This window comes from Flavobacterium sp. LAR06 (genome assembly GCF_041946075.1).
GTDB lineage: Bacteria > Bacteroidota > Bacteroidia > Flavobacteriales > Flavobacteriaceae > Flavobacterium.
In genome coordinates this window covers 1-115343 of the sequence record NZ_JAUTYT010000015.1, presented here as the reverse complement: position 1 = coordinate 115343, position 115343 = coordinate 1, and the positions used below count along the sequence as shown (strand labels likewise).

The 115343-nt window shown below is 35.6% G+C and carries 97 protein-coding genes (1 of these 97 running past the window's edge); 49 read left to right on the top strand and 48 right to left on the bottom strand.

The genetic code is table 11. The features are described from left to right. From Q7C23_RS19865 to Q7C23_RS19825, 9 genes are all read left to right on the top strand, one after another. Positions 1–60 carry the 3' portion of a hypothetical protein gene (locus tag Q7C23_RS19865; RefSeq protein ID WP_375034135.1) on the top strand. Its footprint begins 174 nt before the window's first position, so 60 of the gene's 234 nt are visible here — the last part of the coding sequence; its start codon lies beyond the left edge, outside the window; its stop codon occupies positions 58–60. Further along, positions 50–430 (top strand): YchJ family protein, encoded by a 381-nt coding sequence (locus Q7C23_RS19860; protein ID WP_375034134.1) that lies wholly within the window; start codon positions 50–52, stop codon positions 428–430. The genes Q7C23_RS19865 and Q7C23_RS19860 overlap by 11 nt, the downstream gene beginning before the upstream one ends. A gap of 106 nt (positions 431–536) precedes the next feature. Continuing rightward, positions 537–1655 carry a VWA domain-containing protein gene (locus Q7C23_RS19855; protein WP_375034133.1) on the top strand — a complete coding sequence of 373 codons (1119 nt, stop codon included), beginning with the start codon at positions 537–539 and terminating at the stop codon, positions 1653–1655. Positions 1656–1767: 112 nt separating this feature from the next. Next, on the top strand, positions 1768–3231 hold the full coding sequence (locus tag Q7C23_RS19850) for a magnesium chelatase (RefSeq protein WP_375034132.1): 1464 nt from the start codon (positions 1768–1770) through the stop codon (positions 3229–3231). A gap of 162 nt (positions 3232–3393) precedes the next feature. Beyond that, on the top strand, positions 3394–3987 hold the full coding sequence (locus Q7C23_RS19845; RefSeq protein WP_375034131.1) for a 2OG-Fe(II) oxygenase: 594 nt from the start codon (positions 3394–3396) through the stop codon (positions 3985–3987). Positions 3988–4027: 40 nt separating this feature from the next. Continuing rightward, positions 4028–4408, top strand: coding sequence for a hypothetical protein (locus Q7C23_RS19840; RefSeq protein ID WP_375034130.1), 381 nt, complete (start codon positions 4028–4030; stop codon positions 4406–4408). Positions 4409–4454: 46 nt separating this feature from the next. Continuing rightward, positions 4455–5309, top strand: a complete 855-nt coding sequence (locus Q7C23_RS19835; RefSeq protein WP_375034129.1) for an EamA family transporter — start codon at positions 4455–4457, stop codon at positions 5307–5309. Between the two features lie 463 nt (positions 5310–5772). Next, positions 5773–7059 (top strand): Glu/Leu/Phe/Val dehydrogenase, encoded by a 1287-nt coding sequence (locus tag Q7C23_RS19830; RefSeq protein ID WP_375034128.1) that lies wholly within the window; start codon positions 5773–5775, stop codon positions 7057–7059. A 134-nt stretch (positions 7060–7193) separates the two neighbouring features. Continuing rightward, positions 7194–8414 (top strand): sterol desaturase family protein, encoded by a 1221-nt coding sequence (locus Q7C23_RS19825; RefSeq protein WP_375034127.1) that lies wholly within the window; start codon positions 7194–7196, stop codon positions 8412–8414. Between the two features lie 79 nt (positions 8415–8493). Here Q7C23_RS19825 and Q7C23_RS19820 read toward each other — a convergent pair whose 3' ends face one another. Continuing rightward, positions 8494–10092: a DUF6377 domain-containing protein gene (locus Q7C23_RS19820; RefSeq protein ID WP_375034126.1), complete on the bottom strand. Its 1599-nt coding sequence runs from the start codon at positions 10090–10092 to the stop codon at positions 8494–8496. Positions 10093–10573: 481 nt separating this feature from the next. Here Q7C23_RS19820 and Q7C23_RS19815 point away from each other — a divergent pair, with 481 nt between their 5' ends. The 6 genes from Q7C23_RS19815 (at position 10574) to Q7C23_RS19790 (ending at position 20342) form a co-directional block, all read left to right on the top strand. Continuing rightward, positions 10574–11095: a DUF5004 domain-containing protein gene (locus Q7C23_RS19815; RefSeq protein ID WP_375034125.1), complete on the top strand. Its 522-nt coding sequence runs from the start codon at positions 10574–10576 to the stop codon at positions 11093–11095. A 7-nt stretch (positions 11096–11102) separates the two neighbouring features. After that, positions 11103–12185: a hypothetical protein gene (locus Q7C23_RS19810; RefSeq protein ID WP_375034124.1), complete on the top strand. Its 1083-nt coding sequence runs from the start codon at positions 11103–11105 to the stop codon at positions 12183–12185. A 121-nt stretch (positions 12186–12306) separates the two neighbouring features. Continuing rightward, entirely contained in the window at positions 12307–15309 is a 3003-nt protein-coding gene (locus tag Q7C23_RS19805) for a SusC/RagA family TonB-linked outer membrane protein (RefSeq protein ID WP_375034123.1), read from the top strand. A gap of 24 nt (positions 15310–15333) precedes the next feature. Beyond that, the gene (locus tag Q7C23_RS19800) at positions 15334–16848 is read left to right on the top strand and encodes a RagB/SusD family nutrient uptake outer membrane protein (protein WP_375034122.1); all 1515 of its coding nucleotides are present in this window, start codon (positions 15334–15336) and stop codon (positions 16846–16848) included. 199 nt (positions 16849–17047) lie between these two features. Then, positions 17048–18292, top strand: coding sequence for a glycoside hydrolase family 71/99-like protein (locus tag Q7C23_RS19795; RefSeq protein WP_375034121.1), 1245 nt, complete (start codon positions 17048–17050; stop codon positions 18290–18292). Between the two features lie 25 nt (positions 18293–18317). Beyond that, a complete protein-coding gene (locus Q7C23_RS19790; protein ID WP_375034120.1) occupies positions 18318–20342 on the top strand; it encodes a glycoside hydrolase family 97 protein in 2025 nt (674 codons plus the stop codon). 293 nt (positions 20343–20635) lie between these two features. Here Q7C23_RS19790 and Q7C23_RS19785 read toward each other — a convergent pair whose 3' ends face one another. Next, complete coding sequence (locus Q7C23_RS19785; RefSeq protein WP_375034119.1) at positions 20636–21550, bottom strand: hypothetical protein; 915 nt, start codon at positions 21548–21550, stop codon at positions 20636–20638. Positions 21551–21720: 170 nt separating this feature from the next. Here Q7C23_RS19785 and Q7C23_RS19780 point away from each other — a divergent pair, with 170 nt between their 5' ends. Together Q7C23_RS19780 and Q7C23_RS19775 are read left to right on the top strand one after the other, a co-directional pair. After that, positions 21721–22197 (top strand): MarR family winged helix-turn-helix transcriptional regulator, encoded by a 477-nt coding sequence (locus Q7C23_RS19780; protein ID WP_375034118.1) that lies wholly within the window; start codon positions 21721–21723, stop codon positions 22195–22197. A gap of 136 nt (positions 22198–22333) precedes the next feature. Continuing rightward, the gene (locus tag Q7C23_RS19775; protein ID WP_375034117.1) at positions 22334–23755 is read left to right on the top strand and encodes an MATE family efflux transporter; all 1422 of its coding nucleotides are present in this window, start codon (positions 22334–22336) and stop codon (positions 23753–23755) included. A 316-nt stretch (positions 23756–24071) separates the two neighbouring features. Here Q7C23_RS19775 and Q7C23_RS19770 read toward each other — a convergent pair whose 3' ends face one another. Both Q7C23_RS19770 and Q7C23_RS19765 read right to left on the bottom strand, forming a co-directional pair. Next, positions 24072–24506 carry a DUF6526 family protein gene (locus Q7C23_RS19770; protein WP_375034116.1) on the bottom strand — a complete coding sequence of 145 codons (435 nt, stop codon included), beginning with the start codon at positions 24504–24506 and terminating at the stop codon, positions 24072–24074. A 310-nt stretch (positions 24507–24816) separates the two neighbouring features. Further along, a complete protein-coding gene (locus tag Q7C23_RS19765; protein WP_375034115.1) occupies positions 24817–25305 on the bottom strand; it encodes a DNA-deoxyinosine glycosylase in 489 nt (162 codons plus the stop codon). Between the two features lie 210 nt (positions 25306–25515). Here Q7C23_RS19765 and Q7C23_RS19760 point away from each other — a divergent pair, with 210 nt between their 5' ends. Then, positions 25516–26547: a helix-turn-helix domain-containing protein gene (locus Q7C23_RS19760; RefSeq protein WP_375034114.1), complete on the top strand. Its 1032-nt coding sequence runs from the start codon at positions 25516–25518 to the stop codon at positions 26545–26547. 137 nt (positions 26548–26684) lie between these two features. Here Q7C23_RS19760 and Q7C23_RS19755 read toward each other — a convergent pair whose 3' ends face one another. From Q7C23_RS19755 to Q7C23_RS19670, 18 genes are all read right to left on the bottom strand, one after another. Beyond that, entirely contained in the window at positions 26685–27884 is a 1200-nt protein-coding gene (locus tag Q7C23_RS19755) for an NAD(P)/FAD-dependent oxidoreductase (RefSeq protein WP_375034113.1), read from the bottom strand. Then, positions 27881–28402, bottom strand: coding sequence for a low affinity iron permease family protein (locus Q7C23_RS19750; RefSeq protein ID WP_375034112.1), 522 nt, complete (start codon positions 28400–28402; stop codon positions 27881–27883). Before Q7C23_RS19750 ends, Q7C23_RS19755 begins: the two co-directional genes overlap by 4 nt. Before the next feature lie 6 nt (positions 28403–28408). Continuing rightward, entirely contained in the window at positions 28409–31219 is a 2811-nt protein-coding gene (locus Q7C23_RS19745; RefSeq protein WP_375034111.1) for an AsmA family protein, read from the bottom strand. Positions 31220–31236: 17 nt separating this feature from the next. Next, on the bottom strand, positions 31237–32091 hold the full coding sequence (locus tag Q7C23_RS19740) for an MlaD family protein (RefSeq protein ID WP_375034110.1): 855 nt from the start codon (positions 32089–32091) through the stop codon (positions 31237–31239). 25 nt (positions 32092–32116) lie between these two features. Further along, entirely contained in the window at positions 32117–32905 is a 789-nt protein-coding gene (locus tag Q7C23_RS19735; RefSeq protein WP_375034109.1) for an ABC transporter ATP-binding protein, read from the bottom strand. After that, on the bottom strand, positions 32902–33666 hold the full coding sequence (locus Q7C23_RS19730) for an ABC transporter permease (RefSeq protein WP_194657859.1): 765 nt from the start codon (positions 33664–33666) through the stop codon (positions 32902–32904). The genes Q7C23_RS19735 and Q7C23_RS19730 overlap by 4 nt, the downstream gene beginning before the upstream one ends. Before the next feature lie 270 nt (positions 33667–33936). Further along, a complete protein-coding gene (locus Q7C23_RS19725; RefSeq protein WP_375034108.1) occupies positions 33937–36207 on the bottom strand; it encodes a glycosyltransferase in 2271 nt (756 codons plus the stop codon). Next, positions 36188–37267, bottom strand: coding sequence for a pesticidal protein Cry7Aa (locus Q7C23_RS19720; RefSeq protein WP_375034107.1), 1080 nt, complete (start codon positions 37265–37267; stop codon positions 36188–36190). The genes Q7C23_RS19725 and Q7C23_RS19720 overlap by 20 nt, the downstream gene beginning before the upstream one ends. 334 nt (positions 37268–37601) lie before the next feature. Then, the gene (locus Q7C23_RS19715) at positions 37602–38069 is read right to left on the bottom strand and encodes a DUF1440 domain-containing protein (protein ID WP_375034106.1); all 468 of its coding nucleotides are present in this window, start codon (positions 38067–38069) and stop codon (positions 37602–37604) included. Positions 38070–38113: 44 nt separating this feature from the next. Then, complete coding sequence (locus tag Q7C23_RS19710; RefSeq protein ID WP_375034105.1) at positions 38114–38623, bottom strand: DinB family protein; 510 nt, start codon at positions 38621–38623, stop codon at positions 38114–38116. Between the two features lie 9 nt (positions 38624–38632). Then, the gene (locus Q7C23_RS19705) at positions 38633–39019 is read right to left on the bottom strand and encodes a VOC family protein (RefSeq protein WP_375034104.1); all 387 of its coding nucleotides are present in this window, start codon (positions 39017–39019) and stop codon (positions 38633–38635) included. 80 nt (positions 39020–39099) lie between these two features. Further along, positions 39100–39309 (bottom strand): hypothetical protein, encoded by a 210-nt coding sequence (locus tag Q7C23_RS19700; protein ID WP_375034103.1) that lies wholly within the window; start codon positions 39307–39309, stop codon positions 39100–39102. Positions 39310–39321: 12 nt separating this feature from the next. After that, positions 39322–39702 carry a DoxX family protein gene (locus Q7C23_RS19695; RefSeq protein WP_375034102.1) on the bottom strand — a complete coding sequence of 127 codons (381 nt, stop codon included), beginning with the start codon at positions 39700–39702 and terminating at the stop codon, positions 39322–39324. 582 nt (positions 39703–40284) lie between these two features. Beyond that, the gene (locus Q7C23_RS19690) at positions 40285–41703 is read right to left on the bottom strand and encodes a TolC family protein (RefSeq protein ID WP_375034101.1); all 1419 of its coding nucleotides are present in this window, start codon (positions 41701–41703) and stop codon (positions 40285–40287) included. 130 nt (positions 41704–41833) lie between these two features. Continuing rightward, positions 41834–45001: an efflux RND transporter permease subunit gene (locus Q7C23_RS19685; RefSeq protein WP_375034100.1), complete on the bottom strand. Its 3168-nt coding sequence runs from the start codon at positions 44999–45001 to the stop codon at positions 41834–41836. Positions 45002–45012: 11 nt separating this feature from the next. Then, the gene (locus Q7C23_RS19680; RefSeq protein WP_375034099.1) at positions 45013–46230 is read right to left on the bottom strand and encodes an efflux RND transporter periplasmic adaptor subunit; all 1218 of its coding nucleotides are present in this window, start codon (positions 46228–46230) and stop codon (positions 45013–45015) included. A 188-nt stretch (positions 46231–46418) separates the two neighbouring features. Then, positions 46419–47012: a TetR/AcrR family transcriptional regulator gene (locus Q7C23_RS19675; RefSeq protein ID WP_375034098.1), complete on the bottom strand. Its 594-nt coding sequence runs from the start codon at positions 47010–47012 to the stop codon at positions 46419–46421. 427 nt (positions 47013–47439) lie between these two features. Beyond that, positions 47440–48366 (bottom strand): ketopantoate reductase family protein, encoded by a 927-nt coding sequence (locus tag Q7C23_RS19670; protein WP_375034097.1) that lies wholly within the window; start codon positions 48364–48366, stop codon positions 47440–47442. Between the two features lie 98 nt (positions 48367–48464). Between Q7C23_RS19670 and Q7C23_RS19665 the strand changes: the two genes are divergently transcribed. After that, positions 48465–49301: a helix-turn-helix domain-containing protein gene (locus tag Q7C23_RS19665; RefSeq protein WP_375034096.1), complete on the top strand. Its 837-nt coding sequence runs from the start codon at positions 48465–48467 to the stop codon at positions 49299–49301. Between the two features lie 36 nt (positions 49302–49337). Here Q7C23_RS19665 and Q7C23_RS19660 read toward each other — a convergent pair whose 3' ends face one another. Then, positions 49338–50258 (bottom strand): GNAT family N-acetyltransferase, encoded by a 921-nt coding sequence (locus Q7C23_RS19660; RefSeq protein WP_375034095.1) that lies wholly within the window; start codon positions 50256–50258, stop codon positions 49338–49340. A 158-nt stretch (positions 50259–50416) separates the two neighbouring features. Next, entirely contained in the window at positions 50417–51340 is a 924-nt protein-coding gene (locus Q7C23_RS19655; protein ID WP_375034094.1) for an SMP-30/gluconolactonase/LRE family protein, read from the bottom strand. Between the two features lie 372 nt (positions 51341–51712). Here Q7C23_RS19655 and Q7C23_RS19650 point away from each other — a divergent pair, with 372 nt between their 5' ends. From Q7C23_RS19650 to Q7C23_RS19635, 4 genes are all read left to right on the top strand, one after another. Then, the gene (locus tag Q7C23_RS19650; RefSeq protein ID WP_375034093.1) at positions 51713–52726 is read left to right on the top strand and encodes a zinc-binding alcohol dehydrogenase family protein; all 1014 of its coding nucleotides are present in this window, start codon (positions 51713–51715) and stop codon (positions 52724–52726) included. Between the two features lie 98 nt (positions 52727–52824). Continuing rightward, positions 52825–53268 carry a cupin domain-containing protein gene (locus Q7C23_RS19645; RefSeq protein ID WP_375034092.1) on the top strand — a complete coding sequence of 148 codons (444 nt, stop codon included), beginning with the start codon at positions 52825–52827 and terminating at the stop codon, positions 53266–53268. 114 nt (positions 53269–53382) lie between these two features. Continuing rightward, positions 53383–54702 carry a gluconate:H+ symporter gene (locus tag Q7C23_RS19640; RefSeq protein ID WP_375034091.1) on the top strand — a complete coding sequence of 440 codons (1320 nt, stop codon included), beginning with the start codon at positions 53383–53385 and terminating at the stop codon, positions 54700–54702. After that, complete coding sequence (locus Q7C23_RS19635; protein ID WP_375034090.1) at positions 54690–56129, top strand: gluconokinase; 1440 nt, start codon at positions 54690–54692, stop codon at positions 56127–56129. Before Q7C23_RS19640 ends, Q7C23_RS19635 begins: the two co-directional genes overlap by 13 nt. A gap of 387 nt (positions 56130–56516) precedes the next feature. Here Q7C23_RS19635 and Q7C23_RS19630 read toward each other — a convergent pair whose 3' ends face one another. The 6 genes from Q7C23_RS19630 to Q7C23_RS19605 all read right to left on the bottom strand — a co-directional run bounded on the left by Q7C23_RS19630 (position 56517) and on the right by Q7C23_RS19605 (position 59707). After that, positions 56517–56957: a VOC family protein gene (locus tag Q7C23_RS19630; protein WP_375034089.1), complete on the bottom strand. Its 441-nt coding sequence runs from the start codon at positions 56955–56957 to the stop codon at positions 56517–56519. Positions 56958–56962: 5 nt separating this feature from the next. Continuing rightward, entirely contained in the window at positions 56963–57460 is a 498-nt protein-coding gene (locus Q7C23_RS19625; protein WP_375034088.1) for an SRPBCC domain-containing protein, read from the bottom strand. Continuing rightward, positions 57457–57777, bottom strand: coding sequence for an ArsR/SmtB family transcription factor (locus tag Q7C23_RS19620; RefSeq protein ID WP_375034087.1), 321 nt, complete (start codon positions 57775–57777; stop codon positions 57457–57459). The genes Q7C23_RS19625 and Q7C23_RS19620 overlap by 4 nt, the downstream gene beginning before the upstream one ends. Before the next feature lie 260 nt (positions 57778–58037). Then, complete coding sequence (locus Q7C23_RS19615) at positions 58038–58382, bottom strand: cupin domain-containing protein (protein ID WP_375034086.1); 345 nt, start codon at positions 58380–58382, stop codon at positions 58038–58040. Positions 58383–58394: 12 nt separating this feature from the next. After that, positions 58395–58826, bottom strand: a complete 432-nt coding sequence (locus Q7C23_RS19610; protein ID WP_375034085.1) for a DoxX family protein — start codon at positions 58824–58826, stop codon at positions 58395–58397. An 86-nt stretch (positions 58827–58912) separates the two neighbouring features. Next, the gene (locus Q7C23_RS19605) at positions 58913–59707 is read right to left on the bottom strand and encodes a helix-turn-helix domain-containing protein (protein ID WP_375034084.1); all 795 of its coding nucleotides are present in this window, start codon (positions 59705–59707) and stop codon (positions 58913–58915) included. 235 nt (positions 59708–59942) lie between these two features. Here Q7C23_RS19605 and Q7C23_RS19600 point away from each other — a divergent pair, with 235 nt between their 5' ends. Then, positions 59943–60491 carry a type 1 glutamine amidotransferase domain-containing protein gene (locus Q7C23_RS19600; RefSeq protein WP_375034083.1) on the top strand — a complete coding sequence of 183 codons (549 nt, stop codon included), beginning with the start codon at positions 59943–59945 and terminating at the stop codon, positions 60489–60491. A 162-nt stretch (positions 60492–60653) separates the two neighbouring features. On the opposite strand, the gene Q7C23_RS19595 is transcribed toward Q7C23_RS19600, so the two are convergent. The 4 genes from Q7C23_RS19595 to Q7C23_RS19580 all read right to left on the bottom strand — a co-directional run bounded on the left by Q7C23_RS19595 (position 60654) and on the right by Q7C23_RS19580 (position 67716). After that, on the bottom strand, positions 60654–61523 hold the full coding sequence (locus Q7C23_RS19595) for a TolB family protein (protein WP_375034082.1): 870 nt from the start codon (positions 61521–61523) through the stop codon (positions 60654–60656). A 435-nt stretch (positions 61524–61958) separates the two neighbouring features. Beyond that, positions 61959–63044, bottom strand: coding sequence for an efflux RND transporter periplasmic adaptor subunit (locus Q7C23_RS19590; RefSeq protein WP_375034081.1), 1086 nt, complete (start codon positions 63042–63044; stop codon positions 61959–61961). Then, positions 63034–66318 (bottom strand): efflux RND transporter permease subunit, encoded by a 3285-nt coding sequence (locus Q7C23_RS19585; RefSeq protein WP_375034080.1) that lies wholly within the window; start codon positions 66316–66318, stop codon positions 63034–63036. Before Q7C23_RS19585 ends, Q7C23_RS19590 begins: the two co-directional genes overlap by 11 nt. A gap of 12 nt (positions 66319–66330) precedes the next feature. Next, on the bottom strand, positions 66331–67716 hold the full coding sequence (locus tag Q7C23_RS19580; RefSeq protein ID WP_375034079.1) for a TolC family protein: 1386 nt from the start codon (positions 67714–67716) through the stop codon (positions 66331–66333). A gap of 163 nt (positions 67717–67879) precedes the next feature. Between Q7C23_RS19580 and Q7C23_RS19575 the strand changes: the two genes are divergently transcribed. The 3 genes from Q7C23_RS19575 (at position 67880) to Q7C23_RS19565 (ending at position 70428) form a co-directional block, all read left to right on the top strand. Continuing rightward, positions 67880–68917 carry a sensor histidine kinase gene (locus Q7C23_RS19575; RefSeq protein WP_375034078.1) on the top strand — a complete coding sequence of 346 codons (1038 nt, stop codon included), beginning with the start codon at positions 67880–67882 and terminating at the stop codon, positions 68915–68917. Further along, a complete protein-coding gene (locus Q7C23_RS19570; RefSeq protein WP_375034077.1) occupies positions 68917–69615 on the top strand; it encodes a LytR/AlgR family response regulator transcription factor in 699 nt (232 codons plus the stop codon). Before Q7C23_RS19575 ends, Q7C23_RS19570 begins: the two co-directional genes overlap by 1 nt. Positions 69616–69954: 339 nt before the next feature. Continuing rightward, positions 69955–70428, top strand: a complete 474-nt coding sequence (locus Q7C23_RS19565; protein ID WP_375034076.1) for a PepSY-like domain-containing protein — start codon at positions 69955–69957, stop codon at positions 70426–70428. Positions 70429–70612: 184 nt separating this feature from the next. Here the strand turns inward: Q7C23_RS19565 and Q7C23_RS19560 are convergent, their stop codons facing one another. The 10 genes from Q7C23_RS19560 to Q7C23_RS19515 form a co-directional block, all read right to left on the bottom strand. Next, positions 70613–71377 carry an SDR family NAD(P)-dependent oxidoreductase gene (locus Q7C23_RS19560; RefSeq protein WP_375034075.1) on the bottom strand — a complete coding sequence of 255 codons (765 nt, stop codon included), beginning with the start codon at positions 71375–71377 and terminating at the stop codon, positions 70613–70615. 132 nt (positions 71378–71509) lie between these two features. After that, positions 71510–72232, bottom strand: coding sequence for an SDR family oxidoreductase (locus Q7C23_RS19555; RefSeq protein WP_375034074.1), 723 nt, complete (start codon positions 72230–72232; stop codon positions 71510–71512). Positions 72233–72408: 176 nt separating this feature from the next. Then, a complete protein-coding gene (locus Q7C23_RS19550) occupies positions 72409–73332 on the bottom strand; it encodes a helix-turn-helix domain-containing protein (protein WP_375034073.1) in 924 nt (307 codons plus the stop codon). 96 nt (positions 73333–73428) lie between these two features. Continuing rightward, a complete protein-coding gene (locus Q7C23_RS19545; RefSeq protein ID WP_375034072.1) occupies positions 73429–73992 on the bottom strand; it encodes a 2'-5' RNA ligase family protein in 564 nt (187 codons plus the stop codon). Positions 73993–74008: 16 nt separating this feature from the next. Further along, positions 74009–76270 (bottom strand): CocE/NonD family hydrolase, encoded by a 2262-nt coding sequence (locus Q7C23_RS19540; RefSeq protein WP_375034071.1) that lies wholly within the window; start codon positions 76268–76270, stop codon positions 74009–74011. A gap of 92 nt (positions 76271–76362) precedes the next feature. After that, a complete protein-coding gene (locus Q7C23_RS19535) occupies positions 76363–77730 on the bottom strand; it encodes an alginate export family protein (protein ID WP_375034070.1) in 1368 nt (455 codons plus the stop codon). A gap of 5 nt (positions 77731–77735) precedes the next feature. Beyond that, a complete protein-coding gene (locus tag Q7C23_RS19530) occupies positions 77736–79520 on the bottom strand; it encodes an amidohydrolase (RefSeq protein ID WP_375034069.1) in 1785 nt (594 codons plus the stop codon). Between the two features lie 92 nt (positions 79521–79612). Beyond that, positions 79613–80302: a hydrolase gene (locus Q7C23_RS19525; protein ID WP_375034068.1), complete on the bottom strand. Its 690-nt coding sequence runs from the start codon at positions 80300–80302 to the stop codon at positions 79613–79615. A 220-nt stretch (positions 80303–80522) separates the two neighbouring features. Then, entirely contained in the window at positions 80523–80837 is a 315-nt protein-coding gene (locus Q7C23_RS19520) for a hypothetical protein (RefSeq protein WP_375034067.1), read from the bottom strand. 1006 nt (positions 80838–81843) lie between these two features. After that, entirely contained in the window at positions 81844–82782 is a 939-nt protein-coding gene (locus Q7C23_RS19515) for an alpha/beta hydrolase (protein ID WP_375034066.1), read from the bottom strand. 443 nt (positions 82783–83225) lie between these two features. On the opposite strand from Q7C23_RS19515, the gene Q7C23_RS19510 reads away from it, so the two are divergent. The 9 genes from Q7C23_RS19510 to Q7C23_RS19470 all read left to right on the top strand — a co-directional run bounded on the left by Q7C23_RS19510 (position 83226) and on the right by Q7C23_RS19470 (position 94351). Continuing rightward, positions 83226–84695, top strand: coding sequence for an MFS transporter (locus Q7C23_RS19510; RefSeq protein ID WP_375034065.1), 1470 nt, complete (start codon positions 83226–83228; stop codon positions 84693–84695). A 52-nt stretch (positions 84696–84747) separates the two neighbouring features. After that, the gene (locus Q7C23_RS19505; RefSeq protein ID WP_375034064.1) at positions 84748–86064 is read left to right on the top strand and encodes an MFS transporter; all 1317 of its coding nucleotides are present in this window, start codon (positions 84748–84750) and stop codon (positions 86062–86064) included. 88 nt (positions 86065–86152) lie between these two features. Further along, positions 86153–86989, top strand: a complete 837-nt coding sequence (gene kduI, locus Q7C23_RS19500; RefSeq protein ID WP_375034063.1) for a 5-dehydro-4-deoxy-D-glucuronate isomerase — start codon at positions 86153–86155, stop codon at positions 86987–86989. Between the two features lie 4 nt (positions 86990–86993). Then, positions 86994–87785, top strand: coding sequence for a gluconate 5-dehydrogenase (locus Q7C23_RS19495; protein ID WP_375034062.1), 792 nt, complete (start codon positions 86994–86996; stop codon positions 87783–87785). An 18-nt stretch (positions 87786–87803) separates the two neighbouring features. After that, the gene (uxaC, locus tag Q7C23_RS19490) at positions 87804–89210 is read left to right on the top strand and encodes a glucuronate isomerase (protein ID WP_375034061.1); all 1407 of its coding nucleotides are present in this window, start codon (positions 87804–87806) and stop codon (positions 89208–89210) included. 124 nt (positions 89211–89334) lie between these two features. Next, on the top strand, positions 89335–90357 hold the full coding sequence (locus tag Q7C23_RS19485) for a PfkB family carbohydrate kinase (protein ID WP_375034060.1): 1023 nt from the start codon (positions 89335–89337) through the stop codon (positions 90355–90357). Positions 90358–90368: 11 nt separating this feature from the next. Beyond that, a complete protein-coding gene (locus Q7C23_RS19480) occupies positions 90369–91037 on the top strand; it encodes a bifunctional 4-hydroxy-2-oxoglutarate aldolase/2-dehydro-3-deoxy-phosphogluconate aldolase (RefSeq protein WP_375034059.1) in 669 nt (222 codons plus the stop codon). Positions 91038–91260: 223 nt separating this feature from the next. Beyond that, complete coding sequence (locus Q7C23_RS19475; protein WP_375034058.1) at positions 91261–92703, top strand: tagaturonate reductase; 1443 nt, start codon at positions 91261–91263, stop codon at positions 92701–92703. Between the two features lie 31 nt (positions 92704–92734). Next, positions 92735–94351 carry a UxaA family hydrolase gene (locus tag Q7C23_RS19470; RefSeq protein ID WP_375034057.1) on the top strand — a complete coding sequence of 539 codons (1617 nt, stop codon included), beginning with the start codon at positions 92735–92737 and terminating at the stop codon, positions 94349–94351. Between the two features lie 238 nt (positions 94352–94589). Here Q7C23_RS19470 and Q7C23_RS19465 read toward each other — a convergent pair whose 3' ends face one another. Next, a complete protein-coding gene (locus Q7C23_RS19465; RefSeq protein WP_375034056.1) occupies positions 94590–95618 on the bottom strand; it encodes a LacI family DNA-binding transcriptional regulator in 1029 nt (342 codons plus the stop codon). Positions 95619–95905: 287 nt separating this feature from the next. Between Q7C23_RS19465 and Q7C23_RS19460 the strand changes: the two genes are divergently transcribed. From Q7C23_RS19460 to Q7C23_RS19410, 11 genes are all read left to right on the top strand, one after another. Then, the gene (locus Q7C23_RS19460) at positions 95906–97345 is read left to right on the top strand and encodes a glycoside hydrolase family 28 protein (protein WP_375034138.1); all 1440 of its coding nucleotides are present in this window, start codon (positions 95906–95908) and stop codon (positions 97343–97345) included. Between the two features lie 39 nt (positions 97346–97384). Then, positions 97385–100498 (top strand): SusC/RagA family TonB-linked outer membrane protein, encoded by a 3114-nt coding sequence (locus tag Q7C23_RS19455; protein WP_375034055.1) that lies wholly within the window; start codon positions 97385–97387, stop codon positions 100496–100498. Between the two features lie 11 nt (positions 100499–100509). Beyond that, positions 100510–102153: a RagB/SusD family nutrient uptake outer membrane protein gene (locus Q7C23_RS19450; RefSeq protein ID WP_375034054.1), complete on the top strand. Its 1644-nt coding sequence runs from the start codon at positions 100510–100512 to the stop codon at positions 102151–102153. Between the two features lie 96 nt (positions 102154–102249). Beyond that, complete coding sequence (locus Q7C23_RS19445) at positions 102250–103185, top strand: alpha/beta hydrolase fold domain-containing protein (RefSeq protein WP_375034053.1); 936 nt, start codon at positions 102250–102252, stop codon at positions 103183–103185. 12 nt (positions 103186–103197) lie between these two features. Further along, positions 103198–104163 carry a DUF4861 family protein gene (locus Q7C23_RS19440; protein ID WP_375034052.1) on the top strand — a complete coding sequence of 322 codons (966 nt, stop codon included), beginning with the start codon at positions 103198–103200 and terminating at the stop codon, positions 104161–104163. A gap of 100 nt (positions 104164–104263) precedes the next feature. Continuing rightward, the gene (locus Q7C23_RS19435; RefSeq protein WP_375034051.1) at positions 104264–105484 is read left to right on the top strand and encodes a glycoside hydrolase family 105 protein; all 1221 of its coding nucleotides are present in this window, start codon (positions 104264–104266) and stop codon (positions 105482–105484) included. 22 nt (positions 105485–105506) lie between these two features. Further along, the gene (locus tag Q7C23_RS19430) at positions 105507–106730 is read left to right on the top strand and encodes a glycoside hydrolase family 105 protein (protein WP_375034050.1); all 1224 of its coding nucleotides are present in this window, start codon (positions 105507–105509) and stop codon (positions 106728–106730) included. Positions 106731–106818: 88 nt separating this feature from the next. Continuing rightward, complete coding sequence (locus Q7C23_RS19425) at positions 106819–108417, top strand: glycoside hydrolase 43 family protein (RefSeq protein ID WP_375034049.1); 1599 nt, start codon at positions 106819–106821, stop codon at positions 108415–108417. 7 nt (positions 108418–108424) lie between these two features. Further along, positions 108425–109576: a pectinesterase family protein gene (locus Q7C23_RS19420; RefSeq protein WP_375034048.1), complete on the top strand. Its 1152-nt coding sequence runs from the start codon at positions 108425–108427 to the stop codon at positions 109574–109576. A gap of 24 nt (positions 109577–109600) precedes the next feature. Then, the gene (locus Q7C23_RS19415; protein WP_375034047.1) at positions 109601–110950 is read left to right on the top strand and encodes a glycoside hydrolase family 28 protein; all 1350 of its coding nucleotides are present in this window, start codon (positions 109601–109603) and stop codon (positions 110948–110950) included. Between the two features lie 47 nt (positions 110951–110997). Further along, positions 110998–111741, top strand: coding sequence for a rhamnogalacturonan acetylesterase (locus Q7C23_RS19410; RefSeq protein ID WP_375034046.1), 744 nt, complete (start codon positions 110998–111000; stop codon positions 111739–111741). Between the two features lie 24 nt (positions 111742–111765). On the opposite strand, the gene Q7C23_RS19405 is transcribed toward Q7C23_RS19410, so the two are convergent. The 3 genes from Q7C23_RS19405 to Q7C23_RS19395 are packed head-to-tail and all read right to left on the bottom strand — an operon-like array spanning position 111766 to position 114148. Next, entirely contained in the window at positions 111766–112869 is a 1104-nt protein-coding gene (locus tag Q7C23_RS19405) for a relaxase/mobilization nuclease domain-containing protein (protein WP_375034045.1), read from the bottom strand. After that, positions 112854–113249 (bottom strand): hypothetical protein, encoded by a 396-nt coding sequence (locus Q7C23_RS19400; protein ID WP_375034044.1) that lies wholly within the window; start codon positions 113247–113249, stop codon positions 112854–112856. Before Q7C23_RS19400 ends, Q7C23_RS19405 begins: the two co-directional genes overlap by 16 nt. A gap of 53 nt (positions 113250–113302) precedes the next feature. Further along, a complete protein-coding gene (locus Q7C23_RS19395) occupies positions 113303–114148 on the bottom strand; it encodes a type IV secretory system conjugative DNA transfer family protein (protein ID WP_375034043.1) in 846 nt (281 codons plus the stop codon). 27 nt (positions 114149–114175) lie between these two features. Here Q7C23_RS19395 and Q7C23_RS19390 point away from each other — a divergent pair, with 27 nt between their 5' ends. Beyond that, positions 114176–114535 carry a hypothetical protein gene (locus Q7C23_RS19390; RefSeq protein ID WP_375034042.1) on the top strand — a complete coding sequence of 120 codons (360 nt, stop codon included), beginning with the start codon at positions 114176–114178 and terminating at the stop codon, positions 114533–114535. 576 nt (positions 114536–115111) lie between these two features. Continuing rightward, positions 115112–115288, top strand: a complete 177-nt coding sequence (locus tag Q7C23_RS19385) for a histone H1 (RefSeq protein WP_375034041.1) — start codon at positions 115112–115114, stop codon at positions 115286–115288. The last annotated feature ends 55 nt before the right edge of the window (positions 115289–115343 follow it).

The window sequence follows — 115343 nt, the reverse complement described above, 5'->3', positions numbered from 1 at the left end:
GTTTTATTGAATCAGCTGCATGTTAAGATCAATGGAGAAGAGGCGGTTGATGGAGAATAAAAAATGTTTTTGCGATACAGGTTTACTGTTTGATGATTGCTGCGGATTGTATCTCAAAAACAATCAAAAAGCGCCAACCGCACTAGCTTTAATGCGTTCAAGATATTCGGCTTATGCTACTCATAATGCCGATTATCTTCTGGGAACCACTCATGTTTCGGAAAGAGCTAATTACTCAAAAGAAGAAATTCTAAAATGGGCGACATCTAATAAATGGCAAAAATTGGAGATTTTAAGTTCGTCTGAAGAAACAGTTGAGTTTAAAGCCTATTTTATAGATTTAAATAGTAAACCTCAAATTCATTATGAATTCTCTACATTCAAATTTGAAAAGGGTTCCTGGTATTATGTTGATGGAAAGTTTAAATAATTGACAGAAATTGCCTCGATTTCAACTGCTTTCACCTCGATATTTTAACTAAAAATTAATAAACGTTTCTTTTTTCGTAATTCTAAAATAGCGTAATTTTAGAATTATGAAAAACGAATTTAAAAAAGGTTTTTATTTTAAGTCGTACGAAGCCCCTTTTCAGTCTCCGTTTGAAAAACTTTTTGGCATATTCAAAGAGCTTATAACCCATACTTCGGGCGATTTTGATGAAGCTATAGACTGGCTTCGGGAGTTAGATAAAGAATATAAACTGACGGATGAGCACTACACTATCGATGATTTTATCGAAGATTTAAAAAAGAAAGGTTACATAAAAGACGAAGCAAAAACCGATGGGACCCCTGGTTTTGGAATTACTGCTAAAACAGAACGCGCCATCAGACAACAAGCCTTAGACCAGATTTTTGGCAACTTAAAGCGCTCCGGTAACGGAAATCACAAAACAAAACATGCCGGAAATGGCGATGAACATACCGGTGAATTCCGTGAATTTAATTTTGGAGATGGTTTAGAGCGAATTGCCTTAACCGAGAGTTTGCGTAACGCACAAATCAATAATGGTGTAGAAAGTTTCATGCTGACCGAAAATGATTTGGTTGTCGAAGAAACGCAATACAAAGCCCAAATGAGTACGGTTTTAATGATTGACATCAGCCACAGTATGATTTTGTACGGTGAAGACCGAATTACGCCTGCCAAAAAAGTAGCCATGGCGTTGGCAGAATTAATCACAACGCGTTATCCAAAAGACACGCTCGATATTTTAGTTTTCGGAAATGATGCCTGGACGATTCCTATTAAGGATTTGCCTTATTTACAAGTGGGGCCCTATCACACCAATACAGTTGCAGGACTTCAATTGGCAATGGATATTTTGCGTAGAAAACGAAATACCAACAAACAGATTTTCATGATTACCGATGGAAAACCAAGCTGCGTTCGCGAACGCGACGGTTCCTATTACATGAACAGTAACGGACTTGATGAGTATATAGTCGATAAATGTTACACACAGGCACAACAAGCCAGAAAACTTCATATTCCAATTACAACTTTTATGATTGCAAACGATCCGTATTTACAGCGTTTTGTGAATCATTTTACAGAAGCAAATCAGGGAAAAGCATTTTATACCGGACTGAAAGGTTTGGGCGAAATGATTTTTGAAGATTATGAAACGAATAGGAAGAAAAGAGTTCGCTAATTTAGGTTCTATGCTAAGGTTCTAAGATTTTTATACATGACGTATATTGTAGAGACGCACAGCAGTGCGTCTAACACAATCCAAATAAAATAACAACAAGACATTTCATAAAATGGAAATAAATACTATAAAAACACTTGGTCAATTAAAGGCTTCAGGATATAAGAGCACAAGTATTAAAGATGAATTGCGAAATAATCTTCGTGAGAAAATCAAATCTGGGACACCTGTTTTTGAAGGTGTTCATGGTTTCGAAAATACGGTAATTCCAGAACTGGAACGTGCTATTCTATCCCGACACAATATCAATTTATTAGGACTTCGTGGTCAGGCCAAAACGCGTTTGGCGCGTAAAATGATTGAATTATTAGATGAATATATTCCGTTTGTTACGGGGTCTGAAATTAATGACGATCCATTAAATCCAATTTCACGTTTTGCAAAAGATTTAATTGCTGAAAAAGGAGATGAAACTCCAGTTTCATGGTTGCACAGAAGCGAACGTTTCTTCGAAAAATTAGCCACACCAGATGTTACCGTAGCCGATTTAATTGGAGATGTGGATCCGATAAAAGCAGCGAATTTAAAATTGTCTTATGCGGATGATCGTGTGATTCACTTCGGAATGATTCCGAGAGCGAACCGTTCTATTTTTGTCATTAACGAATTACCTGATTTGCAAGCCAGAATTCAGGTAGCGTTATTTAATATTTTGCAGGAAGGCGATATTCAGATTAGAGGCTTTAAATTGAGAATGCCGTTAGATATGCAATTTGTATTTACAGCAAATCCGGAAGATTATACGAACAGAGGAAGCATTGTAACGCCTCTTAAAGATAGAATCGGTTCTCAAATCCTGACACATTATCCGGAGAGTGTTGCCATTGCCAGAACAATCACGGAACAAGAAGCTAAATTAGACGAAACACAAAGCGAAATTGTTTATGTCCCAAGTTTGGCTAAAGATATTTTAGAACAAATTAGTTTTGAAGCGCGTGACAGTGAATACATTGATAATAAAAGCGGTGTGAGTGCGAGAATGAGTATTACGGCTTACGAGAATTTAATAAGTACAGCAGAGCGTCGTGCTTTAAAAGCCGGAGTTGATCATACCATTTTGCGTTTGTCTGATTTCATCGGAATTATCCCGGCAATCACAGGAAAAGTAGAATTGGTTTATGAAGGAGAGCAGGAGGGAGCGGCTGCCGTGGCGCAGAATTTAATAGGATCTTCTATCCGAACTTTGTTTTCTGATTTCTTTCCGAAGATTGAAAAATTAGAAAAACCGGGAGAAAAAACACCATATTCAGATTTGATAGAATGGTTCTTTGCAGAAAGTGGTTTCGAATTGTTAGATGATGCTTCAGATGCTGAATACAAAAGCATTCTGGACGAAGTAACACCCTTGGAGACTTTATTGAAGAAATATCAGCCTCAGTTAGATAAAAAAGACCAATATTTCATGAAGGAATTTATTTTATGGGCTTTGGTCGAATATAAAAAACTAAGCAAGGATCGTTTTGCACAAGGACATCAATTTAAAGATATGTACGGAAGTTATATAAGTAAATTATAAATTGTGAATTGTTAATTATGAATTATAACTTTGCGTAGAAATAAACCCGAGAGCTTTTAAAAAGTTGTCGGGTTTTTTATTTATTGAAAATAAAGCCATTACCAGTTTTATTTCCTCTACCTTGCTCCGTTGGCTGCATTTGCGGTCTTTCCCAAAAATAAAATGGAAGAAGGTTTTGAAGATTTGATTGCGAGTTATATCGAAAACAAAGTAGGTATTTCAGAGCATTTTTTAAGCAAAGAATTAGCAGACAATCTTAAACAAAATCTACTCGATTTAAAGCAAAGAAGTTTGTTGTCTGAAGCTGGGATAGGTAATTCTGAGAAACTCTCTTATGATGGCGCTATTAGAAGCGATTCTATTTACTGGCTGGATAAAAAGCATAATAATGTTTTTGAAAATGAATTCTTTGCGCAAATCGATGCTTTCATTCTTTATTTAAATGAAAGTTGTTACGCTGGAATCACGGGGTATGAATTTCATTATTCTTTATATGAAAAAGGTGATTTTTATCTGAAACATTTAGATCAATTCAAAAATAATCCGAGCCGAAAATATTCTATGATCAGTTATCTCAATAGTAATTGGCTGGAAAGTGACGGCGGAGAATTGATGATTCATCAGAAAAATAACAATCAAAAAATTTCGCCTACTCAGGGAAAAACCGTTTTCTTTAAAAGTAATGAATTGGTTCATGAAGTTTTGGTTACACAAAATACCCGAATGAGTATTACGGGGTGGTTGAAAAGTGACTAGATTTAAATAACTATTTTTGATTTCTGATAAAAATGAAAAAATGGAAGTCAAATATATTTTAGAACTCAATGGTGTTAATATAGGTTATACAGAATTTGAATATGCAGATCCGCCAATGGGAGTAGTGCATGGAAAAATAATATTTGATGGGATCGACTCTCCTTATAATTTGTTTCGAAATCATTGTAAAAAATATAAAATTCAGATTAATTCAGATTTCCCTAAAGAAAAGTTTATTGATACAGTTGTAATCCCCGAATTAAAGATTCTTTTGCAAAATGGTAGTCAATTGCCGGGTTGGGGCGGTGCAATAACAGGTATGGATTCTGATGGATTTGAAATTCAATTTGGTGGCATTTCTTCTGAATTAATGCAAACTGAATTTAAGCATCATTATGTGAAATATTTTGCACATGAATAAAAACTAGAAGTTGTTTAGTCTTATTTTTGTATCCAAAATTTAGTTTATGTTATTCCTTATTCTTAGTATTCTTTGCAGTGTAATAGTAGGTGTTATTTTTAAAATAACCCGAAAATTTGATACTAATCCGATTCAAATTGTAGCATTCAATTACGTAACGGCATTGGCACTTTGCTATTTTACTTTCAGTCCCAATTTAAACGAGGTTGATGCAAAAGCGCCATGGAACATTTACATCGCAATTGGAATATTATTACCAGTCGTTTTTCTGTTTTTAATCGCTTCTATAAAGCATATGGGAATCGTAAAAACGGATGCAGCACAGCGTTTATCTCTCTTTATTCCAATATTAGCAGCGTGGTTTATTTTTAAAGAAGAATTTAATTCCTATAAGGTAATCGGACTTGTGATTGGCTTTTTGGCACTTTTATTTATCTTAAGAAAACAATCTGAAAATGCAGAAAACAAATGGATTTATCCAGCCGTAGTTTTAATAGGTTTCGGAATAATAGATATTCTTTTCAAGCAAATAGCCCTATACACAACATTGCCTTATCCGACATCCTTATTTGTTGTTTTTACGATCTCCTTACTAATCGCTATTGGAATTGTGGTATTTGGAATGGTCGCCAAAAAGGAAAAACTCAGCCTAAGAAACATTCTTTTCGGAGGTGTAGTTGGACTATTTAATTTCGGGAATATATTGTTTTACCTAAAAGCGCATAAAGCATTTTCAGAAAATCCGTCAACTGTTTTTGCGGGAATGAATATGGGGGTTATAATTTTAGGAAGTCTTGTTGGTCTGCTTTTTTTCAAGGAAAAATTATCAAAAATTAACTTCATTGGTATCTTTTTAGCCTTAATTGCGATAATATTTATTGTTATTTCACAATTTAAGTAAATTTTTTTGTAGTCTAATTCGTTTATTTACAGCTCTTTTAAAGTTAAGTTTTAATTTATTTAAAATAAACTCTACTAATTCTATAGAATTTAAGAAATATATTTATAAATTTGTCCCAACAATGAAATACTCTAGTCAAAATATCATTCAGGTCATGTGCACCACCACGTTGTGTTGCATGGTGAACTATACAGTGAAATGGCGTTAATAGAAAATTACTTGTTAGTTATTTTTTTTTTAGCCTTTCATGCACCAATGAAAGGCTTTTTTTAGAACTATTAAAAAATAAAGAAATGAGACCAAATAGAAATACGAATATTATGATGCAGTGTTGTCTGATAAAAATTCCATGTTGCCGAATGCGATGTTGGAGATAAAATTGACGTTTTTCTTGCTGTAAGTACGTGCGTCTTGAAAAACAGAAAAATACAAATCAAATATTCAAATTTAAAATATACAAAAGATGAGCATAGAAATAATTAAACAGAACCCCTTTCAATCGATGATTGATCGTTTTAATATCGCAGCCGATATTCTTAATCTGGACGAATCAATCAGGCAAAAACTGCAACGTCCGGAAAAACAAATCGTGGTTAATTTTTCGATTGTGTTAGATAACGGAAACGTTCAAAATTTTGAAGGATATCGAGTAATTCACAACACAGCTTTAGGGCCCTCAAAAGGCGGAATTCGTTATGATACAGCCGTTAATCTTGATGAAGTTAAAGCACTGGCAGCCTGGATGACCTGGAAATCTGCCGTAACCGGAATTCCTTTTGGAGGAGCAAAAGGCGGTATTATTTGTGATCCGAGAAAACATTCCAAAACAGAATTAGAGAAAATTACAAGAGGATATACCAAAGCATTAGCCGATATTTTTGGACCCGATAAAGATGTTCCTGCTCCGGATATGGGAACTGGTCCAGACGAAATGGGCTGGTTAATGGATGAGTTCTCATTAGTTCACGGCAAACCAATTCATGCTGTGGTGACTGGAAAACATTTGCATTCCGGAGGTTCATTAGGAAGGGTAGAAGCAACCGGAAGAGGTGTTAGTATTATTACATTATTAGCCCTTCAAAAATTAAAATTGAGACCTGCAAGATCTACTGCCGCTATTCAGGGCTTTGGAAATGTTGGATTGCATTCGGCTTTATTTTTATACGAAAAAGGATTGAAAATTGTTGCGGTTAGTGATGTTTCAGAAGCTTTTTATAATCCGGAAGGGCTAAATATTCCAGAGTTAATTTTGTATTATAATCTGAACAACAAGAATATTAAAGGCTATCCTAATTCGGTTGCCATCAAACATGAAGACTTGTTATTATTAGATGTTGATGTATTGATTCCGGCGGCCAAGGAAGATGTTATTACACAGAAAAATGCCGCTGATATTAAAGCAAAAATCATTGTTGAAGGAGCGAACGGACCTGTTTCTTCAGACGCAGATAAAATATTGCATGACAATAATGTTTTGGTTGTTCCAGATATTTTAGCGAATGCCGGTGGTGTAACAGTTTCTTACTTTGAATGGCTTCAGAATTCTCTTTTAGAATCATGGAGAATTCATCAGATTAATACCCGTTTAGAAGATATTTTGGAAAAAGGTTTTGAAACGGTTTTCAGAATTGCCTTAAAACATAATGTGACGCCAAGAATTGCAGCCTATATTATTGCTTTGCAAAAAGTGGCAGATACACAATCAGTGAAGGAGGTAGCATTAGATGCTCCGAAATTCAAGCAGAATTAAATATTTGGTTTGGGAGAAAGATTTTTTATTTGTTGAAATCGTTTTTGGTTAGTAAACGAAATTAATTAGTAAAAATATCTTTCTCTTTTGGTTTATAAATGACTTTCTCATCTATTAAAAAGTAATTTTTAAAAATGGAACATATTAATTTTCTTGCCTTTGCAATGCCTGCTTTTTTCCTTTTTTTATTTCTGGAATATAAGTTGGCACAAGGAGAAAAAAGACCTGAAATTTTCAATTATGAAAGTTCTGTTTCAAACATTAGCATTGGTATAGCCGAGAGATTAATTAATCTTTTTATCTCCGCCAGTTTTTATCAGTTGTATTATTTTATTTATGATAATTACAGGCTTCTTGATATTCCGGCTACTATTTTTGTGTGGTTTGCCTTAATTCTCGCTACCGATTTTGTTTGGTATTGGTACCATAGATTAGGTCATGAGGTTAATTTTTTCTGGGCTGCGCATATCGTGCATCATCATAGTGAAGAGTTTAATTTTACCGCTGCGGCCAGAATTACTACTTTTCAGGCTGTTATCCGAACGGGATTTTGGTGTGTTTTGCCTTTTGTTGGTTTTCATCCAAAAATGGTAATTGCGATGTTGATTGTTCACGGTGCGTATTCCTTTTTTACGCATACGCAGCTTATTGGCAGAATTAAATGGCTGGAATATGTTTTTGTAACACCTTCTGTTCATGGTGTTCATCATGCATCTGATGAAAAATACCTGGATAAAAATTACGGAGATATGTTTACTTTTTGGGACCGTCTTTTTGGCACTTTCCAGGAAGAAGAAGAAAAACCAAAATACGGGCTAACGCATCCTTTAAAAAGCTATAGTTTTTTATGGCAGCATTTTCATTACTATTTTGAGATTTATGAACTATGGAAGCGTTCCAAAGGTTTCAAGGCCGGCTGGAAAGCCGTTTTTGGAAGTCCGGCCCATATGGATCAGGATATTCGGCCAACGCTGGAAAAAAGATTTTTACAAGACAAGGAGAATCCACATCAACGGTTGAAGTTTCGAAATTATCTCTATATACAATTAGGAGTTTGTACTTTGTTTCTAACCGTTTTTACTTATTATTTTGAGTATTTAAATGGTTTCGATAAAGTTTTTGTATTGTTCTTTATTCTCATTACACTGGTTAATTGCGGAGCATTATTAGAACAGCGAAAGTGGATTTATTATCTGGAATATGCTCGTCTTTTTATGATCACAACTTACTTTTTATACGAAGAAAATCTGACGGTATTTTTCTTTGTTCCGTTAGCAATTATGATTTTTGCCGAGCAGTTGTTTTCGTTAAGTAAACGCTATCAGAATGTGATATTGCAATTGGAATCAGAATAAAAGTTTTTCGCCACGAATTCACGAATTTTTATTTACCAAATAAGAATAATAATTCGTGAATTCGTGGCTATTTTTTTAACTAGATCGTCTTAATTGCCATTATCTTCTCTTCAAACGTATCTTTAAAATCAGATTTGCTTTTGATTCTTGTTTTGTACGTATAAATGGTAGCTACAGAAAGTTCCAGGAATTCTGCCATTTGACTACTGTCCTGAATTCCTAAGCGATACAAAGCAAAAATTCTGAGTTCGGTATTTAAAAGCTCTCCTTTTTTAACGATGCATTTATGATCATTCGGAAATAAATGATTAAAATCCGTTACAAAAGTAGGGAACAATTTCAGGAAGATTTCATCAAATTGATGGAAAAGATTCTCGCGTTCTTCCTTCACATTGTAACGTTTCAAACTCGCAATAACTTCATCTGTTCTTTTGGTAATGATTTTATGAAGTGTGCTTTTCTGAATATGGTCTATCTTATTAATGAAGGCTGAAGTTGCCTTAATAAAATAGGTAATATATTCTTCTTTAATAGCATTGGCTTCACTCAGGCTAATATTCATTTCCTGTAGCTGCGCATATGATGAGGCCATTATTTTTCTGGCTTTATTTCTTTCTTTTAATTGTTTGAAAATGATAATCAGGAACAAAACAATAATTACGGTAAGAATTGTCAATAAAATTATGATTCTTTCCAGTTTATCATTTTTCTCTTTTACGTTATTCAATTGCGCTTTCTCGATAATTGGCAAGATCGTGGAAATCTCGATTTTTCGATGTCTTGCATTATAGAAAGTAGCATCGTCCATCGCGATATTGATGTATTCGTTGGCTTTATCCAAATAGCCCATTTTAAAGAGTTCATTGGCTAAATTCCGAAGGGCGACCGTTTCTTTGGTTGCATTTTTAACATCAGCAATAGCGGCAAGTGCCAGATAATAAATGGCTTTTTTAGTATATCCTCTTTCAGAATAAATATAGCCGAGACTTGAGGTCGCTATTCCATAATAATCAGGAGGTAATTTATAGTTGTTGATCCAATAACTAAAAGCAAATTCAGCACCACGCCAATCTTGTTGTTTTAATCTTTTTAAGCTTTCAGCTGCCCAATATTCATTAGTATTGGTTCCGATCAATTCTAAAGCCTTTTTCAGGAAGTGATTTCCTTGTTGTACATAATGAATATTAAAACGCTGATCTTTATTGTAATCGGCTAAATCATAATAGGCTCGGGCTTTTATAGAATAATATTCGAATTTGTTTTTTTGATCGAGTTTTTGATCGTCTATAACATTTAAAGTGTCGATGGCTTCTTTAAAAAGTCCAGACGAAAGTAATACGAAACCTTCCTTAATTCGGCTTTTGGCTAAATATTTAGGATCTTTTAAAACAATCGCCTTGATTTTTGCTTCTTCTAAATAATAATAAGCGGAGTCGTATTTGAATGATTTGTATTCGTCAAACAACGACATATAACTATTATAAAGCTGTTCGTTGTTTTGACTTACGGTAAATTTTGATACATCTTTTTTTAGGGCTTCAATTTTACGATACTTCTGTTTTAAGAAAACGTCTTTTTTAAGAAGCACTTTATCTAATTCTTCCAGCACTGGATTTGTCTCTTTCGCAGTTAGAGAGAAACCTGCAATGAAAAAAAATAGAATGAATATTCTTTGCATAGTTAGTTTTGGTTAAGGGTAAAATTCTCTTTGGTTTGTTGAGTTAATTCGTTTTTTAATTCAGGACATTAATCTTCACAGTTGATAATTAATAGCTTTTAGAAGATGGTAATTCTCTTAATAACAAAGCTATAAAATTTGGTTTATCAAACAAAAATAAGATCTAAATGTTAAAAGTAGTCTAATAATTTGCAATTATACAATAAAAAGCGATAATATATATGTATAGTGAAAAAAATATAGACTTTAATTTGCATATTGTCATAAATACCATTAATTAAATGCTATTTTTCATCTCAACAACGTCTTGATTTTTGTAATTACAAAAATATTATAATATACTGATTATCAATAAATTAAATTGAATTTTATTTCAATTACATCTTGATTTTTATCAGATATTTTTTTTTAGGTTTTTTTAACATCTAGCTTCGTTCTGTCTTTAATGAGACAAAAAAACTAACAAACAAACCACAAATTTATGAGATGTAAAAGTATTTATTGGTTAGCTGTTATTATGTGTCTGTTTGCCATTGGGTGTGACAGTATTGATGACGGAAGCTATGTTGATCCGATTACCATTTATGAGAAAGTAAACGGAGATTGGGGATTAACAAATTTGAAAATGGTAGATGAATCTGCAAAAGCAAATGCCATCGAGCCAAACGAACAAAACTTGAGTACGTACTTTAACTACGAGGATTTTAAAATCAGATTCAGCGTAGACGAAAAGAACCAGCCAACAAGTTACGAGGTTATGGGTAATGTTCCTCCTTTATTTGCCCCAAAAGGATATTGGAGATTAAGCTCCGATTTTCAACAGACTAATGCCAGTGCAGTAAGAATCTATCTGTACAGCGATGCTCAAAAAACACAAAAAACAGATGAACTTCGATTAACATCAGTTCCGGGAAGCAACGACGAAATGGAATTTCAGTTGGTGCATTCTTCTAGCGGAACTCCTTTTGTGTCTTATGTATTTAAATTAAATGCTATTAATTAAAAGTAATATGAAAAAGTTTATATATACAATTTTACTTGCCCTTTTGATGGCACCTAATTTTATTCAGGCACAAGAAGCTGCCGGAGCTGTGGGGCCTATATCATCATTTCCGGTAGTTTATAAATACGATGAACAGGTGACGTGGTATTTTGACATGTCAGGATCTACTTTTGCAGAAAATGAAGATCTCTATCTATGGATGTGGTCACCATCTGAACCAGATGCAGGAAACTGGGAAAATTCGTCAGATTTTGCGAAACTGAAATATGAAGGAGATAAAGTTTGGAGTTTTACTTTGACTCCAACAGTTTATTTTTCTCAGACTCCAGATCAAATTGCGGCAAGCGCGGGATTTTGGTTTCGTTTAAAAAACAAAAACGGATCAAAGCAAAGTGATGTAGCTAATGTAGCCTATACTGATTTCTCTTCATTTTATACTGCAAATGAATTAATCAGATCATATCCAACAAAACCAACAATTGACAAACCAGTTAGTATTTTATTTAATTCAAATTTAAAAGACGGTTTTAGCGGAGTGCCGAGTGTGCATTTTCACAGTGGTCTAAATAATTGGGCTGTTTTGCAGGAATATCAGGCCTGGATTCCGGAAGTATCTCAAAAAACAAAATTGAAAGATCTTGGAAATGGTTTTTACAGAATGGATTTGATTCCACAGGAATATTATAATACTGAACCGGGTTTTGTTATGGAAAACATTACTTTTCTCTTCGTAGCAAAAGACTGGACGACTAATTCTGGTGATCAGATAATTTACGCCGGAGAATATATTCCGCCACCGCCACCAGTATTTGGATTTTTCCCTTTACAAATTAGTCAAAGAGATTTCCTTGGAATGTCTCGTAAAAACAACGAGCCAGGTGTGAACAAATTAATTTACACGATTAACGCGGGCAGTAAAGTAATTTCAGGTGAATTTGCCGGAGGAACGGCTGAGATAAAAGGATTTGTCAATTTGGTTTCTGAACTTAACGGAATTTCGGGCTTAACAGAAATTCATGTTTTGGTAAAAGACAATAAAGACAAAACGATTTCGGATACCACAATTCCTCTTAAAACTTTAGACAAATAATTCACTATCAAATTAAAACATCAATTCTAATGAAATGGGCATAAACCAAAAAATGGTCATAATTCCAATATTGGATATGCGAATTACATATGACCGATAAAAAACAAAAAAATAACGACCTATGAATAGTAAAAATAAAAAAATAGTCCTGCAGCATCTGTGGACTACTAAAACTGTGGTATTCATGATTTTCATGCTTTTTCTTTCGGCAGGAATGTTTGCTCAGGAAAAAAAGCAGGTATCAGGTACCGTTTATGACAATACAGGTACTGTATTGCCGGGCGCTTCTATAATTGAGGTGGGTACTAAAAATGCCACCACAACAGATTTTGACGGAAGATTTACTTTGTCTGTAGCTGTAGGAGGTTCGATTGAAGTTTCGTTTATAGGAACAACAACTCAAAAAGTACAAATTACATCAGCAACAAAAAATAATATTGATGTTCGTTTACCAAACGACGGTTATCAACTGGCAGAAGTACAAGTTGTTGCTGTTGGATATGGAACGCAAAAGAAATCCGATTTAACCGGAGCTATTTCAACGGTTAAAGCAGACGATTTAGTAAAAGGAACAATCTCTTCTACAGAGCAGGTTTTGCAAGGTAAAGTGGCAGGTTTAAATGTTATTCGTCCTTCGGGAGATCCTGCAGCTGGTTCTACTTTACGTTTACGTGGAGGAACTTCATTAACAGCAAGTAATAGTCCGCTTATTGTGGTGGATGGAATTGCTGGTGTTGATATCAATGTTGTTCAGCCTTCTGATATTAAATCAGTAGACGTTTTAAAAGATGCTTCGGCGACAGCCATATACGGATCAAGAGGAGCAAACGGAGTTATTATCATTACTACAAAATCTGGAACAAAAGGTGTTTCTGTTACCTATAGCGGATTATCAAGTTTTGGTTTTGTGAATGATAACTTAGATCTTTTATCAGCCAATCAATGGAGAGGTTATGTACGCCAAACCGGAAATCAGGATGCAATTGATTACGGTGGAAATACAGATTGGCAAAAAGCAATTGAACAAACGGCTATTTCGCAATCGCATACTTTAAGTATCAATTCTGGTAAAGCGGATAGTGGTTTTAGAATGTCACTTTCGTACTTAAATAATGAAGGGGTTATCAAATCGACAGGATTGGAAAGATTAAGCGGAAACGTTAGCGGATACCAATATCTTGGAGATAATAAAGAGGTAAAATTTGATATGGGCTTATTTGCCAATATCGACAAATGGCATCCTTTAGATTACAGAATTTTTGAGCGTGCCTATAACTTAAATCCAACGATTCCGGTTTATGATGAAAATGGTGAATTTACTTCAGTTGGTGGAACTATTTATGAAAATCCGGTAGAAATTTTAACCAACAGAACTGTTGATAATGAAAGACACAGACTTTTAGGGTATTTTAAAACAGAGGTTAAATTTTTAAATGATTTTACGGCTGTTGCCAATATTTCATTAGAACATAATGCAGTTCAGGGAAGTACTTACAAGCCAACTTATGCTGTTATGGAAGGAAGAACTGAAGATGGTTATGCTCAAAAAACGTACGCGGAATATACTAACGCACAAGGAGAACTTTATGTGAATTACAATAAAACTTTTGGAAAACACACTATTAGTGCTTTGGGTGGATATTCATACTTAGAGAATATTTACGAAGGTTTTGGAGCACAAAGAAGTGGTTTCGTATCAGACGCTTTTGGTTATAACAATTTAGGAGCAGGATATAACTACCGTTTGGGTGATGTGTATTCTTATAAAGGAAAATCAAATTTAGTTTCTTTTTATGCTCGTGCTAATTATAGTTTTGACAGTAAATATTTGTTCACTGCAACAGTAAGAAGAGACGGTTCAAGCCGTTTTGGAGAAAACAATAAATGGGGAACTTTCCCGTCGGCATCTGCGGCATGGAGAATTTCTAACGAAGAATTTATGAGTGCTACAAAAGACTGGTTAGGCAATTTAAAATTAAGGGTGGGTTATGGAGTTACAGGAAATCAGGATGGAATTGGTGAATACAAATCGCTTTCGATCTTAGGAGTTGGAAATGACAGTTACTACGATCCGGTTACGCAAACCTGGAGTTTGGCTTATTCTCCAAAACAAAACCCGAATCCTGACTTAAAATGGGAATCTACCAAACAATGGAATATTGGTGTTGACTTTACCTTGTTTGACAGAGTTACAGGTTCATTTGAGTATTATTCAAAAAATACAGAAGATTTGTTATACACTTATGAAGTGCCTCAGCCTCCATACTTAGTAGGAACGATGTTGGCAAACGTTGGTGAAATGTCAAACAAAGGAGTTGAGCTTACGCTGAATGCAGACATCATCAAAGGCGATAAATTTTCATGGAATGCTAATTTAACTTTAGGGCACAACGTTCAGAAAATCGAAAAACTGTCGAACACAACCTATGAGACAGATGTAATTTACAGCGGATCTTTACACGGATTAGCGGGTATGTCCGGACAATATTCTCAAATTATTGCTGAAGGATATCCGGTTGGAACTTTCTGGGGTTTCAAAAATGCTGGACTTGACGCAGATGGAAAAATTCAGTACTACAATGCAGCTGGAGCTGTAGTGGCAGAAAGTGCTTTAACAGATGCTGATAAAACAGATTTAGGAAATATTCAGCCAGATTTGACTTTGGGTATTGGTATGAATTTTACGTACGGAAATTTTGATTTAGGCGTTTCAGGTTACGGAATGTTTGGCCAAAAAGCATTAAATGCGACCAATATGATGCTCAATGATCCTAACAGATTACCAGCCTATAATGTTCCGGATGATTTCTTAAACAGCGGTCTTACTTCATCTCCAAAATATTCAGATTACTGGATCGAAGATGCTTCTTTCTTCAGACTTCAAACACTTTCAGTGGGTTATACTTTACCATTGAAATCGAAATCATCAAAATTCAGAGTTTATGCTATGGGAGAGAATCTGTTTGTAATTACAGGTTATAAAGGTGTAGATCCGGAGATTGGTTTAAATGCGCAAGATGGTGCGGATCAAACCGGATTGGCAGCGCCTGGAATCGATAAGTACAATAATTATCCACGACCTACTACAATTTCTGTTGGTTTAAATTTTACGTTTAATAATTAAGCGATTAACTCAAAAATAGAACAAATGAAAATCAAAATAACAGCAGCATTATTAATAAGCATGCTCTTTACGATATCATCATGTACCGATTTAGATGAACAATTATATGATAGGGTAGAAGATGGGAATTTCGGAAATACTCCCAAAGAAATTGATGCATTAGTTGGAGGCGCGTATTCTTCGTTAAGAGGATTTGCAGATGGGATATCAAATAATTATCCAACGTGCGAGTATGTATTCTTTTTAAATGAAACGGTTTCTGATGAAGCGACAATTCCGACCAGAGGAACAAACTGGTACGATGGCGGACAATATCAGGATGCACAAAGACATACCTGGAAAGCAGATAATCGTATGATTCTTTCGGCCTGGCGTTACAATTACACCGGAATTGCAAAAATCAATTCGATCATTTATCAAATTGATAAATCATCATTGACAGATGCTGCTAAAGCACCAATTTATGCTGAATTAAAAGCCTTAAGGGCGTATTACTATTACAATCTCTTAGACTTATTCGGAAATGTGCCCATTGTAACCAATTTTGAAGATACGGCTTTACCATCGAATTCTACCCGTAAACAAGTTTATGATTTTGTGGAGAAAGAATTACTGGATGCTATTCCGCATTTAACGGCAAACGTGGTATACTCTAAATTCACAAAAAATGTGGCCTATTCTCTTTTGGCGAGATTGTATTTAAATTCAGAAGCTTTTATCGGAACGGCTCGTTGGCAGGATTGTATTGATATGTGTCAGAAAGTTACAGGATATACTTTGGCTCCTGACTTCTTCACCAATTTTGCTACAGATAATCAAAAGTCACCTGAAATTATTTTTGCAATTCCATACGATTCAAAAGCGGGAACAGTAGGAAACTATATGTCCTCAATGTCATGTCATTACTTGCATAAATTAACGCTTTCTCCAATTGGAGATTACCCTTGGAGCGCTAACGGAATGTGTGCACAACCAGGTGTTTACTCTGCTTTCTCTGACACTGACAGAAGAAAAAAATGTATGGTTGCCGGAGATCAGATCAATTTGGCAAACGGTCAGGTTATCGTTATGGATAACGGTGAACCTTTAACCTATACAGAAGAGGTGACAAGTGTTGCTGATGCTAAAGAAAATGAAGGTGTTCGTTTGGGTAAATATGAAATGAAAGCTGGTGAACAATGGGAACGCGATCATGACTTAGTTGTCATTCGTTATGCCGAAATCCTGATGATGCAGGCAGAATGTTATGTTCGTTTAGGATCTGCTGATTTGGCAAAACCATTTTTACAGCAAGTAACAGCACGTGCCGGAGAAGAAATGCCAGCAACAATCGATCTTCATTTTATTGATCAGGAATTGCTTAAGGAATTTACTTTTGAAGGAAGAAGAAGAACGGATAATATTCGTTTTGGAACATTCTTCCTGGAATGGTGGGAAAAAGGTACAACAGAAAAATACAGAGCAATTTTTCCTATTCCAAGTACTGTTTTAACTACAAATAAAAACCTGAAACAGAATCCTGGTTATCCTTTGAATTAGGTTACTGAATGTCAGTCTTCCATGTTGGTTAGTCGTGGAAGGCTGACATATTTTATAGTTTTTTTAGCCACAGATTAAAATGATTCGCACAGATTATTTGCAAACTAAATTGAACTTTAGATAAAATTATTTTTAATCTTTTAATCTGTGACAAAAAAAAATAGCCATCAACAGTTATAAAAACAAATAGTATTTCAATATGAAAAGATATATCACATTATTGTTTTTTGGTGTCATGAACATTTTAGTCGCCGCTGGATGCAGCAGTGATGACAAAGGTTCAGATAAACCGACAGAACCAGAAACAATTCAGCCTGTTGCGATTGAAAAAACAAATACCACCAAAATTTATGTGCATTATATGCCCTGGTTTGAAACCAATGAAAGTAGTGCCGATAAAAAATGGGGATATCACTGGACAATGGCAAACAAGAATCCGAATACGATAGGAGCAAACAACCGTCGGGAAATTGCATCGTATTATTATCCTCTACTTGGCCCGTATCATTCAGGTGATAAAAATGTGATTGAAAATCATTTATTATTGATGAAATATTCAGGAATTGATGGTGTTTTGATCGATTGGTACGGCACTTATGATGTTAACGATTACAGAATGGTAAAAGAAAATACAGAACAGCTAATTGCCATGTTAGACAAAGTTGGACTTGAATATGCGATTGTTTATGAGGACAGAGTAACGACAAATGTTGTCAATGCCGGAAAAGCAATTTCTGTTACAAGCGCTGCCAAAACTGATTTAGCTTATATGGAGAAAAATTATTTTTCTGATGCCAATTACATCAAAGTAAACGGGAAACCATTGTTATTGAACTTTGGACCAATTGTATTGCAAACACCTGCAGAATGGACCAATATTTTTGGTACGCTGACGACAAAACCTACTTTTTTAACGCTGTGGGATCAATCTGTTGAAGCGGGTGCTAATGCCTCTGGCGAATATGCCTGGGTATATAAAAACAGTACCTATTTGACGAATTTCTATACAAACACAAAACCAAAACTTTCAGTTGCCATGGGAGGTGCTTATCCTGGTTTTAAAGATTTTTATGCCGAGGGTGGCGGCGGCGGTGCTATCGGTTGGACAATTGAACATAACAACGGAGCAACTTTAGATGAAACGCTTGCACTGGCTAAAAATGCCAATTTAAATTATCTGCAACTTATTACATGGAATGACTTTGGTGAGGGAACGATGTTTGAGCCAACAGTAGAATTTGGATATACTTACATCGAAAAAGTGAAAACCTTTGCAGGTGTAAAAAATACCGAATCCTTTTTTGCAGATATAAGTAAACTGTATAACCTAAGAGTAGAAAAGAAAGGCAATGCCGATGCCCAGAAAAAATTAGATCAGGCTTTTAATTATTTTGTTTCTATGCAGCCTGCAAAAGCGAAACAAGTAATTAGTGAAATAAAATAAGAGTTGTAATTAATACAATTAAATAATGAAAAACTTAAAATATAGATACTGTCTGATTCTTTTTGCGTCAATTTTGATTTACGCTTGCAGTGCCGGTACTAAAAAAACATACAAAATCAGCTCGCCGGGGAAAAACACCGAACTAGTTTTTGAATTAACGGCTTCAGGTCAGCCTCAATACAGTTTTACATCTAGTGGAAAATCGGTTATTGAGCCTTCTTTAATGGGATTTGAATTTCAGGGAATTCAAAAAATGACGGAAGGATTTGAAGTGGTTTCCACCGAAGAAAAAACTTCAGATGAAACTTGGGAACAGCCTTGGGGAGAATTCAAAAAAGTACGAGATCACCACAACGAACTGCTTGTTCATTTGAAAGAAGCAAAAGGTGAAGAACGTTTGGTTGATATCATTTTCAAAGTTTTTGATGATGGAGTGGGTTTTAGATATTCTTTTCCGAAACAACCTCATTTAGGGAAAGTGAAAATTTCTAATGAAGTTACGCAGTTCACTTTTAGGTCTGATAATGATGTGTGGTGGATTCCGGTGCATCGTGAAAACAGTTATTATGAAAGCACGTATCGTAAAACGCCAATCAGTAAAACCGATACTATAAACACTCCGGCCACTTTTGAAACCAAAGAGAAATTGTACGTCGCGATTCACGAAGCCAATTTAACTGATTTTGCTTCGATGACCCTTTTAAAAACAAGCGACAAACAATACAAAAGTGATTTGGTGCCGTGGGCAGATGGTGTAAAAGTATATGCTGAAACGCCTTTCAAAACACCTTGGAGAACTATTGTGGTTGGGAAAACGCCGGGAGATGTTGCAACGTCGACCATTATGCTGAATCTAAACGAGCCTTCAAAAATTGAGGACCTCTCGTGGATTACGCCATCTAAATACATCGGAATTTGGTGGGGAATGCATTTAGAGAAATTCACTTGGGGACAAGGGACGAAACATGGCGCTACAACTAAGAATACAAAAGAATATATTGATTTTGCTGCGAAAAACAATTTTGACGGCGTTCTGGTAGAAGGCTGGAACGAGGGCTGGGACGGCGACTGGACAGCTGATGGAACTGCATTTAGTTTTGTAAAAGCATATCCCGATTTTAATTTGGAAGAAATAACCAAATATGCGGCCATCAAAAATGTTCGCTTAATTGGACATCATGAAACGGCTGGCGCTACGAAAAACTATGAAGGCCAACTAGAAGATGCTTTTAAACTGTATCAAAAAATGGGGGTGAATTCGGTAAAAACGGGTTATGTCAACAAATATTTAGACAAAAAAGAGTGGCACGACAGCCAGTACGGAGCGCGTCATTACAGAAAAGTAATCGAAACGGCGGCGAAGTATCATATTATGATTGACAATCACGAACCTATGAAAGGAACCGGAATTCAACGTACGTATCCTAATTTTATGTCTCAGGAAGGTGGAAGAGGTCAGGAATATAATGCCTGGTCTGTGGATGGCGGAAATACTCCCGAGCATTTAACCACTTTGCCTTTTACAAGAATGTTATCAGGACCTTTTGATTATACGCCGGGGAATTTCAATTTTGATTATAAAACGCCATCAGGAGCGAGAGTGCAAACGACTTTGGCGAATCAATTGGCTTTGTATGTCATTATTTTCAGTCCGTTACAAATGGCTTCTGATTTACCTGAGAACTATGTTGAGAAACCAGAGTTTCAATTCATAAAAGACGTTCCGTGTACCTGGTCGTATACCAAAGTTTTAGATTCTAAAATTGGAGAGTATACCACCATTGCCCGTAAAGACTGGGACGAGAAAAACTGGTATTTAGGATCTATTACAAACAAAGACGCCAGAGATCTTAAAGTACAACTGTCATTTTTAGATGCAGGAAAAGAATACGAAGCCGAAATTTATGCCGATGGAGCAGGAGCGAATTATAAAACAAATCCGTATCCGGTAACCATTTCTAAGCAAAAAGTGAACAGTAAAACAATATTAGATATCAAGCTCGCAGCTGGCGGAGGAACAGCTATAAAATTCTCTCCAATACAGAAATAATTGAGTTAGTTGAAGTTTATTTTAGTTTAAGTTTGGATTGATGAGCCCGATAGCTGTAAAAGTTATCGGGCTTGTTATTTTTTTACCATATAAGTCATATAAGTTTATTTTAAACTTAACTCAATAATGCTTGTAATTTTAGACCATATAAGTTACTGGTATGTCATGGTTGACTTATAATTGCTTTTAATTTTAAACTATATAAGTCATATAAGTTCACTCTATTAAATGAATTTATATGACTTATATGGTGAAATCAAATTTTGGAATTTTCTAAAATTCGGAATTTAACTTTAGTGTTTATAAAGTTTAACATGATTTCCGAATGAGTAGGTGGCCGTTAAGGTTGGTCCATTGTAACCCCATTTAAAGAATCCGTTAAGTCTTTCTTTTTCGACATCAACTCTTATGTTTAATCCTGTATATCCGGCAGTTAAACTAAAATTTTTGTATACATTATATAAAACAGAAATGTTGTAACTTAATATTCGGCCGTCGATATCATTAATTTTTAGTGCAAAATAATTTGTATTTACATAAAGGCCCCATTTTTTTGCTAAAACAACCTCTGCCCAAAGCCCTAGGTCAGGCAGTGGTGCGGTAAAGTCAAAATTATCTTTATATTCAGCTTGTGCATTTTCTCCTTCAACTTTTAAACCAACATCGCCAAATAAAACGTGTGCTCCAATAAGAGCTCCAATTTCGTATTTTGGTTTTGATATAAAGGCATAACCATAATATATACGAGCTATTTGACTGTCCTGAAATGCAGAAATAGTTGTGTTTATATTGTAGGTGTTATCACCAAATTCGATATCTTTTTCCAGTTTCTTAGTTGAGGTTCTTTTTAGATAGAAAAACTCACTTCCAAGTCTTGATCTTCTGGAGATTCTCCACTCAAAAGAGCCAGCAAATGATGTAGAAGTTTTATTAAATCCTAAATCTTTTTCAAAATCAATCAAGCTTCCCGAGTCACCATTGTTTGTCCCTACTTGTACCTTTGCACTATTTGTGGGAAAAAAAACTCCCGCATTAAATTTAAAGCGTCTTGCATGCCATGGCAAATCTTCAGGATCATAATCCTGAGGTTTGTCAGAATCATTTTGTACGGCAGATAAAGTATTCTCGGTAGCGATTTCAGCAGTTGTCTGAGCATTTGCCGAAAACCAAAAAAGGGAAATAATCAATAAAGAAAATAATTTTTTCATAAGATTTATTTTTAAGTTTTGGTGGATAGTTTTAACAATTAAAGTTAACAAAAAAAATCATGCAATTCGTTTTTTTGCTTTTATTATTTGATTAATTCTGCTGATAGTCAGTAAGCTATAGGTTTTGTTAAAATTAGTTGACATGTCACTCTTTTTTGTAATTTTGCATCATGACAGATACAAATACAAATTCAGAACCAGTTGGTAAAGCTTTTAGTGCTGAAATTGCAGACAGTTTTTTATTTCAGATTCACCGAATTAAAAAGGCTCTTTTTCGTCGTACAAATGCTTTAATGAACGAAGCCGGAATCACGCTGCAGTTGGAGCAATTGCCGCTAATTATGATTTTACAGCATAAAGACCTGTCTCAAAGAGAGCTCTCAGATAAAACAATGCGCGACAAATCTTCTATTTTAAGAAGTATTAATGCCTTAGAAAAAAAGAGTTTATTGATTGTCAGAAAAGATAAAACAGACAAGCGTAAAAATGTAGTAAGTCTTACAGAAGAAGGAATTGCGATGGCAAAAATTATTCGCTCTCTAATGAAAAAATCAGAAAATGAGGTGCTTTCTGTTTTTACGGCTAAAGAAAGAATTGAAGCTTTGGAAACCATTAGAAATTACGCTGATAGACTAGATCAAGCTTAATTTTTTTTGAAAATTAAAGGTTGATATGTCAACTTTTGGGCAGAAAATTGAAAATAGAACAAAGAAGAAAGAGTGTCACTCACAATGGCTATCAGGATAAAAAATCCATTGGTAAAACAAATTGTAAAATAAGAAAATGAATAAAAAAGAATTATTAGAAGGGCCTATACTTTCCTCATTATTAAAACTAGCTGTGCCTATTATGATTGCCAATCTTTTGCAGGCCGCTTATCAATTGGTTGATGCTTTTTGGGTGGGGCGTTTGGGCGGAGATGCTGTTGCGGCGGTGTCGGTAAGTACACCGGTTATATTTTTAACGATTGCTTTAGGAACCGGTCTTGCAATTGCGGGATCGATTTTAATTGCACAATATTTTGGTGCCGGACAGCAGGAAATGGTCAATCATGTGGCGGCGCAAACCTTGCTCATGGTGATAACAGTTTCGATTGTTTTATCGATTGTTGGGTATTGGCTGAGTCCTTATTTTTTGCAGATATTGAATGTAACGCCAGAAGTTTATAGTGATGCCTTGGGATTTATGCGTGTGGCTTTTATTGGCCTGGTTTTTAGTTTTAGTTTTATGATTTTTCAGTCGGTGATGCGTGGCGTGGGGCGTGTGACTTTGCCGGTTTATATTGTTTTGGGAACTGTAATCCTGAATTTTGCACTGGATCCGTTGTTTATTTTTGGATGGAATTTTATTCCGGCAATGGGTGTAAAAGGAGCTGCATTGGCAACTTTATCGACTCAAAGTCTGGCCATTGTAATTGGTTTTTTTATTTTATTCAGAGGAAAACATGGTATTCACCTGCAACTAAAAGACTTTAAACCCGATTATAAACACATTAAAAAAGCGTTTAAAATTGGTTTTCCATCATCAATTGAGCAATCGATGCGTGCAATTGGTATGATGGCAATTACTTTTCTGATTGTGCATTTTGGTACCACAACGGTTGCTTCCTACGGAGCAGGTTCTAATCTAATTCAGCTTATTTTGATTCCGGCCTTAGGACTTTCTATGGCTATAGCAACCTTAGTGGGGCAGAATATTGGTGCGGGAAATATTGCCCGTGCCGCTCAAATTGGAAAATTAGGTGGTTATTTAGGTTTCGGTTTACTTAGTGGACTTGGAATTATTGCCTACGCTTTTGCTCCGTATTTAATTGCTTTTTTTGTTCCGAATGATCCTGCCGTAATCGAAGGGGGAACTCAGTTGTTGAGAATTACTTGTCTTTCGTGGGGATTTCTGGGGTTACAGCTTTGTCTAACCGGAGTTTTCAGAGCGGTTGGAAATACTACACTTCCCATGATTTTGACTTTGGTTTCGCAATGGGTGATTCAGTTTCCGCTGGCATATATTTTATCGCATAATACTTCACTTGGTAAAGTTGGAATTTGGTGGGCTTTTCCTATTTCATCTGTTGTAACGGGATTGATCACTTTAATTATTTATGCGAAAGGCGATTGGAAAAAAGAACGCTTAACCGGGAAAACAAATAAATTGATTGATAAGGTGGAAAAGGAGATTGCGAAGGAGGGATTTGAAAGTGTTAAGTAAAGGCTCTGAGGGACTGAGTTGCTGAGGTTCTGAGATTTTTTCGCAAAAGGTTCAAAGAAGCAGAGGTTCAAAGGTTCAGAGGTTTCTTGAATAGTTTATAATAGAGGATATTGAAGGGCTTTAGCCAAATTAATTATTTTGATATTCACGTAGAGGCGCAGCAGTGCGTCTCTTTTTGTTATTGAAATATCTTGAAATTTTAAAAATCAATATCAAATTTAAATGAGGAAAATTAATATTGATAATAGCTAGTAATCAAATTACTCCTCAGTTACTTTTTATTGAAATTGATTTTGCAATTGTTGTTGAATTTTGTCTACACTCTATTATAATCAGCTTTCCAATGTACTATGGCTTTTTTTATGGAGTCTCCGGGAAGGCTATTTTTTATGGCGTCTTCCAGAAGTGGCAGGAATTCGTTATCGGGCGCAAATCTTAGGGCGAATAATTGATCATCGGTTAGTTTATATTCGAATTCTTCGAGTCTTTTTCCGGTTAGGGTGAAATAGCGGTAGCGAAGTTCTAATCTTACGATTCGGTTTTGCAAAATTAAGGCGTAATGCTGACGCAACATAAAGGCAAGACAAAACAGGAACATAAATACTACACTTATAAAAGACCAAATTAACGGCTGATCTGTCGTGCATGCAAAGTAAATACTGGCAATGAGAAAGAGCGTTAAAATGGGATAATAAACAAAATGATGGGGAGTGTAAAAACGTATGTGGTTGTAATAGGTTTGAATTTTCATAGTTTTTGGATTTTGGTTTAAAGTTAAAAAAAGAAAAGCTACCCTATGAATAGAATAGCTTTTTTTTCAAAATAAACTAACATAACCAATGTTTCTTATATATAAACCCGAAAGATTGTCTTTTGGATTTTCTTAGTGATATCTTATTTTAAAAAAAGCCTCAATTGCATTTAATCAGTTTCAAATGGCTTTATTTCTTTGAAGTAAAATTAGGTTGATTGGAGCAGTTTCGTGTTATATTTTATTTTGATTATGTTATAAGATTTCAACTTAATTGTGAATTGTGAGAAGTAAGATGCAAGATACAAGCTTACAGGTTACGGCTTAAAGCTGCGCTCCATTCTTCTAGTTTTGATTGGAATGATTTTCCTGCGTTGGCGGGGCTTGTTGAGGGTAATGTTATTAAGTGATATTCTTTTTTTAGGTGGACGTATTTTTTGAAAAAGGCGGCGGCTTTTTGGCCATTGAAGAGTATCGTTTTTATGTTTGGATGTTCTGCCAGGAATGTTTCGAAATCATTAGCTATTTCGTTTTTTATGGCACTGTCCAGACTTCCTATTCGGTCGCAGAATTGGAGTACGTCCCATAATGCTATGTTGTTTTTTTGTAAGAGTGCTTTTCTGGTTTGGTAATCGTTTGAGAAATCTTCTTTTAAAATGTGAAACATAAACTTCCAGAAATTATTCTGATTGTGTCCGTAATACTGGTTCAGCTCTAAAGATTTTGTTCCAGGCATAGTGCCTAGAATCAAAAGGTTAGCGTCTTGCGAAGTGATGGGGGCGAATGAAAAACTTTTCATGCTTTACGGATTTTGATTTAATTCAAATTAGTAAATGTTAAAATAATCATTTATAAGTAATTATAAAACAAAAACGAAAAATTATATAACACATTTGGCTATTGTGTGACGAACTTTGAATCGTAGATTTTTAGAATTCAGCTTCCTTACAAGAATTCGTTTTTATTGGAAATCTATAATCGTTGAATCTCAATTTTAATTACAAGCAAAATGAAAACAGTTACTATTAATACAGAAAAAATTGACGCTATTTTTGAACAGTTACACTCTAGTTTTGGAGGAAAGGTAACTTCTGATTTAGATGAGTTTACTTTAGAAGTTAATAATAGTAGTGCCAGAGGATCTATTATTGGAGCCTCTTTTAATGACAACATTTCGTACGTGCAATTTGACATGAATTTCGCTGTTGATGTTCGAATTGATATTACAAACGTACAATCATCGCCAATTTATTTTGCCTATTGTTCGCAAGGAAGTTTATCGCATAGTTTTGGCGCTTCTGGAGAGGAAAGAAGGTTTAAAACTTTTCAGACTGCAATTACTACCTCAAAAGTAAGTCAGGATACTGTTTTGTTTTTTGAGAAAGAAAAAAAAACAAAATTTACTTTGATTATTGTAGGAACTGAAGCTGATAATCAACTATATGCTTTGGACAATTCTTTGAGTGATAAAGTAAAAGAAACGTTTTTTGAAAGCAGTAACGACGAAGATTTCTTTTATCTAGGTTCGTACAATCTTCAAATTGCTGAAAAAATCGAGCAACTAAATGCCATAACTCAAACCGGAATTGTTAGAAAATTGCTTAAAGAAGGTATATTGAGAATTATTCTGGCCATGGAAATTCAACAACATACAGACGATTTAAACGCTTTCTCAAAAGACACAAATTGTTTGACTCTAAGAGAAATGGAAGAAATAAAAGAGCTTTCAGAATTCATCAAAAATTCTCCGGAAGAGCCTTTTACCATTAAATCACTAAGCAAAAAATCAGGTTTGTCGCCAAATAAATTACAGGAAGGTTTCAAAATGATTCACAACCGCACGGTAAACGATTATATCACACATATAAGAGTTCTAAAAGCGGAACTTTTAATTAGAACCTCAGACTTAAATATCTCTGAAATAGTTTACTGCATTGGTTTTACCAGCAGAAGTTACTTTTCAAAAATCTTCAAACAAAAATTTAATTGTAGTCCTAAAGAATATAAATTTAATTTGAATCCGCTTGCTATTACTGCGTAATTGCTGGTTCAAAGTTGCAAAGGTTCAAAGAGACAGAGGTTTTATGTATTAGTTTTTTTAGGAGATTTGTTTTCAGAAGAATGAGCAAAGCGAAAAAAACCTTTGTCCCTTTGAACCTTTGCCGTTTTGCACCTAATTCATCGTCCAAACCTGTAATACTCCAAATCCTTATTCTTCTTATTATTAATTGAATCCAAAATAGAATTCATTCCTAAAACGCTAAAGGTAATTCCGTTGCCGCCAAAGCCTAAGACGTAATGTTCGTTTTTGTCCGGATTTGGTTTTCCGAAATAGGGAAGTCCGTCTTGGGTTTCGCCAAAAGTTCCCGCCCAGGAATAATCAATTTTGAAATTGATATCAGGGAATTTTTTCTGGAATTGTCTTAAAAGCATTTGTTCTTTTTTGGGCAATAATTTATCTCTTCTTTTTGGATCTTTAAATTCCTCGTCGCCACCACCCATGATAATTCGTTTATCTTCGGTAATACGGAAATAAAAATAAGGTGAACCGGTATCCCAAAAAATAGCATTTTTAAAAGAATTTGGCACTTCAGGCAATGCTTCAGAAGCAATGACGTACGTACTTTTAAGATCTACCACTTTTTCGGTCAGTGTTTCGGTACTTTCATAACCACTGCAGTGTATAATATGATCTGCCGTAATGAGATGCCTGTTTTCGGTATGGGCAATTAATTTTGTTTTTTGTTTATGGATTGAAGTTATATTGGTACGATCAAAAATCTGCATTCCTTTTTGCTCACAATAATGCAGTAAATCATGGGCTAAACAGTACGGGTCCATTACTGCGGCAGTATTTGACTCTATGGCAGCCATAGCATTTAACCCCATTTTTTTTAAATCTGAACCCTCCAGCCAACTAACATCAAATCCGTGTTGTTTTCTGGTTTTGAATTCGTGCTTTAAAAACGGAATATCTTTTTTGAAAGAGCAATAATAAATGCTTTTTTTGAATTCGAAGTGGCAATCGCTTTTAATGGTATCGATGATAGTTCTCAAATCAAAAATAGCTTGTTTGCCATTTTTATAACTGTCAAGAGCACATTCCAATCCCCTTAATTTGATGAGTTCATGCAATGGAACATCGATTTCATATTGCAATAAAGCGGTGCTCGCGGCCGTACTGCCATTACAAATGTCACGTCGGTCCACAAGTACTACTTTTTTGCCTTCATTAATTAATTTATAAGCAATAAGGGCACCGGTTATTCCGCCGCCAATAATTAAAATTTCAGTATTTAAATCCTGATCAATTGACGGATAGCTGTATCTCATGGTGCTCTTTAAAGGCCAGAAGGTTTCTGTTGATCGAAGCTTCATTTCTTAGTTATTTTTTTGGCAGCTTTAGTAGGTTGAGCAGTTTTTTTGGCAGATTTTTGTTGACTTCTGCTTTTATCTTTTCTTTCGTGTTGATCATGCGCCTCACCAATAGAATGCGAAGTTCTGATGCTTTCTTCTTTCTTGGCTAATTCACTTAGTCTTTGATAGTATTTCTGCACGATAATCATCTCTTCTTCGGTCATACTTTCAATATCTACTAAACTATTGCTTGCATATTTGCTGGATGCAACTAATTCATTTAGTTTTAGTTGAATAGCAAGTGAGTCCTTATTTTGTGCTTTCTGAATTAAGAAAACCATTAGGAAAGTAATAATCGTTGTTCCGGTATTAATTACCAGCTGCCAGGTTTCAGAATAATCGAAAATTGGCCCTGAAACTGCCCAGCCCACAACAATTAAAAATGCACCAATAAAGGCTGTTGTACTCCCTGCAGCTTTTGAAACCTTAGTTGCAAATTCTTCGAAGGCACTGTTGTCTTTTGGTTTTTTCTTTTCCATTTTATTTTAACTTTTTCTTTTGCTTACTTTTTCTTCCCGAATGACTTTGTTATTTTTTTCGTCGTAAAGGGCATCGTATATTTTTTGACCCGTTTTACTAAAAATTTTGATTTTAGGATCTTCGTGCGTTCCGGTTATAACAATCGGAAAACCGACAATTCCAAAAGGAGGTAATCCTAATCGCATTCTTAAATCTAATAATCCGTCAAAACTTGTTGTACCTTTTATGGTAGGTCTAAAACTCGCTACACTAAATGTAAAAGGCTCAATATGAATTAAATTATTATCGATGGTTGATATAATTTCGATTCCTTTTAAATCAGGATTATTCAGGCCTTTTTGTCCGGTTTGCGAACTAATTCCGTCAAATAATTTTAATCCCTTAACTTGTACATCACGTAAATTTATAGTTCCCCCTCCTTCAAGAGAGGCGTAAATCGGACTCATATTTCCGTCTAAATCACCTTTAACGGTATAATCAACAGAAATAATTCCCTGCGCCTTTTCGGCAGCCGTTACCATGTCATGAAACAGGGGTATTTCCTTGTAAGCTCTTTGCACACTGAAATCTTTGGCTGTGAAATGGGCAGCAAAATGGGCAGTTGTTGGTGTTTCATCTTTATAAGTAGCATCAACTCCTAAAATACAATCGATGATATTAAAAGTGGTATTTTCTAAAAAGAAACCGCCTTTTGCAATTCCGACTTTACCGGCAAGCTTGTTTAAAACAAGTCCTTTATATTCTACCTTATCTGCATTTGCAGTCAGTGCTACATTTAAGTTTTTAGGAATAATGACAACACCGCTCATTTTTGGATGATCTTCTTTGGCATATTCCACTTCAAGGTTTCGGTCTTTATTTTCGCCTTTTTCAAGCGCCATAAATTCATCAACATTGATCAGTTTTGATTTCATGTTGAAGCTTCCGTTCAAAGTTCCATGCGATTCGAGGAAATAATTTATGGTATTGAGAAGATAGCCGTTAATATCAAAATCAGATTTTCCATAAGAAGCATAGAATTTTTCAAACCACATTTTCTCATTCTGAAAACGGAAATTTCCTTGTTTGATAAAGAAAGCTTTTGGAAATAATTCTGAAGTGGCTTTGATATTTCTCAGCAAAAGAGTTCCCCGATTATCGAGTTTTTCATATTGCCCGGTAGTGGCATAGCTTTGTTTTCCTTTAAGAGAAAGATCAGCTTTTGCATAACCCGTTACATCAAGACCTTTTTGGGAGAAAACCTGATAGATTCGACCCACATTCAATTCGCCTTTTATTTTAGCATTATAAGCCAGATCACCATAATCAGAAAGTGTTGCATTTACATACATCGGATTGCCTTCAAAAACAAAAGATGCTGGTGCTGCAGCTACAATTAAATCCTGAAAAGTTCCGGCTTTATTCAACACATTTGCAACAAAAGTGATATCGGTGATTGGGTTAGGATAGGATTGCGTTTTTAACCAGCCCTGACGTAGCGAAATTCCACCGATTGTTTTAGGAAATAGTTTTTTTGAAGTGCTAAAAAGACCTTTTGCTTTGATATCCGTTTTTAAAACTCCTCTTAAATCGATTGTGTTTAGTCCGATTGCCGCATCAATAACAGCAAGATCTAAAGCGCCTTTTACACTAGCATCAACAGTCATTTCACTAAGTCCTTTGCTTCGTAAATAGGCGTTAAAATAATCTTTTTCGCCCACTTTAAATTTTAAAGTTCTCAAATTGATTATCAATTTTTCAGGATCCAGCTCTGGCAACAGCGCATTCAAATCCATATTGAAATCGGTCAGCGGCACCGGTGCATTTTGATAATTGATGGCACCTTTGTCAATTTTAAGATTGAAAGCTAAATTGGGTTTTTGTTTTTTGGCCACATTATAATTTCCTTTAAAAGTAAAAAGCAAATCACTTCGGCCAGAAATCTCCGTTTCATCCAGCCAGGTTAGATATTCAGGTGGCATAACGGATAATAAATCTTTGATAGTAGTATTTTCTGAAGCGGCTTTGATATTAATTTTATATCCATCTCTCAAAATGGTCAATAAACCGGTAAACTTTAAAGGTAATTTATTGATTTGCAATTCGTTTTTTTGCAGAATAAACGAAAGCGCATTTGTATTGATTCTGGTAATTAAATCGGCATGAACTCTTTTTCTTCTTACGTATCCGGTCCGGTCGTAGTATAAATCAAGCTTGTCAATATCAGCATCAGTGCTTAAATCGAAGATATCTTCGCTTAAATTTCCTTTTCCAACATAATTAAAACCATTGGCATCGACCAGAATTTTAGCAGAACGATCGTTGTATTTCACATGGCAATCTTCAAGATCAATGCGTTCTAGTCGAATAGCAGTTCCTTCTTCGGGTTGATTCTCTTTTTTTATGTTTTTAGGATTAGAAATATAAATATTGTAATTGGCTTGCCCTTTTTGGTTCACCATTATATTAATCAAGGCTTTAGATACATAAAGCTTGTTGATTTTAACTTCATTATCAAAAATTAATCTTTTCAGGTTAATACCAAAAGCCACTTGTTCTGCCTTTATTAAAGTGTCATTTCTAAAGGGCGCTGAGCCTGTCATGGACAAATCATCCAGCGAAACGGTTAACGATGGAAAATGGGTAAAAAATGATAATCTGGATTTTGAAAAATCCATTTTAGTATCTAGACGTTCGTTAGCAATTTTCTTTACTTCGGCTGCGACTTGTCCTGGAAATAGTAACGGAATTAAAAACAATAATAGCAAGATACTTGCTATTACTATTCCCGTTATTTTCAGGATTTTCAGGCTTATATTTTTACGGGAGGCTTTCATGACATTTGATTCTAAGTTTACGATTTAGCTTTTTCAGCCGCTTTTTTAGCGTCTTCTTCTTTCTGCTTTTCTTCTTTAGCTTTTTCTTCCTTTGCTTTTTCCTCTTTCTCTTTCGCTTCTTTTTCTCTAGCAGCTTTTTCTTTAGCAGCTTTTTCAGCCTGATCTTCTTTTTTCTCGTTGGCTTCTTCGGCCGCTTTTTCTTTTTGTTTCTCTTTTTTCTTGAAGTAGCCTCTAAATAAGAAATTGCTTTTTGCTGCTTCCATGTTTTCGCTGAAACCTTTTGTTCCGTTTTCTAAGTTAGAGAGTGTATTGGTTACACTGGCGGCCATTTTATCGTCACGAACCAATCTTGCCAAAGCACCGTTTCCGTTATTCATACTATGACTGAAAATGGCTAACTCTTCTGAAATAACACCTACGTTATCCATACTCTTTTTAACGCTTTTCATAATGTCATTCATTTCGATCCCCTGAATGGAAGCCAGTTGTCCTCCATTTTCAATTATTTTAGTTGATTTTACTCCCGGTGAAATGGTTAGCACTTTATCCCCCATTAACCCATCAGAACCAATACTGGTTCGGGCATCTGTTTTAATAAATTCTCTTACGTCATCTTTAATGACCATTGAAACCACTACCGAAGAATCATTTATTAACCTGATTTCTTCTATCGTTCCTATATTGATTCCTGAAAAACGGACATTGTTTCCCACCTCTAAACCACTCACGGTTTTAAATTGTGATGTTATGTTGAATGTCGAGCCAAAAAGGTTTTTTTGTTTTCCAATAAAGTACACTGCCAGTATAAAAAGCAGCGAGCCAATTGTTACAAACATTCCTAATTTCCAAGTATATCCAGATTGCTTCTCCATGATTTCTAATAATTTATTTTTTGGTTTATTCGAAAAAAGAGCGAACCCATTCGTCTTCGTCTTTTTCTAGTTCTTCGTATGTTCCTTCAGCGTGTATAGCGCCATCTTTTAAAACCATAATGCGATCGGCGGTTAGCTTCGCGCAGGCCATATCATGTGTAATGATGATCGATGTCGTTTTTTGCTTGTGTTTGATGTCTAATATTAATTCGCTGATTTCTCTTGATGTTATAGTATCTAAACCTGTTGTAGGTTCATCGTATAAAATGATCTCCGGTTTTAAGATTAAAGTTCTGGCCAGGCCAATTCTTTTCTTCATTCCTCCGGACAATTCTGAGGGCATTTTATCTATAGCATCGCCTAAACCTACATTATCCAGCGCTTCCATTACTTCACTTTCAATTTCTTCCGCTGTCAATTCACTTTTGTGCTTTCTTAAAGTAAAGGCCAGGTTTTCCCTAACCGACATCGAATCGTATAAAGCACCGCTTTGGAACAAAAATCCAATTCGGACTCTGATTTGGTTTAATTCTTTTTTGCTCAGGTTTAATACATTTTCATCAAAGACTTTAATTTCGCCTTTATCAGGTTCAATCAAGCCTACAATGCATTTGATGGTAACTGATTTTCCAGATCCCGAACGTCCCAGAATCACTAAATCTTCACCTTTGTTTACGGTCAGATTTACGCCTTGCAGGACCTTATTGTCTTTACCAAAAGTTTTATGCAAATCCTTAATCTCAATGATGGGAGTTTTGCTTTTTTCTTTTGTTTCCTTCGTTTTTGGCTCTATATTTTCTTTCTCTTTAATCATTGTACAAAGAATAAATCGGTTATTTGAACTGCGACCATATCCAAAATAAAAATGGCTAAAGATGCCGTTACCACTGCTGAATTTGCTGCTCTACCAACACTTTCGGTTCCATTTGCTGCGTTAAATCCTTTATAACATCCAATCATTCCGATAAAAAATCCGAAGAAAAATGTTTTGATTGTGGCCGGAAATAAATCCAAAAATTCAAGTGATTGAAAAATTTGGGTCATGTATCGATATAAATTCACATCACCATGAATATTAACTCCAATATAACCTCCCAAAATTCCAATGGCATCAGCAAAGAATACTAATAGCGGAACCATTAAAGTACAGGCTAAAATTCTTGTTACTACTAAATAATTATAGGGATTAATTGCCGACACTTCCATAGCATCAATTTGTTCTGTTACTTTCATGGAGCCTAACTCGGCACCAATTCCGGAAGAGATTTTACCGGCACAGATCAAAGCCGTAATTACCGGTGCAATTTCTCTTATCAGCGAAAGCGCAACCATGCCGGGCAACCAGGATTCTGCTCCAAATTTGACTAATGTTGGTCTGGATTGCAGCGTAAGTACTAAGCCCATAATGAAACCTGTTATCGCAACTAAAGGCAATGATTTATAGCCAATAATATAACATTGTTTCAAGAGTTCTTTTGCCTCATAAGGAGGGACAAAAACTTCCTTAAAAAACTGCTTTGCAAACAGCGTTGCATTTCCTATTTCAGTGAATGTATTTCGTAAAGTGAGAATCATATATGTTCTGTTTTTGTGTGAAAACCTTTATATGTCAGTTCTTTACAGAATTGACTATGTCTTGATTTTCAAGTATTAAAGTTATCTTATAACTAAAGAAATACCATTACAGAACTTTGTAGGAACTTTATATAATTAACATCGAAAGAACACAATAATTGTAAGGAAACCACGTTAGCGGAAACGTATAAAAACAAAAAATCCCTTCTTCAAAAAAAAGGGATTTCCTGGGTTATAGCGTTTTGGCCAGTTTTATTATCGCTATTGTATTTAAGAGTTAATGGCTACTCCAGGATTTGATTTGATTAATGGAATCACTTTAGTATCCGATACTTTAAGGTTTTCAATTAATAAGCGTGCTGTTAAATAACATACTGTTGATTCTGCACCCTGGTTTAAGTTTACATTTTCTTTTTCAAGTCCGTCATAACCGCCACCACTTACAGGATTATACATAATTTGATTCAGGTGGTTTTTTCCTAAAAACCAGTTGAACGCTGTTTTCATTTTATGCTTGTATTCGGGTGTACCAAAAGCAACGTAAAACGAATTCAGCGTATGGATAGTGTAGGCAACATCAATTGGCTGTTCTCCGTATTCTTTTGGCTCTTCGCCTTTGTGCAGCCATCCGTTATTTGAAATTACCTTGAAATTTTTATTGACAAACATTTTCGACATTAGGAAGTCCAGTGAATCCATAGCTACTTTTTTGTAGATTGGTTTGTTGGTTACTAAGTACGCAAACAACATTGATTCTGGCAAAATTCCATTTCCGTAGGTCATATAATTTTCAAACCACTTCCAGTCACTCGATGCGTGAATTTCATAGTTAGAAAGTAATTTTGCGTTCAGTTTATTGATAATCGCTGCCACGTATAAATTTGGAACAGCGGTATGATACAAATACAGTCCTTTTGTTGCAAAACCAATTGAACGTGGCGACTGAATCGTTTCGGCCCATTTTAAAGAATTCAATAACACTTTTGAAGCTTTTTTAGAAAAAGATTCTGGTAAAATATCAGTCATTGAAACTACAGTTCCTAGTGCCCATAAACCTCTTGCATTTGAATCTTCTAAATTAACCTCGGCATTTTGTTCAATATGTTCTCTGTTTTCCTGATCAACATAATTCATAAAATTACCTTTCGGTTTTTGACAACGTTCAATGAAATCCAGATATATTAAAATATAAGGCAAATCATCCTTGTCTTTTGTCAGTTTATAATGCATACAAAAAGCAATTAAAGCCCGCGCATTATCATCTAAGGTATACCCTGATTCAAGATCCGGAATTGAGATTTTACTGAATTGGATGATTCCTAAATCTGTTGTTAATTTTTTTATATGTCTTAACTGAATTGAAGGATAGGTAAATTTAATTTCACCGGGATTCTCCATTAAAGTTTTATAGGTATTCATGTGCGTAATGGCTACATTTTCCCAGGAAGAAGCTCTTGTTTTGGTAAAAGCATTAATTCCCATTTCAGTTCTCAAATTGTCATCTGAAAGTAATTTGATTGTAGCTTCTGAAAATTGCTCTACGTTTCCGATATCTACAAGGATTCCGCAATCAGAAGTTAATACTTCCAGCGTATGTGGGATTTTTGAAGCTACCATAGGGCAGGCACAACTCATCGCATACGAAAAAGTGCCGCTCACAGCCTGATTTGGATCTTTTGAAGTAAACAAATAAACATCAGTTGCTTTTAAATATTCCAATAATTCGTTGGTATCCAGATATTGATTGATAAAACGTACGTTGTCTTTCAAATTCAAATCTTCAACAATACCTTCCAGTTTATCACGATAAGCGTCAACGCCGTCCTTAATTAAATTGGGATGTGTTTTTCCGATAATTAAATACAGGACATTTGGTTCTTTTTCGATGATTTTAGGCAAAGCCTGAAGTCCGGTTTCAATGTTTTTTCCTTCACCCAAAAGACCGAAGGTGGAAAGCACTTTTCTGTCCTGAATATTGAATTTTTCTTTAGCCTGATCCGGAGTTTCATAAATTACAATGTGAGTTCCGTGTGGTACACAGGTAATAATTTCTTCAGCAATGTTGTAATCTCTCATCAAAATTTCTTTTGACTGATTGGTCATTACAAAAACGGAATTGCTGTATGAAAGCAACAATTTTACAAAGGTTTTCAATTCGTTATTCGGATTTTGAATAACAGAATGAAAAGTATAGGTAAGCGGTTTTTTAATTACGTTTAAAAAGTCTAACAAATAATCGCCATAATTTCCTCCAAACAAGCCAAATTCATGTTGAATATGAACCAATTTTACCGATTTGTCATTATTGATTTGTTCGGCGACTTTAGCATATTCGGCTTTATCTTTTGTGTTTAAGGTAAACGCCTGTGTTGGTTTTGCTTTAGGTTCACTTACTAATTCGCAAATTTCACAAGTCACTGATTTGCCAAAAACATCTGTAATTCCTTTAATGGTATCCTGCGTGTAAGTAGCTATTCCACATTGCGTTGGCGGAAATGTTGATAGGAAGACTATTTTCGATTTATTTGATATCGTTTTCATGGAGATTCTGTTTTAGTTCCGTTAATAAGTCGTTTAGGTTCAAAGAAGCCACCGCAATCTTGTCATCGGCGGCACCGTAATAAATATATAAAAGGTCATCAAAAATGGCTGTTCCTGTTGGGAAAACCACATAATTTACATAACCGTGTCGTTCGTAATATTCTGCAGGCGTTATAATAGGTCTGTTTAATCGGCCTATAACTTTTTGTGGATCTTCAAGGTCTAATAATGCTGCAGAAGCATGGTAAACCAATCCTTTTTCTCTTTTTTCTGCTGAGTGATAAATCAATAACCAGCCGTCCTTAGTTTCGATAGGTGGAGCACCCGGACCAATGTGACTTGTTTCATGATCGTATTTGGGCTCCATTACAATATGATCAGGTAAGTTTTTCAGATATTCTTTCCAATATTCCGGAGTCAACTCGCGTTTTTTCTCATAAGAGAAGATTTGAATGGAGGGAAACAAGCGATGCAACCCCACAAACTTCCCATTTATTTTTTTTGGAAACAGCACCACATTTTTATCCCAAACCAACAAATGTTCTTTCATTGTTTCTGTTAAAGGATAATTTCTTGCCGTATTAAAAGCCAGTATTTTAGCAATACTGGGATTCATTAAATGATTTCTTATGAAGTTTGTAAATTCATGTAATATGAACTTCGGTGTTATAATTCCTTTCTTTTTAAACTTAGTCAGGTCTTTTGATGTTGCTAAAGCACCACAAGCATTTATACCATCATAAGTAACATAAGTCATATAAAAAGTATCATCAATTTTTGTGATACGCGGATCTTCGACACCATGAATTTCATAAATGTATTCCGGTTCGAAAATTGGTTCAGTATGTCTTTCAACTAACGTAGCAGGTCCTTCCAGTCGACAATACCCGATTGTCGAAAAATTCCCTCTTTTAGCAGCTCTGTAAAACATGTGTACTGTATTCCCATCCTGATATATAGCCGGATTTAAAACCCCTAGTTCTTCAAAAGCACGATCTGTCTTTTCTAAAATTACGCCGTGTTTTGTAGCTGTTATAGTTTCCGTTGCTGCTAATTCCATATGTTTCCATTTTATTAGATAAAATTACTTTACCAATACAGGCTCAATTGATCCAATCGATCAAAAAATTGACTCAAAAGAATCGATATGGGAATTATGTAATAAGAAGAGGGGGATTATAAAATTAATGTAAAAAACTGATTAATAAGGTATTATGGTGAGGAATTAATGTTAATATTCAAGCGTTTTAAGCTATTCATAAAAAAAGCGACACCAGATTATCAGTTTCGCTTTTTTTAGGTAGTAAAAATTTTATTTCTGTAAGTTTTACGCTTCAGGAATTTAGATTTTCAAGTTCAGGTTTCAGGTTGACTGAGACTGCGGCTGAAAACTTCTAACGGTGGAAAGAATAATGTTTCTTTGTAATAAAGGCAATCGGAATTCCGATGCAGCATATTAAAATCATGATGGATATAATCAGATGAAAATCAAGATGTTTTTCCGGAAGTACAGGAAATACTGTTGGCAAGACTACCAGGTTCATAATGATCCAGACAAAAATTCCGTATAAAATGCCCGATAATAAAGTATTTTTTTTAATAAAGGTGAAATACGGATAAATGGCGAAGTAGAACCAGGCAAAGGTAAGTGCAATAAAATAATGCAGCAATAAACCATACAAAGCCATTTGTGAACCGCCGGAATAGGCATCTTTTTTAAATATTCCCGAAGCAATGGACTGCAGGATTATAATGGCCGTTGTTTTTTGCAGGATAAAGGCATAAACTGTAATAGCAGCAAGCATATCAAGCGTGCCGGCAATTAAACCAGATAAAAAGATTGTTCCGCTTTTTGATTTCATATAATGGTTTTTGGGTTTGGTTTTGGATAGTTTTGGCTTATCAATTACTCCTTAGTTATTTGATTGTATATATCATTTAATTGTTTTGTATGTCTTTGTGTATGAATAAGCGTGAAAGAAATCCATTCCAGAATAGTAAATTTTTCAAATCCTGGAAGTTGAAAATCAAGACAAGTCAGGGTTAAATCATGGATTGCTGATAATGTCAATAAATCAGCTTCTCTATTGAGTAGTTCTAAAGTTTGCTCCTTTTTATCATAATCGATGATTTCAGGTAGTAGAAAATCCGGAGATTCCATTTTTATATCATAGTTCAAAAATAGCGCTTTCAGATCTTTGATGTATAAATCAGGTTCTCTATTCGTTTTTTCTGTTTTCCCCAAAAATAACGCAGCATAACCAGAACTGGCCTTTAGAATATGTTTCGTGGTTTGTCCGGCTGTCCAGCTTCCTTCAAAAGGAACTTTATTTAGCTCGGTTTCAGAAAACTTAGAATGGATTTCGTTTAAATTTTTGAATGTTTCGACAATGTTGGTTTGAAGAGTTGTTTTCATCTTTTTAATTTAAATTGTGAATTCATTTACGGAGGTGATCCACCAGACATTTCCGAAAGGATCTGTTACGCCACAAGTCCGGCCATATTCCTGATCGCTTAATCCCATCAATTCTGTTGCGCCTTCCTCCATTGCTTTTTTGAAACTTTCGTCGGCATTGGGTACATAAACAAATAAATTTGCCGTTTGTGGTTTCCAGTCACTAGTGGTGTCGGCAAACATAATAGTGCTTCCATGAATGCTGATTTCAGCATGTAAGGCAGTTCCGTCGTCACGCAATTGAGGGGCGTGTAAAACAGTGGCATTAAAAACGTTTTTTGTGAAGTCGATAAACTTTAATGCACCATCTAAAATTAAATACGGCATTATGGTTTGATGATTTTTTGGAATATTCATTTTCTATGATTTGATGATTAGCGATTACCCAAATTTACAATTTTAAATTAAATATTTAAAAATCAAAAGATTATGTTTTGTTACAAAAGCACTTCGCAATGAAATCCGTAGGAATCAAGAAGTTCGATAATTTTTTTATGTGAAATGGAGGCACCGTGAATGCGCAGGATTTTATCACAATCTTCCAAATCAAAATTGATAGCACTGTTTGGAAAATGCTCAAGAAGTTTTCCTATAATCTGTAGAGATTGCTCGACTTCCTGAACATTTGTTTTGAAAACTTCTATCATCGTCTTAAAAGTTTATAACGCAATATTTTTATAGCGTTCGATTTTATGATAATAATGGTAGGATATAGCCAGAATCACTAAAAAAATTAGGGGGAAGAAAGACTGGAAATTAACGCCGTCAACAGCAAAATGGCTTATCGAAGCAAATATAAAATCGAATCCAAATCCGGCATAAGCCCATTCCTTTACGTTTTTAGGAATTGATGGAATTACCAGAATTAAAACTCCTAATATTTTAAATACAACTAAAGCATTTCCAAAATATTCAGGATAGCCTAAATGTCTGATTCCTTCTTTTGCCAGTTCAGATTGAGAAGTCAAAGCTGGCATTACGCCCTCAAATAAGAAAATAATAGTTGTAGTGATCCAGAAAATAATCTTTGCTTTTTTCATGTGATTTTTGTTTAAATAGTTATTAGTTAATTATTTATACAAATCTACTAATGTTATTTTTCTTACGGAATAGGTATTTACGACTATTTTAGGGGCATTTGGGACAGAATTGGGGATTTTAGATTTTAGGGTGTTGATTTTAGATTTTGGAAAGGGAGAATATAAGCAAGAAGCAAGAGACAAGAGACAAGAGACAAGAGACAAGAGACAAAAGATAAGAATATAGAATATAGAAATTTGCTAGATCTGCAGAATCTGCGAGAGAGACTTTTTTAGTAAAGTAACCACAAAGTTTGTCATCCCGATGGACGAGGGATCCGCAAGAAACTCCATAATCAAAATCGCCAATCTTTGTCGAGCTACTGGTGTGACCCTTCGTTCCTCAGGGTGACAAAAATGCAGATACAAAAATCCATAAGAAAATAAAAAATCCGCGGTAATCCGTGTTTTCGCTTGGTAATCCGAGTCATCCGCGTTCAAAAAACTTCATGCCTTATTGCCTTTGTGGCAAACAACAAAAAAACGCTGCAAAACCGAAGTCTCACAGCGTCATCTCAAATAAATAAATAATTAAAACGGGTATTATCTCCAACCACCGCCCAATGCGCGATATAACTCGGTATTGGCAGAAAGTTGTGCTCTTTTTATATCAGCTAATTCTAATTCGCTTTGCAATAAACTGGCTTGCGCAGAAAGTACTTCCAGGTATTCTGCCATTCCGTTTTTGAATAACAAATTGGCATTTTTAATTGCTTGCTGTAATGTTTTTACACGTTCCTGCAGGAAAGCTTCCTGTTGTTGTAATTTTTCAACAGCAACCAAAGCATCGGCCACTTCACTAACGGCTACTAAAACAGATTGTCTGAAATTAATCACGGCTTTTTCTCTTTCAGCAACAGCGATATTATATTGTGTTCTTACTCTTTTATTGTTCAATAAAGGCTGAGTTAAACCTCCCGCAACAGTTCCAAATAAAGAAGCCGGAATAGTAAACCAATTGCTGGTTTCGAATGAATTCACACCACCTTGCGCTGTAATTCTAAGTGCAGGATAGAAATCGGCTTTTGTGATTCCGACATTGGCATTGGCTACTTTTAAAGCCAGTTCAGCACTTTTTACATCCGGTCTTCTGCTTACTAATGAAGACGGAATTCCGACTGCAGCATTGTTTTTTACAGCAATTGAGCTCAAACGAATCGTTCTTTCTTTTGAATCCGGAAAAGATCCTGTCAGTACACTCAAAGCATTTTCCTGAATGGCAATGTTTTGCTCCAATAACGGAATCAATTGCGCTGAGTTTAATTTCTGCGCTTCAGATTGCTGAATAGCTAATGAAGTAACTTGTCCTGCATCATATTTCAATTTGATGATGCTAGTTGTACTGTCATTCAGTTTCAGTGTTTGTTTGGCAATTTCCAATTGTGCATCTAACATCAAAAGATTGTAATATCCTTTAGAAACATCGGCAACAATAGTGGTTTGCAATGCTTTTTTTACCTCTTCAGATTGAAGATATTCAGCATACGCGCCCTTTTTCTGATTTTTGATTTTACCCCAAATATCAGCTTCCCATGAAAGTGTTGCTCCGGCTGTGAAATCATTAATATGGTTTTGCCCCAAAGCCTGACCCAGGTTTTTTCCTGTAAAACTATTGTCTGACGGATTGCTGGTACTGGCATTAACACCCAAATTAATCTGAGGAACATTGTTCCATTTTGATTGTGTAAATCGGTATTGCGCAATTTCGATGTTTTTAGTAGCGATTTGTAAATCGTTATTTCTGATCACTGCTTCATCGATTAGCTTGATGATATCTTTTTCTGTAAAGAAGTTTTTCCACTCCAAATCGGCAATGCTTGCCGTATCTTTTGAAACCGATGCATTCCTGAAATTCTCAGGAAGTGCATCTTTTGGAGTTTCAATATCCTTCGAAACGGAACAGGATATCAATGTGGTGATCAAAATAGCGACCATCACGATTTTGGTTATATACTTTTTCATTTTATAAGTTGTCATTAAATTTCTGTACAAGTATCTTTTTTAGTTTCAAGATCTTTTGAGATTCTGTACGATATATAGCCGATGCCGAAAATGATGGTCACCAGAATTGTCGTTATATAATTTTCCATATTTATTTTTCTTCTTCGTTATGAACTACGGCTACCGGTTTTCCGGTAACTTTTTCTTGTAAATGTTGGAATACGATGAATAATACCGGGATGATCAACAACCCAAGAATTACTCCCGAAACCATACCTCCGGCGGCACCAATACTAATCGAGTGGTTACCTTGCGCCGATGGTCCTTTGGCACTCATCATCGGAATTAATCCTACTACGAAAGCCAGCGACGTCATGATAATTGGACGTAAACGTAATTTGGCTGCATCAATAGAAGCTTTAACCAAGGCCTGTCCGGATTTTCGTTTCTGGACGGCGAACTCGACAATCAAAATCGCGTTCTTGGCCAGAAGTCCAATTAACATTACTAGTGCAACTTGTACATAAATGTTGTTTTCAATTCCTGTTAAACCAATGGCAACGAATACTCCAAAAATTCCTGCAGGTATAGATAAGATTACAGCCAATGGCAAAATGTAACTTTCGTACTGTGCGGCAAGTAAGAAATAGACGAATATCAAACACAGTAAGAAAATCGTTGCCGATTGACCTCCTGAAGAAATTTCTTCACGAGTTTGTCCTGACCATTCATAGCTATATCCTGCAGGTAATTGTTGAGCTGCTACTTCTTCAATTGCTTTAATGGCATCTCCGGAACTAAATCCTGGTTTCGGAATCGCATTAATCGAAATCGAATTAAACAAGTTGTATCTCGAAGCGGTTTCAGAACCATAAATACGGCTTAGTTTTACTAAAGTGTTTATCGGAACCATTTCGCCATTTTTGTTTTTCACAAAAACTCTGTCAATTGCTGAAGGATCTGCTCTGTCGGCAATATCAGCCTGAACTACAACTCTGTAATATTTACCAAATCTATTGAAGTCAGAGGCTTGTGCGCTACCAAAATAAGCCTGCATCGTTTGCAGAATATCTTTTACTTTAACACCTAATTGATCTGCTTTTTCGTCATTGATATCCAATTGTAATTGAGGATAATCGGCTTTGAAACTGGTAAAGGCTACAGCAATTTCAGGGCGTTTCATCACTTCTCCAATAAAGTTTTGTGAGATTCCACTGAACTTATCCAGTTTACCTCCGGTTTTATCCTGAAGAACCAAATCCAATGCCTCAACGTTACTAAATCCAGGAACGGTCGGGAAACTAAATACGAAGAAGCTTCCTCCAGAAATCGCACCCAATTGGCCACGAACCTGATTCATGATTTCGTCAATATTTTTAACCTCGCCACGTTCTTCATTTGGTTTAAGCAATACGAAAACAACAGCTGATGAAGGGCTTGTAGAATTCGTCAATAAGTTGAAACCTGAAATAGCGGTTACAAATCGTGATGCATCCAATTTTTTTAATGTGTTTTCTGCTTCTGTCATTACTTTCTGCGTTCCGTCTAAAGAGGTTCCAGAAGGCGTATTAACCGCAATGGCGATAAAACCTTGATCTTCTGTTGGGATAAATCCAGCAGGAGTAGTTTTTACCATTACAATCGTAGCGAAAGTAATTAAAGCCAATCCACCTAAACTAACCCATTTGTTACGAATTAAGAATTTTAATCCGCCAACATAACGGTTGGTCAACGACTCAAAACTATTGTTGAATCCGGTGAAGAATTTTTCTTTAAATCCTTGTTTTTTGTACGGAGCATCTCCTTCGTGTGCAGCATGATTATCTTTTAAGAATAAAGCGGCAAGGGCAGGGGACAATGTCAAAGCGTTTACGGCTGAAATTACAATTGCAATGGCCATCGTAAAGGCAAACTGACGATAGAAAACCCCGGTTGAACCTTCCATAAAACCGACCGGCAGGAATACAGCAGCCATTACCAGCGTAATCGAGATAATAGCACCCGTTATTTCGTGCATTGCTTCATGTGTGGCTACTTTTGGAGACAGATGTTTGTGCTCCATTTTCGCATGCACGGCCTCGACGACGACAATCGCATCATCCACCACAATACCAATCGCCAGAATTAAAGCAAAAAGCGTTAAAAGGTTGATCGAAAATCCGAATAACTGCATGAAGAAGAACGTTCCTAAAATTGCTACAGGTACAGCAATGGCCGGGATTAATGTTGATCTGAAATCCTGCAAGAAGATAAATACCACAATAAATACCAGTATAAAAGCTTCAATCAAAGTGTGTTCAACCTGTTCGATCGATTGGTCTAATGATACTTTTGTACTGTAGAAAATATTGTGTTTAATGCCTTGCGGGAAATCTTTAGAGGCTTTCACCATCAATTTATTAATGGCAATCTGAATTTCATTGGAGTTAGAACCCGCTAACTGGATAACACCAATTACAACTCCTTTTTTACCGTTCAAACGAGTTAAACTGTTATAAGAGTAAGCACCAAGTTCTACTCTGGCTACATCTTTTAAGCGAAGGATAGAACCATCTGCATTCGAACGAATGGCAATGTTTTGATAATCCTCCGGTTTAGTAAGTTTCCCTTTGTATTTAATTACGTATTCAAAAACTTCTTTACTTCTTTCTCCAAATTTACCCGGAGCAGCCTCTAAACTTTTGTCCTGAATAGCTGCCATCACTTCATTTGGCGTAACATTGTAAGTCGACATTTGAGTTGGATTCAGCCAAACTCTCATCGAGTAATCTTTAACCCCACCAAAAATACTGGCAGAACCTACACCCGGAATACGTTTAATCTCCGGAATAATATTAATTTGAGCATAATTGGCAACAAAAGTCTGATCGTATTTCGATTCGTCTTCTGTGTACATACCAATGGCCATGATGAAACTGTTTTGTTGTTTCGCGGTAATTACACCTTGCTGAACAACCTCTGCAGGCAACTGACTTGTCGCCTGAGCAACTCTGTTCTGAACGTTAACTGCGGCCTGATCGGCATCTGTTCCTAATTTAAAGAACACAGTAATCGCAAGTGTACCATCGTTACTCGCTGTTGAACTCATGTACGTCATGTTTTCAACACCATTTATAGATTCTTCCAGAGATGGTGCAACCGAACGTAAAACCGTTTCGGCATTCGCTCCCGGATAAACCGCCGTTACCAAAACCGAGGGAGGCGCAATATCAGGAAACTGTTGTAAAGGCAATTTTGTAAGTCCAAGTACACCCAGGATCACCAATAAAATGGAGATTACGGTTGCCAGTACAGGTCTTTGTATAAATATTTTGAACATTGTCGTAAAAATTATTTTTTGTTAATTATTTGGGCAACTTCAGAAGTCGATTTTTGAGGCTGGATCACTTGTCCTTCCTGAAGTTTGTCGATTCCGCTTAAAACAATTTGGTCGCCAGATTTTACACCTTCGCCAATAAGATAGTTAGTTCCGCTTTTACCAATAATGGTGATTGGCATTTTGTTTACTTTATTTCCTTTGTTCAGGGTATAAACAAACACTTTATCCTGCATTTCTATCGTAGCCGATTGTGGTACCAGAATCGCGTCGTTATGATTGATTCCTAAACGAATTTTTCCAGTGTTTCCAGAACGTAGTGTACCGTTTGCATTTGGGAAAGTCGCTCTTAAAGTAATTGCACCCGTGTTTTTATCAAATTGACCATCTACCATATCAATTTTTCCTGATTGTGCATAAGCATTATTATCAGCCAAAATCAAAGTTACAGGAGGTAATTTTTTGATTTTATCACCCAATGTATTTCCTGCATATTGCGTTTTGAATTTGATGAAATCAGTTTCACCTAAAGAGAAGTAAACAAAAACTTCGTGTACATCAGAAAGTTTGGTTAACGGTTCAATATCAGTAGCCGAAACTAAACTTCCTTGTTTTTTAGGCAATCTTCCAATGTAACCACTAACAGGGGCTGTCACATTAGTATATCCTAAATTAATTCTGGCAGATGCTACCATTGCTCTTGCTTGCTCGATATTGGCAGCAGCAATTTTTTGAGAAGCTTTAGCCGTTTTCAATTGATAATCAGAAACTACTTTGTTTTGTACCAAAGGAGTTAATTTGTCTACTTCTAACTGAGCGTTGATCAAAGCCGCTTCAGAAGCATGAAGACTAGCCAAAGCATTGTTTAATTGCTCACGGAAAGGACGCTCGTTTATTTTGAATAAAGTTTGACCTTTACTTACATAAGCACCTTCGTCTACTAAAACACGGTCAAGGTTTCCGCTTACTTGTGGACGAATCTCCACGTCTACAGTTCCTTGTATCGAAGCTGGATATTCAGCATCCGTAACAGCATCAGAGTTTTGAATCGCTAAAACTGGCAGGAGTGGGGCTGCCGGAGCAGGAGCCTGCGCTTTATCTGCACAACTACTTAGTACAAGTGCCAGAATAAAACTGGTTATAATTACATTTTTCATTTTCATATTGGTTTTAATTTGTTGGACATTCATTTGAGTTAAAATCTTTTGTATTGTTGCATTCCCGGTATTCATAATTAATTGAATTAAATTATCTAACGATGTTAAGTTAAAAGGCGCAAAATTCCGTATAGTGAGCCCATTGCGATTCCTTAAGAAATCGGTATTAAATTATTTATCACTGTTAAGTAAATAGTAAAAAAAGGTTACTAAATTACTCTAATTAAATTTTCTAACACTGTTAAGTGGAATGGAAAATTTTTTTACTGTATTGATTTGATAATACCACCAATCGCATCTTTCAGGATTTGATTGTTGATCGTTTCCATTACTTCGCTTTTGTTGATAATGTTAATGGCAATTAAACCGTGAATAACAGAAAAGAAAGTAAAATATTTTTGTTTGATAACTTCAGGGCCCGGATTACTGTTTTTCATAATTTCAGCAATCACTGCGGTGAACAATTTATAAGGAGCTTCTGCAGCCGAACATTGTTGGGAACAACAATTCATTTGCACACCAAACATAACCTGATACATTTCGGTATCTGTAAAGGCAAAATCCCAATACGCCATCCACATGGCTTCTAATTGGTCTTCCGGTTTATCAAACTTAGCTCTGGCGTTTTGCAATTCCTTCGATAATTTAATAAAACCTTTACCGGTTAATTCATTTAAAATAGCTTCTTTATTAGAGAAGTATTCATAGATAATAGGGGCAGTGTATTCAATCTTATCAGCAATCTTACGCATACTCAGACCTTGCCATCCTTCTTCTTTTACGATAGAATAAGCAGCTTCAAGAATGTTATTTCTTGTCTCTTCTTTTTGTCTTAATATACGATCTTTACTTGCCATTTTGATGAGTATTAAATAATCTAACACTGTTAGGCAAATGTAATACCGATTTTCTGATTATAGTACAAATTCATTATAATTTTTTTTTATTCTATCATAGATAATATTAAAAGCTTTGAAAAATAAGGCCTTTCGAAAGATTTTAAGTTTTGTGAAAATCTAATTTTAATTAAAGTTTAACTAAAATTCAATTCAGATTAATATGATTTCGATACTTTTAAATTTCTAAAAACGTCTCATTTTGGCACCGACAAATAAAAATTCAACAGAATTTTAAAATAAGTTGATTTTTCAGAAGCAGAAATTTCGTTTTCATCACACGTTTATTCCCATTTAAAATAATGATATAAAAAAACAAGCAAAAATTCCGTAGCAATGACAAATATTGCAGGGCTGGACTTTAGTCCAGTTTAAGTATATATTATTATTATAAACGATACAAAGTCTTTATTTTATCATTTACATCATTATAAAAAGGAGTTTCAAGTCCGTATTTATTAGCGTTTTCAATTACATAATCAACCAAAAAAAGTTTTTCAGTCTGATTGTTATTTTCAAAATCCAATTGCAAAGATGATTTCGATTCAAACGGAAATTTAGTCAATAAATCTTTAGCGGTTTCAATGTCTTCGTTAGTCAGAATAATGTTGTTCTTTAGCGCAAGCGATTGAATTTCGATCATCATATTTTCCAGAATAAGCATTAGGTTTTGATCTTCCAAAAGTTGACCAAAACTAACTTTATAAGCAGAAGTTATCGCTGCAACCGGCGCAACAAACAAATACTTCCTCCATAGTATTTGGTTGATGTTTTCCAGATACGTAATGTCCAGACCTCCCGCTACCAGCAAATCCATCAGGTCTTTATTCTCTTTTCCGCCAACAAAAATCTTTCCTGGCCCGCCAACATGCTGAACATGCCCCGGTTTCTTTACATTCGAAGCCACATAAATACAGCCTTCCATAATTTGTCCAACTTCAGCTAAAGTCTCGCGGATAATTTCTTCGGCATTCACGACATTTTGCAAAGTGATTATAATAGTCTCAGCATTGATACAATCTTTATAAGTAGATAACACCTCTTTTATAGAATAGGATTTCGAAGTAAGAATTAAAACATTCAAAATTCCTATTGCTGCCGGATTATCAGATACTAAATATGGAAATACGCTTTCAGTTTTGCCTTTAGATTCATACAGCAAACCTTCCTTTTGAATGGTATTTTTAGTTTCACCTCTGCAAATAAAAATGATTTTGGTCGTACCGTCTTTGTATTTCTTTGCCAATGGAGCACCAACAAATCCGCCGATTCCACCAATTCCAAGAATTCCTATTTTTATTGTTTCTGAGTTCATGTTGTCGTTTTAGGTTTTAATTATAGCTGCAAAGTAAATGCGTTCGATTTTATTAACTGATGTAATAATATAGGTTATATTTGTAAAAATTAAGGATTATGAGAGACACCTTTTTTATATACAAAGATTTCGAAATTTATTCCGTTGAAGAATTAACATGGAAGAAGGAAGTGCACAGACACAATTTTTTCGAGTTACTTTACATTGAATACGGAACCGGAAATCACATCCTAAATTCAATTCCTCACCATTATAAAGAACACGATATTTATTTGCTTACGCCAAAGGATTATCATTCATTCAAAACCTTAAAACCAACAAAGTTTCATTGCCTGCGTTTCCTGCCTAATTTCTTTTCCAATAAAAAAGAAATCGAAGAGATCGAAAAATTGTTTTATTACCACAATCAGACCAATGGAAATTTAATTTTCCTTGAAGATGATAAAGCATTTTGCGAAACACTTATTGTAAAAATATTAGATGAAGTTGCCAAACCAAAAGGGCAAAATGAAGTTATAATCAAAAGCTTAATGACGGCACTGATTCAAATCATTCGTCGAAATGCGGCTTTGAATGAAAGTAATCTAAACTTGCAAACTACTGAAATATTGAAAATTGACACGATTTTAAGTTACATCCGATCAAACATTGCCAACCCGCATTTGCTGAAGAAAAAAGAAATGGCCAATCATTTTAATGTTTCGATCCATTACATTGGCGAATATTTTAAAAACCATTTAAATATCACTTTAAGAGAGTATATTGTACAAACCAAACTTAAAGTGGTAACCGAAAAACTGAGCAAAAGCAATTTAACTTTCTCAGAAATTAGTAACGATTTGGGTTTTATTGACAGCAGTCATTTTAATAAATTCATGATGAAAAGTACCGGAATCTCTCCATCAGAATTTAAAAAGACATTAAGCATTTCTTAGCAGCTTTAATTTCTACTAAGAAATGCTGTTCTGTTTTTATTTGATCAAATCCATTTCGACATGCTCAATTCCGGCATCCAGGAAATAGTTATTGGTTTGCCTGAATCCGTTTTTAATATAAAACGGACTGGCATTGACCTGCGCATAAAGATAAATTTTCTCTTCAGTACGCAAATCTTCCACAATTTTTTTCAGGATAGCTTCTCCAACTTTCTTCCCACGATACGAACTCAAAACCGCAATACGTTCAATTTTTGCTCCTTTTTCCATTATTCTGTAACGCGCCGCTCCGGCCGGTAAACCGTTTACCGTTGCCAGATAATGAATCGCCTCAGCATCATCCATCGATTCGCGTTCCTGCGATACATTTTGCTCTTCAACAAAAACTTGCCTTCTAATGGCAAAGGCGATCGATTCTAATTTTGGATCTTCAATTTTTTCTACTTTAATATCGTTTTCTATTGCTTTTTCAGGAGCATGTAGGTTCATTTCTTTAATAGTTGTCATTCGGTCAAAAAGATTTTTCGTTTTTAAGTTTAGATTTACTTCGTTTATGGCTTTGTACAAATTATTTTCTGTGTCAGTCAACTCCACTAAAGCCTGCGTCATAACAGCCCACAACGGTTGTAATTGCTGTATGAGATCATTTGCTTTTTCAGTAAGGGTGATCAGTCGTTTTCTTTCGTCTTTGGCGTCTTTAGCAGAGCCAATCAGTTCTTTCTTTTCTAATTCCTTCAAAAGAGAAATCGTAGTAGGATGCGAGTAACCAATTTCCAGGGAAAGTTCCACCACACTAATAGCCTTTTTCTGCGAAAGCACATAAATTACCGGAAACCATTTGGGTTCAAAATCAATATTCTGACTTCTGTAAAACAGCTGCGCTTCTTTGCGCAAATTCTCCGTCAAACGCTGCAAAAGATTACCTAATACTAATGATTGTGATTTTTCTAATACCATAACAAATAATTTGTATGCGAATTTACGTAGTTAACTACATATATTCAAAATGGGAAAAGAAATTTTAAGTTTTATTTATAAAATTTGTGCTTTACCAGTGATGTTTCCATTTTTTGAAGCAAAAGGATTAGGGGCTTTAAGACGACCTGTGCCGCTTATTATTTCATTCCCCGAACATTCATTTCTAACGTATAGACACTTTTACTGGCCGTAATAAATAATGTTTTAAATTTTTTTCCTCCAAAACAAACATTGGCCGTCCAGGGTTCAGGAACATCAATATGGGCTATTTTTTCTCCTTGCGCATTAAATATGGTAACTCCTTTTCCGGTTAAGTAAATGTTACCGGACTCGTCTCTTGTCATTCCATCTGAACCTGATTCAGTAAACAGCGTTTTTTTGCTTAAAGAACCATCGCTGTTGATGGTATAAGAGTACGTCTTGTTTGCCGCTATATCCGCTACGTATAACGTTTTTCCATCCGAAGTTCCAATGATACCATTAGGTTTTACCAGCTCATTGTCAACGTTTGTAATTTTGGATTTATCCGGAGATAAATAGTAAACACATTCTTTCTCTATTTCTTTGGTGGTATGTTTCCAGTAATCTCTTTTGTAAAAAGGATCTGTAAAATAGATACCGCCTTTTGGATCAACCCAGAGATCATTGGGACCATTCAGCCTTTTTCCTTCGAAGTTGTTTAGTAATACCGTAGTATTTTTGTTTTGGTCTATTTTCCAAATTTCATTTTTTTCATCGGTACAAGCCAAAAGGTTGCCTTCGTGATCAAAATACAAACCGTTAGCTCTTCCTGCATTTTCCATAAAAACAGAAAGCTCACCATTAACAGACCATTTCATGATTCGATTATTAGGCTGATCAGTAAAATAAATATTTCCTTTTTTATCTGCGGCCGGTCCTTCTGTAAAACTGTATTGCTCTGATAGTTTTGTGAGAGCTGCGCCTTTTGCAATTAAGTTATGGTTTTTCTCTTCTGATACCTGAGCGGATACAAAATTTGTAAAAGCAAAAGCAATAAAAAATAGAAGGTTTGATTTTATTTTAAGGTGAAGGTGGTTCATTATTGAAAGGTTTATAGGTTGCTTTAGAAGCGTTTTAAAAGTAGTTTTTATTTCTGATATTCTGCATATTCTTTTTTAAGAGCAGAAGAATTATATTTTTAAGATGACTTGTCCCGCTATCCACTTGTATCTTTTATGGTGAACCTCACTATAAAAGGATGCTTCTATCGGGGCTAGGCTAGAGATTTAGTTTTTTATAAGATGATAATCAAAAAAATGTAAACCATAGACTGGACTTCAATCCAGTTTAGGTTCAATATATTAATAAACCAAAAAGATAAACATGTACCAATTCATAACGAATTTGTACAATTCCCAAATTCTTCCTTGTGAGTATCTTTGTGTTATTAGTTTAAATCAAAAGATAAAAAGATGAAAGCAATAGGATTTAAAACCTCATTACCAATAGATAAGGAAGATAGTTTCATTGAATTTGAAACGCCAAAACCAATTCCGGGAGCGCACGATTTATTAGTTAAAATTGAAGCGGTTTCTGTTAACCCGGTAGATTTTAAAATTCGTCAGAATAGCGCCAGAGACACGGTTTTAGAAACACCAAAAATTATAGGCTGGGACGCTGTCGGGGTTGTAGAAGCCGTTGGTGATCAGGTTAGTTTATTTAAAGTGGGAGACGAAGTTTTCTACGCAGGAGATTTGACCAAACAAGGCAGCAATGCAGAATATCAAATTATTGAGGAACGTATTGTGGGTAGAAAGCCCAAATCACTTTCCATAGAACAGGCTGCGGCAATGCCGCTAACCGGTTTAACAGCCTGGGAAATATTATTTGACCGAATTCGCATAAATCCGGAAAAAGACAAAGGCAAAAGCATCTTAATTATTGGAGGAGCTGGCGGAGTAGGTTCAATTGCCATTCAATTAGCTAAACAAGTGGCCGGATTAACCGTAATTGCTACAGCATCACGCCCTGAATCAATCGAATGGTGTAAACAACAAGGCGCCGACTTTGTAGTAAATCATAAAAATTTGATTGAAGAAGTTCACAATGCAGGTTTCCAGCAAGTCGATTTTATTTTAGATTTGGTTGACGCCAATCAGTATTGGCAGGCATTTGTAGAACTAATAAAACCACAAGGGCATATTGGTTCGATTAGTACTCCAGGGGAAAAGGTGAATCTTCTTCAGTTAAAAACTAAAAGTATCAGCTTTCATTGGGAATCCATGTTTACACGCTCGACGTTTCAAACAGAAGACAGGATCTCTCAGCATCATATTTTAAACGAATTATCCAATTTATTAGACAACGGTACAATTCAGTCTACTTTAAAAACTACGTTGAATGGCCTGACTGCTTCCAATTTCAAAAAAGCACATGAGTTACTGGAATCAGGAACTACGATCGGAAAAATTGCGATTAAATTTTAAAGAAAATTATAAAACAAAAAGCAAGCTGATAAAGCTTGCTTTTTGTTTTTAAGTATTATGTAAAAGCATTTTTTGTATTATTACAATAAAAAAAGAAAATGAAATTAGCAGCAACTATAACCATTGTAATACTTGCTTTATTCGTGCAGAAATCTGCACAAGCGCAAGAAGTAACAAAGGAAACCACTTCAACAGAGCCAAAGTATACAATTGAAAATTGCGTCAATCACTTTGAATTAGACAAAGCCACCAAAACAAAAGTGGGATATCAATATTGGTTTGCCGATAAAAACTTCACTCAGGAAAACACCCTCAAAATGAGTATCGTCGAACCCGGAAAATCCACACATGCGCCACATCACCATGTCGAAGAAGAATTCTTTTATATACTGGAAGGAACTGCTCAATTCTACCTTGACGGAAAAACCTTAACAGCCGGCCCAAATACCAGTTTTTATTGCCCATCAAATATGGAACATGGTATTAGCAATGTTGGAACAACAGATTTGAAATATTTGGTGATTAAGAAGGATTTGAAGTAATAACTGCCATCAATTTTAATTTCACATATTAAAGTAGAATTGACACAATTAAAAGTACAGAAAGTAATATTTTTACGAAACAACACTTATTAATCCTTTATCACATTCCAATCCATGTCGCTACTGATTCTGATTGCCAGTATATTGTTGTTATTGATTCTCATTTCGGGTGTAAAGCTTAATGCCTTTATCGCCTTAATTATCGCTGCTTTTTTTGTGGGAATTGCAAAACAAATGCCTTTTCCCGATTTAATTAATTCCATTCAGCAGGGTATAGGAAGTACTTTGGGCGCTCTAATTCTAATTATTGCGTTTGGAGTTATTTTAGGGAATTTGCTTTCAGACAGCGGCGCGGCTCAGCGAATAAGTTCAGTAATGATACGGTCATTTGGTGTAAAACACATTAAGTGGGCAATGGTAATTACAGGTTTCTCTGTCGGAATTTCGATGTTCTATAATGCCGGTTTTATTATCTTGATTCCAATGGTTTTTGCAGTTGCTAAAAGTACCAAACAACCTATGATTTATCTGGGTATTGCAATGGCTTCGGCACTTTCAATCACACATGGTTTTTTACCTCCTCATCCCGGACCAACGGCAATTGCAGTTATTTTTAAAGCCAATATCGGGAAAACATTACTTTACGGACTTTTGGTAGCGCTTCCTGCACTTTTTGTTGCCGGAATTGTTTTTCCGGAGTTCATAAAGAAAATTGAGGCCTTTCCTCCGAAAGGATTATTCGAAAGCAAAACTTTTACAGAAGACGAAATGCCCTCTTTTCAAATTAGTATTTTAACTGCTTTAGTTCCGGTTTTTTTAATGGCGACCGCTACTTTCAGCGAATTGCTATTACCCGAAGAAAACGATTTGCGTTCTCTTTTGCTTTTTATAGGAAATCCAACCACTTCAATGTTACTTGCGGTACTTTTTGCGATTTACTCCCTAGGAATTTTCCGTGAAAGAAAAATGCAGGATATCATGGATAAATCAGGTACCGCTATGAGTTCGGCTACTATGATCATTTTAATCATTGCGGCCGGAGGTGCTTTTAAACAAGTATTGATAGACAGCGGAATGGGAACCGATATAAGTACATTTTTCGAAAAATCATCTCTTTCTCCTTTATTGTTAGGCTGGCTTATTGCTACCATAATTCGTATTGCTTTGGGATCTGCGACAGTTGCCGGATTAACCGCGGCAGGAATTGTACAGCCTTTGGTACTTGCTTCAGGTGTAAGTCCCGAGTTAATGGTGTTGTCTATTGGCGCGGGAAGCTTAATGTGTTCTCATGTAAACGATACCGGATTTTGGATGTTTAAGGAATATTTTGGTATCAGCGTTTCAGACACTTTTAAAACCTGGACGGTCATGGAAACAATAATAGGAGTGATGGGATTAATAGGCGTATTGATACTTAATATATGGATCAAATAAAAAATATGGAATCATTTTATATAGGAATCGACATTGGAACTACGGCCACAAAAGCCATTTGTTTTGACATAAATGGAAATGTAACGAAACAGGTTTCAAATGCCTATACGATGTATCATCCAAAACCGGATTGGAGTGTGCAAAACCCGCAAGAGATCTTACAGACCGTTATAGATTGTATTGCAGAAATCACAAACGGAATTAAGCCTGAGTTTATCAGTTTTAGCTCGGCTATGCAAAGTATTATTGCCATTGATGAAACCGGTAAACCTTTAACGGATGCAATTTTATGGGCTGATAACAGAGCCAATGCCGTTGCTGAAAAACTTAAAAATTCAGAAAAAGGAAAACATTTTTATAAAAAAACCGGAATCCCGATTCATCCTTTTTCACCCATGACCAAAATTGCCTGGTTTAAGGAATTTGATTCGGATATTTTTTCCCAAACCTATAAATTCATTAGTATTAAAGAATATGTATGGCATCATCTCACGAATGAATATTGTACAGACACTTCAATGGCATCCGGAACAGGATTATTAAATATTCATACTTTACAATGGGATCCTGAAATTTTAGATTTTCTACACCTGAAACCGGAGCAATTATCTTCAGTTTGCAAGGTAACACATCAATGCAAAGGCGTTTCAGACGATTTTCTGTACGTAATTGGCGGTGGCGATGGCGCTTTGGCCAACCTGGGAACTGGGGCGATGAATAAAGGCTGTATTGCCCTAACGATCGGTACCAGCGGAGCGGTACGATTACCAATCGATAAACCGTATCTTGACGAACAAATGCGAACCCAGTGTTACCATTTAATTGACGACCAGTATCTTGTTTTAGGAGCTGTTAATAATGGCGCAATTGTTTTGCAATGGCTCAGGGAAACTTTACTTAAAACCGATCAGTCTTTTGAAATTCTTTTTGAAGAAGCAGAAAAAATCCCAGCCGGTTCTGAAGGATTGCTTTTTGTACCTTACTTACTGGGCGAAAGAGCACCAATTTGGGATGCGGCTGCACAAGGATCCATTTTAGGAATGCAGATTACACATACACAGGCACATTTGGTCAGAGCTACTTTAGAAGGAATACTATATGGCTTGTTTCAGATAACTGAAATTTTATTTCCGGATCCTGAAAAAAGAAAACAAACCAAAGTAATGGCCAGCGGCGGATTTGGAAAAAGTGAACTTTGGCTCCAAATGGTGGCCGATATTTTTCAGATGACAGTAGAAACCTCACAAACTATTGAAGGTTCTGCCTGGGGCGCTGTATTGATTGGTATAAAATCGATAGGGAAGGACATCGCGTATAAAAAGAAAACCGGAAAAACTTTTTACCCTAATGCAGCCTATAAAAGTGTTTATCAAGCCGCTTTTATTAAGTTTAAAAAAGTGTATCCGGTATTGAAAGATTTATCGTAAAATTTTTTTCCACCATATAAGTCATATAAGGAAATTTAAGCATTGGTGCGAAGGCTGGAAGTTTAGGGCATATAAGGTTTTTAACTTCTTTACGGAATACATCAAATATAGCCCGCGGTTTCAACCGTGGGGAGATAAATATAGCCAACGGTTTGAATCCGTTGGGACGCAATATATTTTACAATCCATTTCTGTACCCGTAACCCACGGTTGAAACCGTGGGCTATGTTGTAAATTAGAAAAAAATCACTCTGGAAGCCTCGGGACTACGTAATTATTTCTCCGGTTTTCTTTTAAAACTTTGCGAATCTCCGTGTCTTCTCCGAGTAACTTTGTGGAATTGTAAAATTTTTTGGAATACGTGTTCGCAAGATTATTTCTCAACCACTATACTTCTCCACTGAATTTAGGATTATAATTGACCATCCACTGAACGGCAAATTTATCCGCAAACATTCCGAAATAATTTCCTGAAGGACCGTCAAATAATGGCATTTCAATTTTTCCGCCTTCTGAAAGTCCGTTGAATAATTTATCTGCTTCTTCCTTGCTTTCCGCAATGATGGAAACGGTGTATCTGTTGTCGGTTTCGTTGACTTTTCCCATAGCCTGCATGACATCGCTTGCCATTAATACACCGGTTTTGCCAATAGGCAAGGCAATGTGCATAATGCTGTTTTGATCGTTCTCCGGTATTGGATATTGCTCACTCGAGATATCGCGATACCGACTGATATTGGCAAACTCGCCGCCAAAAACAGATTTATAAAACGTAAATGCTTCTTCGGCATTTCCGTTGAAATGGATGTAAGGATTAATAGCTGCCATGATTTCTATTTCTTTAAAGATTCCAATAATTTCTCCAAGTTATCAACAGACATTTTAAAGCCTTCTGTAAAGCCCATTTCAATCATCATCTCTAAACGTTCCAGTGATTCGTTATAAATACTAATATTCACTTTTGTGATGCCATTTTGTTCGCTGAAATTATAATCCCAATCAGAACCCGGTAATACCCGGCTTTCATTTTCGTCTGAAAAAGTATTATACATTTTAAAATTCGTTCTCGGACTAATAGCAGTAAATTCCTGAACCGCCCAGCGTTCCATGCCTTCCGGACTTACCATAGCATAGAAGCGTCGCCCGCCAACTTCAAAGTTCATATATTTTGTTCTGGCTGACCAGGGTTTTGGAGCCACCCATTGGTCTAAGAGTTCTGCTTTGGTAAAGGCATCCCAAACTAACGGCAATTCTGCATCAAATTCTCTTGTTATGTATACCGTTTTGGATGGTTTATCAACGGTAAAATCAAATAGCAAATCTGTTCTCATTTTTTCTGGTTTTTTAGTGTTACTAATAGTTCGTCGAGCTGATTAAACCTGGTTTCCCAAATGTCTCTGAATTGTTTGATCCATTTATCAATCTCTTTCATCTTTTCAATTTCAAGTGAATAGTAAATTTCCCGGCCTCGCTGTTCCTGTTTTACTAAATCACATTCCGTAAGAATGCGAAGATGTTTTGAAACAGACTGGCGTGTAGTATTAAAGTTCTCCGCAATGGCATTGGGTGTCATTGCCTGTAGCGCAATCAAGGTTAGAATAGACCTTCTTGTCGGATCGGCTATTGCCTGAAAAATGTCGCGTCTCATAGTGTTTTAAATTAATTATGAAGCCAATCAGTTGCAAATATAAGTGCAACTATTCGGTTTCGCAAATTTTTTAGGCATTATTTTAAAAATTAACCTCGAAAAGTCGCGAAGTCGCGAAGTTTTTTTTCCCATATAAGTGATATAAGAAAAGTATAAGCTTTGGTTTGAAACTAAAATTTAGCTTCCTAGTGAAGCTTTACGACCAAAACAAATAACTTAAAAACCAAAACTTTGCGACTCTGCGACTTTGCGAGATTTTTTTACTTCAGAATCACCACTTCCTCTGGGACTTTAAACAGTAATACACAACCATTTTTAGAGAATACCGAATGCGTACTCCCGGGTGGCATGTACATATAATCGCCTTTTTTAAGTTCGTCTTTTCCGGAACGGACTTCGCCTTCTACAACATAAATCTCTTCTCCGGCGGGGTGAATGTGATTTGGGTACGAAGCGCCAGCTTCAAATTTTAATAAAAAGGCATTAGGTCTGTTTGCAATTGAATCAAAAGATAATGCCTTTGAATAAATTCCATCCGTATTTACACCTTCCTCAATAAGAGGTTTCCAATCTATTTCATTGCTTCTTGTGATTTGTTTTTCCATTGTAATTCAATTTTAATTGTTTTTATTTTTCATACTAATTTCATCTAAACTCCATTTGTAATTTTCCATGGTTGCCAAAAGAAAAGCGCCCATAGCAAATACAAATACCGAATAATCAAGTGGGTCTTTTACACCAAAAGAATACGTCATAGCAAATGCAAACAGCAAAGTCAAAATTGCGGCGCCAATTGAAGCCAAGCGGGTTAGATAACCAACGAGTAGGAGTAAAGCCATAAGGGATTCGGCAATAGTGGAGGTGATGGCGATTGTTGGGATACAATTTTTTGGAGCGAATGAATTTACTTTTTCGGCGTAAGCCAGAAAACTTTCCCAGCCAGAAGAATAATTTCCCCAAAACCCTAACCGACTCGAAATGGCGGACATAAATCCTGCTGCTAATGCGATCCGCAAAAGAAAAGCCGCATAATCCTGATATCTTTTCATATACTAATTTGTTAGTAATTATTGAGATACAAAGATGTTGCAAGTAAGCGTGCTAAAGAATAGAGAATTCAAGAAAAAGAATGTAATTACGAATTAACTGCTTTTTCTTTGAATGATTTTGGAGAAATCTCCGTGTGTTTTTTGAAGAAATTAGAAAAATAAAAAGGATCATTAAAACCCAAAGCATATGCGACTTCCTTCACCGAAAGTTTTTCATAAGTAAAAAGTCTTTTTGCCTCAGAAATCACTAGTCCGAAGATGACATTTTGAGCGGTTTTGTTGGTGTGGAGTTTCGAAAGTTCGTTTAGTTTGGATTCGGTGGTGCCAATTAGATTTGCGATTTCGTTTACCGACAAATTCTTTTCGAAATTCTGTAAAGTAGTTTCCAGAAAATGCAGAAAAAGCGCATCGGGTTTGTAGATTTCGTCACCACGATTAATTTTGGTGCGGTTGATTTCAATCAGAATTAATTCAATTCGGCTGTGAATGGAAATCAAATATTGATACGGTGTTTCGGTTACCTCTTTACTGATTTCCTCCAATTCCCGAACAATAATTTCAGGATGATCCACCGTAATCATTTCGTTCATTGCAAAATGGCAAAACAAACCGTTGTGGAAAATCAATTCCATGTCATTATCATCTTTACAAAAGAAAGCGTAGGTAAATTCTAAAGCATATCCGGTAGCATTTTGGATGTTTTTGAAATAATGAATTTGCCCGGAAGTAATCGTAATAACGGAGTTTTCGGTCAATACAAACTCATTTTCATCCACAGAAATAGTCGTTGTACCCGAAGTACAAAAAACTAAAACGTATTTTAAAACACGTCTCGGATTTTCTAAATGGGTCGCCTGATCAAATGTTTTTATAGAAACCATAGTGAGAATAATTCTTTATCAAAAATAAGAATTATTTACTAGTTTTCATCCTATAAAATAGTGGACTAAAATCACACCAATCTTATATAATTTCAATTTAATTTTTCATAAAAACATGAAATTCAATTAATTAACTTTTAATAAAGAAAGGTTTAACAGGATCTGTTTTCGCTGGCTGTCTGAAATAACTAATTTTAGATAAATCAAATTAATAACGTTTTAAATATTTAAAATTATGAAAAAGAATATAGCCATATTAGCAACAAACGGTTTTGAAGAATCAGAATTATCATCGCCTAAAGCCTATCTGGAAGAGCAAGGTTGGAATGCAGATATCATCAGTTTGAAATCAGGAACTATCAAAGCCTGGAAAGACGGAAATTGGAGCAAGGAATATAATGTTGATGTAGTATTAGATCAGGCAAGTGAAGCAGATTACGATGCTTTGGTTCTTCCGGGAGGCGTTATAAACCCAGATTTATTGAGAAGAGAAGAGGCTGCAGTAAATTTTGTACGTTCCTTTTTTGAAAGTAAAAAACCAGTAGCGGCTATTTGTCATGGACCTCAAATTCTGGTAGATGCTGATGTTTTAGAAGGTCGAAAAGTAACTTCGTTCTTCTCTATTAAAAACGATTTAAAAAATGCCGGAGCACAATGGGAAGACGCAGAAGTAGTCGTAGACAATGGACTAGTAACCAGCCGAAACCCGAATGATTTGCCCGCTTTTAATAAAAAAATGGTGGAAGAAATTAAAGAAGGAAAACACGAGCGTCAGACAGTGTAAAAGATTTATTATTAGATTTATCAAGTTGCATAAAATGCAGGATCAATTTTGGTCTTGCTTTTTTTTTATTGCCAGCTTAATTGCTCATAATTATATAGCCATACATCATTCCTTTTTGCTTGCATGCACGAGTGGGATGCTAGCGCTAGCAGGGGAGCAGGGTTATTTATATTTGTTGATATCAAAGTCAATGAAATACAGATTTTCCTTGAATCGATCGCCATCTTTTTCTTGTCTGGAAAAATAAAGTCTTTTCTCTTTTTCGTGAACAAACGGGCAAAATTCTGAAAGTTTTGAGTTAATTGGACTTCCTAAGTTTTTTGGAGCGGTCCATTTATTTTTTCTTTTAAAAGTAATGTACAGGTCAACTTCTCCAAATCCGGATTTATCTGATGAGAAATAGAGCATGTATTTTCCATTTGGAGAAATATACGGGTTTGATTCTCTTTCGTTTGTATTAATAGGTAAACCAATATTTTGAGGTTCCTGATATTTTCCATCCTTTAATATTGAATAATAGATATCGGACAATCCTGTCTTGTTCTCGTTCTCTTTCATGAAATAAATGGTACCCTCTTTGGTTATTGAGGCATATGACTCAGAAGCTTCCGAATTTATACTGCCTTCGAGTCTATAAGGTTTTGCCCAGCCTGTGTCAGTAAGGTTTACCGCCCAAATATCAAAATCTTTTCTGTCGGATGACCTATTTGTGTTTCTGTTTGATTGAAAAAGGACCGTTTTGCCATCGGGAGAAAACATAGGGTCGATATCTTTCCATTCACCTATTGATGACGAAAAAGAAGCAATAATGGGTTTAGTCCATTGTCCATTTTCTTTTCTAGACTCCATTATTGTCAATGTATCTCTTTTTCCTTTAGACAGGACCCATAATGCTATTTTAGAGTCAGGAGAAATTGTTAAACCAAATTCACCATCATTAGAAATAGTATTCGGTTCAAAGAGAGTGGGAGTTTGCTGTCCATTTATGTAAAGTGTCAAAAATAGTAGCATAAAAGAAAAAGTGATTTTCATGTTGTTTTCTATTTATTAAATATTGCTAATTCTTTAAAATAAAATATTAATATTCTGTGAATTTGTGTAACAGCGGGGATTTTCAAAAATAGTTGTAAAGATAATCAAATTTCAACTTACTAATTTTAGTAGTGAAAAACTAATAAAGCAATTGCGCTAAATCTCTGTTATCGAGCTTGCTTTTAATGTTATTCAGGATGACATAAAATGAGGTTATAACTTTGCGACTTTGCGACTCTGCGAGATTAATTCACAAGCCTAAAAAAACTTCGCGAATCTCTGTGAAACCTCCCAAAACAAAAAAAAGGGCGGCACCGATAGCATCGCCCTTTAGGCAAATTTTAATTTACATTTTAAAACCAAATCTAATTTTAAAATGCCGCAATGAATTGCGTACAGTTTTTGGTAATCACTAAACAGAAAGCAAAACGCAGGTTATTCGTTTATGATGTCGCCTTCCTTAGTTTCTTCGCTGGCAATTTTTACCAGTTTGTCTTTGCGATTTAAGTCGCCAAATATTTCGATTTTATCGTCGATTTCTCTTCCTCTTTTTACATTGACTCTTGTGGCTTTATGATCGATTACTTTAATTACAAAAGTACCTTCAGCTGCATTCACCAAAGCCGATTTCGGAATTACAAAGGTGCTGTCTTTCGCGTTAAGCGGTAATAGCACTTCGGCTACCATTCCCGGTAATAAATCTTTTTTAGTATTGTGAACATCCATTTCTACACGCTCAGAACGCAATTTTAAATCTAAAGCGCCCGACATTCTGGTGATCGTTGCTTTAAAGGTTTCCGGCAATGATTTTACATTAAAACTCATTTCGTCGCCGGTGTGTAAATATCCCGTGTACAATTCCGGAACAGAAACTGCCAAACGCAATTTGTCCTGCTGTTGAATGGTCAATAAAGGCAAATCTGAACCTTTTCCTGCCGGGCCAACAAATGTTCCTAAATTCACATTTCTTGCTGCTACAACACCATCAAAAGGAGCACGGATTTCAAGATAACCTCTCATAATCGAAACTTCTTTGTGTCCTGCAACCGCAGCCTGATATTGCGCGTAATCAGAATTTTTCTTTCCGCTGGCCATTTCTAGATCATTTTTAGAAATGGTTCCTTCCACTTTGCTGGTTTCATACAAACGGTTGTAAGTACTTTTACTTGTAGCGTAAATGGCTTCCATCGATTTCAGTCTTGATTCGGCTGCAGCGAGTTGCGAACTGATTTCAGGCGCTTCTAAAACGATCAAAAGTTGCCCTTTTTTTACTTTAGTTCCAATATCAACTTTAAGCAATTTTACAAAACTGCTTACTTTAGCATACAAATCTACTTGTTGAAAACCGGTTAATTCGGCTGGCAAACGCAATTCGGTTGTTAGTTTTTCTTTCTCTAAGAGAAACGTTTCTGTTTTAGGTTCCAATTCTGCAACAGGCGCTTCTTCTTTCTTAGAATTACAGCTGTTCAGGAAAAATAGTGCTGCAAAAAACAGCGCGCTAAATTGTATTTTATTTGTCATTTTTAGAATTTAATGATGAGATATAATGGATGCTTTCTTCGTCTTCAGGATCTAAAGAAACCGATTGTGTCGTTGTATGTTCTTGTGCCCACGCAAAGATAAGTGGCAGGATTAAGAGTACGGCAAAGGTCGAGAATAATAATCCGCCAATAACCGCTCTACCTAACGGAGAAACCTGATCGCCACCTTCGCCGTGACCAATTGCCATTGGCAACATTCCGGCAATCATCGCCACCGAAGTCATGATGATTGGACGAAGACGCAGCGCCGCCGCTTCACGAGCCGACTCTAAGGCGTTTCCGTTTATTTTACGCAATTGCTCGGCATTGGTAACTAGTAGTACGGCATTCGCGATCGAAACCCCAACCGACATGATGATTCCCATATAAGATTGTAAGTTTAGGGTTGAACCTGTAAGGGTCAGCATTAATAAGGCTCCTAAAACTACCGCCGGAACGGTTGTTAAAATCACCAGCGAAACCTTGAACGATTGGAAATTAGCGGCTAACATTAAGAAGATTACAAAAATGGCAACCAATAATCCTACTTGTAAACTACTTAATGTTTCTTCCAATACTTTACTTAAACCAATTGGAGAAATGAACAAACCACGTGGCAGTTCTCCTAATGAGTTTATTGTTGCAGCAACATCTTTAGACGCGGTCCCCAAATCGGTCTGGTTGATGTTTGCTGTAACGGTAATGTATGGCATAGCCCCTAAATTGTCATTTTCACCGCTTACAAAGCCAGGTGTAATTTTGGCAACGTCACTTAAAACCGGACGAAGCGAATTTTTCAATACCGGAATTTCTCCAATATCGGTTTTGCTTTTCATTTGGTTTAACGGAACCTGAACCTGAACGTTGTACGACAATCCGGCTCTTTCGTCAACCCATGTATTTTTCTCGGTGTATCTTGAAGATGAGGTTGAAGCCACAAGCGATCTCGAAATATCATTCATATCCACGCCTAATTCGGCAGCTCGTGTTCTGTCAATATCAATATTCATTGCTGGATAATGAATGGGCTGACCAATTTGTACGTCTCTGAAATACGCTATTTTTTGTAGTTTTTCTACAATTTTGTTGGCGTATAATTCATTTCGTTTTTTGTCCTTTCCGGCAATACGAACTTCAATTGGAGTAGGAGAACCCTGGCTCAAAACTTTATCCGTTAATTCGATTGGCTCAAAAGACAGTTTTACGTCTGGTAATACCTTTTTGATTCGCGCTCTGAACTCGTCTTTAAAGTCGTCCATATCCACGTGATATTCTTTCAAACTCACCTGGAATACTGCTTCGTGCGAACCGGCCATGAACAAATAAATCGGGTTAATCGAGAACAGCGACGGGTGTTGACCTACATATACAGACGAAATTCCGATATGCTCTTTCCCAACCATTTTTTGTAATTCTTTCAATACAATTACCGCTTTTTCTTCGGTACGTTCTAAACGGGTTCCGTCAGGAGCGCGCATTCTCAGCTGAAACTGACTTGAATTTACTTTCGGGAAAACATCTTTTCCGATAAACGTAATAAACGCAACCGCAAGAAGTGTTGCGGAAACAAGATAAACCAAAGCGGCTGTTTTTTTGAATGGAAACAAGCGATCTAAAGTTCGCATGAATCGGATTCTGAAACGCTCGAAAGCGCCTATTTTTCCGTTGCCGTCTGTATCGGTTCTTTCAACGTAATCTTTTTTCTGAGTGATCAGTTGTTTCTCAGATTCCGGAGTTAAGCCACAAGCGTTGAATTCTGCTTCATCATCTGTAATATCAGGTGTATGTTCGTGTTTGGCATGTCCTTTCATGAGCCAGTTCGCCATTACAGGCACAAAAGTTTGTGAAAGTAAGAACGAAATTACCATTGAGAACCCGATTGCCAATGCCAATGGCAAGAACAAGGCTCCCGGAATACCAACCATGGTAAATGCCGGAGCAAACACGGCCAGTATACAAAGTAAGATCAATAATTTAGGCAACGCAATTTCCTGACAGGCGTCCCAAATGGCGAGCGCCTTGGGTTTTCCCATGTCCAGATGCTGGTGAATATTTTCGATCGTTACGGTACTTTCATCCACCAAAATACCAATTGCCAAAGCCAATCCGCTTAAAGACATTAAGTTGATGGTTTGTCCGAATAATTTCAGGAATAAAACTCCCGAAATAATCGAAATAGGAATCGTTAAGATTACGATCAATGCCGCACGTCTGTCTCCAAGGAAAAGTAAAACCATGAGTCCGGTTAAAACCGCACCGATAATTCCCTCAGTAATTAAACTTTTAACCGAGTTGATTACATAAACCGACTGGTCAAATTCGTATGATAATTTTACATCTTCCGGAAGTGTACTCTGAATTTTAGGCAATTCTGCTTTCAATTTCTGAACCACATCCCAGGTCGAAGCATCTCCGGCTTTTGCAATACTGATATAAACCGAACGTTTTCCGTTTACCAGAGCATAACCCTGCGTAATATCGGCACCGTCTTTTACCGTTGCTACATCGCCTAATTTTAAGTTTTGAACGCTTCCTTTAAAGAGTGGAATGTTTTCAAAGTCTTTAACTTCTTTGATGGTATTATTTGTTGGTGTAATATAATTGATATTACCCATTCTCACGTTTCCGGATGGAGCAGTTTGGTTGTTGATACGAATCGCTTCCACAATTTGATCTGGCGTCATATTGTGCGAACGCAACAAATCCGGATCTACGTTAACCTCAATTGTTCTTGGGCTTCCCCCAAAAGGTGCCGGCGATAATAATCCCGGAATCGAAGTAAACGAAGCACGAACGTAAACGTTAGCTAAATCCTGCAATTCATTATTCGATCTGATTTTACTGCTCAAAACCAATTGCCCAATTGGCAAAGAAGAGGCATCAAAACGAATGATAAACGGAGGTTGTGTTCCCGGAGGAAAAGCCGCCTGGATTCTGTTTGAAAGTGAACTCAGCTCGGCAGCAGCCTGAGCCATATTTGTATTTTCATAATAGGTTAATTTCATAATCATTAACCCCTGAATATTTTTGGTTTCAACTGATTTTACACCGTTTGCAAAGGGTAAAATGTTGACATAAGTCTTAGCGAAATAAGCCTCCATTTGGTCTGGTGTGTAACCTCCAAAAGGGTGCGCGATGTAAATTACCGGCAAGTTCATTTTCGGTAAAATATCTACCTTAATATCCTTGATGGCACCAATTCCGAAGAAAAATAAACCAGCCACCATAACTAATATGGAGATGGGTTTGCGGAGTGCAAAACGTATTAAATTCATTAGGATCTATAATTAAAATTCATTTATAAATAAGTCGAAATTGCCTGATGCGGCTACTTTTAGTAAATACGATTGCCACACATTGTTGTTGACGATATCACGGTCAATTTCGGCACGATTTAACGTAAAGATCGTTTGTGTCAAATCGGTTAAATCGGTTAATCCGTTTTTGTATAAAGTAGATTTTTGTAAGTACGCTTTTTGAGCTGCGTTGACCTGAATTGGCGCTTCGGCAAAATTCTCCAGCGTGATTTTTATTTTATCTTCTGCAAAACTCATCTGCGATTTTAATTCTCTGTCCGCCTGATTGTATTCTTCTTTGAGAGCCTGAGAAACAAATTTTTGAGCGCTTACCTGTCTGCTCATTCGGAACGGTGTGGTCAAATTCCAGCTAATCCCAATTCCGATCAAATAGTTAGAACGATCCGGATTTACGCCATCCCAATAATTTCTTGTGAATGCGGTCTGGTCCTGAACGTAATTCGTATCAAAACCAGAAGCGCGGGTTTGTACAACACCAAAGGCGCTCATCGTTGGGTAATAAAAACGTTTATATAGTTTGGTTTGCTGATCGCTATAATCGATTCTTGTTTTGTAATATTGAAGTAACGGATGAAGGCTATCAGTTGTTTTTTCGGCTGTTAAAATGGCTTTCGGAATCTGATTGACAAACAAAGTGTCTGTTTTGAAATCCTGTGGCGCAACACCCATTAAGTCGACTAATTTATTGTTTTGTTCCTTAACGAAGTTTCGGGCCAGGTTCAAAGCAATTTTAGCTTTTGAAACTTCGGCTGTAGCCAGGGTAGAATCGACTCCCGCCAATAATCCGTTTTTAACCCGGGCAACAGCTGTCTTTTTGAAAACTTCTGCGCGGCTTAAATTCTTTTGCTGAGAGATCAGTAATCTTTGGCTTGCCAGTAAATTCAAATAAGCAGCAGAAATCTTGATTTCCTGTTGAAACATTTCCTGTTGTAAATCACGTTCTTTGGCCTGAAGGTCGACTTTAGCCAAATTGATTTTTTCCTTTGCTTTTCCGAAAGTGAAAAAGTCCCAGTTCATATTGACTAGATAAAGGGCTCCAAAAGCGGAGTTCCAGTTTTGATTGGGTAAAGCAGGACCTGAAGAAGCAGCGGCCAGACCATTTAATCCGTAAAGAGCACCATTTTGCCCATTGATTGTTCCGTAATCCTGTTGAGCTGATAAGTTCAGATTCGGCAAGTAATCGCGTTTGGATTGTTTTAGAGTCTCGCGCGAGGCATTGGTGTAATTGCTTTTTGCCCGGATAGAACCGTAGTTTTCAAGACCTGTTTTTATAGCTTCTTTTAAAGACAAGGTTTGTGAATAACCAATTGAGGCAAAAATCAAGAAAAATAATAAAGTAATTTTTTTGAAATACATAAAACTCAAAGTGTGAAATTATCTCCCAAAATTATTTCTCTTACATGGATATAAGCGTTCTTAAATGATGTAATGCAATTAAAAATGACCAATTGAATTTGTCATTTATTGGGAATGATAATTAAATATTTGTCTTTAATTTGTAAACTATTTGAAAATTAAAATGAATAAAAAGTTTGATAACATCTTGGATAACAAATGGTGGCAGGAGATTGCCGTGGTTGCGTTTTCCTTTACCATATATACACTGAAAAACGACTGGATGCTCTTTAGTTCCATGACATCAGTCTTAATGGGCATTTTCTTCTACTTTATTTTATACATGCACGCCCAATTCAACCGTTTCTTTCTTCTTCCGATATTATTCAAAACCCAACGTCCTTTAACTTATGTTTTTCTAACGCTTTTTGGTGTGTTTGTGTTCTCGGTCATTTTGTACGAAATCACAATGCTGGACATGTTCAGCAATTGCCGTTTGTATCAAAACTCGCATCAAAGAAGTTATATGTATCAGCTGGCGAGTGTTTTAGGGACTTTGGTTTGTATTTTGAGTCCGATTATTGTTTTTAAATTCTACAGAATTCACAGAAAACAAACCGACGAAACCTTGTTGTTCAATCAAATGCAATTGAATTCCTTAAAAGGACAATTGAATCCGCATTTTTTATTCAATACCTTCAATACACTTTACGGAATCAGTTTGGAATTCCCGGAAAGAACTCCGGATTTGATTATGAAAGTATCGCAATTAATGCGTTATCAGCTGGAAAGCAATAACAAACAATGCGTATCTTTAGAAGAGGAACTGCAATTTATAAACAGTTACGTACAGCTTGAAAAAGAAAGAGTAGGATACCGCTGCGATATTACATACGATTGCAAAATTGACAATGAAAATGCCTATAAAGTATCACCAATGTTGTTGATTGCTTTTATAGAAAATGCTTTTAAACACGGAACCTGCGCCATTGAAAAATGTTTTGTGAGAATCATTGTTACCGTTGAAAATGGATTATTGCATTTGCATGTAGTGAATTCCATTCCGACGAAAAAAACGGATGTGGTTTCTACTAAAATTGGTTTGAAAAATACCATTGAACGTTTGAATTTAATTTATGGAAAAGACTATAAATTAGATATTCAGGATGATAAAAATACCTATATCGTTGATTTGAAATTGCAACTCAAAAAGTTTCTGTAATGAAAGACCCAAAAAAATGTATAATTGTGGATGATGAGCCGGCAGCGCATTATGTGCTGGCAAACTACATCAAACAGAATCCGCAATTAGAATTGGTTTTTCAAGGGTATAATGGTATTGAAGCAATGGATTATTTACGCGAAAATCACGTTGATTTGATGTTTTTGGATATTAATATGCCGGAGATTTCAGGAATGGAATTGCTGAAGATTATTCCAACGCATCCTAAAACCATTTTAACGACTGCTTATTCTGAATTTGCATTGGAAAGTTACGATTACGGCGTAATTGATTATCTGCTGAAACCCATTTATTTTCCACGTTTTCTGAAAGCTGTTGATCGTTTTTTTTCAACAGAAAATGCAAAAGCGAAGGAAGAGGAAGTAGCTGTAAATTCGATCAACGTAAAAGTGGACGGTTATTTTATGGATATTGAACTGGATCAGCTTTTGTTCGCACAGAGTTTTGGAAATTACGTGAAACTGCACACAATTAAAAGAACGTATCTGGCCTCGATAACCACAAGTGAATTAGAGAAATGCCTGCCGGAAAAAAGCTTCATGCGTATTCATAAGTCGTATATCGTGGCTTTGGATAAAATTGATGTTACCGAGAAAGATTTCGTAATTATAAAAAACGAAAAGCTCCCCATTGGGATTACTTATAAAAGAGAATTGTCTGACCGACTTAAAAAGTAGTGAAATGTTAGATTTCAGATGCAAGAAACAAGATGTAAAATATAGGATTTAAAAAGGAATTGACTTATACAATTCACAACTTATAATTATAATTCATAACTCAAAAAAGATTGCTTACTAATTCAGTTATTTAAGAAAGAGCCTGCTAAAGAGTAACATCTTTGCAGGCTTTTTTGATTTATATGATATTGGTTTTTTAATGTTTATTTAAAAGTGTCTTTCTATTTTTTTAAAATAAAGTCTCGACTGTAAAATATCCTTTAAAACTATTTTTTCTTGCATAAAAAGTAGTACTTTTAATACGCTAAATTGAGCGTGATTAATTTAAAAGTTGAAATCATGAAAAACGTATTTATAGCTGTTTTGTTTCTATGCAGCGGCTTTTTGCTGGCACAGGAAGGAACGAATATGAAAGAGAAAATAACGCCGCCGGAGAAAGTTTTATTTACTTTTCAGAAAGAATATCCAAATAAAGTACCCGTTTGGGCGATAGAATATGTTGGTGATGATAATGATGAAGTTCGTTACGAAGCGAAATTCAAAACCGACACAAATGCTGAAGCGCTTGCCGTTTATGATAATTTAGGTGTTTTAAAAGCGTATGAATTACAAATTCCGTTTAGCCAGTTACCAGCAAAAGCACAGGCTTATCTGAAGAAAAATTATCCACCAAAAGCGATTAAAGAAATTGCAGTTGTGGTAGATTATAAAAGCAAAACAACCTATGAAGTGATGGTAGAAAAGGATTCCAGATTTTATGATGTTGTCTTCGATAAAAATGGCGGATTTGATGTCATCATCGAAAAAAATTAAAATACGCTTGCTTACTAATTCAAATATATTTGAAACGACAAACCCGATAGAGATTAAAAAATCTATCGGGTTTTGTTTTATATATCATACAACGGAACTGTCAGGTTCAACTAGTGTAGAAAATCAACTACGATGTTTTATTTGTCAAAGCAATTGTCATTTCACTTTGTACCATTCACAATTATTACAACATCATACCACCAGAAACCTCAATACGTTGTGCATTTACCCATTTTGCCTCATCGGTACATAAAAACGCTACAACTCCGCCAATATCGTCTGGTAAACCAACTCTTCCTAATGCGGTTACAGAAGCAATTTGTTGGTTCATTTGTTCATTATCACGAACAACTCCACCGCCAAAATCGGTTTCTATGGCGCCTGGAGCCACAACATTAGCTCTGATTTTTCTTGCGCCTAATTCTTTTGCCTGATATTTAGTCAAGGTTTCGATTGCACCTTTCATAGAAGCATAAGCTGCATAACCTGGAAAAGAGAACCTCGCTAAACCAGTTGAAATATTTACAATTCCGCCACCGTCATTCATTACGTTTAATGCTTTTTGAGTCAGGAAAAACGGCCCCTTAAACTGAATATTAGTCAATTGGTCAAATTCGGCTTCTGTTGTTCCAATGAATGAATTATGAATTCCGATTCCGGCGTTGTTTACCAGAAAGTCGAATTTATCGGTTTTAAAAGTACTTTTTAAGACTTCAGAAACACTACCAAAGAAAGAATCAAAAGTAGCCGAATCGGCTACATTTAATTGAAGTGAAGCTGCTTTTTGACCTAAGTTTTCGATTTCTTTTACAACTGACTCAGCTTCTTCTTTTTTGCTGTTGTAGGTAATGATTACGTCGATTCCTTTTTTTGCAATTGCGATTGCCATGTTTTTTCCTAAACCTCTGCTGCCGCCTGTTACTAAGGCTATTTTTGTATTTACTGCCATTTTATTTTAGATTTTAGATTTTAGATTGTTGATTATAGATTGTTGATGAAAGAAGCAAGAAGCAGGAGGTAAGATGTTTTACGATTTCCATCATATCTTTTTTCTTGCCTCTTGAATCTTGTATCTTAGTAATTATGAATGTAATGCCTCAAATGAAGCTTTTAATTCCGGGACACTTGCGTTTAATCTTGTTTCGCTCGTACCAAAAGTTAACTCGTTTTTACCTTGTTTTAATTGTTCGAAAATGGAAATAATAAAGTCCGATACACTGGGATGTGCATTGTGTAAACCAACTCCACCCAAATCGGTGTTCAATGCTGGCGGAATAATTTCGATCACTTCAATGTTTTTTGCTTTTAAAATATGACGCAGAGAAAGTGTAAACGAACGGAAGAAAGCCTTTGTAGCCGAATAAACCGGAACTTTTGCAAAAGGCGAAAAGGCCAATCCGGAAGTTACATTCATTACCGTTTTAAGTGATTCTAATTGAATAAATAAAGAAGTTAAATGCAATGGCGCTTCGATATTGGTGTTAAGCTCTGTTTTCATGCTTTCGTAAAAATCAGCATCGGTAACGGAAACCCATTTTTGAATTCCGGCATTGTTGATTAGTACATTTAAATCAGGGTGATTTTGGGCAATCCATTCGTAAAGTGCGATGCGTTCTTTTTCATCTGATAAGTCGCATACTTTTGTAATCACTGTTGGAAATTTTGCTTTAACTTCATCTAAAACAGATGCTCTTCTTCCGCAAATAATTACGGTATTGTTTTCCTGAATAAAACGTTCGGTCAGGCCAAGTCCAATTCCGCTGGCACCGCCTGTTATTAAAATTTTGTTGTTTGCTAAGTTCATCTTTTTGATCTTTTAAATTGATAAGACAAAGGTAGGAGCAAAGCAGCGTTGGGGAATTGTAAATTTCAAACCGAAGTTTGCGAAATTCAAATCAAACAATTTTAAATTCCAATAATGAAATCGCAAATTCCAAATTCCAAAACCTGAAACCAGAAACCTGAAACTTGAAACAAAAATTAACTTCGAAAAGCCAAAGGCGTGAACGAAGTCTGTTTTTTAAAGAAATTAGAAAAATGAGCCAGTTCTTCAAAACCTAGTGAAAACGCTATCTCAGAGATGTTCCAATCCGTTTGTTTTAAAAGGATTTTGGCTTCGTTTATTAGACGGGTGCTGATTAATTCGGTTGTGGTTTTTCCGGTATTTTCTTTTAAGACCTTATTCAAATGATTAACGTGAACCGATAATCTTTCGGCAAAATCTTTTGCAGTTCGCAGTTCTAATCGCTGATGTGGTGATTCTATTGGGAATTGTCTTTCTAATAATTCAGCAAATAAAGAAGAAACCCTTGCTGCCGAATTATGTTTAGAATATAGCGCTGTTATAGGTTGTAATTTTTGTCCAAAGTGAATTAACTCAGCTACATAATTTCGAATTAAATCGTATTTATAGATATAATCAGAATTGATTTCTTTTTGTATTTTGTTGAATATCAATTCAACTTCGTTTACCTCCTCATCAGTTAACTGAAAAATAGGATAACCGTCTGAAGCAAAAATGGGAAGATCATCTAAGTCAATTCCGCTTTTGTTTTTGGATAAAAATTCGCTGGTAAAAACACAAAACTGTCCGGATTGATTGGTGTCCTGCGGTATATAATTGTATGGGATTTTTGGCGTAGCAAATAAAAGACCCTGCTTTTCTATATTGATTATTTTGTCAGCATATTCAGATCTGTTTTTACCCCGAATCAAACTGATTTTGTAATAAGCTCTCCTATCATAAGGCATAGCCGATTTTCCCTGCATTCTTTCCAGCAGTTCTTTAATGTCAAAAACATTAAAATGCCCAATTTCTTTTTTGATGCCATTGGGCAATAATGAACTTGGTTCAACAGAAGAACCTTCGGTAATATCCTGGTAAAATGAATCTAAGGATTTCATATGCGTGAATTGTAAAATTCAAATATACGAAAAATAAAATATTGTTTTTTTAGTTTTTAGTTTCAAGTTTCAAGTTTCAGGTTCTTTGCTTTGCGGTTAGAAAAGGCTCCCCTGAATTAATTCCGGCTGAGGATTACTGCCAAAAGGAAAAGTCTCTAAAATAAAATATTGTTTTTTGATCGGATCAAATTCTCTTAAAATAATGGCATCACATAAAAAATCCATATTGATTGTAGTGAATAAATCACGCGCAATTTGGATATTTTCTGGGGTTAGATTTCGTCCTATTGAGATATGCGGATCGTCGCTTCTGTCTTTACTGGAAATCTGAAGTGCTTCCTGAATTTTTTTCATCATAGGCTTTAAATTTATTTTAGAGTCTTCACTTGGAGATATGAAGAAAGCCCGACTTTCCTCATAAGCATCAAAATGATCTAAATAAATTTGAACAGGCGTTAAAGTATCAGCAATCTTAGAAAGCTTTTGTCTGTACTTTTCAAGCTGATTTTCATTTGCTTTAAATCCGCCAATTGTAATATGCGCTACAGAATTGCAGCTGCCGTACCATCTAATTATATTGAATAATTCTAGTTTTAGTTTTTTGATTACCTCAATTCCATCTTCTGAAGGATGAAAAACAACTGAATATTTCTTTTCCATTATATAAAAAATGACTTTATAATTTCAGGATCGGAAGCGTAATTGAGCTGTTACTATACCATTTTATTTCTAATGGATCTTTAGCATCAGTCATGTCTTCAGAACTTACATCTTTACCTGAACCGTAATTCACTTCCCAATTTGGATTTTTATTAACTCCCAAAACGATAACAATTGAGCTTCCTTTTTGTAATTCTTTAGAAGTGATAAAAGTCTGATTGATATCGATAGTCTCGATTTTGTTTGGTACTAATAGTTGTCTTTTTGTTCTGTCTTTTGCTAAACTGGCTCTTTGTATATTGTTGCTTAAAGCAAAATATTGGCCTTTCGCCGTTTTTTCATAAAGCTGTAACTCAACATCAATGTCTTTTTTATTACTGCTTATTTTTAAGGAAGCTTTTAATGAACCGCTTATAATTATTGGTTCTGAAACTGGATCACTTTCAAAAACTAACAAGTGTTTTTCAGGCTTAATAATAGAATCAGTAACATTAGGAAACCCGTTTACGTAATTGTCGTTGTAAATATTAATTTCTGAACGATCTTTAAAATCAACAATCTGCTTAATAGAGGTTGTTTTTTTGGGAGCTATTTTTTGCAAAGAATATTTAGAGTCTTTGCCGCTAAGATAAAAAGTAAGATCCTGATTGTGCATTTTATCTAACGACGCAACACTTTTCCATTCGTTTTTACCCATGATCTCAAAGTTTACTTTATCTTTTAAAATATCCGGACGTTTTGCACCCTTTAGGATATAATCAAACCACTGGAAAATAATAGCATTGATTGGAATATTTGCTGCTTCATCTATTGCGTATCCTCCTAATTCTTTTTTTGGATATCCCTGCGAACCTCCGTGATCATAAGGTCCAATTATTAAATAATAGTTGTTTGTTTTATTGTATTTCTGATATTGATTGTAATAGTACATAGCGCCAAGTTGATCGTCATCATAATAGCCTGTTGTACTTAATATAGGTATGTTGATGTTGGCAAAAGCTTCTTTTTGTGGTGTCATGTTTTGCCAGTAACTATCATAGGCTGGATGATCTAACCACCTTTGAAACAACGGAGAAGGATTACCTTCGACTTGATCTAACGTTCTGAAACTACTGCCGTTTTTATAATATTGAGAAAAAACTTCATCCCATTTTTTATTGTTTTGAAAATCACCAAGATCTGTTAATTTATTATTGGCAACGAGGTGGATCCATCTTAAGGCATAGCTCATAAAAATACCATTTTGCATCGGAAAGTCAATTCCTGCACCAACAGATACTAAAGGAACAATTGTTTTTAAGGCTGGATGCACTTTTTTCATAGCACTCCATTGTGCAAATCCCAGATAACTTCCGCCATATAGTCCAATTTTTCCATTGCACCAGGGTTGTTTGCTAACCCAATCCAGAATGTAATAAGCATCATCGCCGTCGTGTTCGTAAGGCTCAATTGGATCATTACTTAAATTTTTACCTCTTGTATTAGCAATAAAACCTACATAGCCCATATTGGCTATTTCTTTGCATTGGCTTAGCTCATTTCCGGCATAGATATTATATTTCATTACTACTGGTTGGGGCTCGGATACATTTCTGTATCTGACCATAGTGCCAGAAATTGTGCTTTTGTTTGGTAATGTAATAATGATGTTTTTATCAATTATATAAGTGTCGGCTTCTATTTTTTGAATTATTTTACTGGCAATAGAAAGTGTTTTACTGTAAATAAAATAGCGTGAATAATGACGGCATAAAACAGCTGCATCTTCTGCACTAATACTGTCACTTTTTTGAGCGGATTGTAGCTGCGATTCAAAATTGGTTTTCATTTCATCCAATTTTATTTCGTAATAACTCTCTGCCCAAGTTTTTCCATCCTTATCAAAGCTGTTGTATAACTTGTAAAATTCAGCCGTGTAAATGTTTTCAAAATCTGAATTTGATTTAGGTGCTTTTGTAATGGTTCTGGCATATGTTTTATAAATAAATCCCATAGGCCTATTTACGATGCTGTCACCTAATATTTCTTGTGAGTAGGTAACAAAATTTCGCTCCATATCTTTATAATCTCCGGCAACAAATTGTATTCTGGCATAGCTGTCTAAAAACGTTCCTTTGCCTGTATTTTTATAAATCGGTGCTACTTTTTTTGCCAGCAGAGGCATGTTTTTACTAATGTTGATACTATCACTGAATTGAGTTTTATCGAAATATATTTTTTGTGAAGTTGCTATTTGAAAAGAGAAACAAATCAATAGTATTAGGATATTTTTCGTCATGCCTGGAAATTATTTTTGAGGTTTTGGTTTAAATTTGTCTTCTCAAAAATAGTTTAAATTTCTTATAAAACGGATAAAGGTTTTAATTGTATTTAAAATTTAAATTGCGCCGTCAACGCTGCATAAAAATAATCTTTTCCTGTTCCGACTTCTTTTAAAAAGGAGCCTGCATTAAACCAGCCAGATTCTAATGTAAAAGCGAGAAAATTATTCGCAGTATAATCTATATTAGTAATCAATTGAGAGCCTATAAAACGCTCTGTTGTATCTTTTCCGGAATATAATAATTGCATACTAGGGGCATAAATACCATCGCTTAAAGTCTGTCTCCAGAAAATATCATAGTCCAATCCGAGGCTTAATTTCTCGGTTAAAGTAAAATTGATCGAAGGATGAATGTCAATTAAATTGGACGGACCGATTAAAGCCACTAATCCAAAATAAGCGCCTCTTGGGTACAACGGATTAAAAGTTTGTAAATGATTGTCATCTGACTGTTTATCTCCCGAAATAATCTCTGTTTTCAAACCAATTTCAGGACTGAATTTTATTTCTGAAAAAGTATAACAGGCAAAAGAGGAAAGTGTCCAGGCAGAGATTGATTTTTGATTTAGGTTTCCGAATTGGTATAATCCTTCAAAATCATACTTCCAGTTGCCTTTGTTTTTCCAGATTCGGGTTCCGATGGATTGACGGTTTTCTTCCCCGACAGCATCATCAAAAACGGATCTGTTTTTCCATAAACCTAAATAATAGAAATCTATATTCTGAATAAAGGGTACTTTATGAATCACTGTATAACTTCCCCAGAATTTGGCATTTTCATTAAAACTGTCATTAAAAGTTCCGGGTTTGTTGGCAACGGGATGCGTATAAAAAACATCGGTTTGCCAGTTGTCTTTTTTATAAAACAATTTGACTGCATCAAAAGCAAGACGGCTGTTTGGGCCTTCGCGAACGGCAATCAAACGCTGAGAACCATACGACATTTCCTGTCTTCCCAAGCGTAATGTCAATCGCTTGTTTTCCTTCTGAATAAAATCAATATCCAAAAAAGCCTGATGGAAATCCAATTCGTTTTCATCCACCGGACTCGGATCAATTTTGCTGTTGGCCAAGCTGCTTTGTAATTCCACAAAAGTTCTGAAAGCACCTAAATGAGCATCGGCGTGAAACAGATATCTGGAAAGTAAATAGCCATCGCCTTGATCAGAATCATCGCCCCATTTATCGTTAACAGTATAAGTGTATTGCAGTCTTGCTTCGCCGCCAATAGTAGCGTAATATTTACTGTTTTGCCCTAGTGGGATGTATTTGATTTTTTCATACCAATTTTTGGTCGAATCTTTCAAATAAGTCAAATCATCGTCATATCGCAGCTTTTGGAATGTCATTTTCTGCTGTGCATTTGCGGTATAAAAGAATCCCAAAAGCAGCAATAATCGGAATATAATTTTCATGTGATTTAGTTTTTTTGATAACCTCCAAAATAATTTACCGGACTCCATTCTGGTGTTGCTTTCGGAATTGGGTTTGCGAATGTTCTAAAGTCATTATCGGCATAAACTACTTTACCGTTTACAACCGTTAGTTTTGATTCTATGTTTAGAATTTTCTCTTCAGAAGTATTAAAATAATCATCAGAGAGTATCACGAAATCGGCCAAATTATTTGTTTTTAGCATGCCGCGATCTTTTTCTAAATTAATCAATTGTGCGCTTCCGTAGGTGAATAATTTTAAAGCAGCTGTTCTGTCCTGAATATTTTCATCGAGCATGTATTTTGTGCCACCCAACGTTTTTCCGGTTGTCAGCCAGTATAAACCCACCCACGGATTGTAGCTGGCAACACGGGTTCCGTCGGTCCCCATTCCGACTTTGATTCCCATTTCAAGGATCTTTTTAAGAGGAACCGTGTTTGCAGCAGCCGTTTTCCCATATCTTTTTATAAAACTTTCACCTTGATACGCCATTCTGTGCTGAATAGCCAAACCTCCGTTTAAAGCTTTTATTCTTTTTAGATTTTCAACCGAAACGGTTTCTCCGTGATCGAAAAACCACAATAATCCGTTTAAGGGTGTTTCTTTATCAATCTCTTCAATAACATTTAAAAAGCGGGTAATACTTTCGTTATAAGTGGCGTGAATTCTAAAAGGCCATCTGTTTTTAACCAATAATGATAGAACTGACTTTAATTGGCCTTCCATCGCCGGACTTAACTCTGGTCTTGGTTTGTCGAAGTTTTCAAAATCTCCGGCGCTCATAACCAGGTTTTCTCCGGCGCCTTGCGCATGGTATTCTACTTTATCGTCGTCATGATCATCACAGCCTTCGCCAATTTCAACCGTGCTGACCCATTTGGTATAATCGTTTAATTCGCTTCCTGCTTTTTGGGCAAATAAATAATACGGCATTCTGACAGTCAAATCACTTTCTTTGCATAAACCATTTGTTACGCCATAATCATCAGGAAAGTTTTGGAATCCGCCTCCGGCATCGATAATGGCCGTTACTCCAAGACGATTCATCTCAGACATAAACTGTTTGGTTGAATTTATTTTTTCGTCAGGGGTTAATTCAGGAAGTTTGGAAAGAGTAGAGTAGAGAATGAATGCGTTTGGCTCGGCAACTAATAATCCGGTTGGATTTCCGGCAGCATCTTTTTCAACCAATCCACCATTTGGATTTGGTGTGTTAGCATCAATTTTTAGAGCCTGCAAACCTGCTTTATTCAAATAAGCATGTCCGTATAAATGCAAAACAAAAGTTGGCACATCGCCTGTAGCTTGGTTTATTTCTTCTAAAGTGGGTAATCTTTTTTCTTCAAACTGATACGCATTCCAACCGCCAACAACGCGAACCCATTGGCCTTTTGGTGTTCTTTGTGCCTGCTCTTTTAGCATCGCCAAAGCTCTTTTTAGGGAACGAACGCCGTCCCAGCGTAATTCGGTATTAAAAAATCTTCCACCTCGAATAATGTGCATGTGAGAATCAAATATCCCAGGAATAATTACTTTTCCTTTCGCATCAATTACCGTGGTTTTTTTGTTTTTTAATTTTAAGATTTCATTGTTTGTTCCTGTTTTTAGGATTTTTCCATCGGCTACAGCCATAGCTTCAACAATAGTGTTTCTATCATCTAAAGTATGAATAACAGCATGATGAACGATGAGTGTGGCACTTTTGCCTTGAGCGAAAATAGGCAGTGAGAGAATTAAAAGTAATACGGATAGTAAGGCTTTTGGTTTCATAATAGTGGTTTTATGTTTAAGTTTTGGAGAAAAAAAAGGCTGTAACTTAAAACAGCCTTTTTTAGATAACCAACCAAGAACAATTCTATGAATTAATGTTTTAGCATTTCGTGTGCGTATTGAACACCAACACCGTAAGCACCACCGTATTTTTTAACTAAGTCTGTAACGGCTACATAAGTTTCCTGACGTGCCCAGTCACGTTGTAATTCCAGTAAATATTGTAATGAAGTGATTGGATGAGCACCAGCCTGAACCATACGGGTTACGGCCATTTCGTGTGCTTCTTTAGAAACGTCACCACTTGCATCTGTAATTACATAAACATCATAACCTTCGTTGATTGCAGATAAAGCAGGTCCAACGATACAAACACTTGTCCATAAACCGCCAAAAACAATTTTCTTTTTACCTTTTTCAGTTATCGCTTTATGAGCAGGACCATCTTCCCAGGTATTCATTGAAGTACGATCGATATAGTTTGACGTTTTTTGTGGATAGAATTCTTCTATTTCACGGAAAACAGGTCCGCTAAATGATTTTTCTGCTACTGTTGTAACAACAGTTGGAACTTTAAAGATTTTTGAAGCACCGGCAACTAAAGCAGTATTGTTGCGAAGCTGATCGATTGGAATGTTGCTTACCGCAAAGGCCATTTGGCTTTCGTAATCAATTAAAACCAAAGTGTGATTTGTTGGGTTTAATAACGCAGGACTTGGTTTTTGTGCGAATCCTATGAATGTTACGAATAATAAAACTGCTGTTAAGATTAATTTTTTCATGGTAATGTAATTTTGTGTGTTAATAAAAGGTTTTTTAAAATTTATATTCATTGTGATTTTCAGTTTAGTGCGTTCAAAAGCAGTGCCTTGTTTGTAAGGCTTTGATTTATAACGATTTTTTGAAAAAAGGGCAATAGTGATTTTAACGATATATCGTCAATGATTAGGCGATCTTCGTAAATGTTTAATAAAAAGGCATTGATGTGAAAAATTTGGGTACCTAAATTTTTCCTTTAAGATGTAATCTGTGTTGTATTTCTGATTTTAATAAACCGCTTCCTCCGCCAAAATGCTCAATTACTTCGACATCGGGTTGCTGTTTTAAACAAAAATTAGTAAACTCTTTTTCGACATGATCTTCGATTCCGGAACTCAGCAGAACAATGTCAATTTTGTTGTTTAGAAAATATTCCTGAGCAGCATTTTCATCGCTGAAGCCTACTGCATTCCAGTCTTCGTAAGCATTCACCAAGCGAAGTAAAATCTCCAGTATTGGTTCGTTTTTTCCGAGTATTAAGAATTCAAATATTTTCATTTTTTTCGTTTTAAAGGTTCTAAGGTTCTGAGGTACTAATTTTTTTCTTTTGTTCAGTTGTCAATAGAACGTCTAATTTACTTTACAAATGTATTTCATAATTTTTAAGTTGAACTTAATCTAGGACAAGAAAGCAATCTTAGCATTTTAATCCCTAGGTAGCTTAGCCACTTTATATAAACAAATTTATTTCTTAAATCTTAATTCCAACTTAATCTAGAATAAGAAAGCAATCTTAGCTTCTAGTCCCTTAATAGTCTGGCTACTTTATGGGAACAAATTTATTTCTTAAATCATAATTTTAACTTAATCTAGAATAAGAAAGCAATCTTAGTCTCTTAGCCTCTTAGTGCCTTAGCAGCTTAGCTACTTTTACAGGAACAAATTTATCCCATAATTTCTAAGTTGAACTTAATCTAGAATAAGAAAAAAATCTTAGCCTCCTGGTCCCTTAGTAACTTAGCTACTTTATATTTATGTAGTACTATTATGAATAACTGTTATTTTTAAGAAATGGCTAACTAAAACGAATTCAATTAAATGAAAATTAAACAAATGTTAAAAATTAAAAAAAAGTGCGAAAATGAGGAAAACCGTAAGTTTATCTTAAAAGTTGCTTGTAGTTTTGCGCTGTAGAAGATCAAAAAGTTATACTGTTTTGCCTTTTTTAATAGTATAATGATCTTCTTAAAACTGTTTTTGGAGAAACATTTTTTTAATGAAAATTTGACGATTCACTTTTACCGTGAATTCATTGTGTAAATTTGCAAGACATACAATAAAGTCAAAATTTTTATAGGGTTTTTAGATTTGGTTACACGTTAGCCAAATTTAAAAACCCTTTTTAATTTTAATTTTGAGAATCTGTTCGCTATAGTCCATGGTTTCAACCACGAGAGATATAATGACTAAAATATTTTATGCTCAATGTATTGTTATGATAATTTCGTCCCAACGGTTAAAACTTTTGGCTATGTTTAAACAGGTCGGGTGAAAATTATCAAGATTACAATCCATGAGCTTTAAGCCATTCCGCGCAATCTCTGGTCCAGAATTTACTAGTACCTTCTATGCCAAGGCCAAAACCGTGACCTCCTTTTTCATACAAATGTAACTCAGATGCAACTTCATTTTTTTTGAGTGCCAAATAATAATTGATACTGTTTTCGGGTAATACCACTGTATCATCTGTCGCATGAATAATAAAAGCCGGAGGAGTTTGAGCGGTTACCTTTTTTTCATTCGAAAAGAAATCGATTAAATCCTGTGAAGGCGTATTGCCTAATAAATTCGTTTGCGATCCTTTGTGTGTTATGTCGTTTTGCATCGAAATAACAGGATAAATCAGAAGCGAAAAATCAGGACGTGCACTTACTTTAGAGGAAGTTTCATATACTCTCTCATCATAATGAGTTGATACTGTTGCGGCTAAATGTCCACCAGCAGAGAATCCCATAATACCAATTTTATTGGGATCGATATTCCATTTTGCAGCATTTAGTCGTACAATGCGTATAGCTTCCTGAGCGTCCTGCAATGGGCCCACGGTTTTGTTTGTCATGATTAAATCGCTTGGTAATCTGTATTTTAAAACAAAAGCTACAATACCCTGGGTATTAAGCCATTCTGCAACTTTAGTTCCTTCCTTGTCAAAGGCCAAATGAGAATATCCACCACCTGGGAGAATAATGACAGCGGTTTGATTTTGCTTAATCTCTTTTGTAAAAAAGATACTTAATGTAGGTATTGAAACCTGGCTTGTACTTTCTACTTTTCCGTCTTTTAAACTTGGTTTTTCCTGATAATCAGAAGCTTTTGTTTCTTGCGGAATCGTTTTCCAGAGTGGAATTACTTGATTTTGTGCTTGTAATTGACCTGTGATTCCGAAGAATAAAATCATACCTAAAAAATATTGTACTGTTATAAGCTGTTTTGAATTTTTCAATTTTCGATGTATTTAGTTTTTAATTAATTTATAAGGAAGATATTCAAATTTATATTTTTTTATTGAATCCTCAACCTGAATCAATAAACAAGTATCTTTTCTTTGAACAAGAATCCTCTTTGTAAATGGGTTTAAAAAGATTGATTTCAGGACAATTGTTACCTATAAAACGGACAAATTTGACATATTCTTATTTAACATATATATTGTTTAATGTGTAATTTTGAGTTCTTTTTTTTACGTGTAATGTTAATTTAAAGCGATAAAATAATTTTATGTATAATTTATTTGTATTATTGAGATTAAAAAGTATATTTGTGCAATCGATTACATTATTTGTTTTTTTATTGCACTAAAAGGATTGATTTTAAAGTTTTGGACTTAAAAAGAAATCGATTGAGCAAAAAACACCAAAAATTATAAATTAGAATAAAACCCTTATCATGAATCAAACAAATGAAATTTCTATTGGGCAAACCAGTAAAGCAACAGGAAGATATCGTTGGAGTATATGTGCATTGTTGTTTTTTGCAACTACTATCAATTACTTAGACAGGCAGGTTCTTTCTTTGACATGGAACGATTTTATAGCTCCTGAATTTCATTGGACAAATAACGATTACGGAAATATAACGGCATTATTTTCGATTTTTTACGCTGTATCCTTACTTTTTGCCGGAAGATTCGTGGATTGGTTAGATACCAAAAAAGGGTTTTTATGGGCTATCGGAATATGGTCTGTAGGAGCTTGTCTGCATGCCTTTTGTGGAATTGCAACATCTGGAATTATCACAGGAAACTGGTTTGTTGGGTTTGAAGGTGCAAAAGAAGTTATTCGCACAGTTAACGATACCGGAATGGTAATTAATGTGAGTGTGAGTCTGTTTATTTTTGCCCGTTTTGTTTTGGCAATAGGAGAGGCAGGGAATTTCCCTGCAGCAATTAAAACTACGGCCGAATATTTCCCGAAAAAAGACAGGGCTTTTTCAACCAGTATTTTTAATGCAGGTGCAACTGTTGGGGCATTGGCGGCGCCAATTTCTATTCCGTTTATAGCGGAATCTTTTGGATGGGAAATGGCATTTATCATTATCGGTGCTTTAGGATTTGTGTGGATGGGATTTTGGGTTTTTATGTATGATAAACCCGAAAGACACCCAAAAGTAAGTCCTGAAGAATTAGCGTACATTCAACAAGATGATATTGCCGATAGCAAATTAGCAGGATATGTTCCTGATACAAGTACAAAAGTTTCTTTTGCAGCTTGTTTTAAATACAAACAGACTTGGGCTTTTGCTTTTGGTAAATTCATGACTGATGGTGTCTGGTGGTTCTTTTTATTCTGGACACCAGCTTATCTAAGTTCTGTTTACGGAATGGATTCTACGCAGGCGGCTTTGCCATTATTTGTTTTATATATGATTACTTTACTTTCTATTATTGGAGGCTGGCTGCCAACTTACTTTGTAGACAAGAAAGGAATGAACCCCTATGAAGGAAGAATGAGAGCGATGTTGATTTTTGCCTTTTTTCCTTTATTAGCATTGATTGCACAACCGCTAGGATATATTAGTTATTGGATTCCGGTAATTATTATTGGTATTGCGGGTGCGGCTCACCAATCATGGTCGGCTAATATTTTTACTACAGTTGGAGATATGTTTCCTAAAAAAGCAATTGCAACCATTACCGGAATTGGAGGTTTAGCCGGTGGTATTGGTTCTACTATAATCAACAAAGGTTCTGGGGTTCTATTTGATCATGCAAAAGAAACAGATATGGTTTTTATGGGCTTTAAAGGAATTGAAGCCGGTTATTTTATCATTTTTTCTATCTGTGCTGTTTGTTATTTGACAGGTTGGATTGTGATGAAATCTTTGGTTCCTAAATATAGCCCAATTACGGATTTGTAATATAATCCAAACCAACCAACTAACTAACCAACCAACCAAACCAACTCAAATTATGAATCAGGCTAATACAGCAATCGGAAAGTACCGGTGGACAATATGCGGTTTGGTATTTTTTGCCACGACAGTGAATTATCTGGATCGAAATGTAATAAGTTACCTTCGACCTTTTTTAGCAGAAGCTTTTCATTGGACACCAGAGCAGGAAGTTATTGATTATTCTAATATTGAATTGGCTTTTAAAATTGCCTATGCTCTAGGAATGCTGGTTGCAGGTGGAATCATTGATAAATTGGGAACTAAAATTGGGTATGCCATTGCAACGGGTTTATGGAGTCTGGCAGCAATAGGTCACGCATTAGCGACGGGAACCCCTGGTTTTTTAATTGCTCGTGTATTTTTAGGAATTACAGAAGCAGGAAATTTTCCTGCGGCGATAAAAGCTACAGCTGAATGGTTTCCACAAAAAGAAAGAGCTTTAGCAACCGGTATTTTTAATTCAGGAAGTAATATTGGAGCTATTATAGTACCATTATCTGTGCCTTTTATTGCTGAAAATTATGGCTGGCAATGGGCTTTCATCTTAACAGGAATTGTTGGTTTTGTTTGGCTTGCCTTATGGTTTGTTTTATATGAAGTACCAGAGAAACAAAAACGTTTATCGCAGGCTGAATTAGAGTATATCAATTCAGATAAAATAGTAGCAACTGAAGTTGAGGATACTGAAAAAGTTTCGTGGTTTAAGTTGCTTACTTTCCGTCAGACATGGGCTTTTGCCATCGGAAAATTACTTACGGATCCCGTTTGGTGGTTTTATTTATTCTGGTTGCCTGATTTCTTAATGAAACAATACAAACTTTCGGCTACAGAAATTATCTGGCCTTGTGCTTTGGTATATGTCATTGGAAGTGTTGGAAGTATAGGCGGAGGGTGGTTGCCATTAAAATTGATTGAGAAAAACTGGCCGGCCTATAAAGCCCGTAAAACTAGTATGTTAATTTATGCTTTTGCGGTTTTACCGGTATTATTTTCTCAATACTTAGGATCAATAAACATGTGGTGGGCCATTTTGGTAATTGGTTTCGCAGTTTCGGCGCATCAGGCCTGGAGTGCCAATATTTTTACAACGGTTTCTGATATGTTTCCAAAAAAGACAACGGCTTCAGTAACAGGAATTGGCGGGATGTTCGGAGCGCTTGGAGGAATTTTACTAACTTTAGTGGTTCAAAAAAACATGTTTGTTTATTATACTAAATTAGGCGAAATCGAAACAGGATATTTTATCATGTTTTGCATCTGTGGAGCTTCCTATTTACTCGCTTGGCTCATTATGCATATTTTAGTTCCGCGAATGAAAAAAGTAGAAGTCTAAATTATATCCGGATAAAATTTCATTTGGATTATGATATTTGAAGATAAAAATATAATTTTGTGCAATCGATTACATTAAAATAAAAATTATGACAAAATACAGTTCAAGATACGCGTCAAGCCCTGAAGCAGTAAAACATTACGACACACAACAGTTGAGAAATGAATTCTTAATTGATGACTTAATGCAGGAGAACGAAATTGTATTGACGTATTCTCATTATGATCGATACATTGCAGGTTCTGCCGTTCCGGTAAAAGATCTTACTCTGGAAACTATTGATCCACTTAAAGCGGGTTATTTCTTAGAAAGAAGAGAAATGGGAATCATCAATGTTGGCGGAAGTGGTACTGTTGTTGTGGAAGGAACATCTTATGAACTCGGTTTTAAAGATGCTTTATATATCGGAAACGGAAATAAAGAAGTAATTTTTAAAAGCGCGGACAGCAAAAATCCGGCTCAATTTTACATAAACTCTGCGCCGGCTCATACACATTATCCAACTGTAAAAGTAAGCTTGGAACAAGCTAATAAATTACAGTTAGGTACTATGGAAACGGCCAATCACCGTACGGTAAATCAAATGATTATTGGTAGCGTGGTTACCACTTGCCAATTGCAAATGGGAATGACCGAACTCAGGCCAGGAAGTGTTTGGAATACCATGCCAGCCCACGTACACGATCGTAGAATGGAAGTTTATTTCTATCTAGACATACCAGAAAATCAGGCTGTTTGTCATTTTATGGGACAACCGCAAGAAACAAGACATATCTGGATGAACAATCACCAGGCAGTTATTTCCCCACCATGGTCTATACACTCAGGTTCAGGAACTTCAAATTATACTTTTATCTGGGGAATGGCCGGTGAGAATTTGGATTATGGAGATATGGATGTTTGTAAAATAACAGATTTAAGATAAGAGGATGACAAACTTATTTGATATACAAGGGAAAGTGGCCCTGATTACAGGAAGTACACACGGACTGGGAATGGCAATGGCAAAAGGACTGGGTGAGGCTGGAGCTACCATTGTAGTAAATGGAAACTCTTCTCAACAGAAAATTGATGCTGCTGTGGCAGCGCTTAAAAATGAAGGTATAAATGCGGTAGGTTATAAATTTAATGTAACCGATGAACAGGAAGTTAAGGCTGCTGTTTCAAAAATAGAAAGTGAAGTGGGACCAATTGACATTTTGATCAATAATGCGGGAATCATTAAAAGAATCCCATTAATTGAAATGGAAGTTGCTGATTTTAAAGAAGTAATTGATATTGATTTGGTTTCTCCGTTTATTGTTTCCAAACATGTTGCCAAAGGAATGATCGAAAGAAGACAGGGAAAAATTATCAACATTTGTTCGATGATGAGCGAATTGGGTCGTAATACAGTTGGTGCTTATGCTGCTGCAAAAGGCGGACTTAAAATGCTGACTAAAAATATGGCCACAGAGTGGGCAAAATACAATGTTCAGATCAACGGAATTGGACCTGGTTATTTTGCTACTGAACAAACAAAACCAATCCGAGTTGACGGACATCCTTTTAACGATTTTATCATCAGTAGAACTCCGGCTGCAAAATGGGGCGATCCAGGTGATTTAGCGGGAGCTGCTATCTTTTTGTCTTCTAAGGCAAGTGATTTTGTTAATGGTCACATTTTATATGTTGATGGCGGAATTTTAGCCACAATCGGAAAACCATCAAACGAAGAATAATTCTCAATTATAAAAGAAATGAGCTCAAATAAAACATTCATAAACGATAATTTTTTACTTGAAAATAAATACGCTGAAGAGTTATATCACAATTACTCTAAAAATCAGCCTATCATAGATTACCACAATCACTTAAACCCACAGTTTATTGCTGAAGATAAAATTTTTGACAATATCACTCAGGTTTGGATCAACGGAGATCACTACAAATGGCGTGCAATGCGTACACTGGGAATTAACGAGCAATTTGTTACCGGAAATGGTTCAGATAAAGATAAGTTCTTAAACTGGGGAAAAACGGTTCCCTACACCATGCGTAATCCTTTGTATCACTGGACTCACTTAGAATTGGCCCGTTATTTTGATATCTATGATTTACTCGATGAGAAATCAGCTGAGAAGATCTATATCGAAACTTCTGAGAAAATAAAATCAGAAGCCTACAGCACACAAAACTTACTTAAAAAGGTAAATGCTGAACTCGTTTGTACTACAGAAGATCCAATTGATACTTTAGAGTTTCACCAGAAACTGACTAAAAATCCAATGGGTACAAAAATGAGTACGGCTTTCAGACCCGATAAAGCGATCTTAATTTCGAATGATGGTTATAATGCATATGTAGATACTTTGGGAGATGTAGCCGGCATTGCCATTAATACTTATGCTGATCTGCGTGATGCACTTAGAAAGAGAATTGAATTCTTTGCTCAAAACGGATGCAAATTAAGTGATCACGGTTTGGATCAAATTTATTTTGAAAACTTTACAGAAAGTGAAATCAATTCAATTTTCAAAAAGAAAAGAGATAATCAAACCATAACTCCTGAGGAAGCATTAAAATTCCAAAGCGCCATTTTGTTGTTCTTGTCTGAAACATACCATGAATTTGGGTGGGTACAGCAATTTCACTTAGGAGCATTAAGAAACAATAATGCGCGTATGCACAGCATTTTAGGTCCTGATACAGGCTGGGATTCTATTGGAGATTATCCACAGGCACAAAAACTGTCTTCTTTCTTAAATGCACTTGATAGCAAAGATAAATTGACAAAAACAATTATTTATAACCTGAATCCTGCTGATAACGAAGTTATGGCTACGATGATTGGAAACTTCAATGACGGAAGCGTGAGAGGTAAAGTACAATTAGGTTCAGGATGGTGGTTTTTAGATCAAAAAGACGGAATGACAAAACAATTAAATGCGCTTTCAAACATGGGATTAATTAGCTGTTTTGTGGGAATGTTGACTGATTCAAGAAGCTTTTTATCTTTTCCAAGACACGAATATTTCAGACGTATTCTGTGTAATCTTTTAGGAGATGAAATTCAAAGAGGAGAGCTTCCTGCTGATATGCAGTGGATTGGGAAATTGGTTTCTGATATTTCGTATAACAATGCAAAAGAGTATTTCAAATTTTAATTGAGAACAGAGAATATAGAATAAAGAAGCAGGAAGAAAGAGTTTTAGGACAGCTCAAAGCTTTATTTTCTTAATTTCTTAATGGTAAAAAGAAAACCTTTTACTGGTAAAACAATATAATAATATGAGTAAAATAGTTGCATTCGGTGAAATTATGTTACGTCTTTCGACAGAGCGACACCTGCGTTTTTCGCAATCTACAGCATTTGGAGCTACTTATGGAGGCGGTGAATTTAATGTTTGTGTGTCTTTGGCAAATTATGGCTTAAATGCCGAGTTTGTAACAAGATTGCCGGAAAACGAAATTGGCGGATCGGCGCTTAAAGAAATGCGAAAAATGAATGTGGAATCTAAAAACATCATTTTTGGAGGAGAACGTTTAGGAATTTATTTTCTTGAAACAGGAGCCGGTACCAGAGGAAGTAATGTAATATATGACCGCGCGCACAGCTCGATGGCAACTATTGAAAAAGGACTAATTGACTGGGAAAAAGTATTGGAAGGTGCTGCCTGGTTTCACTGGAGTGGAATTACACCTGCTATTTCTCAGAGTGCTGCCCAGGCTTGTTTAGAAGCTATTAAAGTAGCGCACAAAATGGGGATTACGATTTCATGTGACTTGAATTACAGATCAAAATTATGGCAGTATGGTAAAACACCAAGTGAGGTGATGCCGGAAATGCTGCAATATAGCAACGTTATTTTAGGAGATATTGATACGGCCAATTTTATGCTCGGAATTCCGAAAGTGAATCCTAACTACCAGGACGAAAAATCGCTTCCTGTTTTATACACAAAGTTGTTTGAACTCATTCCGAATTTAAAAACGGCAGCCACAACCCTGCGATATTCTGTTAGTGCTTCACACCAACGAATCGGAGGTGTTTTATTTAACGGAAGCGCCATTTATCAGGCTGCTGTTAAAGAAGTAACACCAGTTGTAGACAGGGTAGGAAGTGGAGATGCCTTTATGGGAGCATTGATTTACGGACTCTCACAATACCAAAATGATAATCAAAAAGCATTAGATTTTGCAGTGGCAGCTTGTTGCTTAAAACATACCATTGCAGGAGATTATAATTTAGTGACCTTAAAAGAAGTTGAAAATATGCTTGGTGGCGATTCAGCGGGATTAGTATCAAGATAAAAAATAAAAAAATGGCAAAATATTCAAGAATTGAAGTAGCGCAGCAAATGAAGGATAACGGGATGGTACCCTTGTTTTTTCATTCGGATATAGAAGTAAGCAAGAAAGTTTTAAAAGCCTGTTATGATGGTGGTTCCAGGTTAATGGAGTTTACCAGCAGAGGAGATTTTGCTCATGAAGTTTTTGGAGCTTTAAACAAGTATGCTTTGGCTGAATTGCCGGGGATGATGTTGGGAGTTGGTTCAGTAACGGATGCTGCTTCAGCCTCTTTGTATATGAGCCTGGGAGCTAATTTTATTGTAACGCCGGTTTTTAGAGAAGATATTGCAATTGCCTGTAATCGTCGTAAAGTATTGTGGTCGCCAGGTTGCGGAACACTTACCGAGATTGCAAGAGCGGAAGAATTGGGCTGCGAAATTGTAAAATTATTTCCTGCTGATATTTACGGACCAGAGTTCATAAAAGCAATAAAAGGACCATGTCCCTGGACGAGTATTATGCCAACCGGAGGTGTTTATCCAACGGTGGAGAGTTTGTCTTCATGGCTGGGTGCGGGAGCCCTATGCGTGGGTCTTGGATCCCAATTAATTTCAAAAGATATATTAGATAACAATGACTTTGACGGCTTAAAAAATAAAGTAAGCCAGGTTTTGGATATCATCAAAAGCATTAGAAAATAAATAAGGAGTAATCATACCGATTCCTTATTTAGATTGCAGTTTTTTTTTTAGATTTTAACGTTTTGTAATTGAGCATTACGCTTGCTAAATACAGTTTGTCACTCCTCACAGCAAATAGTATTTTACTCTTACAAGTGTAATGTTTCTTTTACAGTTAAAAAGGACTGCTTATAAAATAATAAGGTATTTATCGTGGTTGTTTATAACACTTTAATGGATTAAAATGAAACAGTTAAACAGAAAAAATACAGGATTAGAAAAATTACAGCCAATTAAAGTAGTTCAGTTTGGAGAAGGAAATTTTTTAAGAGCTTTTGTTGATTACGCTTTTCACAAACTAAATAAAGAAGTTGATTTTAATGCCGGTATTGCAATGGTTCAACCTTTGAAAGATGGTATGGTGCACCTGATTAATGATCAGGACGGTCTTTATACCTTGTTTATGAATGGTATTAAAAAAGGAGAAAAGATACAAGATATCGAGCTCATTACAAACGTTGTAAAAGCTATAAACCCCTATACTGAATTTGCCGATTATGTAGCTTTAGCTAAAGAAGAAGAACTTCAGTTTATTGTTTCAAATACTACTGAAGCCGGAATTGAATTCATCGAAAGTGATACTCCCGATATGCAGCCGCCAGTTTCATTTCCTGCAAAGCTGACTGTTTTATTATATGAAAGATTCAAACATTTCAAAGGAGATGTTTCTAAAGCGGTAACAATCATTCCTTGTGAATTGATTGATTATAACTCAGAGACGCTAAAAAAATATATTTTACAATATGTTGATTTATGGAAATTAGAGGATGCATTTAAAACCTGGGTGTCACATGCCTGTACGTATCACAGTACTTTGGTTGACAGAATTGTTCCCGGATATCCAAGAGCTGAAATTGAACAGTATAATAATAAATTAGAGTATCAGGATAACCTAATTGTTGCTGCTGAACCTTTCTTTCTTTGGGCTATTGAAGGTGGCGATGCTTTAAAAGCAAAATTACCTTTTGATAAAACAGATTTGAATGTAAAAATCGTTGATGATATACGTCCTTTTAAAATGATTAAAGTTCGTATTCTAAACGGTGCCCACACGGCAATGGTTCCTCTTTCACTTTTGTACGGTAACAAACTGGTAATGGAAACGGTTAACGGAGATTTTACCGGAAAATTCGTAAACAGTGTTATTAGTGAAATTAGTGAAACGCTTGATATGGACAAAAATGAAATTACGGCCTATTCTGAGGAAGTAATGGACCGATTTAAAAATCCATTTATCAAACATGCACTGGCTGATATTGCACTGAATTCTATTTCAAAATTCAAAGTAAGAGTTTTACCTAGTTTGTTAGGATATTATTATGCTACCAAAAAACTGCCTGTTAATTTGACTTTTTCATTAGCGAGTTTAATTCAATTCTACAAAGGAATCTGGAATAACGAAGCATTACCGGTGAAAGATTCTCCGGAGATAGTTGAAGCATTTAAAGATGTGTGGCAATTAGGATCTGTAGATTTAGTCGTAGGGAAAGTATTAGCGAACACTGACTTCTGGGGTGAAGATTTAACTAAAGTAAAAGGTTTATCAGAAGCTTTAGTATTGGCCTTAAATGAAATTGAAGAAAACGGAATAGAACAAGGATTTGCTAATTTCAGCAAACAATATTAATTAGATTACATACTTTTTAAAAATTACGATCATGCAAAAAAAATTAATAAAAGTAAACCCTTCAGATAACGTTGCTGTTGCACTTGTGAATCTGGTTGCTGGTGAGGTAATCAACTTTGAAGGACAAGATATCACTATCGAATCTGATGTGAAAATGAAACATAAAATTGCGATGGTTCCTTTTAATATAGGAGATCGTATTATTATGTATGGTGTTTTGGTTGGTAAAGCGAGTGAAAGAATCGAAAAAGGAGGATTGCTTTCTACTGCGAACGTAAAACATGAAAGTGATAAGGTAACAGGTAAAACGGAAACTATTGGATGGAATTCTCCAAATATTGATAAATGGAAAGACAGAACATGGCAAGGCTATCACAGAGAAGACGGACAGGTTGGAACTGAGAATGTTTGGTTGTTTTTCCCTTTGGTTTTCTGTGAAAACAGAAACATCGAAATCTTAAAAGATATTTTTGAGAAAGAACTCATGAAACCAAAAGAGAACGATTATCAATTGTTACTTCGTTCTTTGGTGAAAACAGAAACGGGTGGTGCTGGTAATGAAGCAGCTTCTAACGATGCTAATTTATTCAATAATATTGAAGTAAAATTCATCACACACCAGGGTGGATGTGGTGGAATCCGTCAGGACTCGCATAGTTTGGCTAAGTTATTGGCTGGTTATGTAAATAATCCAAACGTTGCCGGAGCTACAGTTTTGAGTTTAGGATGTCAGAATCTTCAAATTCAGATCTTCAAAGATGCTTTGGACGCTATCAATCCAAACAGTAAAAAACCTGTTTTAATCTACGATCAACAGCAAATCGGAACAATTGAGACGATGCTTAGCAGTGTTGTAAAAGATACTTTTGAAGCGATCAAAAAAGCCAATGATATAAAAAGAGAACCAGCTCCATTATCTAAATTAAGAATTGGTTTAGAGTGTGGTGGTTCTGATGGTTTCTCAGGAATTTCAGCTAACCCTACATTAGGAGTAACTTCAGATTTATTAGCTGCTTTAGGCGGAACAACGATTCTTTCTGAATTTCCTGAGTTATGTGGAGTGGAGCAGGAATTAGTGAATCGTTGTGTAGAAGACGAAAGCGGAAAACGTTTCTTAGACTTAATGAAATGGTACGAAAAAACAGTTGTTGATGCAGGTTCAGGATTTGATATGAATCCTTCTCCAGGAAACATTAAAGACGGTTTGATCACAGATGCAATGAAATCGGCTGGAGCTGCTAAAAAAGGAGGGACCTCTCCAATTACAGGTGTTTTTGATTATGGTGAGTACATTACTACACCGGGATTAACATTGCTTTGTACGCCAGGAAATGATGTTGAATGTACAACTGCAATGGTAGGTTCAGGAGCCAATATGGTGTTGTTTACAACAGGACTGGGAACTCCAACAGGAAACCCTATTGCACCGGTTGTGAAGATTTCATCTAATACGGAACTGGCTAAAAAGATGTCTGATATTATTGATATTGACACTGGTGGAATCATTACAGGAGAGAAATCAATTGATGAAATGGCTGATGAAATGCTTGAGTTTATTATTGATGTTGCAAGTGGAACAATCAAAACAAAAGCTGCAATTTTAAATCAAAATGATTTTATCCCTTGGAAAAGAGGAGTTTCTTTATAGAATTTTCACCCTATAAGTTATATAAGTAAATTAAGTTTTTACTTGAATAATAAAGCTAAAAGGCAGCTCCTAAAAGAGCTGCCTTTTTTATTACATTATAGTTTAAAATTAAAAAGACAAACGAACTGTATGTTGACACTTTTAAATAAACAAAAGGCAGCTCTTATATGAGCTGCCTTTTGTTGTTAAGTAAATAGTATATTAAATGAACTTATATCACTTATATGGTGAAAAAAAACTAAGAGTTAGTCCTTGACGAGGATTTACGGATGTGTAATTCCGGAGCAAGCACTACCTTTTTTTCTATTTTGATAGTATCAGTTTTATCCACCTGTTCAAGGAAAACGCGCGCTGACATTTTACCCATTTCAAGCGGAGACTGGTCTACAGAGGTTATCGATAATTCCATGAATTTGGTAAAAGGCTCATTACTAAATCCTGCTACACAAAATTCTTTAGGAATACTGATATTTCTTTCTTTCAATTCCTGAATAGCCCCAAGAGCGGCAAAATCACTCGAAGAGAATATCGCGTCAGGCGGAGTTTCCAGTTGTAATAAAGTTTCAACGGCATTTTTTCCGGCTTCAACGCTACTTTTAACAGAAACAACATATTCTTCTTTAAATAGCATTCCGTTATCCAACAATGCTTGTTTATAGCCCAAAAACCTGTTTTTGAAAATTTCAAGAGATTGATCCCCTGATAAATGAGCAATGCATCTGCAGCCTTCACTGATCAGGTGTTTTGTAGCAATGTAACCACCTTTAAAGTCATTGATTGTTACCGAGCTTACACCATCAATATGTTTGCTACGGTCAAAAAAGATAAGTGGAACATTTTTCTCTAAAACATTTCGAAAAGCGGCGTCATTCTCAGTACTTACAGCGGTTACAGACATAAGGATTCCGTCAACCTGAGCATCTATTAAGGTATATAGGTTTTCACTTTCTCTTTTCAGATCTTCGTGAGTCTGGCAAATAATAACTTGGTAACCATGAGGCTGGAGTTCTTCTTCTATACCCCGGATTACCGAAGCGAAAAAGTTACTGTCAATACGAGGAACGATAACACCTATGTTATTACTGCGTCCACTTTTTAATGCTAAAGCAAGTTTGTTTTGCTTGTAGTTCATTGATGCAGCGGTTTTGATTACCAGGTCACGTGTGCTTTCTTTTATTTTAGGATTATTGTTTAGAGCCCTTGAAACTGTAGCGGCGGTGATATTTAATTTTTTGGCAATATCATAAATGGTTATTTTCTCGCTCATTCAAAAATATTTTTGATTTATTTATAGACAAAAGTACATTTTTTTTATATAATCTAACCCATTATGTTATCGATTACCATAATATAAAAGCTAAATCGTTTTCAATTTCACAATGATAATAAATTACGGGTTTTTTTACACAAACTGTAAATAAAATTACTAATAAAAATTAAATATATAAAATTTTTCTAAATTAATTTGGTGCATTCAATGTATTTTTCTATTTTCGTGTAATCGATTACATGATTGTTGATTTTATTTAAAAAATGATAATAAATAGAGCAGAAATGATTAAAATTAAGCCTTTACTATTAAAATCACCTGTGCTTTTGGGCGCTGTTATTGTATTGGTTTTATCTTGCTCAAAGCAGATTTCAGCGGTTTCTGAGACTGATCCGTGGAAAAAAAAGGATTTGATCCTAAAAAGTATGCCTAAAACACACTTTTTGAATAAAGATTATAATGTAACTGACTTTGGTGCGATAGCCGACGGAAAAACAATGAATACTGCAGCTTTTCAAAAGGCTATTAAAGCGTGTTCAGCAAATGGCGGAGGGAGAGTAGTTATTCCAAATGGAAAATTTCTTACCGGTGCTATTCATTTAGAAAGCAATGTGAATTTACACTTAGAAGATAAAGCGGAGATTCTTTTCAGTACAAATCCAAAAGATTATCCTATAGTTCATACTTCTTGGGAAGGAACTGAATTGATGAATTACTCTCCTCTTATATATGCTAAAAACAAAACGAATGTTGCAATTACCGGAAAAGGAACGCTTAACGGTCAGGCAAACAATTCAAACTGGTGGGTTTGGTCAGGAGGTAAAAGTTATGGATGGCAAAAAGGCATTCCGTCACAAAATGATCCAAACAACAGAGAAGTTTTAGTTGATATGGCAGAAAAAGGTGTGCCGGTTTCAGAAAGGGTTTTCGGAGATGGGCGTTATTTGCGACCAAGCTTTGTTGAGTTCTTTGAATGTAATACGGTTTTAATTAAAGACCTCACCATAATAAATGCTCCGTTTTGGATTCTTCATCCTTTAAAATCAAATAATATTATTATTGACGGAGTAACCGTAAATAGCCACGGGCCAAATAATGACGGTTGTGATCCTGAATATTCTCAAAACATAATTATTAAAAACTGCACTTTCAATACAGGTGATGATTGTATCGCTATTAAATCAGGCAGAGATGCAGATGGTAGAAGAGTGGCGATAGCTAGTAAAAATATTATCGTGCAAAATTGTAAAATGATTGACGGACACGGTGGTGTTGTTATCGGCAGCGAAATTTCTGCAGGAGTAAACAACGTTTTTGTCGAAGACTGTGTAATGGATAGTCCGAATCTGGACAGAGCAATTCGCATTAAAACAAATTCAAAAAGAGGAGGCATTATTGAGGATGTTTTTGTCCGAAATATTGAAGTAGGGACAGTAAAGGAATGTGTTTTAAAATTAAACATGTTTTATAATGTATACGGATCACAAACCGGAAATTTTATACCGGTTATCAGAAATATTAATCTTGAAAATGTAAATGTAAAAAACGGAGGAAAATATAGCGTGTGGGCTGAAGGCTATGAAGTATCTCCTGTGGAAAATATCACACTTAAAAATGTGGTAATTCATAAAGTAGATTCCATTTATAAATTGAAGAATGTAAAAAACATCAATTTTATTAACACTTATATCAATGACAAAAAAGTAGAGCCAATTAAAAATTAAAAAGAAAAAAACTATCACTTAACCACAATTAACCAAACTATGAAAATTAGACCATTATCAAAGAAAAAAATAAAATACAATCTTGTGTTTTTATTTTTCCTGAATTTGCTTTGTAGTAATGCAATAAATGCTCAATCGAGCGTTGTAGAGGGAAAAATTACCGATGCCGCCGGATTATCTTTGCCGGGTGTGAACATTCTCGAAAAGGGAACAAAAAACGGAACTTCAACAGATTTTGAAGGGAGTTTTAAATTAAATGTATCAAATACTAAAGCTATCTTAGTAATCTCCTATTTAGGTTTTCAGACGCAGGAAGTTAGTATTGCCGGAAAATCTAAGGTAAATGTTAGTCTTGCTGAACAATCTAATTCTCTAAATGAGGTTGTTGTAGTGGGATATGGTACTGCTAAAAAATCCGATGTTACAGGAGCAATTAACACTATCAAACCTGAGACAATTACAGAAAGAAATGTTTCTAGTCCTCTTGAGGCTATTCAGGGTAGTACGCCAGGGGTACAAATTTCATCTAATTCAGGACGTTCAGGAGATGGTTATAAAATGGTTATCCGTGGTAATAACTCATTAGGGGGATCAAGTCCGTTATATGTTGTAGATGGGGTACCGACCGATAATATTGACTTTTTAAATCCTCAGGATATCGCTCGTATGGATATATTAAAAGACGCTTCATCAGCTGCTATTTACGGATCAAGAGGATCTAATGGAGTTGTTATTGTAACTACTAAAAGTGGAACAACTGCTAAATCAGGTATCAATGTATCTTTTGAGTCTTCTTACGGAAGTAAAGTCCCTACACGTTTACCTAAAATGATGAATGCTGAAGAGTGGTGGAAATTTCACCGTACTGCATATATGACGGCTAATCCTGCAACCCAAACGGAAGATCAACTTTTGGCAGCTTCATCTGTTAGAAGTCCTTTGCTGGTTGAAAGAGCAAATAACGGATACAACTTTGATTGGTACGATGCTGTTTTACAAACAGGAATGACATCAAATAATTATCTAAATTTATCAGGTAGAGCTGAAAGTGGATTATCTTATAACCTTGCTCTTGGTTTTCAACAAGATCAGGGATTGATAGATAAGGACTCAAATGACAAATATAGTTTCAAGTTGGGTGTGAACCATAAAATCAATAACAAGTTCTCAACTGGAGCAAATCTTACAGTTGCAAGGGTAGAAACAGAATTAGGTAGTGATTTGGCTATGCAGGAGGCTTTCCGTTTAAGTCCATTATTATCTCCATGGGCTGTAGATGAAAATGGTCAAGATATAGTGGGACAACTATTTTTCTTACCAGGGAAATTAACGTTACCCAACAGTACCGCTTTCGTAATTGATAAAACAAGTACTGTAAATCCATTAGTGGAAATTGCAAATTCTGTTCAAAATAGAAATAAATGGCAAACCATTGGAAATGTTTACTTTCAATACCAACCTATTGATTGGATATCTTTCAAAACTACTTTTTCAGCAGGTTTTGAAAACGAAGAAATTGGTAAATCATTCGGTGCAGAATCAAATGCTGGTGTTGGATTAAATGGGAAAAGATCAGCATCATTAAACAAAAATGAAAATTTTAATTATACATGGGATAATCAAGTAGATATTAAAAAGACATTTAATGATGTACACGAATTTAGCGCATTATTACTGCAAAGTTTATTTTCTAATGTTGATAAAACAGCATTTGCATCAGCAAATGGTATGCCTTTCGATACAGGATATTATGATTTAGGAGCAGGTCTACAGACCAGTTATAATATGGACTCTTATTACGAAAAAAGAACATTAAGTTCTTATGCAGTACGTTTAAATTATGCTTATAAAAACAAGTACTTATTAACCGCTACAAATCGTTGGGATGGTGCTTCAGTGCTTGCAGAAGGTGTGAAATGGCAAAGCTTTCCATCGGTAGCATTGGGGTGGAAAATTAATAAAGAGGCCTTTTTACAAAACAGCAATGTGGTTTCGGATCTTAAATTGAGAGCCAGTTTAGGATATACAGGTAACAACAATGTACAACCTTATTCTACGCAACAATTATTAGATCAACAAACTTTTTATGCTAATGGCAGTAATTTAGTTACAGGTTGGGAATCTAAGAATTTAGCCAATACAGGTTTAACTTGGGAGAAAACACGCGAGTTAAACTTCGGTCTTGATTTCGGATTTTTTGCTAATCGTATTTCAGGTACTGTTGATGTATATGATCGTTTATCTGATGAGTTAATATACAATAGAGCATTACCTTTTGAATATGGTATACCTAGTGGTGCTACAATTTCTAATGTTGGATCAATAAGTAATAAGGGAGTTGAAATACTTTTGACTACAAAAAATATTCAAACACAAAAAGTGAAGTGGGAAACTACATTTACTTTCACTAAAAATGTAAATAAACTGGAGTCTATTAACGGTCAGGACCAAGTAGATGATATAGGTAATAATTTATTTATTGGTAAACCATTGAACTCAAATTACAATTATGTATATGATGGTGTTTGGCAAGAAAGTCAGGCTGCAGAAGCTGCAACATATAATATGTTGCCTGGTCAGGCTAAATTAAAAGATTTAAATAATGATGGCAAATTTGATAATTTAGACCGTACTACAATTGGAAATCCAAATCCAGAATGGCAGGGAAGTGTATATTCAAAATTAACTGTTGGTGATTTCGACTTTAATTTCTCTGTTCTTTGTAGTGAAGGCCAAACAGTATTGAGTACTTTTCATCAAAATTTTGCAAACGTAAGTGACCGTGGTCGTCAAAAAATGGCTATGGACTATTTTATCCCAACAAACGGTGGGGGTATTGAATCAAATGCATCAAATGCATATCCGCGTCCAGGACCTGTAGCAACTGGAGCAGGAGCTTTTTGGGGAAGTAATTTTGCCTATTATCAAGATGTTTCTTATGTGAAAATCAAAAATATCTCTGTAGGATATACATTTTCTTCAGATTTAAGTAAAAAATTGAAAATTAGTAGTTTACGAATTTATGCTAACGTATTAGATCCATTTGTATTCACGGATTATGAAGGATATGATCCAGAGTGGGCAGCATCTTCATTAGGAGTTAACCGTCCTGCTTCTATAACAACACAATTGGGATTAAGTCTTAAATTTTAATTAAAGAAAAAATGAAAAAAATAATAATATTATTAGGACTTGTCGTTACTATTTTTAGTTCTTGTAACGATTTTATTGAAGAAGATATACGTTCAAATGCTTCTGCAGATGAGACCTACAAAACAGCTGCCGGATTTCAGTTTTTAGTAAACAGTACATACGCAAGATTAAAAACGGTTTATGGTGGAGAACCTTGGTTATTTTGTGCAGGTACAGATATGTATGCAGAAGGAAGAACCGCTGAGCCAGCTGGTTTAAGTCAATATACTCAATTGATTCCAACATCAAATAATGTAGATTATTTATATAAGGAATGTTATAAAGCTATTCAATCTGTAAATAAAACTGTTTATTACTCTACCATTACAGAACAAACATCCAAGATACCGCAATTAGTAGGTGAAGCTAAATTTATTAGAGCAATTTCTTATTTTTTACTAGTACAAACTTATGGAGGAGTGCCTATTGTTGATAAAAATTTTACAGCAGATAATGAGTCTTTTACTAGAAATACAGCAGAGGAAGTTTACACTTTTATAATTAAGGATTTAGATGAATCTTTAGCAGCAGTTGGAACTGATCCATATGCAGCTTCAGGTAAAGTGAATAAAAGAGCTGTTCAGGATTTATTAGCTAAAGTTTATTTAACAAGAGGTTATGAATCCTTTGGTACTGCTGCAGATTTTACTAAAGCAGCAGCATATGCTGATGCAGCTATTGCGGGCCAAACACTAACAGTTGCATGGAGCCAGCTATTTTTACCAGCTAACGATTTAAATGCTGAAGTTATTTTTTCAGTACAATTTGATAAAAATTCAACTAGTACTTCTCCAGCCACTTTAGGAAATAATCAGTTTTACTATTTCAGTTCCTATTTAGGTGGTAGCGAAACAAAAGGTGGTGCTCCATTAAGAAGTTATAACTTATGTCCAACCGGATATGCATTAGGGTTATATGAAAAAGGAGATCAGCGTTGGGCTGCAACTTTTATGAATGAAGTATATGAAAATTATTATGATTTCTTTAGAGTAGCTGATAAAACGACTTTAATGTTAAAGCATTTCTATGAGCCAAAATGGTTTACGGCACAGGATAAAGCTGATTATTTAGCTTCAAAAGAGGGTAAATTAGCAACTGGATTTATTTACCATCCTTGGGGTGAATATTCAGCAGAATATACTTTAACTAAAAATATAGATTACCAAACCATTCCTGTTAAAAAGTTTGATGACCCAGATCCATTAACACCTGCAAGTACTGGACCAGCGAGTACACGTGATTTTATTGTGTCAAGGTTAGGAGAAACCTATTTAATTGCTGCAGAGGCTTATTTAAAAGCAGGCCAGCCGGCAACCGGTTTAGCTCGTTTAAATGAGGTAAGAAGAAGAGCTGGTGTAGCCGATGCAACTATCGGACAGTTTAATATTGATTATATATTAGACGAAAGAGGAAGAGAGTTGTTAGGAGAATATAAAAGATGGTTTGATTTGAAACGTACTGGTACTCTTATAGCAAGAGCCTCTCAATACAATTATACTATCAAAGCTGCCAATTTTAATGGTACCGATGGAGAAAAGAAAATTTTAAGACCAATTCCTCAATCAGCACTTGATTTAAATCCAAATAAAGATTTTCCTCAGAATCCTGGTTATTAGTAATTTGATACTTTTTTGAGAAATTATTTTTTGAAGATGTTAAGAAGGAGTTTGGCAAATTGATCAAACTCCTTTCTTAACTAATTTCATTTTAAGATGAAGAAGATACTTTTTATAATGCTCATGATCGCTACTACTATTTTTGCTCAAGACAATTATAGTATCGATACTTCCTATACTATAAAAAGCACTTATAATAAATTAATCAAAAAATATCCCTTTATAACCGTCGCGCAAAGTCAAAGTAATATTGCAGTTACTGAAATTAAAGAGGTCATTTATCAAAAGCATAAAGACAGGGCATTACACTTGGATGCATTTTTCTTCAATAAGCAAAAAAACAATCCCGCAGTAATCATGATTCATGGTGGTGGCTGGAGATCAGGGAATAAAAATCAGCTGCAGGACATGGCCAGAGAAATTGCCTTGAAAGGCTATTCTTGTTTTGCAATTGAATACAGATTGTCACTAGAAGCAAAATATCCCGAAGGAATTTATGATGTAAAAAATGCCATAAAATTTATAAAAGATAATGCTATAAAATTTAATGTAGATCCAAACAAAATTGCCGTTTTAGGTTGCTCATCAGGAGGACAAATGGCAGCTTTGATTGGTACAACAAACGAAATTTTAGATTTTGAAGATAAATCGTTTAAGAGTAAATCTTCTTCAAAAGTGCAGGCTATTATTGATGTTGATGGAGTTTTAGCATTTAAACATCCCGAATCTTCAGAAGCAGATATGGCTTCATTTTGGCTTGGAGGCACTTACGCGGAAAAACCTGAAAATTGGAGCAGTGCATCGGCTTTAAGTCATACTAATAAAGTCTCGCCTCCAATACTTTTTATAAATAGTAGTTTTCCCAGATTTCATGCAGGGAGAGATGATATGATTGCCATTTTAAATCAATATAAGATTTATAGTGAAGTTAAAACAATGGAGAATTCACCTCATTCTTTTTGGTTTTTCCAGCCCTGGTTTACTGAAACGATTGTTTATACCACACAATTTTTAGATAAAATTTTTAAATAATCCGCATACAAGATGAAAACAAAAATCACAATAACAAGCTTACTTTTATTAGGTTCAATGGTAGTAAGTGCTCAAAAATACGATATAAAAACAGCAAAAACATATGCTGAGATTTCGGCCAAAACCGATGGAAAATGGGAAGGAAGAAAATACAAAGGCGGAACAGTTTTTAAAAATGTGGACAGACTAAAATTGGCTCCTGAGCATACAGATCATTCTTTTGATATACGTTATGAAGGACCAGGTTGGGAAAGTAACAGAATTGGTTATCGCCTGTATTTAGACTGGAGAAATGCAATTGATATTTTCGGTAAAAAGACCTCAGAGATGATTTTGCCAAAAGTAGGACAGGATAATTTTGATTCCTATCATGAAATGAGCGACTGGGGGTCTGATATCCTAAAAGCGGGTAAAGCAATTGGTATTGGTTCGATTGATCGTTATTTAAATAATGAAAAATTGCACTTTCGTGAAGTAGATTCAACTATTGCAACAGTGGTAAACAAAACGACTCAGTCAGGTGTAAAGGTGAATTATTATGGTTGGAAAACGGCTTCAGATAAAATCGACTTTATATCAGAACTCATCATTAAACCAGATCAGCTCTATACACAGCACACAATCAGAGCTTCAAAAGAGATTAAGGGAATTTGCACCGGAATTGCAAAGCAAAAAAACACGGAGTTATTTAAAAAAGACAGCATAAATAAAAAGTGGGCTTACATCGCTACTTACGGTGAACAATCACTGGTTCCCGATAAGTTAGGGATGGCTATTTTTTATAAAACGGGAACAATAGAAAATAATATTGAAACAGATTTAGATTATCTGTTAATTTTCAAACCAACTACAAAAGCTGTCACCTTTTATCTTTTAGGCGCTTGGGAACAAGAGATAAACGGAATAAAATCGAAAGAAGAATTTGTAAAATATTTAGATGAAAAATTAGAAATTCTAAATAAAAAAGGAAAAATGTAATTGAGGTGCAAGGACAAAACCGAATGGAATTATAGGTAGCTATGCCAACACTTTAGTTAAGCACAATAGCATTAAATAAGTACTAGTAAACACATCTGCAATGATAGACAATAGAAATATAAATTATGCCGCCTCAATTGTACTGGGGTTTATGATGCTGTTTTTTTGTTGTAAAATTATAGCTCAGGGATCTTTAAAGAATGAAATAGTAATCGCTAAAGATTTGAAGTGGTCAGAGCGAATGGCGCTTTCGATCATAAAACGCAATCCGAAAGCATGGCAGATTGACAATAACGAAAAGCCAAAATGGGATTATAAACTGGGTCTGGTGATGACTTCATTTGAAAAATTGTATCATAAAACAAACAACCCGGTTTATGGAGATTACATTAAGAAATACGGTGAAACGGTAATAAACCCTTCAGGTGAGATTCTGAACTACAAATTAGAAGATTACAATATAGATAATATCAATGCCGGAAAAATGCTTTTTGATCTTTATAAAAGAACAAAAGACAGTCGTTATCTAACTGCAATGCAAACACTCAGAAAGCAGTTAGAAACGCATCCAAGAACAAATTCTGGCGGATTTTGGCATAAGAAAATCTATCCCTATCAAATGTGGCTTGACGGTTTGTATATGGGGACACCATTTTATGCGCATTACACTTTAGATTTTGACAAAGGAAAAGATTTTAATGATATCGCAAAACAATTTGAAGAGATCCATTTGCATACTATTGATAAAAAAACAGGTTTATTATTTCACGGGTGGGATGAGAGCAAACAAATGCCATGGGCGAGTAAAGAAAGCGGAACTTCACCTAATTTTTGGTCCAGATCTATTGGCTGGTATATGATGGCGCTTGTTGATGTACTGGATTATATGCCCAAAGAGCATCCTAAGAGAAAAGAACTAATAGCGTTTCTGAATGAAATTTCAATAGCAGTTGCCAAATATCAGGATCCTTCGGGATTATGGTATCAGGTTACAGATGCAGGCTCAAAAGAAGGTAATTATCTGGAGGCTTCGGGATCTGAAATGTTTGTTTATGCTTTTGCAAAAGGAGCAAACAAAGGATACTTACCCAAAAAATATAAAGATCTCGCCATAAAAGGTTTTGAAGGTATAACAAAGAAGTTAATCAGGGTTGATCCTGATGGCGAAATTCATATTACACAAGTCTGCGCAAGCGCGGGACTCGGTGGTAATCCGTATCGTGATGGCTCTTTTGAGTATTATATTAAAGAAAAAATAAAGGTAGATAATTCTCACGGATTAGGCCCTTTCATTTTAGCCGCATTAGAATTAGAAAAGTAGTAGAATTTAAATATATTTAAAAATGAACAATAGTAGAAAACAAGGTTATTTTGTATCGGCTTTACTAGTTTGTGTTATGGCTTTTACAAGTTGCAGGGTGATTTCGCAAGAGCCGGCAAGTAAGGATATCGTAATTTCTAAAGATTTAAAATGGTCCGATAAAATGGCTTTGACACTCATGAAACGTCATCCGGAAAGTTACATGATAGACGATTCTAAAATGCCGAAATGGGATTATGTACATGCTTTGGTTTTACATTCATTCGAAGAATTATACAAAAAGAATCCAGATCCCAGATATAAGGCTTACGTAAGGAGTTATGTAGACCAGTTTGTAGAAAGTGACGGATCTATTAAAACATATGAATTTGACAAATACAACATTGATCTCGTTGTGCCTGGACGTTTACTTTTTGATGTTTATGCAGAATCAAAAGAAGATAAATATCTGAAGGCACTGCAATTAGTTCGTAAACAATTGACAGAACAACCAAGAACAGCAAGTGGAGGATTTTGGCACAAACAAATTTATCCTAACCAAATGTGGCTGGACGGCTTGTATATGGGAGAACCATTTTACGCGCAGTACACCGCTACTTTTGAAGCAGGAAAAAGTTTTGACGATATAGCTAAACAATTTGAACTCATTCAGCTCCACGCTACCGATCCAAAGACAGGATTGTTATATCATGGCTGGGATGAAAGCAAACAAATGCCATGGGCCAATAAAGAAACTGGAAATTCACCAAACTTTTGGTCAAGAGCACTCGGATGGTACGTTATGGCTCTGGTTGATGTGTTGGACTATATGCCAAAAGAGCATCCAAAACAAAAAGAACTGGTAAAGTATTTAAACAATGCTTGCTCGGCTTTAGCAAAATATCAGGATAAATCAGGTCTGTGGTATCAGGTGACAGATAAAGGGGGTGAAAAAGGAAATTATTTAGAGGCTTCCGGATCTTCAATGTTTGCTTATGCTTTTGCAAAAGGAGCTAATAAAGGCTATTTACCGGAAAAATATAAAAAACTGGCTAATAAAGCTTTTGATGGTTTAACTAAAGTCTTAATCAAAAAGGTAGACCAGGATGGCGGTATCACACTTACCAATTGCTGTCAGGTTGCCGGTTTAGGAGGTAATCCATACAGAGACGGTTCGTATGCATATTATGTAAATGAAAGAAAAAAAGATAATGATCCTAAAGCAACAGGTCCGTTTATTTTGGCCGCGTTAGAATTAGGCAGATAATTTGATTCAATTTTTAGTTTCCTTACAATGAACCATTCCGTTTTTTTGATCTGTTTGGTTTACTTTGAAAGTCAATAATCATTAAAAAATGAAAAACATAAAAATCATTTTTCTACTCTTTTCAGTGTTTTCTTTGCAAAAGAATTTAGCCCAGGTTTGGGTACCTGATAATGGAGATGGAACCTATACAAACCCAATAATTCATGCCGATTATTCAGATCCGGATGCCGTTAGAGTAGGTGATGATTTTTATATGACGGCTTCCTCTTTTAACTGCATTCCCGGTTTACCTATTTTGCATTCTAAAGATTTGGTCAACTGGAAAATTATAGGATATGCACTTTCCAAACAAATACCAACAGAAACTTTTGATAAAGTACAGCATGGGAATGGTGTTTGGGCGCCAAGTATAACTTTTCACAATAATGAATTTTATATTTATTATCCGGATCCTGATTTTGGAATTTATATGATAAAAGCCAAAAAGCCGGAAGGACCCTGGTCTGAACCTGTTTTAGTTAAAGCAGGATCCGGACTCATCGATCCCAGTCCTCTGTGGGATGATGATGGAAAAGTATATCTGGTTCATGCCTATGCAGGAAGTCGTGCGAAAATTAAAAGTTTGATTACGGTTTGTACGATGAACATTGACGGAACTGTTGCTAATAATGATGAAGTAATGGTAATTGATGGTCATGAAAGTGAAGGTACAATTGAAGGACCAAAATTCTACAAACGAAATGGTTACTATTATATTTTTGCGCCGGCCGGAGGAGTTTCCACAGGTTGGCAAACGGTTTTAAGATCGAAAAATGTATTTGGTCCTTATGAGAAAAAGAAAGTTTTAGAGCAGGGTAAAACTACTATAAATGGGCCACATCAGGGAGCATGGGTACAAACACAAACCGGCGAGGATTGGTTTTTGCATTTTCAGGATAAAGGAGCATACGGACGAATCGTTCATCTGCAGCCTATGAAATGGGAAAACAACTGGCCTGTAATGGGACAGGACTTTGATCAAAACGGAATTGGAGAGCCGGTAACGACGTTCAAAAAGCCAAATGTTGGGGGGAAATATCCAATTCAAACTCCCGCAGAATCAGATGAGTTTAACGCGCCAAAATTGGGATTGCAATGGCAATGGCAGGCAAATACGCAGGTTGAGTGGGGATTTCCAACCAGTTTAGGATATCTGAATTTATTTTGTTTGCCAACAGTAAACGAGAGCAATAAAATCTTTGAAGCGCCAAATCTGCTATTGCAAAAATTTCCTGCTGAGCAGTTTACAGCAACAACCAAATTAACGTTTAACGCAAGATTGAATGGTGAATCAACAGGACTATTGATTATGGGTTTAGACTATAGTTATTTGTGTCTTAAAAACGATAATGGTAAACTGTATTTGAATCAGAAAACAGGAACTTTTGATAAAAAAGTTTCAGAAACCCAAACCACTCCAATTTTAATTTCAAACAATACAGTTTACTTGAGAGTCCAGGTTAAAAAAAGTGGAATCTGTAGTTTTTATTATAGTTTGGATGATAAAAAATATTGGCCAATTGGAAGTGATTTTACCGCGAAAGAAGGAAAATGGATTGGTGCCAAAGTTGGACTTTTTGCCTTGAGCGAGAAAGTGACCAATGACTCAGGTAATGTGGCAGCCGATTGGTTTAGAATAACTAAATAAGATGAAGATGACTGAGTTTAGAAAAACAATATTTCTTTTTTTATCACTAGTAAGTTTGGGTTTGCAAGCTCAAAAGACCTATAAAAACGGGCCAGATGGTACTCATAAAAATGATGCAGCCTGGTTTGGCACAACGCAGGCAAATGCAATTGCAGAAAACGTCTTATTCTACCAAAGAAATATTGGTGGGTGGCCGAAGAACATTCAGAGGCAAAATTCACTTAGTGAAGCAGAAAAACAAAAGCTGATTTCATTAAAAAAGAATAAAGTAGTTTTAACTGTTGCGCAAGACGGTTCAGGTGATTATACCAAAATTCAGGATGCGATATATGCCTCTCCTTCCTTTCCATATGAAGAAGTAACCATTAATATAAAAAGCGGAATTTATAATGAGAAGGTTAGAATTCCCCAGTGGAATACGCATTTAACCCTGATTGGTGAAAGCAAAGAAAATACCATTATTGCTTTTGACGACAATTTTAAGAAAATCAATCTGGGGCGAAACAGTACTTTTTATACTTACACGGTTTTAGTGGAAGGAGATGACTTTTCAGCATCCAATTTAACCATTAAAAACACTTCGGGTGATAATGGACAGGGGATTGCATTATCGGTTGTAGCCAATCGCGCAAAGATTTCAAACTGTACTATTTTAGGAAACCAGGATACTTTATATCTTTCTGGAAATCACGCAAAACAATATTTTAAGGATTGTTATATAGAAGGCACAACCGATTTTATTTTTGGAGGAGCAACGGCATTATTTGAAAACTGCACTATTCACAGTATCAAAAGCTCGTATATAACAGCAGCCTGCACACCTGAAGGAGTTTCGTTTGGTTTTGTTTTTAAAAATTGTAAGCTTACTGCAAGTCCTCAGGCAACAGCGGTTTATTTAGGTAGGCCCTGGAGAATTTATGCCAAAACAGTTTATATAAATTGTGACATGGGAAAACACATTAGAGCTGAAGGTTGGGAAAATTGGTCTAAAGCGGATGCTGAGAAAAAATCTTTTTATGCCGAATACAATTGTAAAGGCGAAGGCTCGCAGCCTACCAAAAGAGTATCATGGTCACATCAGCTAACTGAAAAAGAAGCTGAAAAATATACAACAGAAAATATCCTGAAAGATTCAATAGCAAATTGGTTTTCAAAGTAAATCTAATTTATAAAATCTAAAAATATGAATTTTAAATGTCTTCTTTTTTTACTCATTTCTTGTTTTTCTTTTGCTCAGAATAGTGAATTTCCAACGGCAAAAGTGGATTCAATTGTCAATAGAATTCAGTTGCCGATTTTTGCTTCTTATCAAATAAATATCCAAAAATTAGGAGCAAAGGGAGATTCAATAAGCAATAATAAAGCAGCTTTTGACAAGGCAATGGCACTCTGTAAAAAGAACAACGGAGGTACTATTATTGTTCCTAAAGGAATCTATAAGATCAATGGACCAATACATTTTGTCAGTAATGTGAATCTTAAGATAGAGAAAGGTGCAAAAATTAAATTCAGCGATAATCCACAAGATTATCTGCCAATGGTTTTAACAAGTTGGGAAGGCACAATGCTTTATAATTACAGTCCGCTAATTTATGCATACCAATGCTCTAATATTGCCATAACGGGTGAAGGTACTATTGATGGAGAAGGAGGTAAGACATGGAAGAGCTTTAAAGCAAAAGAAGAAGCTGGTAAAAACAGAAGTCGTGAGATGAATCATACTAATGTTCCTTTGAAAGAAAGAACTTTTGGGGAAGGGTATTTTCTGCGCCCACAAATGATTCAGTTTTTTAATTGCAAAAACATTTTGGTTGAAAATATTCGGATAGAAAATTCGCCTTTTTGGTGTCTTCATTTACTCAAATCACAAAGTATCACTGTGCGTGGTGTTAGCTATAAATCGTTAAATTATAACAATGACGGAATTGATCCTGAATATGCTAAAGATGTTTTAATTGAAAATGTAACTTTTGATAATGGCGATGACAATGTAGCTATTAAAGCGGGAAGAGATCATGAAGGAAGAGCCAATACGCTAACTCCAAGTGAAAATATTGTGATCAGAAACTGCAATTTCAAAGGGCTGCATGGAGTAGTTATTGGGAGCGAGATGTCAGCCGGTGTTCAAAATGTATATGTAGAGAATTGCAAAACGGTTGGCTATTTAAAAAGAGGAATTTATTTAAAAACCAATGCAGATCGTGGAGGTTTTATAAAAAATATTTTTGTTCGAAACATTCAGTTAGATCAGGTTGAAGATTGTCTATACATGACCGCGAATTATCATGGGGAAGGCAAAGGATTTCAATCAGAAATCTCCAATATCCATTTTTCAAATATTAGCTGCAATAAAGCATCAGAATCCGGAATTGTGATTCAGGGATTTGCCGATAAAAAGATCAAAAACATATCCTTGAAGAACATTGAGATAAAGTCGGCTAAAAATGCCATTTCAAATGAAAATGCAGAAAATGTTTTAATGAGTGATGTTTTTATCGGTCAAAGAGCAACTGTTCCTACGGCAGCAAAATAATTAGAAACAAGGGAAAATATAAAGTCTACTAATTTAAGAGATGTAAAATGAAATTCTATATTCTGCTTATCTGTCTTTTCTCGGGGGCCTGTTTTGCCCAGAAAGCAACTTTGTACACCATTGGTGATTCCACCATGGCCAATAAAAAAGATTCAGACCGCAATCCCGAGCATGGCTGGGCACAGGTACTTCAGCCTTTTTTCTCAGAGAATATAGTTGTGGTAAATAAGGCCGTCAATGGAAGAAGTACCAAAAGTTTTATAGACGAGAAACGTTGGGATTCCATTTATAAAAAACTAAAAAAAGGTGATTATGTTTTTATAGAGTTTGGTCACAACGATCAAAAAATAGAAGATTCAGCCCGTTATACAAATCCTCATACGGCCTATAGATACAATCTGATAAAGTTTGTAAAAGAGAGTAGAGCCAGAGGGGCAACCCCTGTATTGCTAAGCTCTATTAGCAGACGAAATTTTAATGAAAAAGGAGTATTGGTGCCCACGCATGGTGACTATCCTTTAGAGACAAGACTGGTAGCCCAGGAATATAAAGTGCCCTTTATAGATTTAGAGTACCACACAGAATTACTTGAGAGGTCCTATGGGCCGGAAAAATCAAAGGCGCTGCATCTGCACTTCAAGGCAGGTGAGAATCCTTATTATGATAAGGACAAAGCCGATGACACGCATCTCTCCTTACTGGGGGCGACAAAAATTGCCCAGATAGTTATAGATCAGCTCAAAGTCTTAGAAGATCCTTCAGTTGAAAAACTTAAAAAAGCAATTCGATAAATCCATTTTAAGTCATAGCTTACACTAGAGCTTTGGAAGGTTATTTTTTCTCATAAATCGTTTTTTCAGAGCAGGAGTCTGTAAAGATTCGTTGTTTTTTAATGCGGAGAGACTACATGAAATACCTAAATTTTCAGCACTAAAGACACATTTGGTTTTATGATCAATATAAGTAAGCTGGTCACTACCCAGGTCATTCTTATTTGTAATTGCCGTGATGGCTTTTCTTTGCAGGATTTTAAAAAAAATGTCCGCAGAGACTCCCGGATGTCTTTGAAGGGATCGCTCAATGATATTTTTTATTTGAGTTTTCTGCGGTGTATTTCCAGAGGCATTTATTTTAAATTGCGTCTCTAAAAATTTCAAAGTAGGTCTACTATCAAGTGAGCTGGCTTTAATGGGCATACCAATAGGTTTTCCCTGAGGATCTAATATTCTATATAACAATCCTCCCCATAAAAATGTTCTTGAATTTTCCTTGCATCTATCGGCCAGAAGATTGTATTGCCCTAAAACAGCATTAAGCTCGCCAAGATTTGTATAACGGTAACGCTTTAAAATAAAATCCAGCACCTGGGTTATCGCCTTTGTTGATTCCATTTCCCCGTAATGAATTTTGCCCACAACGGAGGATACATCTAATTTAGGATATTTACGTTGTCCGAAGGCTTTTACAAGTCCAAAACGTTTTTCGATCTCTGTTGTTACTGGTCTTGATTTTTGAAAAAGTACGTTGTCCAGAGGAAGACGTCTGCCAGACTGTTCTATATTTACCGTGACTACATGCAGATGTTGATGTCCGGTATCAAAATGCTCATAAACTAAATAAGGTTGTTTTGCAAAACCAATCGTCTGCATATAAAAATAGGCAATGCGTGCCAGTTTTTCTTTACTATGATGTTCCAATGAAGAAAAGTTCAAAGAAATATGCAAAGTGTTGCGTTTGGCATTTTTGTTTAATTCCGTTCTTTTTGTAAAACGCTTTACTTTTATTTCATCGCTTATCTTATGCATATCAACAGGATAATTCCCGGCAAAGATTAACTCGGCCGCACCTGTTTTAACTTTATTTTCGTTATAAGCGATGGTTTTAAGTATCGAAGCACTTGTCTTTATGATTGCAACCATTTCTCCACAATTTTTTCAATTTGAGTTTTAACTTCATCCATTTTTGTATTCAGGCCTGTGATATTCATTTCCATTTCTTGAAAGTATGCCTCGAGCTCAACACTATTTTTATTTGTATACAATGTTTCCACAGTTGAAAGCAGCTTAGCTTTAAGTGTATTAATCTCAAGATTAAGTATACCAATTACCTCAATTAGATCCTCTAAGGATTGATTTCGGTACAATGTGGTGATAGGCCTGTTACGTATCAGCTCATGTAAATATTCAGCTTTGGTCCGACAGGTGCTGATCTTGAGCTGATTGTCAATTTTTTTAGATTCCGCAAGGGTAAAGTTAACCGTGATGCGATGATTTTTTCTTGTCTGGTTTGTTTTTGCCATGAGGATCATTTTTATACATTACTTCATCTTTTAGGAGATACGATCTCTTTGATTCATTTTCTAATTATAAGGGCCGACAATGCAGCATCAGATGTAAGGCGGCTTATTTCACCCGATATGATCTCCTGGATATCCTGCTTTATTCCAAGGTAGTTTTCCTGAACGATCTGGCTGGTTATTGGCGCTACAATTGGAATATCTCTATAATGCTGAGTCTTCTTTTGAATGGCATTGTGATCGTTGAGTATCTGGCAATGGAAAGCTTTCAGGTCAATCTTGCAGTTGGGATCATCAGCCACCATGCCTACGAATTCTCCTGAGCTGAGCCATGAAATTTTTGAAGGCGGAACAGCCAATTCGAGTTGTCTGGAGCGGCTAATGGAGACATCCGAGCTGTTTATCGATAAGCTTTCCCGATCCTGCATTATTTTGCCAAAGCGCTCGGAGAGCTGTTTGGCGGTATCTCCCGTTACCTGCCCGCTTATTATATTTCCCGTTATATTGAGAATTACATCGGCCTGCTCTCTTCCGTAGTCTTTGCGAAGCTGGCTAAAATCCTGTACACCCAGGCAAGTTGCTACTTTATTGCTTCTGGCAGTAGCGATCAGACTGTCCATATTATTGAGGTAAATGGTAGGAAACTCATCGAAAATAAGACTGCTTTTTTGTTTGTCTTTTTGATTGACTAATTTCAGCAGACGGTTTACATAGAGCGATAATACCGCTCCGTAGGTTTGTGTTTTCTGGGGATTATTGCCCATACAGACAATCTTGGGCTGCTCAGGGTTATTGATATCCAGGGTAAAATCATTGCCAGAGAGCACATAATAGAGTTGGGGGGAGGAAAGGCGTGCCATGGCCACTTTAGCCGAAGCCATCTGACCCTCGAGCTGCTCCATGACATCATTTAGGTAGGCAGGGTGCAGATGGATTTTAAACAAACCGATGAGAAAGGCAATTTTAAGCTGCAGCTCTATCACGAGAATTACGGATATGACCTTCATGGCACGCTTTCCAAATACCCTATAAAAGAGCTGCAGAATGAAACCCTGAGTGAGAACCTGATACGCTCACTTAAAAAAGGAAACCTGCAGAGCGTTATTTTTTTAAAAGACGGTAAAGAAGATAGATTTTTTATCACAGCGAGTCCTCAGTTCAAAACCCTTGAAATTTACGATAGTGAGCTAAAAAAAATAGATAACAGGCTCCTGAAGGATATAAATAAGCTTGATGTGGAGTACCAGGTTGTTGGTGAGTCAAAAAAAAAAAGTGCGTCAAGAAGATAAAAACGAGTCTCAAGATTCCAGAGAAGCCAAGCCAAGAAGACAAAACAGGTCCAATAAGCTCTGAGATTTCAAAATCGCTTTTAGAATTTCTCAGAGCCAGTGAGAAAGATCAGAGAATCAGCGCCACACATCTGGCTATTTTTTCTGCGCTTTTGCAGTACAGCGCATCAAGAGGTGCTGTAAATCCTATTAGCGCCTTTAGCTATCAAATTGTGCCTATAGCCAAAATATCACTCACTACTTATCACAAAACAATAAGAGAACTTAGCTCCTATGGGTATTTAAAATACGAACCTTCCCTTAAGAATAATATACCAAGCCGCATTTATTTTTTAAATAATTAAAATTGAATACCCTTTCAGGAAGCCTTTACCAGGTAATTGTAGGGAAAAAAAGAAAGAACTAAAAAATAATTCTCAGGACTGTTTTTTGTAAGTGGTTGATATTAAAAGGTAAAGCCCGCAGGTTAACGAATTATTAACTCAAAGGATAAAAAGAGTTACAATTTTAACATTAAAGATGCGTTATCTATCATGCAAACTTTTATTTTTGCTCCTTAATTTAACACGTATAAGCATGAAAGATTTATTGGCAAAAATAAATGCAGAAATCGAAAATTTTGTGACAGAGTCAAATTCATTAGTTGAAAAAGGTGTTAAAGCTGCGGGAGCCAGAGCACGTAAATCAACTTTAGAGCTTGAGAAATTATTGAAAGAATTTAGAAAAGTTTCAATTGAAAATCAGAAGAAGTAAATTATCACAAGTAGATAAACATTTTATTTCAAAACATCCTGACTATACAGGATAA

Bases quoted from the DNA above. Each gene is read 5' to 3' on its own strand.
- Q7C23_RS19695 (WP_375034102.1), bottom strand. From the start codon at position 39,702: ATGAAAAAAGCAAAGATTATTTTCTGGATCACTACAACTATTATTTTC.
- Q7C23_RS19740 (WP_375034110.1), bottom strand. From the start codon at position 32,091: ATGGAGAAGCAATCTGGATATACTTGGAAATTAGGAATGTTTGTAACA.
- Q7C23_RS19785 (WP_375034119.1), bottom strand. From the start codon at position 21,550: ATGAAAAAATTATTTTCTTTATTGATTATTTCCCTTTTTTGGTTTTCG.
- Q7C23_RS19660 (WP_375034095.1), bottom strand. From the start codon at position 50,258: ATGGTATTAGAAAAATCACAATCATTAGTATTAGGTAATCTTTTGCAG.
- Q7C23_RS19435 (WP_375034051.1), top strand. From the start codon at position 104,264: ATGATAGACAATAGAAATATAAATTATGCCGCCTCAATTGTACTGGGG.
- Q7C23_RS19765 (WP_375034115.1), bottom strand. From the start codon at position 25,305: ATGAAAAGTTTTTCATTCGCCCCCATCACTTCGCAAGACGCTAACCTT.
- Q7C23_RS19440 (WP_375034052.1), top strand. From the start codon at position 103,198: ATGAAAACAAAAATCACAATAACAAGCTTACTTTTATTAGGTTCAATG.
- Q7C23_RS19710 (WP_375034105.1), bottom strand. From the start codon at position 38,623: ATGAAAACAACTCTTCAAACCAACATTGTCGAAACATTCAAAAATTTA.
- Q7C23_RS19465 (WP_375034056.1), bottom strand. From the start codon at position 95,618: ATGAGCGAGAAAATAACCATTTATGATATTGCCAAAAAATTAAATATC.
- Q7C23_RS19675 (WP_375034098.1), bottom strand. From the start codon at position 47,012: ATGGCAAGTAAAGATCGTATATTAAGACAAAAAGAAGAGACAAGAAAT.
- Q7C23_RS19460 (WP_375034138.1), top strand. From the start codon at position 95,906: ATGATTAAAATTAAGCCTTTACTATTAAAATCACCTGTGCTTTTGGGC.
- Q7C23_RS19795 (WP_375034121.1), top strand. From the start codon at position 17,048: ATGAAAAGATATATCACATTATTGTTTTTTGGTGTCATGAACATTTTA.
- Q7C23_RS19835 (WP_375034129.1), top strand. From the start codon at position 4,455: ATGTTATTCCTTATTCTTAGTATTCTTTGCAGTGTAATAGTAGGTGTT.
- Q7C23_RS19540 (WP_375034071.1), bottom strand. From the start codon at position 76,270: ATGACGAAAAATATCCTAATACTATTGATTTGTTTCTCTTTTCAAATA.
- Q7C23_RS19820 (WP_375034126.1), bottom strand. From the start codon at position 10,092: ATGCAAAGAATATTCATTCTATTTTTTTTCATTGCAGGTTTCTCTCTA.
- Q7C23_RS19580 (WP_375034079.1), bottom strand. From the start codon at position 67,716: ATGTATTTCAAAAAAATTACTTTATTATTTTTCTTGATTTTTGCCTCA.
- uxaC (WP_375034061.1), top strand. From the start codon at position 87,804: ATGAGCTCAAATAAAACATTCATAAACGATAATTTTTTACTTGAAAAT.
- Q7C23_RS19545 (WP_375034072.1), bottom strand. From the start codon at position 73,992: ATGGAAAAGAAATATTCAGTTGTTTTTCATCCTTCAGAAGATGGAATT.
- Q7C23_RS19405 (WP_375034045.1), bottom strand. From the start codon at position 112,869: ATGGTTGCAATCATAAAGACAAGTGCTTCGATACTTAAAACCATCGCT.
- Q7C23_RS19665 (WP_375034096.1), top strand. From the start codon at position 48,465: ATGAGAGACACCTTTTTTATATACAAAGATTTCGAAATTTATTCCGTT.
- Q7C23_RS19645 (WP_375034092.1), top strand. From the start codon at position 52,825: ATGAAATTAGCAGCAACTATAACCATTGTAATACTTGCTTTATTCGTG.
- Q7C23_RS19565 (WP_375034076.1), top strand. From the start codon at position 69,955: ATGAAAAACGTATTTATAGCTGTTTTGTTTCTATGCAGCGGCTTTTTG.
- Q7C23_RS19595 (WP_375034082.1), bottom strand. From the start codon at position 61,523: ATGAAAATCACTTTTTCTTTTATGCTACTATTTTTGACACTTTACATA.
- Q7C23_RS19390 (WP_375034042.1), top strand. From the start codon at position 114,176: ATGGATTTTAAACAAACCGATGAGAAAGGCAATTTTAAGCTGCAGCTC.
- Q7C23_RS19615 (WP_375034086.1), bottom strand. From the start codon at position 58,382: ATGGAAAAACAAATCACAAGAAGCAATGAAATAGATTGGAAACCTCTT.
- Q7C23_RS19480 (WP_375034059.1), top strand. From the start codon at position 90,369: ATGGCAAAATATTCAAGAATTGAAGTAGCGCAGCAAATGAAGGATAAC.
- Q7C23_RS19720 (WP_375034107.1), bottom strand. From the start codon at position 37,267: ATGGAATTAGCAGCAACGGAAACTATAACAGCTACAAAACACGGCGTA.
- Q7C23_RS19395 (WP_375034043.1), bottom strand. From the start codon at position 114,148: ATGGAGCAGCTCGAGGGTCAGATGGCTTCGGCTAAAGTGGCCATGGCA.
- Q7C23_RS19705 (WP_375034104.1), bottom strand. From the start codon at position 39,019: ATGAATATTCCAAAAAATCATCAAACCATAATGCCGTATTTAATTTTA.
- Q7C23_RS19570 (WP_375034077.1), top strand. From the start codon at position 68,917: ATGAAAGACCCAAAAAAATGTATAATTGTGGATGATGAGCCGGCAGCG.
- Q7C23_RS19450 (WP_375034054.1), top strand. From the start codon at position 100,510: ATGAAAAAAATAATAATATTATTAGGACTTGTCGTTACTATTTTTAGT.
- Q7C23_RS19385 (WP_375034041.1), top strand. From the start codon at position 115,112: ATGAAAGATTTATTGGCAAAAATAAATGCAGAAATCGAAAATTTTGTG.
- Q7C23_RS19775 (WP_375034117.1), top strand. From the start codon at position 22,334: ATGAATAAAAAAGAATTATTAGAAGGGCCTATACTTTCCTCATTATTA.
- Q7C23_RS19815 (WP_375034125.1), top strand. From the start codon at position 10,574: ATGAGATGTAAAAGTATTTATTGGTTAGCTGTTATTATGTGTCTGTTT.
- Q7C23_RS19520 (WP_375034067.1), bottom strand. From the start codon at position 80,837: ATGAAAATATTTGAATTCTTAATACTCGGAAAAAACGAACCAATACTG.
- Q7C23_RS19745 (WP_375034111.1), bottom strand. From the start codon at position 31,219: ATGAAAGCCTCCCGTAAAAATATAAGCCTGAAAATCCTGAAAATAACG.
- Q7C23_RS19805 (WP_375034123.1), top strand. From the start codon at position 12,307: ATGAATAGTAAAAATAAAAAAATAGTCCTGCAGCATCTGTGGACTACT.
- Q7C23_RS19860 (WP_375034134.1), top strand. From the start codon at position 50: ATGGAGAATAAAAAATGTTTTTGCGATACAGGTTTACTGTTTGATGAT.
- Q7C23_RS19400 (WP_375034044.1), bottom strand. From the start codon at position 113,249: ATGGCAAAAACAAACCAGACAAGAAAAAATCATCGCATCACGGTTAAC.
- Q7C23_RS19700 (WP_375034103.1), bottom strand. From the start codon at position 39,309: ATGATAGAAGTTTTCAAAACAAATGTTCAGGAAGTCGAGCAATCTCTA.
- Q7C23_RS19630 (WP_375034089.1), bottom strand. From the start codon at position 56,957: ATGGCAGCTATTAATCCTTACATCCATTTCAACGGAAATGCCGAAGAA.
- Q7C23_RS19725 (WP_375034108.1), bottom strand. From the start codon at position 36,207: ATGAAAACGATATCAAATAAATCGAAAATAGTCTTCCTATCAACATTT.
- Q7C23_RS19800 (WP_375034122.1), top strand. From the start codon at position 15,334: ATGAAAATCAAAATAACAGCAGCATTATTAATAAGCATGCTCTTTACG.
- Q7C23_RS19750 (WP_375034112.1), bottom strand. From the start codon at position 28,402: ATGGAAAAGAAAAAACCAAAAGACAACAGTGCCTTCGAAGAATTTGCA.
- Q7C23_RS19840 (WP_375034130.1), top strand. From the start codon at position 4,028: ATGGAAGTCAAATATATTTTAGAACTCAATGGTGTTAATATAGGTTAT.
- Q7C23_RS19680 (WP_375034099.1), bottom strand. From the start codon at position 46,230: ATGAATACCGGGAATGCAACAATACAAAAGATTTTAACTCAAATGAAT.
- Q7C23_RS19625 (WP_375034088.1), bottom strand. From the start codon at position 57,460: ATGAGAACAGATTTGCTATTTGATTTTACCGTTGATAAACCATCCAAA.
- Q7C23_RS19650 (WP_375034093.1), top strand. From the start codon at position 51,713: ATGAAAGCAATAGGATTTAAAACCTCATTACCAATAGATAAGGAAGAT.
- Q7C23_RS19535 (WP_375034070.1), bottom strand. From the start codon at position 77,730: ATGAAAATTATATTCCGATTATTGCTGCTTTTGGGATTCTTTTATACC.
- Q7C23_RS19415 (WP_375034047.1), top strand. From the start codon at position 109,601: ATGAATTTTAAATGTCTTCTTTTTTTACTCATTTCTTGTTTTTCTTTT.
- Q7C23_RS19715 (WP_375034106.1), bottom strand. From the start codon at position 38,069: ATGAAATCAAAAAGCGGAACAATCTTTTTATCTGGTTTAATTGCCGGC.
- Q7C23_RS19685 (WP_375034100.1), bottom strand. From the start codon at position 45,001: ATGTTCAAAATATTTATACAAAGACCTGTACTGGCAACCGTAATCTCC.
- Q7C23_RS19495 (WP_375034062.1), top strand. From the start codon at position 86,994: ATGACAAACTTATTTGATATACAAGGGAAAGTGGCCCTGATTACAGGA.
- Q7C23_RS19510 (WP_375034065.1), top strand. From the start codon at position 83,226: ATGAATCAAACAAATGAAATTTCTATTGGGCAAACCAGTAAAGCAACA.
- Q7C23_RS19505 (WP_375034064.1), top strand. From the start codon at position 84,748: ATGAATCAGGCTAATACAGCAATCGGAAAGTACCGGTGGACAATATGC.
- Q7C23_RS19600 (WP_375034083.1), top strand. From the start codon at position 59,943: ATGAAAAAGAATATAGCCATATTAGCAACAAACGGTTTTGAAGAATCA.
- Q7C23_RS19425 (WP_375034049.1), top strand. From the start codon at position 106,819: ATGAAAAACATAAAAATCATTTTTCTACTCTTTTCAGTGTTTTCTTTG.
- Q7C23_RS19420 (WP_375034048.1), top strand. From the start codon at position 108,425: ATGACTGAGTTTAGAAAAACAATATTTCTTTTTTTATCACTAGTAAGT.
- Q7C23_RS19730 (WP_194657859.1), bottom strand. From the start codon at position 33,666: ATGATTCTCACTTTACGAAATACATTCACTGAAATAGGAAATGCAACG.
- Q7C23_RS19555 (WP_375034074.1), bottom strand. From the start codon at position 72,232: ATGAACTTAGCAAACAACAAAATTTTAATAACAGGCGGTGCCAGCGGA.
- Q7C23_RS19855 (WP_375034133.1), top strand. From the start codon at position 537: ATGAAAAACGAATTTAAAAAAGGTTTTTATTTTAAGTCGTACGAAGCC.
- Q7C23_RS19470 (WP_375034057.1), top strand. From the start codon at position 92,735: ATGCAAAAAAAATTAATAAAAGTAAACCCTTCAGATAACGTTGCTGTT.
- Q7C23_RS19610 (WP_375034085.1), bottom strand. From the start codon at position 58,826: ATGAAAAGATATCAGGATTATGCGGCTTTTCTTTTGCGGATCGCATTA.
- Q7C23_RS19760 (WP_375034114.1), top strand. From the start codon at position 25,516: ATGAAAACAGTTACTATTAATACAGAAAAAATTGACGCTATTTTTGAA.
- Q7C23_RS19735 (WP_375034109.1), bottom strand. From the start codon at position 32,905: ATGATTAAAGAGAAAGAAAATATAGAGCCAAAAACGAAGGAAACAAAA.
- Q7C23_RS19845 (WP_375034131.1), top strand. From the start codon at position 3,394: ATGGAAGAAGGTTTTGAAGATTTGATTGCGAGTTATATCGAAAACAAA.
- Q7C23_RS19585 (WP_375034080.1), bottom strand. From the start codon at position 66,318: ATGAATTTAATACGTTTTGCACTCCGCAAACCCATCTCCATATTAGTT.
- Q7C23_RS19560 (WP_375034075.1), bottom strand. From the start codon at position 71,377: ATGGCAGTAAATACAAAAATAGCCTTAGTAACAGGCGGCAGCAGAGGT.
- Q7C23_RS19810 (WP_375034124.1), top strand. From the start codon at position 11,103: ATGAAAAAGTTTATATATACAATTTTACTTGCCCTTTTGATGGCACCT.
- Q7C23_RS19755 (WP_375034113.1), bottom strand. From the start codon at position 27,884: ATGAAGCTTCGATCAACAGAAACCTTCTGGCCTTTAAAGAGCACCATG.
- Q7C23_RS19530 (WP_375034069.1), bottom strand. From the start codon at position 79,520: ATGAAACCAAAAGCCTTACTATCCGTATTACTTTTAATTCTCTCACTG.
- Q7C23_RS19670 (WP_375034097.1), bottom strand. From the start codon at position 48,366: ATGAACTCAGAAACAATAAAAATAGGAATTCTTGGAATTGGTGGAATC.
- Q7C23_RS19690 (WP_375034101.1), bottom strand. From the start codon at position 41,703: ATGAAAAAGTATATAACCAAAATCGTGATGGTCGCTATTTTGATCACC.
- Q7C23_RS19640 (WP_375034091.1), top strand. From the start codon at position 53,383: ATGTCGCTACTGATTCTGATTGCCAGTATATTGTTGTTATTGATTCTC.
- Q7C23_RS19770 (WP_375034116.1), bottom strand. From the start codon at position 24,506: ATGAAAATTCAAACCTATTACAACCACATACGTTTTTACACTCCCCAT.
- Q7C23_RS19830 (WP_375034128.1), top strand. From the start codon at position 5,773: ATGAGCATAGAAATAATTAAACAGAACCCCTTTCAATCGATGATTGAT.
- Q7C23_RS19485 (WP_375034060.1), top strand. From the start codon at position 89,335: ATGAGTAAAATAGTTGCATTCGGTGAAATTATGTTACGTCTTTCGACA.
- Q7C23_RS19590 (WP_375034081.1), bottom strand. From the start codon at position 63,044: ATGACAAATAAAATACAATTTAGCGCGCTGTTTTTTGCAGCACTATTT.
- Q7C23_RS19825 (WP_375034127.1), top strand. From the start codon at position 7,194: ATGGAACATATTAATTTTCTTGCCTTTGCAATGCCTGCTTTTTTCCTT.
- Q7C23_RS19430 (WP_375034050.1), top strand. From the start codon at position 105,507: ATGAACAATAGTAGAAAACAAGGTTATTTTGTATCGGCTTTACTAGTT.
- kduI (WP_375034063.1), top strand. From the start codon at position 86,153: ATGACAAAATACAGTTCAAGATACGCGTCAAGCCCTGAAGCAGTAAAA.
- Q7C23_RS19780 (WP_375034118.1), top strand. From the start codon at position 21,721: ATGACAGATACAAATACAAATTCAGAACCAGTTGGTAAAGCTTTTAGT.
- Q7C23_RS19655 (WP_375034094.1), bottom strand. From the start codon at position 51,340: ATGAACCACCTTCACCTTAAAATAAAATCAAACCTTCTATTTTTTATT.
- Q7C23_RS19445 (WP_375034053.1), top strand. From the start codon at position 102,250: ATGAAGAAGATACTTTTTATAATGCTCATGATCGCTACTACTATTTTT.
- Q7C23_RS19455 (WP_375034055.1), top strand. From the start codon at position 97,385: ATGAAAATTAGACCATTATCAAAGAAAAAAATAAAATACAATCTTGTG.
- Q7C23_RS19605 (WP_375034084.1), bottom strand. From the start codon at position 59,707: ATGGTTTCTATAAAAACATTTGATCAGGCGACCCATTTAGAAAATCCG.
- Q7C23_RS19635 (WP_375034090.1), top strand. From the start codon at position 54,690: ATGGATCAAATAAAAAATATGGAATCATTTTATATAGGAATCGACATT.
- Q7C23_RS19475 (WP_375034058.1), top strand. From the start codon at position 91,261: ATGAAACAGTTAAACAGAAAAAATACAGGATTAGAAAAATTACAGCCA.
- Q7C23_RS19620 (WP_375034087.1), bottom strand. From the start codon at position 57,777: ATGAGACGCGACATTTTTCAGGCAATAGCCGATCCGACAAGAAGGTCT.
- Q7C23_RS19850 (WP_375034132.1), top strand. From the start codon at position 1,768: ATGGAAATAAATACTATAAAAACACTTGGTCAATTAAAGGCTTCAGGA.
- Q7C23_RS19575 (WP_375034078.1), top strand. From the start codon at position 67,880: ATGAATAAAAAGTTTGATAACATCTTGGATAACAAATGGTGGCAGGAG.
- Q7C23_RS19790 (WP_375034120.1), top strand. From the start codon at position 18,318: ATGAAAAACTTAAAATATAGATACTGTCTGATTCTTTTTGCGTCAATT.
- Q7C23_RS19550 (WP_375034073.1), bottom strand. From the start codon at position 73,332: ATGAAATCCTTAGATTCATTTTACCAGGATATTACCGAAGGTTCTTCT.
- Q7C23_RS19410 (WP_375034046.1), top strand. From the start codon at position 110,998: ATGAAATTCTATATTCTGCTTATCTGTCTTTTCTCGGGGGCCTGTTTT.
- Q7C23_RS19525 (WP_375034068.1), bottom strand. From the start codon at position 80,302: ATGAAAAAATTAATCTTAACAGCAGTTTTATTATTCGTAACATTCATA.